Origin of the sequence: Micromonospora maris AB-18-032, from assembly GCF_000204155.1 — a bacterium.
GTDB classification, from domain to species: Bacteria; Actinomycetota; Actinomycetes; order Mycobacteriales; family Micromonosporaceae; genus Micromonospora; species Micromonospora gifhornensis.
The window spans coordinates 5,037,695-5,150,693 of record NC_015434.1 but is presented as its reverse complement, the minus strand read 5'-3'; the positions used below and the strand labels follow the sequence as shown (position 1 = coordinate 5,150,693).

At 71.7% G+C, this 112,999-nt stretch carries 105 protein-coding genes, 1 other RNA gene and 1 pseudogene (2 of these 107 cut by a window edge); 49 read left to right on the top strand and 58 right to left on the bottom strand.

All coding sequences use genetic code 11. The features are described from left to right. A protein-coding gene (locus tag VAB18032_RS22670) for a VOC family protein (RefSeq protein ID WP_013735262.1) crosses the window boundary here: on the bottom strand, positions 1 to 107 show its beginning. 631 nt of this gene lie to the left of the window's left edge; the window shows 107 of its 738 coding nt (coding positions 1-107); its start codon is at positions 105 to 107; the stop codon falls past the left edge of the window. A 63-nt stretch (positions 108 to 170) separates the two neighbouring features. After that, positions 171 to 725: a GNAT family N-acetyltransferase gene (locus VAB18032_RS22665; protein WP_148272334.1), complete on the bottom strand. Its 555-nt coding sequence runs from the start codon at positions 723 to 725 to the stop codon at positions 171 to 173. Between the two features lie 142 nt (positions 726 to 867). Here VAB18032_RS22665 and VAB18032_RS22660 point away from each other — a divergent pair, with 142 nt between their 5' ends. Then, complete coding sequence (locus VAB18032_RS22660) at positions 868 to 1,665, top strand: alpha/beta fold hydrolase (protein ID WP_013735260.1); 798 nt, start codon at positions 868 to 870, stop codon at positions 1,663 to 1,665. Between the two features lie 34 nt (positions 1,666 to 1,699). Here the strand turns inward: VAB18032_RS22660 and VAB18032_RS22655 are convergent, their stop codons facing one another. Beyond that, positions 1,700 to 2,266, bottom strand: coding sequence for a dihydrofolate reductase family protein (locus tag VAB18032_RS22655; protein ID WP_013735259.1), 567 nt, complete (start codon positions 2,264 to 2,266; stop codon positions 1,700 to 1,702). 78 nt (positions 2,267 to 2,344) lie between these two features. On the opposite strand from VAB18032_RS22655, the gene VAB18032_RS22650 reads away from it, so the two are divergent. After that, positions 2,345 to 2,929 (top strand): TetR/AcrR family transcriptional regulator, encoded by a 585-nt coding sequence (locus tag VAB18032_RS22650; RefSeq protein WP_013735258.1) that lies wholly within the window; start codon positions 2,345 to 2,347, stop codon positions 2,927 to 2,929. Positions 2,930 to 3,005: 76 nt separating this feature from the next. Then, entirely contained in the window at positions 3,006 to 4,151 is a 1,146-nt protein-coding gene (locus VAB18032_RS22645) for a polysaccharide pyruvyl transferase family protein (RefSeq protein WP_013735257.1), read from the top strand. Between the two features lie 89 nt (positions 4,152 to 4,240). Here the strand turns inward: VAB18032_RS22645 and VAB18032_RS22640 are convergent, their stop codons facing one another. Beyond that, on the bottom strand, positions 4,241 to 4,447 hold the full coding sequence (locus VAB18032_RS22640) for a hypothetical protein (RefSeq protein WP_013735256.1): 207 nt from the start codon (positions 4,445 to 4,447) through the stop codon (positions 4,241 to 4,243). A 147-nt stretch (positions 4,448 to 4,594) separates the two neighbouring features. Between VAB18032_RS22640 and VAB18032_RS22635 the strand changes: the two genes are divergently transcribed. Continuing rightward, on the top strand, positions 4,595 to 5,116 hold the full coding sequence (locus VAB18032_RS22635) for a DinB family protein (RefSeq protein WP_013735255.1): 522 nt from the start codon (positions 4,595 to 4,597) through the stop codon (positions 5,114 to 5,116). Between the two features lie 185 nt (positions 5,117 to 5,301). On the opposite strand, the gene VAB18032_RS22630 is transcribed toward VAB18032_RS22635, so the two are convergent. After that, positions 5,302 to 6,171: a carbohydrate kinase family protein gene (locus VAB18032_RS22630; protein ID WP_013735254.1), complete on the bottom strand. Its 870-nt coding sequence runs from the start codon at positions 6,169 to 6,171 to the stop codon at positions 5,302 to 5,304. 115 nt (positions 6,172 to 6,286) lie between these two features. Here VAB18032_RS22630 and VAB18032_RS22625 point away from each other — a divergent pair, with 115 nt between their 5' ends. Continuing rightward, entirely contained in the window at positions 6,287 to 9,403 is a 3,117-nt protein-coding gene (locus tag VAB18032_RS22625; RefSeq protein WP_043725411.1) for a DEAD/DEAH box helicase, read from the top strand. Beyond that, a complete protein-coding gene (locus VAB18032_RS22620) occupies positions 9,400 to 10,281 on the top strand; it encodes an SWIM zinc finger family protein (RefSeq protein WP_013735252.1) in 882 nt (293 codons plus the stop codon). The genes VAB18032_RS22625 and VAB18032_RS22620 overlap by 4 nt, the downstream gene beginning before the upstream one ends. A gap of 41 nt (positions 10,282 to 10,322) precedes the next feature. Here VAB18032_RS22620 and VAB18032_RS22615 read toward each other — a convergent pair whose 3' ends face one another. Next, positions 10,323 to 10,580 (bottom strand): DUF3040 domain-containing protein, encoded by a 258-nt coding sequence (locus VAB18032_RS22615; protein WP_013735251.1) that lies wholly within the window; start codon positions 10,578 to 10,580, stop codon positions 10,323 to 10,325. A 551-nt stretch (positions 10,581 to 11,131) separates the two neighbouring features. Continuing rightward, complete coding sequence (locus VAB18032_RS22605) at positions 11,132 to 11,803, bottom strand: bifunctional DNA primase/polymerase (protein ID WP_013735250.1); 672 nt, start codon at positions 11,801 to 11,803, stop codon at positions 11,132 to 11,134. 246 nt (positions 11,804 to 12,049) lie between these two features. On the opposite strand from VAB18032_RS22605, the gene VAB18032_RS22600 reads away from it, so the two are divergent. The 5 genes from VAB18032_RS22600 to VAB18032_RS22580 all read left to right on the top strand — a co-directional run bounded on the left by VAB18032_RS22600 (position 12,050) and on the right by VAB18032_RS22580 (position 16,840). Further along, positions 12,050 to 13,279, top strand: a complete 1,230-nt coding sequence (locus VAB18032_RS22600; protein ID WP_043721626.1) for a helix-turn-helix domain-containing protein — start codon at positions 12,050 to 12,052, stop codon at positions 13,277 to 13,279. A 16-nt stretch (positions 13,280 to 13,295) separates the two neighbouring features. After that, positions 13,296 to 13,868, top strand: a complete 573-nt coding sequence (locus VAB18032_RS22595; protein WP_013735248.1) for a flavoprotein — start codon at positions 13,296 to 13,298, stop codon at positions 13,866 to 13,868. A 127-nt stretch (positions 13,869 to 13,995) separates the two neighbouring features. Further along, positions 13,996 to 14,898 carry a Nif3-like dinuclear metal center hexameric protein gene (locus VAB18032_RS22590; RefSeq protein WP_043721622.1) on the top strand — a complete coding sequence of 301 codons (903 nt, stop codon included), beginning with the start codon at positions 13,996 to 13,998 and terminating at the stop codon, positions 14,896 to 14,898. After that, positions 14,888 to 15,625 carry a zinc ribbon domain-containing protein gene (locus VAB18032_RS22585; protein ID WP_013735246.1) on the top strand — a complete coding sequence of 246 codons (738 nt, stop codon included), beginning with the start codon at positions 14,888 to 14,890 and terminating at the stop codon, positions 15,623 to 15,625. The genes VAB18032_RS22590 and VAB18032_RS22585 overlap by 11 nt, the downstream gene beginning before the upstream one ends. A gap of 3 nt (positions 15,626 to 15,628) precedes the next feature. Beyond that, the gene (locus tag VAB18032_RS22580) at positions 15,629 to 16,840 is read left to right on the top strand and encodes a bifunctional RNase H/acid phosphatase (RefSeq protein ID WP_013735245.1); all 1,212 of its coding nucleotides are present in this window, start codon (positions 15,629 to 15,631) and stop codon (positions 16,838 to 16,840) included. Positions 16,841 to 16,958: 118 nt separating this feature from the next. Here VAB18032_RS22580 and VAB18032_RS22575 read toward each other — a convergent pair whose 3' ends face one another. After that, on the bottom strand, positions 16,959 to 17,720 hold the full coding sequence (locus VAB18032_RS22575) for a sulfite exporter TauE/SafE family protein (protein ID WP_013735244.1): 762 nt from the start codon (positions 17,718 to 17,720) through the stop codon (positions 16,959 to 16,961). A 152-nt stretch (positions 17,721 to 17,872) separates the two neighbouring features. Between VAB18032_RS22575 and rnpB the strand changes: the two genes are divergently transcribed. Both rnpB and VAB18032_RS30230 read left to right on the top strand, forming a co-directional pair. Continuing rightward, an RNA gene (gene rnpB, locus VAB18032_RS30275) (RNase P RNA component class A) lies at positions 17,873 to 18,288 on the top strand. A gap of 197 nt (positions 18,289 to 18,485) precedes the next feature. Then, a complete protein-coding gene (locus VAB18032_RS30230; RefSeq protein ID WP_148272333.1) occupies positions 18,486 to 18,884 on the top strand; it encodes a hypothetical protein in 399 nt (132 codons plus the stop codon). Between the two features lie 158 nt (positions 18,885 to 19,042). Here VAB18032_RS30230 and VAB18032_RS22565 read toward each other — a convergent pair whose 3' ends face one another. The 3 genes from VAB18032_RS22565 to VAB18032_RS22555 all read right to left on the bottom strand — a co-directional run bounded on the left by VAB18032_RS22565 (position 19,043) and on the right by VAB18032_RS22555 (position 20,419). Next, positions 19,043 to 19,453, bottom strand: a complete 411-nt coding sequence (locus VAB18032_RS22565; protein ID WP_043721617.1) for a hypothetical protein — start codon at positions 19,451 to 19,453, stop codon at positions 19,043 to 19,045. Positions 19,454 to 19,517: 64 nt separating this feature from the next. Further along, entirely contained in the window at positions 19,518 to 19,871 is a 354-nt protein-coding gene (locus VAB18032_RS22560) for a hypothetical protein (protein ID WP_043725407.1), read from the bottom strand. A 107-nt stretch (positions 19,872 to 19,978) separates the two neighbouring features. Continuing rightward, a complete protein-coding gene (locus VAB18032_RS22555) occupies positions 19,979 to 20,419 on the bottom strand; it encodes a hypothetical protein (RefSeq protein WP_043721614.1) in 441 nt (146 codons plus the stop codon). A gap of 200 nt (positions 20,420 to 20,619) precedes the next feature. On the opposite strand from VAB18032_RS22555, the gene VAB18032_RS22550 reads away from it, so the two are divergent. Beyond that, positions 20,620 to 22,464, top strand: a complete 1,845-nt coding sequence (locus VAB18032_RS22550; protein ID WP_081476189.1) for a TIR domain-containing protein — start codon at positions 20,620 to 20,622, stop codon at positions 22,462 to 22,464. Positions 22,465 to 22,562: 98 nt separating this feature from the next. Here VAB18032_RS22550 and VAB18032_RS22545 read toward each other — a convergent pair whose 3' ends face one another. Beyond that, on the bottom strand, positions 22,563 to 23,045 hold the full coding sequence (locus VAB18032_RS22545; RefSeq protein ID WP_013735238.1) for a roadblock/LC7 domain-containing protein: 483 nt from the start codon (positions 23,043 to 23,045) through the stop codon (positions 22,563 to 22,565). Continuing rightward, positions 23,042 to 23,413, bottom strand: a complete 372-nt coding sequence (locus VAB18032_RS22540) for a roadblock/LC7 domain-containing protein (protein ID WP_013735237.1) — start codon at positions 23,411 to 23,413, stop codon at positions 23,042 to 23,044. Before VAB18032_RS22540 ends, VAB18032_RS22545 begins: the two co-directional genes overlap by 4 nt. Before the next feature lie 384 nt (positions 23,414 to 23,797). Between VAB18032_RS22540 and VAB18032_RS22535 the strand changes: the two genes are divergently transcribed. Then, positions 23,798 to 24,664 (top strand): AraC family transcriptional regulator, encoded by an 867-nt coding sequence (locus VAB18032_RS22535; RefSeq protein WP_013735236.1) that lies wholly within the window; start codon positions 23,798 to 23,800, stop codon positions 24,662 to 24,664. Positions 24,665 to 24,681: 17 nt separating this feature from the next. On the opposite strand, the gene VAB18032_RS22530 is transcribed toward VAB18032_RS22535, so the two are convergent. From VAB18032_RS22530 to VAB18032_RS32395, 3 genes are all read right to left on the bottom strand, one after another. Continuing rightward, a complete protein-coding gene (locus VAB18032_RS22530; protein ID WP_043721608.1) occupies positions 24,682 to 25,482 on the bottom strand; it encodes a nucleotidyltransferase in 801 nt (266 codons plus the stop codon). Continuing rightward, entirely contained in the window at positions 25,475 to 25,984 is a 510-nt protein-coding gene (locus VAB18032_RS22525; protein WP_013735234.1) for an NUDIX hydrolase, read from the bottom strand. The genes VAB18032_RS22530 and VAB18032_RS22525 overlap by 8 nt, the downstream gene beginning before the upstream one ends. Before the next feature lie 299 nt (positions 25,985 to 26,283). Further along, entirely contained in the window at positions 26,284 to 27,477 is a 1,194-nt protein-coding gene (locus tag VAB18032_RS32395; protein ID WP_013735233.1) for a hypothetical protein, read from the bottom strand. A gap of 79 nt (positions 27,478 to 27,556) precedes the next feature. Between VAB18032_RS32395 and VAB18032_RS22515 the strand changes: the two genes are divergently transcribed. Further along, complete coding sequence (locus VAB18032_RS22515; protein ID WP_013735232.1) at positions 27,557 to 28,984, top strand: RNB domain-containing ribonuclease; 1,428 nt, start codon at positions 27,557 to 27,559, stop codon at positions 28,982 to 28,984. 91 nt (positions 28,985 to 29,075) lie between these two features. After that, complete coding sequence (gene npdG, locus VAB18032_RS22510) at positions 29,076 to 29,774, top strand: NADPH-dependent F420 reductase (protein WP_013735231.1); 699 nt, start codon at positions 29,076 to 29,078, stop codon at positions 29,772 to 29,774. Between the two features lie 51 nt (positions 29,775 to 29,825). On the opposite strand, the gene VAB18032_RS22505 is transcribed toward npdG, so the two are convergent. The 3 genes from VAB18032_RS22505 to VAB18032_RS22495 form a co-directional block, all read right to left on the bottom strand. Then, the gene (locus VAB18032_RS22505; RefSeq protein ID WP_013735230.1) at positions 29,826 to 30,332 is read right to left on the bottom strand and encodes a hypothetical protein; all 507 of its coding nucleotides are present in this window, start codon (positions 30,330 to 30,332) and stop codon (positions 29,826 to 29,828) included. A gap of 82 nt (positions 30,333 to 30,414) precedes the next feature. Continuing rightward, positions 30,415 to 31,260, bottom strand: a complete 846-nt coding sequence (panB, locus tag VAB18032_RS22500; RefSeq protein ID WP_013735229.1) for a 3-methyl-2-oxobutanoate hydroxymethyltransferase — start codon at positions 31,258 to 31,260, stop codon at positions 30,415 to 30,417. Between the two features lie 113 nt (positions 31,261 to 31,373). Further along, positions 31,374 to 33,140 carry an NAD+ synthase gene (locus VAB18032_RS22495; RefSeq protein ID WP_013735228.1) on the bottom strand — a complete coding sequence of 589 codons (1,767 nt, stop codon included), beginning with the start codon at positions 33,138 to 33,140 and terminating at the stop codon, positions 31,374 to 31,376. 212 nt (positions 33,141 to 33,352) lie between these two features. On the opposite strand from VAB18032_RS22495, the gene glnA (VAB18032_RS22490) reads away from it, so the two are divergent. Both glnA (VAB18032_RS22490) and VAB18032_RS22485 read left to right on the top strand, forming a co-directional pair. Then, on the top strand, positions 33,353 to 34,702 hold the full coding sequence (gene glnA / locus VAB18032_RS22490; RefSeq protein WP_013735227.1) for a type I glutamate--ammonia ligase: 1,350 nt from the start codon (positions 33,353 to 33,355) through the stop codon (positions 34,700 to 34,702). A gap of 97 nt (positions 34,703 to 34,799) precedes the next feature. After that, a complete protein-coding gene (locus VAB18032_RS22485; RefSeq protein WP_013735226.1) occupies positions 34,800 to 35,225 on the top strand; it encodes a DUF350 domain-containing protein in 426 nt (141 codons plus the stop codon). A 128-nt stretch (positions 35,226 to 35,353) separates the two neighbouring features. Here the strand turns inward: VAB18032_RS22485 and VAB18032_RS22480 are convergent, their stop codons facing one another. Together VAB18032_RS22480 and VAB18032_RS22475 are read right to left on the bottom strand one after the other, a co-directional pair. Then, a complete protein-coding gene (locus tag VAB18032_RS22480) occupies positions 35,354 to 35,887 on the bottom strand; it encodes a hypothetical protein (protein WP_013735225.1) in 534 nt (177 codons plus the stop codon). A gap of 150 nt (positions 35,888 to 36,037) precedes the next feature. Continuing rightward, on the bottom strand, positions 36,038 to 36,913 hold the full coding sequence (locus VAB18032_RS22475; protein ID WP_050814783.1) for a S66 peptidase family protein: 876 nt from the start codon (positions 36,911 to 36,913) through the stop codon (positions 36,038 to 36,040). A gap of 126 nt (positions 36,914 to 37,039) precedes the next feature. Here VAB18032_RS22475 and VAB18032_RS22470 point away from each other — a divergent pair, with 126 nt between their 5' ends. Together VAB18032_RS22470 and VAB18032_RS22465 are read left to right on the top strand one after the other, a co-directional pair. Continuing rightward, the gene (locus VAB18032_RS22470) at positions 37,040 to 37,807 is read left to right on the top strand and encodes a type 1 glutamine amidotransferase (RefSeq protein ID WP_043721603.1); all 768 of its coding nucleotides are present in this window, start codon (positions 37,040 to 37,042) and stop codon (positions 37,805 to 37,807) included. Next, a complete protein-coding gene (locus tag VAB18032_RS22465; protein ID WP_013735222.1) occupies positions 37,807 to 40,875 on the top strand; it encodes a bifunctional [glutamine synthetase] adenylyltransferase/[glutamine synthetase]-adenylyl-L-tyrosine phosphorylase in 3,069 nt (1,022 codons plus the stop codon). Before VAB18032_RS22470 ends, VAB18032_RS22465 begins: the two co-directional genes overlap by 1 nt. Before the next feature lie 81 nt (positions 40,876 to 40,956). Here the strand turns inward: VAB18032_RS22465 and VAB18032_RS22460 are convergent, their stop codons facing one another. After that, positions 40,957 to 42,624 carry a hypothetical protein gene (locus VAB18032_RS22460; RefSeq protein ID WP_043721599.1) on the bottom strand — a complete coding sequence of 556 codons (1,668 nt, stop codon included), beginning with the start codon at positions 42,622 to 42,624 and terminating at the stop codon, positions 40,957 to 40,959. Between the two features lie 44 nt (positions 42,625 to 42,668). Between VAB18032_RS22460 and mptB (VAB18032_RS22455) the strand changes: the two genes are divergently transcribed. Together mptB (VAB18032_RS22455) and mptB (VAB18032_RS22450) are read left to right on the top strand one after the other, a co-directional pair. Next, positions 42,669 to 44,069 (top strand): polyprenol phosphomannose-dependent alpha 1,6 mannosyltransferase MptB, encoded by a 1,401-nt coding sequence (gene mptB, locus VAB18032_RS22455; RefSeq protein ID WP_193386268.1) that lies wholly within the window; start codon positions 42,669 to 42,671, stop codon positions 44,067 to 44,069. Between the two features lie 14 nt (positions 44,070 to 44,083). Further along, positions 44,084 to 45,700: a polyprenol phosphomannose-dependent alpha 1,6 mannosyltransferase MptB gene (mptB, locus tag VAB18032_RS22450; protein WP_013735219.1), complete on the top strand. Its 1,617-nt coding sequence runs from the start codon at positions 44,084 to 44,086 to the stop codon at positions 45,698 to 45,700. Between the two features lie 7 nt (positions 45,701 to 45,707). Here mptB (VAB18032_RS22450) and VAB18032_RS22445 read toward each other — a convergent pair whose 3' ends face one another. The 4 genes from VAB18032_RS22445 to glnA (VAB18032_RS22430) form a co-directional block, all read right to left on the bottom strand. Further along, on the bottom strand, positions 45,708 to 46,691 hold the full coding sequence (locus tag VAB18032_RS22445) for a serine/threonine-protein kinase (RefSeq protein WP_013735218.1): 984 nt from the start codon (positions 46,689 to 46,691) through the stop codon (positions 45,708 to 45,710). Next, positions 46,688 to 47,047, bottom strand: coding sequence for a PadR family transcriptional regulator (locus VAB18032_RS22440; protein ID WP_013735217.1), 360 nt, complete (start codon positions 47,045 to 47,047; stop codon positions 46,688 to 46,690). The genes VAB18032_RS22445 and VAB18032_RS22440 overlap by 4 nt, the downstream gene beginning before the upstream one ends. Before the next feature lie 34 nt (positions 47,048 to 47,081). Beyond that, complete coding sequence (locus VAB18032_RS22435) at positions 47,082 to 47,636, bottom strand: RDD family protein (protein ID WP_013735216.1); 555 nt, start codon at positions 47,634 to 47,636, stop codon at positions 47,082 to 47,084. Positions 47,637 to 47,795: 159 nt separating this feature from the next. Next, positions 47,796 to 49,220: a type I glutamate--ammonia ligase gene (glnA, locus tag VAB18032_RS22430; protein ID WP_013735215.1), complete on the bottom strand. Its 1,425-nt coding sequence runs from the start codon at positions 49,218 to 49,220 to the stop codon at positions 47,796 to 47,798. A 322-nt stretch (positions 49,221 to 49,542) separates the two neighbouring features. Between glnA (VAB18032_RS22430) and VAB18032_RS22425 the strand changes: the two genes are divergently transcribed. Then, positions 49,543 to 49,878, top strand: a complete 336-nt coding sequence (locus VAB18032_RS22425; protein ID WP_050814782.1) for an RDD family protein — start codon at positions 49,543 to 49,545, stop codon at positions 49,876 to 49,878. A 149-nt stretch (positions 49,879 to 50,027) separates the two neighbouring features. Here the strand turns inward: VAB18032_RS22425 and VAB18032_RS22420 are convergent, their stop codons facing one another. The 3 genes from VAB18032_RS22420 to lipA form a co-directional block, all read right to left on the bottom strand. Beyond that, complete coding sequence (locus VAB18032_RS22420; protein ID WP_013735213.1) at positions 50,028 to 50,717, bottom strand: DUF4191 domain-containing protein; 690 nt, start codon at positions 50,715 to 50,717, stop codon at positions 50,028 to 50,030. Positions 50,718 to 50,813: 96 nt separating this feature from the next. Continuing rightward, on the bottom strand, positions 50,814 to 52,481 hold the full coding sequence (locus VAB18032_RS22415) for a hypothetical protein (RefSeq protein ID WP_043725390.1): 1,668 nt from the start codon (positions 52,479 to 52,481) through the stop codon (positions 50,814 to 50,816). A 120-nt stretch (positions 52,482 to 52,601) separates the two neighbouring features. Beyond that, entirely contained in the window at positions 52,602 to 53,648 is a 1,047-nt protein-coding gene (gene lipA, locus VAB18032_RS22410) for a lipoyl synthase (RefSeq protein ID WP_081476186.1), read from the bottom strand. A 306-nt stretch (positions 53,649 to 53,954) separates the two neighbouring features. Between lipA and aspS the strand changes: the two genes are divergently transcribed. After that, entirely contained in the window at positions 53,955 to 55,241 is a 1,287-nt protein-coding gene (aspS, locus tag VAB18032_RS22405) for an aspartate--tRNA(Asn) ligase (RefSeq protein ID WP_013735210.1), read from the top strand. An 87-nt stretch (positions 55,242 to 55,328) separates the two neighbouring features. On the opposite strand, the gene lipB is transcribed toward aspS, so the two are convergent. Together lipB and VAB18032_RS22395 are read right to left on the bottom strand one after the other, a co-directional pair. Beyond that, complete coding sequence (lipB, locus tag VAB18032_RS22400) at positions 55,329 to 55,967, bottom strand: lipoyl(octanoyl) transferase LipB (protein ID WP_013735209.1); 639 nt, start codon at positions 55,965 to 55,967, stop codon at positions 55,329 to 55,331. A gap of 58 nt (positions 55,968 to 56,025) precedes the next feature. Then, positions 56,026 to 57,843 (bottom strand): DUF6311 domain-containing protein, encoded by a 1,818-nt coding sequence (locus VAB18032_RS22395; RefSeq protein WP_013735208.1) that lies wholly within the window; start codon positions 57,841 to 57,843, stop codon positions 56,026 to 56,028. A 175-nt stretch (positions 57,844 to 58,018) separates the two neighbouring features. Between VAB18032_RS22395 and VAB18032_RS22390 the strand changes: the two genes are divergently transcribed. Further along, positions 58,019 to 59,257, top strand: a complete 1,239-nt coding sequence (locus VAB18032_RS22390; RefSeq protein ID WP_013735207.1) for an extracellular catalytic domain type 1 short-chain-length polyhydroxyalkanoate depolymerase — start codon at positions 58,019 to 58,021, stop codon at positions 59,255 to 59,257. Between the two features lie 12 nt (positions 59,258 to 59,269). On the opposite strand, the gene VAB18032_RS22385 is transcribed toward VAB18032_RS22390, so the two are convergent. Beyond that, on the bottom strand, positions 59,270 to 60,169 hold the full coding sequence (locus VAB18032_RS22385) for a TIGR01777 family oxidoreductase (RefSeq protein ID WP_013735206.1): 900 nt from the start codon (positions 60,167 to 60,169) through the stop codon (positions 59,270 to 59,272). Between the two features lie 277 nt (positions 60,170 to 60,446). Between VAB18032_RS22385 and VAB18032_RS22380 the strand changes: the two genes are divergently transcribed. Further along, the gene (locus tag VAB18032_RS22380; protein WP_043725379.1) at positions 60,447 to 61,085 is read left to right on the top strand and encodes a DUF305 domain-containing protein; all 639 of its coding nucleotides are present in this window, start codon (positions 60,447 to 60,449) and stop codon (positions 61,083 to 61,085) included. Positions 61,086 to 61,235: 150 nt separating this feature from the next. Here the strand turns inward: VAB18032_RS22380 and VAB18032_RS22375 are convergent, their stop codons facing one another. The 4 genes from VAB18032_RS22375 to lpdA all read right to left on the bottom strand — a co-directional run bounded on the left by VAB18032_RS22375 (position 61,236) and on the right by lpdA (position 68,251). Then, complete coding sequence (locus VAB18032_RS22375; protein ID WP_126710423.1) at positions 61,236 to 63,005, bottom strand: LVIVD repeat-containing protein; 1,770 nt, start codon at positions 63,003 to 63,005, stop codon at positions 61,236 to 61,238. Between the two features lie 252 nt (positions 63,006 to 63,257). After that, positions 63,258 to 64,589 (bottom strand): low temperature requirement protein A, encoded by a 1,332-nt coding sequence (locus VAB18032_RS22370; protein WP_013735203.1) that lies wholly within the window; start codon positions 64,587 to 64,589, stop codon positions 63,258 to 63,260. Between the two features lie 364 nt (positions 64,590 to 64,953). Then, positions 64,954 to 66,786: a 2-oxoglutarate dehydrogenase, E2 component, dihydrolipoamide succinyltransferase gene (sucB, locus tag VAB18032_RS22365; protein ID WP_013735202.1), complete on the bottom strand. Its 1,833-nt coding sequence runs from the start codon at positions 66,784 to 66,786 to the stop codon at positions 64,954 to 64,956. Positions 66,787 to 66,859: 73 nt separating this feature from the next. Beyond that, positions 66,860 to 68,251, bottom strand: a complete 1,392-nt coding sequence (lpdA, locus tag VAB18032_RS22360) for a dihydrolipoyl dehydrogenase (RefSeq protein ID WP_013735201.1) — start codon at positions 68,249 to 68,251, stop codon at positions 66,860 to 66,862. A 180-nt stretch (positions 68,252 to 68,431) separates the two neighbouring features. Here lpdA and VAB18032_RS22355 point away from each other — a divergent pair, with 180 nt between their 5' ends. Further along, positions 68,432 to 68,761: a hypothetical protein gene (locus VAB18032_RS22355; RefSeq protein WP_013735200.1), complete on the top strand. Its 330-nt coding sequence runs from the start codon at positions 68,432 to 68,434 to the stop codon at positions 68,759 to 68,761. 64 nt (positions 68,762 to 68,825) lie between these two features. On the opposite strand, the gene VAB18032_RS22350 is transcribed toward VAB18032_RS22355, so the two are convergent. Continuing rightward, positions 68,826 to 70,394 (bottom strand): leucyl aminopeptidase, encoded by a 1,569-nt coding sequence (locus VAB18032_RS22350; protein ID WP_013735199.1) that lies wholly within the window; start codon positions 70,392 to 70,394, stop codon positions 68,826 to 68,828. A 160-nt stretch (positions 70,395 to 70,554) separates the two neighbouring features. Here VAB18032_RS22350 and gcvT point away from each other — a divergent pair, with 160 nt between their 5' ends. Next, the gene (gcvT, locus tag VAB18032_RS22345) at positions 70,555 to 71,679 is read left to right on the top strand and encodes a glycine cleavage system aminomethyltransferase GcvT (RefSeq protein ID WP_013735198.1); all 1,125 of its coding nucleotides are present in this window, start codon (positions 70,555 to 70,557) and stop codon (positions 71,677 to 71,679) included. A 65-nt stretch (positions 71,680 to 71,744) separates the two neighbouring features. Here the strand turns inward: gcvT and VAB18032_RS22340 are convergent, their stop codons facing one another. From VAB18032_RS22340 to VAB18032_RS22325, 4 genes are all read right to left on the bottom strand, one after another. After that, a complete protein-coding gene (locus VAB18032_RS22340) occupies positions 71,745 to 73,034 on the bottom strand; it encodes a DUF2314 domain-containing protein (protein WP_013735197.1) in 1,290 nt (429 codons plus the stop codon). A 66-nt stretch (positions 73,035 to 73,100) separates the two neighbouring features. Then, positions 73,101 to 73,874, bottom strand: coding sequence for an adenosylcobinamide-GDP ribazoletransferase (locus tag VAB18032_RS22335; protein ID WP_013735196.1), 774 nt, complete (start codon positions 73,872 to 73,874; stop codon positions 73,101 to 73,103). Then, entirely contained in the window at positions 73,864 to 75,807 is a 1,944-nt protein-coding gene (cobU, locus tag VAB18032_RS22330; RefSeq protein ID WP_013735195.1) for a bifunctional adenosylcobinamide kinase/adenosylcobinamide-phosphate guanylyltransferase, read from the bottom strand. Before cobU ends, VAB18032_RS22335 begins: the two co-directional genes overlap by 11 nt. 65 nt (positions 75,808 to 75,872) lie before the next feature. Continuing rightward, positions 75,873 to 76,079, bottom strand: a complete 207-nt coding sequence (locus tag VAB18032_RS22325; protein ID WP_013735194.1) for a hypothetical protein — start codon at positions 76,077 to 76,079, stop codon at positions 75,873 to 75,875. Between the two features lie 189 nt (positions 76,080 to 76,268). Here VAB18032_RS22325 and VAB18032_RS22320 point away from each other — a divergent pair, with 189 nt between their 5' ends. Both VAB18032_RS22320 and VAB18032_RS22315 read left to right on the top strand, forming a co-directional pair. Then, on the top strand, positions 76,269 to 76,469 hold the full coding sequence (locus tag VAB18032_RS22320; RefSeq protein WP_013735193.1) for a hypothetical protein: 201 nt from the start codon (positions 76,269 to 76,271) through the stop codon (positions 76,467 to 76,469). Continuing rightward, positions 76,469 to 77,257 (top strand): site-2 protease family protein, encoded by a 789-nt coding sequence (locus tag VAB18032_RS22315; RefSeq protein WP_043721586.1) that lies wholly within the window; start codon positions 76,469 to 76,471, stop codon positions 77,255 to 77,257. Before VAB18032_RS22320 ends, VAB18032_RS22315 begins: the two co-directional genes overlap by 1 nt. A gap of 58 nt (positions 77,258 to 77,315) precedes the next feature. On the opposite strand, the gene VAB18032_RS22310 is transcribed toward VAB18032_RS22315, so the two are convergent. Together VAB18032_RS22310 and VAB18032_RS33000 are read right to left on the bottom strand one after the other, a co-directional pair. Further along, the gene (locus tag VAB18032_RS22310) at positions 77,316 to 78,314 is read right to left on the bottom strand and encodes an aldo/keto reductase family protein (protein WP_013735191.1); all 999 of its coding nucleotides are present in this window, start codon (positions 78,312 to 78,314) and stop codon (positions 77,316 to 77,318) included. A 129-nt stretch (positions 78,315 to 78,443) separates the two neighbouring features. Then, positions 78,444 to 79,979, bottom strand: a pseudogene (locus VAB18032_RS33000) (WG repeat-containing protein); the annotation flags it as partial. 289 nt (positions 79,980 to 80,268) lie between these two features. On the opposite strand from VAB18032_RS33000, the gene VAB18032_RS32995 reads away from it, so the two are divergent. Continuing rightward, positions 80,269 to 80,826 carry a hypothetical protein gene (locus VAB18032_RS32995; RefSeq protein WP_043721584.1) on the top strand — a complete coding sequence of 186 codons (558 nt, stop codon included), beginning with the start codon at positions 80,269 to 80,271 and terminating at the stop codon, positions 80,824 to 80,826. A gap of 749 nt (positions 80,827 to 81,575) precedes the next feature. Beyond that, the gene (locus tag VAB18032_RS32245; RefSeq protein ID WP_013735187.1) at positions 81,576 to 82,730 is read left to right on the top strand and encodes a hypothetical protein; all 1,155 of its coding nucleotides are present in this window, start codon (positions 81,576 to 81,578) and stop codon (positions 82,728 to 82,730) included. Positions 82,731 to 83,509: 779 nt separating this feature from the next. On the opposite strand, the gene VAB18032_RS22285 is transcribed toward VAB18032_RS32245, so the two are convergent. After that, positions 83,510 to 84,070, bottom strand: coding sequence for a helix-turn-helix domain-containing protein (locus VAB18032_RS22285; protein WP_013735186.1), 561 nt, complete (start codon positions 84,068 to 84,070; stop codon positions 83,510 to 83,512). Positions 84,071 to 84,136: 66 nt separating this feature from the next. Between VAB18032_RS22285 and VAB18032_RS22280 the strand changes: the two genes are divergently transcribed. Together VAB18032_RS22280 and VAB18032_RS22275 are read left to right on the top strand one after the other, a co-directional pair. Next, on the top strand, positions 84,137 to 84,895 hold the full coding sequence (locus VAB18032_RS22280; RefSeq protein WP_050814643.1) for an AzlC family ABC transporter permease: 759 nt from the start codon (positions 84,137 to 84,139) through the stop codon (positions 84,893 to 84,895). Next, entirely contained in the window at positions 84,889 to 85,197 is a 309-nt protein-coding gene (locus tag VAB18032_RS22275) for an AzlD domain-containing protein (protein WP_013735184.1), read from the top strand. Before VAB18032_RS22280 ends, VAB18032_RS22275 begins: the two co-directional genes overlap by 7 nt. Before the next feature lie 5 nt (positions 85,198 to 85,202). Here VAB18032_RS22275 and VAB18032_RS22270 read toward each other — a convergent pair whose 3' ends face one another. The 3 genes from VAB18032_RS22270 to nadA form a co-directional block, all read right to left on the bottom strand. Continuing rightward, a complete protein-coding gene (locus VAB18032_RS22270; protein WP_013735183.1) occupies positions 85,203 to 85,805 on the bottom strand; it encodes a DUF3043 domain-containing protein in 603 nt (200 codons plus the stop codon). Positions 85,806 to 85,890: 85 nt separating this feature from the next. Then, a complete protein-coding gene (gene murA / locus VAB18032_RS22265) occupies positions 85,891 to 87,246 on the bottom strand; it encodes a UDP-N-acetylglucosamine 1-carboxyvinyltransferase (protein ID WP_013735182.1) in 1,356 nt (451 codons plus the stop codon). A gap of 222 nt (positions 87,247 to 87,468) precedes the next feature. Continuing rightward, positions 87,469 to 88,644: a quinolinate synthase NadA gene (gene nadA / locus VAB18032_RS22260; RefSeq protein WP_043721578.1), complete on the bottom strand. Its 1,176-nt coding sequence runs from the start codon at positions 88,642 to 88,644 to the stop codon at positions 87,469 to 87,471. A 68-nt stretch (positions 88,645 to 88,712) separates the two neighbouring features. Here nadA and VAB18032_RS22255 point away from each other — a divergent pair, with 68 nt between their 5' ends. The 4 genes from VAB18032_RS22255 to VAB18032_RS32150 all read left to right on the top strand — a co-directional run bounded on the left by VAB18032_RS22255 (position 88,713) and on the right by VAB18032_RS32150 (position 91,880). Beyond that, positions 88,713 to 89,852: a glycerate kinase family protein gene (locus tag VAB18032_RS22255; RefSeq protein WP_013735180.1), complete on the top strand. Its 1,140-nt coding sequence runs from the start codon at positions 88,713 to 88,715 to the stop codon at positions 89,850 to 89,852. A gap of 183 nt (positions 89,853 to 90,035) precedes the next feature. After that, positions 90,036 to 90,404 (top strand): iron-sulfur cluster insertion protein ErpA, encoded by a 369-nt coding sequence (erpA, locus tag VAB18032_RS22250; RefSeq protein ID WP_013735179.1) that lies wholly within the window; start codon positions 90,036 to 90,038, stop codon positions 90,402 to 90,404. Between the two features lie 227 nt (positions 90,405 to 90,631). Next, positions 90,632 to 91,609, top strand: coding sequence for a carbohydrate kinase family protein (locus tag VAB18032_RS22245; protein ID WP_013735178.1), 978 nt, complete (start codon positions 90,632 to 90,634; stop codon positions 91,607 to 91,609). A gap of 106 nt (positions 91,610 to 91,715) precedes the next feature. Next, positions 91,716 to 91,880, top strand: coding sequence for a hypothetical protein (locus VAB18032_RS32150; protein ID WP_157626874.1), 165 nt, complete (start codon positions 91,716 to 91,718; stop codon positions 91,878 to 91,880). A 47-nt stretch (positions 91,881 to 91,927) separates the two neighbouring features. Here VAB18032_RS32150 and VAB18032_RS22240 read toward each other — a convergent pair whose 3' ends face one another. Continuing rightward, on the bottom strand, positions 91,928 to 92,152 hold the full coding sequence (locus VAB18032_RS22240; protein ID WP_013735176.1) for a sulfurtransferase TusA family protein: 225 nt from the start codon (positions 92,150 to 92,152) through the stop codon (positions 91,928 to 91,930). Further along, entirely contained in the window at positions 92,149 to 93,300 is a 1,152-nt protein-coding gene (locus VAB18032_RS22235; protein WP_013735175.1) for a cysteine desulfurase family protein, read from the bottom strand. Before VAB18032_RS22235 ends, VAB18032_RS22240 begins: the two co-directional genes overlap by 4 nt. Before the next feature lie 193 nt (positions 93,301 to 93,493). Between VAB18032_RS22235 and ctaC the strand changes: the two genes are divergently transcribed. Further along, on the top strand, positions 93,494 to 94,465 hold the full coding sequence (gene ctaC / locus VAB18032_RS22230; RefSeq protein ID WP_013735174.1) for an aa3-type cytochrome oxidase subunit II: 972 nt from the start codon (positions 93,494 to 93,496) through the stop codon (positions 94,463 to 94,465). Between the two features lie 10 nt (positions 94,466 to 94,475). Further along, the gene (locus tag VAB18032_RS22225) at positions 94,476 to 94,904 is read left to right on the top strand and encodes a cytochrome c oxidase subunit 4 (protein ID WP_013735173.1); all 429 of its coding nucleotides are present in this window, start codon (positions 94,476 to 94,478) and stop codon (positions 94,902 to 94,904) included. A gap of 257 nt (positions 94,905 to 95,161) precedes the next feature. On the opposite strand, the gene VAB18032_RS22220 is transcribed toward VAB18032_RS22225, so the two are convergent. The 4 genes from VAB18032_RS22220 to VAB18032_RS22205 form a co-directional block, all read right to left on the bottom strand. Continuing rightward, the gene (locus tag VAB18032_RS22220) at positions 95,162 to 95,350 is read right to left on the bottom strand and encodes a hypothetical protein (protein WP_013735172.1); all 189 of its coding nucleotides are present in this window, start codon (positions 95,348 to 95,350) and stop codon (positions 95,162 to 95,164) included. Positions 95,351 to 95,553: 203 nt separating this feature from the next. Beyond that, positions 95,554 to 96,609, bottom strand: coding sequence for an anthranilate phosphoribosyltransferase (gene trpD / locus VAB18032_RS22215; protein WP_013735171.1), 1,056 nt, complete (start codon positions 96,607 to 96,609; stop codon positions 95,554 to 95,556). An 81-nt stretch (positions 96,610 to 96,690) separates the two neighbouring features. Further along, positions 96,691 to 97,089, bottom strand: a complete 399-nt coding sequence (locus VAB18032_RS22210; protein ID WP_013735170.1) for a response regulator — start codon at positions 97,087 to 97,089, stop codon at positions 96,691 to 96,693. Positions 97,090 to 97,253: 164 nt separating this feature from the next. Beyond that, a complete protein-coding gene (locus tag VAB18032_RS22205) occupies positions 97,254 to 98,177 on the bottom strand; it encodes a cytochrome c oxidase assembly protein (RefSeq protein ID WP_050814780.1) in 924 nt (307 codons plus the stop codon). 167 nt (positions 98,178 to 98,344) lie between these two features. Between VAB18032_RS22205 and ctaE the strand changes: the two genes are divergently transcribed. From ctaE to VAB18032_RS22180, 5 genes are all read left to right on the top strand, one after another. Then, positions 98,345 to 98,944, top strand: coding sequence for an aa3-type cytochrome oxidase subunit III (ctaE, locus tag VAB18032_RS22200; protein ID WP_043721570.1), 600 nt, complete (start codon positions 98,345 to 98,347; stop codon positions 98,942 to 98,944). Between the two features lie 65 nt (positions 98,945 to 99,009). Then, on the top strand, positions 99,010 to 99,849 hold the full coding sequence (gene qcrC / locus VAB18032_RS22195; RefSeq protein ID WP_013735167.1) for a cytochrome bc1 complex diheme cytochrome c subunit: 840 nt from the start codon (positions 99,010 to 99,012) through the stop codon (positions 99,847 to 99,849). A 70-nt stretch (positions 99,850 to 99,919) separates the two neighbouring features. Beyond that, on the top strand, positions 99,920 to 100,996 hold the full coding sequence (qcrA, locus tag VAB18032_RS22190) for a cytochrome bc1 complex Rieske iron-sulfur subunit (RefSeq protein ID WP_013735166.1): 1,077 nt from the start codon (positions 99,920 to 99,922) through the stop codon (positions 100,994 to 100,996). Next, positions 100,993 to 102,612 (top strand): cytochrome bc1 complex cytochrome b subunit, encoded by a 1,620-nt coding sequence (gene qcrB / locus VAB18032_RS22185; protein WP_043721568.1) that lies wholly within the window; start codon positions 100,993 to 100,995, stop codon positions 102,610 to 102,612. Before qcrA ends, qcrB begins: the two co-directional genes overlap by 4 nt. Before the next feature lie 169 nt (positions 102,613 to 102,781). After that, a complete protein-coding gene (locus tag VAB18032_RS22180) occupies positions 102,782 to 103,480 on the top strand; it encodes a DUF4142 domain-containing protein (protein WP_013735164.1) in 699 nt (232 codons plus the stop codon). Between the two features lie 229 nt (positions 103,481 to 103,709). On the opposite strand, the gene VAB18032_RS22175 is transcribed toward VAB18032_RS22180, so the two are convergent. The 5 genes from VAB18032_RS22175 to VAB18032_RS22155 form a co-directional block, all read right to left on the bottom strand. After that, positions 103,710 to 103,997, bottom strand: a complete 288-nt coding sequence (locus VAB18032_RS22175) for an Lrp/AsnC family transcriptional regulator (protein ID WP_013735163.1) — start codon at positions 103,995 to 103,997, stop codon at positions 103,710 to 103,712. Between the two features lie 97 nt (positions 103,998 to 104,094). After that, positions 104,095 to 104,946, bottom strand: a complete 852-nt coding sequence (locus VAB18032_RS22170) for a nucleotidyltransferase family protein (protein WP_013735162.1) — start codon at positions 104,944 to 104,946, stop codon at positions 104,095 to 104,097. 59 nt (positions 104,947 to 105,005) lie between these two features. Further along, entirely contained in the window at positions 105,006 to 105,548 is a 543-nt protein-coding gene (locus VAB18032_RS22165) for an NUDIX hydrolase (protein WP_013735161.1), read from the bottom strand. Positions 105,549 to 105,618: 70 nt separating this feature from the next. Beyond that, positions 105,619 to 107,409, bottom strand: a complete 1,791-nt coding sequence (locus VAB18032_RS22160; protein ID WP_013735160.1) for a RelA/SpoT family protein — start codon at positions 107,407 to 107,409, stop codon at positions 105,619 to 105,621. Between the two features lie 129 nt (positions 107,410 to 107,538). Further along, positions 107,539 to 109,293 (bottom strand): DEDD exonuclease domain-containing protein, encoded by a 1,755-nt coding sequence (locus VAB18032_RS22155; RefSeq protein ID WP_013735159.1) that lies wholly within the window; start codon positions 109,291 to 109,293, stop codon positions 107,539 to 107,541. Between the two features lie 127 nt (positions 109,294 to 109,420). Here VAB18032_RS22155 and VAB18032_RS22150 point away from each other — a divergent pair, with 127 nt between their 5' ends. The 3 genes from VAB18032_RS22150 to VAB18032_RS22140 all read left to right on the top strand — a co-directional run. Beyond that, the gene (locus VAB18032_RS22150; RefSeq protein ID WP_013735158.1) at positions 109,421 to 110,923 is read left to right on the top strand and encodes an NYN domain-containing protein; all 1,503 of its coding nucleotides are present in this window, start codon (positions 109,421 to 109,423) and stop codon (positions 110,921 to 110,923) included. A gap of 156 nt (positions 110,924 to 111,079) precedes the next feature. Next, positions 111,080 to 112,336, top strand: coding sequence for a M48 family metallopeptidase (locus VAB18032_RS22145; RefSeq protein WP_013735157.1), 1,257 nt, complete (start codon positions 111,080 to 111,082; stop codon positions 112,334 to 112,336). Then, positions 112,336 to 112,999 carry the 5' portion of a glycosyltransferase family 4 protein gene (locus VAB18032_RS22140; RefSeq protein ID WP_013735156.1) on the top strand. Its footprint extends 470 nt past the window's final position, so the window shows 664 of its 1,134 coding nt (coding positions 1-664); it begins with the start codon at positions 112,336 to 112,338; its stop codon lies off the right edge, out of view. The genes VAB18032_RS22145 and VAB18032_RS22140 overlap by 1 nt, the downstream gene beginning before the upstream one ends.

The window sequence follows — 112,999 nt, the reverse complement described above, 5'->3', positions numbered from 1 at the left end:
CTCGGCCCCTCGCTGGAGACTCCCCACCCGAGCACCTCGGCCCAGAAGCGGCCCAGCGCCGCGTCGTCCCGGGCCTTCATGTTGATCTGAACAAGTCGGGTCGCCATGTCGACGATGCTAGATCCTCTGACCTGCGACTGCTGGCCCGCGCTGGGCGCAGCGGCAGATCCTCAGCGGCCGCTCGGCACCGCCGGCCGGGTGAACACCGCCAACGGGCGATCGTTCACCTGGAACGAGAATCGGCGTTCCCAGCCTGCGCGTTGGTAGAGCCGGGCCGCTGCGGCGTCCGGGTGGGTGGCCAGCCATGCGGCTCGGTCACCGACCTGGCGCGCCAGCAGTTCCCGGCCCAGGCCGTGGCCTTGGTGTGCCGGCGCGACCATCAGTTCGGCGACCACCAGGGCCGGTGCCACCAGCAGGTCCGCCACGTCCGGTGGTGCCGCGTCCCGTACCGCGATGTCGAACGCGTTCGCCGTCGGCAGCGTTGTCGGCGCCGGCCACCCGTAGATCGCGCCGACGATCTCACCGTCCCGTTCGGCGATCAAGCCGTACGCCCCGGGTTGGCTCGTGTGCCGTGCCAACCGGGCGGGGAAGTCGGCGATCTTCTCGGCCGGCTCGCTCCACGGTGGGGCCGCGAAGCAGTCCCGGTAGATCGGATGGAGCTGCGCGACCAACTGCCGTAGCCCGGCTCCGTCCAGCCCTCTCATCACCAGGGACAACGACCTCACCCACCTTGCTGCCACTAACTTGCAATTACTAGATGCTGGCGAGAAGGGTACGTGCCGATGATCCAGGCTTCAAGCCGGCAACCGGCACCTGCCCGCACCGGTGTCGTGCCACCGTGGTCGCAACGGCGGCGGAGGGGGACTGGTGAGCTACGCACAGATCAACGGCGTCCGGTTCTGGTACGAGACGCACGGGGCCGGCCGACCGCTGGTGCTGCTGCACGGCGGGTTCGGTGCGGTGGAGACGTTCGCCGCCGTCCGGCCGGCGCTGACCCGGCGGCGTCGGGTGATCAGCGTCGACCTACCCGGTCACGGGCGTACCGCCGACGTCGACCGGCCGCTGCGCTACGAGTCGATGGCCGACGACATCGCCGCGCTGATCGTCGAGCTCGGGCTGGCCCCGACCGATGTGCTGGGTTTCTCGCTCGGTGGTGGGGTGGCGCTACGGCTGGCGATCCAACATCGGGAGCTGGTGCGTCGACTGGTCGTGGTCTCTGCGCCCTGTCGACGTCAGGGTTGGTTTCCCGAGGTGCTGGCCGGGATGCCCGACCCCGACGAGGCGGCCGGTGATCAGCTGCGCGGCACCCCGCCGTACCAGCTCTACCAGGCCGTCGCGCCCCGCCCGCAGGACTGGTCGCGACTCTGGGTCAAGACCGGGGAACTGCTCCGCCGGGAGTACGACTGGTCGCCGGAGGTCGCCACGCTGACCACGCCGACGCTGCTGGTCTTCGCCGACGCCGATTCGGTCCGGCCGGACCACATGGTGGAGTTCTTCGGACTGCTCGGCGGCGGTCACCGCGACGCCGGCTGGGACGGCACCGACCGCCCCGACGCCCGGCTGGCCGTCCTGCCGGGGCTCACCCACTACGACATCGTCGACTCGCCTGCCCTGCCCGCCGCCGTCCTCCCTTTCCTCACCCACACCCTTCACACGCCCGCCTGACCCGTCGTGGCTCGACCGTCGAGGGCTTCGGCGCTCATCGGGTGTAGTGCAGGACGACGACTCCGGCACCGGTGGGGGTGGCGGCGAGCAGGGTCAGGTGTTGTGGGGCGAAGGAGTGGTCGAGCAGGGGGATGCCGCTGCCGGCGACGACGGGGTTGACCTTGATCACCCACTCGTCCACCTCGGACAGGAGTTGGCCGGCGAGATGTCCGCCGCCGCAGAGCCAGAGGTCGCCGCCGGGGCGTTCCTTGAGGTCGCGGACGAAGGCTGCCGGGTCGCCGGAGACGATCTCCACCGCCGGGTCGTCGGACGGCGGCAGTGAACGGGCGAAGACGTACTGCTTCAGATGGGCGTACGGGCTGGTGACGCCGACGCGAAGGGCGGGCTCGTAGGTGGCCCGGCCCATCAGGACCGTGTCGAACCGGCCCTGCGGGCGGTCGATGCCGAGCTGTGCGTGGGCGAAGGTCGGGAAGGTCTGCGGCCACTTGGTGACGAGGTGTCCCGCCGGGTCGGGGTGCAGATCGAAGAAGTCGTACGACCCGTCGGGGGCGGCGATGAAACCGTCGACGGTGGCGGCCACGTAGTAGACGAGCTTACGCAAAGGGGACTCCCAATCACTACGGATGTTGTGGTCCTGGCAACGTACAACAGGTGTTGTGGTTGCTGCTAGGGTTTTTCCGTGGCGCGCAACCCGCAGCGGCGGGCGGCCCTGGCGGACGCCGGGCTGCGGGTGCTGGCCGCCCACGGCGCCCGCGGCCTCACCCACCGGGCCGTCGACGCCGAGGCGGGGGTGCCCGTCGGCACCACCTCCAACTACTTCCGCTCCCGCGACGCCCTGCTCGGCGCGCTCGGCGAGCGGATCTTCGAACGGTTCGCCCCGGACGACGCGGTCGTGGCCGAACTGGCCGCCCGTCCGCCCTCCTCGGCCCTGCTCACCGACTACGTCCGGTACATCGTCGAGCGCACCACCCGGTATCCGGAACTCACCCGCGCCCTGATCGAGCTACGCCTGGAATCGGCCCGCCGCCCCGACCTGGCCCGGATCCTCGGCGACACGCTGCGCCGGGGCTACCGTGCCGACGTCGCGTACCACCTCGCCGCCGGGCTGCCCGGCGGCGCGTTCGAGGTGGCCCTGCTGCGCTACGCCGTGGACGGGCTCCTGCTCGACCTGCTCACCACCTCGATCGACACCGGATTCGACCCCGACCAGGTGATTGCCGCCCTGGTGTCCCGCCTCGCCGGCGACGTCCCGCCCGGCGGCTGACTCTGGGTCACGGCGATGACTGTTCGGCGGTGCAGCGGGGAAACCTTGATCTGACGCACCTGGGGAGGAGCGACGGATGACGCGTGGCGGACTGACCATCGGCGTGCTCGGCTCATACGGTGGCCGCAACCTCGGCGACGAGGCCATCCTCACCGGCCTGCTGACCGACCTGCGTCAGCAGGAGCCCAACGCCCGGATCATCGTCTTCTCGCGAAACCCCGAGCACACCGCGGTGGCCCACCCGGACGTGGAAGCGGTGCCGTGGGAAGGGGTCAGCCGCACCGACTCCGCCCTCGTACTGTCCCAGCTCGACCTGCTCATCCTCGGCGGTGGCGGAATCCTCTACGACAAGGAGGCCCGCCGGTACCTGCGGGTGGTCCGGGTCGCGCAGGAACGGGGCCTGCCGGTGCTGACCTACGCGGTGGGTGTCGGGCCACTGAGCGAGATGGTGGACACCGGCATGGTGCGCGAGACGCTGGCCGGCGCCACCCAGGTGACCGTACGCGACCAGGAATCGCGGATGGTGCTGGAGGAGGCCGGGCTGCTCAACCCGATCACCGTCACCGCCGACCCGGCGTTCCTGCTCGAACCCGAGGAGTTCCCGGCGGAACTGCTGCGCGAGGAAGGTGTGCCGGCCGGTAAACGGCTGGTCGGGATGAGCGTACGGGAGCCGGGCCGGGCAGCAGAACGACTGGACGTGGACGGCTACCACCGGCTGCTCGCCCAGATCGGTGACTTCCTGGTGCACCGCATCGACGCGCACGTGCTGTTCGTCCCGATGGAACGCGACGACATCCGGCATTCACACGGTGTGCTGTCGCACATGATCGCCGCCGAACGGGGCCGCATCCTGCACGGCACCTACTCGCCCCAGCAGGTACTCGGCCTGATGCGCCACTTCGACCTGGCGGTCGGTATGCGGCTGCACTTCCTGATCTTCGCCGCGATGATGGGTACGCCGTTCCTGCCCCTGCCGTACGCCGGGAAGGTCTTCGACCTGGCGCAGCGACTCGGAGTGCCGGCGCTGCGCGGCGTGGAACGCGAGGTGGAGGGCCCGTTGCTGGCCGAGGTCGACCAGTTGTGGGACGAACGCGACCAGCGGGCCGAGACCACCGCGCAGCGGGTGGCGCAGGTCTGCGACGAAGCCCGCGGCACCTCCCACGTGACCCGGGCGGTCCTGGAGAGCCTGCGCAGCCGCTCCCTGGTCGAGGTCGGCGCCTGACCCGAACTGCCCGCCTCGCGGTCAGACCGCCGGATTTGAGGTGCGGGCCTCGCGGTCAGACCGCTTGGCCGCAGGTGCGGGCCTCGTAATCAGACTGCTTGGCCGCGCCAGCGGTAGCACCACTGCTGGGCCTGGGCATCGATCGATTCCAGCTCGTAGATGTCCGCCTCGGCCAGGCCGCCCGACCCGACGTGGTGGTGGGTCAGCGGCGGCCGGTCGTTCGGATCCAACTCGACGGTGACCAGCTGACCGTCCGCAGAACCGCCCACCAGCGGGATCTCAACCGTTGCTGCCATGCGCCCATCCTGCCCCGAGCACCGCGCCCCCGCAGCGGATCGGCAGGCCCACGGCACCGAGCCCGCTGGCCGGCGCTTGCCGACCGGCGGTGTCCAGCATGCGGCAGAGTGTGTTTCGGGCCTGGCCGCTCGGGATAACGTCTCGACATGGCGGAGATCGCGATTGATCCGACACTCGGACCGGTGGTCAACCGGACGGCCGGCGAGCGGGAGGTCCTCGAATCCTTCCTGGATTTCCATCGGACCGTCCTGCTGCGCAAGCTGCACGGCCTCAGCGACGCCGACGCGGCCCGCCGTCTGGTGCCCTCGGCGACCACCGTCGCCGGGCTGGTCAAACACCTCACCGAGATCGAGCGCAACTGGTTCCACATCCTGCTGGAGCCGTCGCCCGGCGAGACGTTCCCGACGACCGACGAGGCGGCGCTGGCCAGCTTCACCCTCGCCGAGGACGACACCGTGGAGCGCCTCGCCGCCGACTACCAACAGGTCTGCGCCCGGTCCCGGGAGATCGTGGCACGCTTCGACCTCGACCACGTCGTGCCACATCCGCAGCTGGGCGAGGTGTCGGTGCGCTGGATCCTGGTGCACATGATCGAGGAGACGGCCCGGCATGTCGGACACGCCGACATACTCCGGGAACTCACCGACGGCACCACCGGCGCCCTCTGACATTCAGATCGTCGAACCTGCTCCCTGGCGGGACCCACAGGCAGACCATGATCGTGCTCGATGCGAGATCGAGTGGCCTCGTAAGCCGAGAATAGGCACTCGATCCCAGATCGAGCGTGATCATGCAAACGGTCGCGGCAAGGGCGGGGCGGGCGCGGCGTGGCGCAGGGGCGCGGGGTGTGGGGTCAGTGGTGGGGAAGGAGACCGGGTGGGTACTCCATGCCGTCGTGGGTGCAGGCTGCGGCGGCGACCCGGGCCGCGTACCCGGCGGCTTCCGCCCACGTCGCGCCTCGTGAACGGGCGGTGATGATGCCGGCCGCGAAGGCATCCCCGGCACCGTTGGTGTCCACCACAGGGCCGGGCGGCGTGGCTGCCGGAATCCGGGTGACGGTGCCGCCGAGGTGCAGATCCGCGCCGTCGGCACCCCACGTCACCAGCACCGGCCGCGGTGCCAGCGCAGCGCCCACCGCCGTCGACCGGTCGCCGAGCGTGACTCCGCTGACCAGCACCAGTTCGGCGATCTCGGCGAACGGGCGATGGTACGGATTCTGCCCGTCCCAGTCGTGCAGATCGGTGGAGCTGCCCACACCCTCGCCCAGCATGTCGCCGAGAGCGGGCAGCAGGTCCCGTACCCAATTCATGATCGAAAGGTGGACGTGCGTGGCCTGCTCGACCAGCGTCGCCACCTGCGCCACCGGGAAGGGTGCGGTCCCGTCGGAGGGGCGGGGGTCGTACAGCGACATCCGCCGTCCGGCGGGATCGACCAGGTTGACCGAGCGGCGGGTGCCGGCCGGCGTCGAGGCCAGCACGGCGTGCACCCCGGTGCGGGACAGCGCGGCCCGCACCACGTCGCCGGCCGGGTCCGTGCCGAGCGTGTCGACCACCGCCACCCGTAGTCCGAGGGCGTGCGCGGCGAGTACCACGCCGGCACCGGTGTTGCCGATCCGCAGGTCGATCGGTTCGACGGTGACGGAGTCGACCACCGCTAGGGGCAGGTCAGGCACCCGGACCCGGATGTCGACGCCGAGGCCGCCGAGCACCAGCAGGTCGTACATGGCGCCGACGGTAGCGGGCCGGGGCCGCCTATCCTGACCCGGGTGTTAAGCAGGGGCCCCTGCTCTACCGGAGGCGTTAACAAGGGGCCCTTCCTTTCAACAAGATGGGGTGCGGGTGCTGGTCGTTCATGGGGCGTGGCTGCCGGGTCGGGGACTCGCGGTCTGGGGTGAGGACAGCACCCTGCCGCCGCGCGCCGCGCGCCGTCCCGGCCGGGTACCCCGGGAACGTCCGCATCCGTTCGCCGCCGCGCACACCACGCTGGCTGCCGCGCTGGCCGAGGTGGCCGAACCGACAGACCTCGGCACCGCGCTGCTCCGCCTGCCCACCCGCGCCGGATCCCCGGTCGACTCGCCGGAGCTGGTCCGAACCGCCGTCGTGGACCCGGTCCGCGGCCCGGTCACCCTGGCCGGCTGGCGGGTGCCCATCCTGGCGTACGCCCCGGACGCGGCGCTGTCGTTGCTGCGTACCCTCGACGGGCTGACCGCCGTGCCCGGCGCGACGCTGCGGCACCTGGCGGAACTGGCCACCTTCGCCGCCGACCTGGCCACCCGGGGTCGGGTCCTGCCCGGCCTGGCCGCCGGCCGGGGGAGCGAGGTCGGGGCCCGTGCGGTGTGGCGACCGCTGCTCACCGGGACCGACGCCGCCTGGGCTCGGGCGTTGGCGCTGGCCCTGCCACCGGTCGCCCGCGCGGTGGCCGAGGCCGACCTGCCCGCGACTGCCGTACCCACCGGGGCGGGGTTGGAGGCTGAGGGTGCGGCCGGGGCGGGGGTGCTGGTGGGTGATGCGCTCGACGCGCTCACCGATGCGGCGGTGCGGGCGGCGCTGCCGCAGACCACCTTGGCTCGCGGGGTACGCCGCGACGGGGCGGTGGCGGCCTGGCTCGGTGCGCTCACCGGGCCACAGCGGGAATTCACCGCCGAACCGGCGGCGCTGGACGTCCTGCGTGACGAGCTGGAAGCCTGGCAGCGGGACGCGGCCGGCGGGACGGTACGGGCCAGCTTCCGGCTCGTCGAACCACCCGACGACGAGATCGAGACCCCGCTGACCGTGGTACCGGCCGACCCGGACGCCATCGTGGCGACCGAGGGGACGTGGCGGGTGGAGTTCGGGCTCCGCGCCGCCGACGAGTCCGGTCTGCACGTCGACGCCGGGCAGGTGTGGTGGGGTACGACCGGGCCCGCGCTGGACAGCCCGCAGGAGACGCTGCTGGCGGAGCTGGGCCGGGCCAGCCGGCTCTGGCCGGAGCTGGACTCGGCGCTGCGGACCGCGACGCCGGAGGCGATGGAGCTGGACGCCGAGGGTGCCCACCGGTTCCTGCGCGAAGGTGCCCCGCTGCTGCACGCGGCGGGCTTCACCGTGCTGCTGCCGTCGTGGTGGCAGCGGCCGTCGGCGCGGCTCGGCGCGCGGCTGCGGGCTGCTTCCCGCACCGCGCCCGGCACGGTCGCCGCCGCCGGTGAGCGGGTCGGGCTGGACGCGATTGTCGACTACCGGTGGGAAATCGCCCTGGGCGACCAGCCGCTGACCGCCGAGGAGTTGGCCCGCCTCGCCGAGCTGAAGACGCCGCTGGTGCGGCTGCGCGGCCACTGGGTCGAGCTGGACCCGAAGCGGCTCGCCGCCGGCCTGCGGCTGTTGCGGTCCACCGGCGAGCTGACTGTCGCCGATCTGCTCCGGTTGGGGCTCACCGACGCCGAGCAGCCGGATGCGCTGCCGGTGCTGGAGGTGAGCGCGGACGGGGCGTTGGGTGATCTGCTCGCCGGGTCGGTGGAGCGGCGGCTCGCCCCGTTGACCGAGCCGCCGTCGTTCGCCGGCACCCTGCGGCCGTACCAGCGGCGTGGTCTGGCCTGGTTGACGTTCCTCCAGTCGCTCGGGCTGGGCGGGGTGCTCGCCGACGACATGGGGCTGGGCAAGACGGTGCAGCTGCTGGCGTTGTTCGCGGCCGACCCGCCGCAGGCCGGGCCGACCCTGCTGGTGTGTCCGATGTCGCTGGTCGGCAACTGGCAGCGGGAGGCCGCCCGGTTCACCCCCGAGCTGCGGGTGCACGTGCACCACGGCGCGCAGCGGGCCCGGGGAGCCGAGTTCGGCGACGCCGTACAGGCTGCGGATCTGGTCCTCACCACGTACCCGACGGCGGCCCGGGACGCGGCTGACCTGGCCGGTGTCGACTGGCACCGGGTGGTGCTCGACGAGGCGCAGGCGGTGAAGAACGCCGCCACCCGGCAGGCCGAGGCGGTCCGCGCGCTGCCCGCCCGGCACCGGATCGCGGTGACCGGTACGCCGGTGGAGAACCGGCTGGCCGACCTGTGGTCCATCATGCAGTTCGCCAACCCGGGCCTGCTCGGCCCGGCGGCGACGTTCCGTAAGCGCTTCGCCGAGCCGATCGAACGGCACGGTGACACCGACACCGCCGAGCGGCTGCGCCGGATCACCGGCCCGTTCGTCTTGCGCCGACTCAAGACCGACTCGTCGATCATCTCGGATCTGCCGGAGAAGCTGGAGATGGAGGTCGTCTGCAACCTGACCGCCGAGCAGGCGGCGCTCTACCAGGTGGTGGTCGACGACATGATGGCCCGGATCGAGGCCAGCGAGGGCATCGAGCGGCGCGGCCTGGTGCTTGCCACCATGACCCGGCTCAAGCAGGTCTGCAACCATCCCGCCCAGTTGCTGCGCGACGGGTCGGCGCTGGCCGGGCGCTCCGGCAAGCTGGCCCGGTTGGAGGAGATCCTCGACGAGGTCCTCGCGGCGGGGGAGAAGGCCCTGCTGTTCACCCAGTACGCGGAGTTCGGCGGGATGCTGCGCGGCCACCTGTCGGCCCGCTTCGGCCGGGAGGTGCTGTTCCTGCACGGCGGCCTCGGCAAGGCCGACCGGGACGAGATGGTGACCCGGTTCCAGTCCGACGACGGCCCGGCCCTGTTCGTGCTCTCCCTCAAGGCCGGCGGGACCGGGCTGACCCTGACCGCCGCCAACCACGTGGTGCACGTGGACCGGTGGTGGAACCCGGCGGTGGAGGACCAGGCCACCGACCGGGCGTTCCGTATCGGTCAGCGCCGCCGCGTGCAGGTCCGCAAGTTCGTCTGCGCCGGCACGGTGGAGGAGAAGGTCGCCGCGCTGATCGCCGACAAACGCAGTCTGGCCGCGTCGGTCGTCGGCACCGGCGAGCAGTGGGTCACGGAGCTGTCCACCACCCAGCTGCGCGAGTTGTTCAGCCTGGAGGCCGGGGCGGTGGCGCAGTGACCAGCCCGACCGGTACGGGTGGGCGGGGCCGGTTCGCCGACTACGGGCGGCCCCGCCGGGTCGACGGCGGATTGCGGGCCCGCAGCAGCCGAGGCGCCATCGGGGTGTCCTGGTGGTCGCGGCGGTTCCTGGAGGTGCTGGAGTCGTTCGCGCTCGGCACCCGGTTGACCCGTGGCCGCGCGTACGCCCGAGCCGGTCAGGTGGTACGCCTCGACATCGCCCCGGGCACGGTGACCTCGACGGTGCAGGGCTCCCGCCCCCGGCCGTACCAGGTCCACATCGCACTGCCGGTGTTCCCGGAGCAGTTGTGGGCACGGATCGAGGCGGAGCTGGCCGGGCAGGCGTTCTTCAGCGCCCGGCTGCTCGCCGGTGACCTGCCGGCCGAGCTTGAGGAGCTGTTCACCGCCGTCGGTGCACCGCTGTTCCCGGCCACCGTGACGGAGTTGGCGCAACGCTGCTCATGCCCGGACGCCGCGGTCCCCTGCAAACACCTCGCGGCCACCTTCTACCTGCTCGCCGAGGCGTTCGACGCGGATCCGTTCGCCCTGCTGCACTGGCGTGGCCGCAGCCGCGACGCCCTGCTCGACCGGCTCCGCGAGCTACGTGGCACCGGCAGCAAGCCGAGCAGCACAGGTACCCTCGGAGCCGATCGGCCTGCGGCGGGTGCGGCGCGAGCCCTCGCCGATCTGCCCGTCGCCCCGTTGGCGGAGACGGTCGATCGGTTCTGGCTGCCGCCCGTGCCCCTGCCGGATCGCCCGCCGAGTCTGGCGAGCCGTCCGGATCTGCTGTTGCGGCAGCTCGGTGCACCCGCACCGGCGATCGGTGGACCGGGTCTTCTGGAGCGACTGCGTCAGGCGTACCGGCAGCTCGGTGAGTGAGCGGGCGCGGCGTCGACCCGGTCGGGCGGCTTCGGCGCTGTTCAGAGCCAGCGTTGCCGGAACCGCCACATGAGTACGGCGTTGGTCAGCAGCACCACGGCGAAGATCGCCCCGGTGAGTCGTCCGAACGCCACGGTCGCGGCCGGCAGGGCCGCCCACAGCAGGATGGTCAACAGCAGCAGCCATCGTCCGCGTCGACCCCGGGCCCGGTTGTCGAGCCGGGCGAAGAACGCCGGGTCGCTCTCTCGGAGATTGCGGGTGATCTGCTCAAAACGACGCTGATCCTCTTTGCTGAGCATGTGCCTTCCCCTCACGCGTTCAGCAACGGCGAGGCGGAATACCCACTGGGGTCACGGCTCACGCTTCTTCTGCTGCTTCTTTCGCCAGTAGGACGGGGCGAGCGCGGCGACCCGTGCACACCGGGTGCCGATGTCGTCGCACAGCTTCGGTCGGCCGAGAAGGATGTCGCGTACCCCGAACCCGTCCGATAGCGCCGCGAGTCCCTTTTCGCGCTCGACGGCCCCAGGTGCGTCAGACCCGGCTCAGCAGGCGGACCGGGTCACAGCCAGTGGACCGGGTCAGAGCCAGCGGGTCGGTCGGTGGGTGGTCGCCGGGCGTGAGCCGAGCGGGCGGGGCCGACCGGGGCGCGCGCCCGGCGGGCGGGTGGCGGCCCACCGGCGGCCAAGGCGGTGCCGCCGTGGCGGCTCGGCACCGTTCGGGTGGTGTGTGGTGTCGTCCGTGGACATCGCCGATCCCCGCTCCCGGCGCCGGGCTGCGCCGTCGTGGTGCTCAACGACCGCGCGTGGTCCGGCGTCGCTGTCCGCACGGCCGGCCTGCGCGGGACGCGTGCTCACCTGCCTCGACGGGGCAACGGCAGGTGACCGGGCACCAGCGCCGGCACCAGGGTGATCCCGGTGGCCCGGAGCGCGTCGATCAGGGTGTTCTGGACCAGGTAGGAGTCCGGCAGCTGCCAGCGGGCCTGCTCCGGTGCCACCATCCAGCGGACCGGGCCTTCGGGTAACCGGGTGGGCGGTGCCGCGATCCACGAGCCGGGACCGTGCCGTACCACCTGGAGACAGTGCTCCAACTCGGGGCGCAGCGGATCGCCGGGGCGTACCAGGAACATCCACCGCCCGGTCGGTGTGACAAGCACCGGGCCGCGGACGCCGAGGCCCGCGGGATGGGCGCGGACCGCATCCAGCACGCGGCGGCCCAGGTCCGCGGCGACCTCCAGCACGTCGAAGGAACGCCCGGTGGGCAGCAGTACGCCGTGCGGCCGGGACCGCCACCAGTTCGCCACCCGGGCCGGGTCGGCGCTCGCGGCGTGCTCCCAGTCCTCAAGGGCGGGATGGCAGCCGACGGTGGGGCAGCCGGCTCGACCGCAGACGAAGCGGCTCCGTGCCAGGCAGGCACCGGGGGTGACCTCCCAGCCGTGCATCGCGTACCGCACCGCTACCCGGCGCAGTCGTACCCGTTCCAACGGCGACAGGTGCGCCACCCGCGGTCCGACGTTCTCCCACATTGGCGCCATCTCCCCTCGCCGGGCCGCCCGGTGCAGTTCACACGTTGAGCACCGTCACTGCCATCGTTGACGATCGTTTGGTCTGACAAAGTGGCTCATGCAACTTGCACGAAAACTATGAGGACTGGCCGTACGGCTGACGCACAACCAGTGCGACCAGCGGAAACCTGAAGACGGACGGTTGACCGCACCCGCGGAACAGCCCACGGCCCCTGGCTGCGGCTCCATCTAGGGAGGACTGGCGAGATGGACGAACTACCCATCGGGCGGCGGGTGGCCTACTGGCGAGGGCGACGAAAAATGTCGCAACAGGTCTTCGCCGACCGGTTGGGCAAGTCGAAGAGCTGGGTCGACAAGATCGAACGCGGCGTACGCCGGCTGGACAAGTTCTCCGTCCTCTACGAGATCGCCGACATCCTTCAGATGGATGTGCAGTTGCTGCTCGGCAAGGACCCGGAGCGGCGCGGGGACACGCTCAACTGCATCGAGCAGTTCGAGGTCGAGGAGATCCGGGCGGCGCTGGAGCGGTACGACTCGGTCAGCGCGTACTTCGACGCCGCGCCGTGCCCACCCCCGCTGGCGGACATGAGCAAGGCCGTCACCCACGCCTGGCTGACCTACCAGTACGGCCGCTACGGCATGCTGATCCGGGCCCTGCCCAAGCTGCTGCGCGACGCCCAGGCCGCCGACGCCGCCTACGGCGGGGATCAGGCGGAGCGCGCCGCCCACCTGCTCGCGCAGGTCTATCAGATCGCCTCCTCGGTGCTGCGCAAACTGGGTGAGTGTGAGCTCGCCTGGCTCGCCGCCGACCGGTCCATCGCGGTCGCCCAACGCGCCGACGACCTGCTGCTCGCCGGGGTCGCCACCACCCGGGTGTGCAACGCACTGGCGTCGATGGGACGATCCCGGCCCGCGCTGGAGTTGAACGTCCGGATCGCCAACCGCCTCGCCCCCGGCGGTCAGAACGACACCAGCCCGGAACGGATCTCGGTGTACGGCATGCTGCTGCTGCAAGGTGCCATGGCCGCCGCCCGCATCGGCGACGCCGCCACCGTCGATGACCTGATCGCCGGCGCGTACGCGGCGGCGCAGGAACTCGGCAGTGACCAGAACCACTACTGGACCTCGTTCGGGCCGACGAACGTCGAACTGCACCGGGCGGCAGCCGCCGTCGAGTTGGGTGACGGTGGCCGGGCGGTCGAGGTGCACCAGCTCAAGCTCCAGAACCCGTCCTTCGACGCGCTGCTGCCGGAACGCCGGGCGCATCACCTGCTCGACCTGGCCCGGGCCTACGCCCTGATCGGCGACGTGGCCAACGCGGGTGAGATGTTGCTGCGCGGGGATCGGCTCGCCCCGTCCGAGATCCGCTGCCGGCCGATCGCCCACGAGGTGATGTCCGACGTCCTACGTCGCACACGTGGTGCGCCGCCTTCGCTGATCGCGGAGTTGGCTGAGCACATGGGAGTAGGGGTATGACTTCGGGGCCGGTCTGATGACCGGTTCGCACCGCCATGACGGGCACCGTGAGGTGCTGTACATCATCGCCTGCGGTTCGCCGCTGGCCCGAGACGTGGGTCGGCTCGTCGAGCTGGCCCAGCAGGACGGCTGGGACGTCTGCGTGGTCACCACGCCCGACGGCGCCAAGTTCGTCGACCGCGCCGCGTTGGCCCGCCAGACGGGCCACCCGGTGCGTACGCACTACAAGAACCCGGGTGATCCGGACGTGCTGCCGTCGGCCGACGCCATCGTCGTCTGCCCGGCCACGGTCAACACGGTCAACAAGTGGGCGGCCGGCATCGCCGACACCCTCGCCCTCGGGTTGCTGATCGAGGCACAGGGCCGGGGCATCCCCCTGGTCGCCGTGCCGTACACAAACGTCGCGATGGCCGCACACCCGGCCTTCCGGACGGCGATCGACCGACTGACCGAGTGGGGGGTACGCGTGCTCTTCGGCGACGACGTCCTCCCGCTGCACCCACCCGGAACGGGGGAGCGGTACCAGCACGCCTTCCCCTGGCCGCTCGCCCTCACCGCGCTGCACGACCACCTCGTCCACACTTCGTGAAAGGAAGGGCCCCTTGTTAACGCCTTCGGTAGAACAAGGGGCCCTTGTTAACAACCGCACCCCGGCCGGTCCGGCGGCGGGCGGGTGACGTCCCGCCTCGACGCTGACGCCGGTAAGCTGGCCCGTCGTGAGCACAACCACAGCCGTGCCGACCGTCGCCGACGTCGTGGCCGAGCTGGAGCGGCGCTACCCGCCGAGCTGGGCCGAGGAGTGGGACCGGGTCGGCCTGGTGCTCGGTGAGCCGGACGCCCAGGTGCGCCGGGTTCTCTGCGTCGTCGACGTGGTCCCCGAGACGGTCGCCGAAGCCCTCGCCGCTGGCGTCGACATGATCGTCGCTCACCATCCGCTGCTGCTGCGCGGCGTCTCCTCGGTCGCGCCGACAACGTACAAGGGCCGGATCATCCACCAACTGATCAAGGCCGACATCGCGCTGTACGTCGCGCACACAAACGCCGACGTGGCCGCCCCCGGCGTTTCCGACGCCCTCGCCGGCCGGCTCGGCCTGACCGACCTGCGTCCCCTGCAACCGGCCCGGCCCGGCACCCCGGCCGCCGGTGAGGGCCGCGGCGTGGGCCGCATCGGCCGGCTGCCCCGACCGATGAGCCTGGCCGAGCTGACCCGACACGCCGCCACCGTGCTGCCCGTCACCGCCGTCGGGGTACGCGCCGCTGGCGCACCGGACCGCATCGTGCGTACCCTCGCCGTCTGCGGTGGGTCCGGGGACAGCTTCCTGGCCGACGCGAGCGCCGCCGGCGTGGACGCCTACCTCACCGCCGACCTGCGCCACCACCCGGCCGGCGAACATCTCGCCACCGGAGGGCCGGCGCTGCTCGACGCCACCCACTGGGCGACCGAGCGACCCTGGCTGGACGACCTGGCCGCGCTGCTGCGGGGCACGTCGGGCGTCGAGGCCCTGGTGTCCGACCTGGACACCAGCCCGTGGACCGTACACGCAGCCCCACCCTCAACGGGCCGGCCCGCAGTGGCCGAACCCGTAGCGGACGACAAGGAGCCCGACCGTGAAGGCTGACCCCCAGGTCCAGCGCCGCCTGCTCGACCTCCAGGCGATCGACACCGCCCTCGCCCAGCTCGCCCACCGGCGGCGGTCGCTGCCCGAGCGTGCCGAGTTGGAGGCCCTGGCCCGGGAGCTGTCCGCCCTGGAGGACGAGCGGGTCCGTGCCCAGGTCGCGGTCGACGACCTGGACCGGGACATCGCCCGGCTGGAGAAGGACGTCGACCAGGTGCGGGCGCGCAAGGCCAAGAACGAGGACCGGCTGGCCGCCGGCACCGGCCCGGCCCGCGAGCTGGAGGCGCTGCAACACGAACTGGTCTCGCTCAACCGCCGGCAGGGCGACCTGGAAGACGCCGAACTGGAGTTGATGGAGCAGCGCGAAACCGCCCAGGCGGTGCTGGACGGCGTCGAACAGCGGCTCACCGAGGTCCGCGAACGGCGGGCCGCCACCGAGCAGCGACGCGACGAGAGCCTCGGCGAGATCGGCCGGGAGGAGGAGTTCAAACGCTCGGCCCGCCAGCCGCTCGCCAACGACCTCCCCGCCGACCTGGTGCAGCTCTACGACCGGATCCGCACCGACACCGGGCTCGGCGCGGCGCTGCTCTACGCCGGCCGCTGCGGCGGCTGCCGCCTGGAGCTCTCCGGTGCCGACCTGGCCCGCATCCGCAAGACCGACCCCGAAGAGGTGGTCCGCTGCGAGGACTGCCGCCGGATCATGGTCCGCACCAACGAGTCCGGGCTGTAACCGGTGGCACCGCGTACCGTCCTGGTCGAGGCCGACGGCGGCGCCCGGGGCAACCCGGGCCCGGCCGGGTACGGCGCGGTGCTCCGCGACCCGGCCACCGGCGAGGTGCTGGCCGAGCGCAGCGCCGCCATCGGCACCGCCACCAACAACGTCGCCGAGTACCAGGGCCTGCTCGCCGGCCTGACCGCCGCCGTCGAGCTGGGCGCGACCGAGGTCGAGGTCCGGATGGACTCCAAGCTGGTGGTCGAGCAGATGTCCGGCCGCTGGCAGATCAAACACCCCGGGCTGCGTCCGCTCGCCGCCCAGGCCGTCCAACTGGTCGGCCGCATCGGTACGGTCCGGTTCACCTGGATCCCCCGGGACCGCAACACCCACGCCGACGCCCTCGCCAACGCCGCCATGGACGCCGCCGCGACCTCCGGCGTCGCCGTACCCTCCGTCGCGCCGCCCCGCGTGGTCGCGCCGCCCCGCGAACTCGGCGGCCCGCAGCCCGCCGGCGGCGGCGCGGCCACCGTCGCCGCCCACGCCGAGACGCCCGGCACCGACCTGACCAGCGCGCCGGTCTCCTGGGAACCCCGGCCCAGCTTCACCGCCACCCGGCTGATCCTGGTCCGCCACGGCGAGACCGAGTACACCGAACAGGGCCGCTACTCCGGCCGCGGCGACGTCGCGCTGTCGGCGAAGGGCCAGGCCCAGGTGCGGGCCACCGCCGCCCGGGTGGCGGCGCTCGCCCCGCAGGCCGCCGCCGTGGTCAGCTCACCATTGTCCCGGTGTACGGCCACCGCCGAGGCGATCGCCGCCGCCATCGGCGACCTGCCGGTACGCCCCGACGACGACCTGATCGAGTGCGACTTCGGTGCCTGGGAGGGCCGCACCTTCGCCGAGGTACGCGAACAGTGGGCGGGCGAGCTGGACGCCTGGCTGGCCTCCACCCGCATCGCCCCACCCGACGGCGAATCCTTCGCCCAGGTCGCCGACCGCTGCGCCCGGGTGACCGAACGCCTCGTCGCGGCGTACCCCGGCCAGACCGTGGTGGTGGTCTCGCACGTCTCGCCGATCAAACTGATGCTGCGCGACGCCCTCGCCGCCACCGACGCCTTCCTGCACCGGCTCTACCTCGACGCCGCCGGCATCTCGGTGCTGGACCGCTGGCCCGACGGCGGCATCGCCGTCCGCACCGTCAACGACACCGCCCACCTCGCCTCGCTGCAGTAAGGAAGGGCACCTTATTAACGCCTAGCGTTGTATAAGGGCCCCCTACTAACACGTAGCCGCGTGGCGCGAGCAGCGTCGCGGGTGCGGGTGCGGGTGCGGCGTGCCTGGGCGCTGCCTTTCAGCGCAGCGCCCGCCACAGCAGGTACAACCCGATCGTGGTGCCGAAGACCACGATGATCGCCTTCAGCAGCTTCGACGGCAGCCGGCGGACCAGCCGGGCGCCCGCGTACCCGCCGACAAGCGTGGCCGGCGCCAGCAACGCCACCCCGGCCCAGTTCACCGGCCCGGCGAGCGCGAACACGGCCACCGTGGTCAGGCCGATGATCGCGGAGAGCAGGTTCTTGATCGCGCTCACCCGGGCCAACGTGGCGTCCAACACCAGGGCCAACGCGGCCACCAGCATCACCCCGACCGCCGCGCCGAAGTAGCCGCCGTACACCGAGGCCAACGCCACCACGACCTGGATCGTCAGACCCCGCCGCCGGGTCGGCACATCACGCGGATGCCCCACCAGCCGCCGCAGCGGATCCTGAAACGCCAGCAGCGCCGTCGCCCCGAGCACCAGAAACGGTACGACCACCTCGAACGCCCGTGCCGGAGTGACAAGCAGCAGCCCCGCACCGACCAGCGCGCCGACGATCGTCGTCGGCACCAGCGTGACCAGCAGCCGCCCCCGAGGCAGATCCATCCAACTGCCCGCCACTGCCGCGCCGTACCCCGGGAACACCGACACCGAGTTGGTCACGTTCGCCGGCACCGGCGGCAACCCCACCGCCAGCAGCGCCGGAAACGTGATCAGCGAACCACCCCCGGCCACCGCGTTGACCGTACCGGCGGCCATACCGGCCGCGAGCAGCAACGCGGCGTTCGCAAGATCCATACTCGCCGAGGCTAGTCGGCCCGGCCTGCGACAGCGAGCCCACCGGCATTATCTGACCTGGTGGTGCTCTCTTGGTGGTCGTCGCTGCCGGGTGTGCACGGCCGTGGCAATAAGTCGCCCGGCCGGTGTCGTTAGGATGTGTGCGCGACGGACGAGTCGACCGGGCGGTCGCGTCGGTGGGCAGCAGCCCGCCGCCGAGGAACGTCCGGACTCCACAGGGCAGGGTGGTTGCTAACGGCAACCCGGGGTGACCCGCGGGACAGTGCCACAGAAAACAGACCGCCGACCCCAACGGGGACGGTAAGGGTGAAACGGTGGGGTAAGAGCCCACCAGCACCCCGGGTGACCGGGGTGGCTCGGTAAACCCCACCCGGAGCAAGGCCAAGAAAGGGCCGTCACCGCATGATGACGACCCGCGCAGACGCTTGAGGGTGGCCCGCCCGATGTCTGCGGGTAGGCCGCACGAGCCTGTCGGCAACGGCAGGCCGAGATGGATGGCCGCCGCCGGCGCGAAACCCCTCGGGGTACGCGCCGCGCACAGAATCCGGCGTACAGGTCGACTCGTCCGTCGCCCATTAGGCCAGTGTCGCGATCAAGGCTCTGGCCTGGTTCTGAGTCTGGGCGTCGTCGATGGTCGTCCTTTCAGCGTTGTCGGCGTTTGACGGCCTGATCTTGAACTGCGGGAGCGTCAGCCCAGAAGGGCCTGCTGCAGAGACCACGAACGCCCTGCGTCGGCGATTGCTGCTGGCTCGTATCCTGCGGGCGATGCCCGACAATTCGCTCAGCTCGCGCCCACCTGTCAGGCGAGCGCCCCGTACGTTCATCACCGCACTGCTGGTGTTCGGCGTGGTGGTGCCATCCATCATCATCCGTGAGCTGATCGAGGGCGCGATGGGCAGTGGCCCGCTCGCGGACCTCGGCTGGATCGCAGTTCCGATGGCGGCCACAGCCTGGCTTGCGCCGCGTGCCTCCTACCGTCGCCGCGACGCACTGTGGTGGCTCGCAGGCGGGTTCGGCCTCTACATCTTTGTGGTGATCGCTTGGCGGGTGGCCTTCCTGCCCTACCGCGACTGGCCGCCTCGACCCGATGAGGCATCTCGAATCCGATGGCTGTGTGACAGGCAACAGGCCGGGTTGTGGTACCTGTCCGGGGGCGCAAAGTAGGTGGTGGCGGCCGAGTGGGTGAGGGCGGATCTCCTCGTCGGGCGGTCGTAGACCGTCCGGAGATGCTGGTAGCACCTGAGGTGCCTGGCGAGGGATCCGGCGGGGGCATCTCTGAGGAGGGTCGGGGTTCGAGGCAAGGCCCTGATATGGGCGGGTCGCTAAGCGATGACCTGATAGCGGGCAAGCATCGACATGATGGTTTCGATGCGGGCTTTCAGTAGTTCGTCAGGAGCGTGATGAACCTGAACCGTCGTGATGAGAGAGCCGGGATCGTTCGCCAGTTCCGGGTGCGGGCTTCGATGGCCGCGCCGCTTCGCCGCCCTGCGCGCTGCGGCGTAGCGGCGGAACTCGGTGCGTCGCTGATCCCTGCTCATGGACAGGGCGTCGAGTGCACGGAGCAGGGCCGCCTCCTCACGGTGGAACGGCCCGGCCAACTCATCGAGGAAGCTCAGCGTGGTCTGGAAGCCGATCGGTCGGTACAGCTGCACGCAGGAGCGCAACGCCGACACCCGATGCTGGTACGGCAGAGCTGGATCACGCACCCGCCGGGTGTAGGCGCTGAAACTCACGCCGACGAGGCTAGGGCCTGTCACACGCAGCGTCGATCGGTGGTGCGGGGGTGAGGGGCAGCAGCTACCCGAACTCGTGGACGACCTCGATCTGGCCGACGATGTGACTGTTGAACTCGTCCAGCTCCTCGGCGGGCACCCACAGCTCCAGGATGGTGTCGCCACCAACCTGGCGGACCGGGTAGCGGCTGAGGAAATCCGTCTCGACGTGGAAGCGGGTCACGTACCCGGCCCCGGAGGCGGGGACGTTCCAGTCCCGGGCGATCTTGATCGCGTAGTCCTCGTTCAGCACGGGGTAGAAGATCGGCTGGTCGGGCAGGCGAGGCGGCCACGCGCGCCACCCGGACGCGCGGACCAGCTCCCGCTCCCGCGGCCCGGTCGGGCGCCACAACACGGTCGTGTTCACGTCGTCGCTCATCCTGACCCCGCTGCTTCCGTCGATCGTGAGCCCGGACAGTATCGGCTTGTCCACGACGGACACCACCGCATTCACCGCGCGGCAGCGGGCGAGCCAGGGCTCGCCGATCACTGCGGGGTGGCCTCGTGGCCGGCCATGCCATGGGTACGGCGGCGCTGCTTCATCTCCGCCTCGTAGATGTGCCGCCGGCCGTCGGCCAGGGTGTCCCGGGCGTACCGTTCGATCTCCTGGAATGCGGCGTAGTAGCCGTCGTCGAACTCCTCCATGATCTGGAAGGTCCAGCGGCCGGGTAGCACGTTGCGGCCGAGCAGTTCGTGCTCGACCCGGTCGGCTACGGCGTCGTGGCCCGCCTCGCGCAGGAGGGTCACCACCCGGTCGAGGGTCAGGTCGGCGCCGCCGACGAGTTGGTGCGCCGAGTAGAGATGTCCGCGTACCCGGTGGATGGTTTCCAGGGCTTTGCTCAGCTCGCCCAGGGCCTCGACGGTGGTGTCGTCGACGCCGGTCGGGCGGGAGTGCTCGTCGTCCACCGATCTGTTGTCAGCTGCCATGGCCGCTCAGTACCCAGGCTCGCGGCCACCACGCACAATGCCTCACCTGGGGCGATCTGATCGGTGCCCAGTTGACGATTCACGGTCCTTGTCGAGGTCCTTATAGTCAAGGCGGGTGCAAGGCGACGTCATGTTGTCTCGCAGTGTCGGGGACGACGGTCGCCGTGGCCGCAGGTGGACGACCGATCGAGGGAGCCCCGATGAGTTTCGTATTCGTAGCTTCCTCGGTCGAGGGGAAGCCCTATGCGGAGGTGGTCGCGCGTCTTATCGCGGGGCATGGTGGTCGACCGTTGCTCTGGTGGAGCCAAACCGCATTTCCGGTCGGTGTCACCCTGGTAGAGTCCCTGTTTGAGATCAGTAGCAGAGTGGACAGCGCGATAATCGTGATGACCCCGGACGACGAGACCCTCCGCAGAGGCGTCAAATCCTACAGCCCGGGTCAGAATGTTTTGCTTGAGTACGGTTTGTTTGCCGGGCGCTTGGGTCGATCACGTGTCGCGGTCGTCACTATCGGTGATCCCAGGATGCCCTCCGATCTGGAAGGTGTCCACCATGTGCGTCTGCCTCCGCTGCCGCCGGATTCGGACGTGGAATCGTACTCGGCAATTGAGGCGGCACCCCGGATCATTCCGTGGTTACAGGCGCTGGACGCCGGCAGTAGTGACGGCATGAGGATCGCCAGCCTGGTCAGCCGACTGGCGCCGGGCGCGAAGCCCGCGCACCGGATCCGGATCAAGAGTCGGATCCTGTGCGAGCAGGTGGACCCGGACGACTTTCCCCGGCTGACCGCCGAGCATCTTGAGCATCTCCTGCTCAAGTACACGTACCGCCCGGACGACCACCAGGAGGTCGGCTACTCGAAGCGGACGAACGTGTCGGCGTACCTCGATCTCTCCGGTCTGCCGGCCGGCTCGCCCGACGAGCGGGATCTTGCCGGGCATCTCGCCCGGTACGTGGCGGAGTTGATCTCGGATGGCGGCCTGCGGCCGACGGTGATCGCCATCTCGAAACTCGCCTCCCAGGGGCTGCTGCGGACTGCGGCCCAGCGGTTGTCGATCCCACTGATCATGGTCAGTCCGTACGGCCCGAACGCCGACGCCCCGATCGAGGGATTCTTCGAACCGGGGGACAGGGCGATCCTGCTGCACGATGTCGCGCTCAGTGGCCAGCATCTGGTCGACTGCATCGTCACGCTACGATCCCACGGCCTCACGGCGAACGATCTGGTCACCCTGACCCGACATCGTGCGGCCGACGGTAGTCTGCCGGCACTCATGCGAGAAAATCGGATAAACGTGCACTGTGCCTCTTTGCTCCTGCCGGAAAAGGGCAGGGTCTTGTCGGGAATGCCGAGCGTCGACAATGCCTCACCGGCAGTGATTCCCTGTGTTCTCTGTGATGTCATCCAGAACAAGGACGGCGTACCGGTCCGGGCGATGTTCGATCGCGACGAGTTGCCGACCGAGATCCTCCGGGAAACCCAGAACTTCGCGCTGATCGCAGATGTCGCGCCGCTGATGCCGGGGCACGCGTTGCTGGTGTCGAAACGTCACGCCATCTCGATGTCGAAGTGCTCGCCGCAGGAGCTTGCCGAACTCGACCTGTTCCGGCGGGAAGCCGCGGAGATACTCGCCGCCGCCTACTCACGTGACGTCGTCGCCTTCGAGCATGGTCTGTGCAACCGGTCGAAGATGGCCAACTGCGGCATCGACCACGCCCACATGCATCTCGTTCCGCTGGGGTTCTCGCTGCTGCCGATGCTCACCCAGGATTTCGCGCCCAGACAGCTGCGGTCGCTCGAATCGCTGCCGGAGGCCGCCGCTCGGCGGGACGAATACCTGCTGCTCATCGAAGATGCCGACGTGGTGCAGCTGGTCTTCACGGAGACTCCGACGCGGCAGTACTTCCGTCGGGTGGTGTCCGCGATCACCGGGCGCGACGTGTGGAACTGGAACGACGAGGTCCTGCTGCGGGAGAACCGGGAGGCACGCGACTGGATCCTCGGCGTCCACCAGGTCTTCAACGGCTCGGCCGGGCAGACCTGAGCGGCAGCGCCCGGAAAGGGGCGAGCGCACCGCCGTCGCGTAGCGAGGAACACGCAGGCGGGGAGCTGCGTGGCGTACGCGATGGCGGTGCGCTCGGGTCAGCGGGTGCCGACTGCCGGGGCGAGCAGCGTGGCCAGGCGGTCGGCGACCGGTGGGGCGTGCAGGTGCAGTCGGGCCACGTTGATCGTGTCGGTGCCGACCACGGAGAGCAGGGCGTGTGCACCCACTGCGTACACGGCGAAGTAGCCGCCGTCGTTGCGGACGGTGGACTGACGGAAGTCGCCCTGACCGAGCCGGTGGCTGGCCTGGCGGCCGAGGCCGAAGGCCGTCGCCGCCATCGCGGCCAGGTCGTCCGGGTTCAGCGGGGCCGGCAGGTCGTGGGCGATGCGCAGGCCGTCCACGCCGCCGAGGACGCTGCCCCGTACGCCGGGGATCTGCAGGCGCAGCTCGGTCAGCTCGGTCCCGATCGCCGGGTACGGCAGGGACGGGTTGCCGGCCAGCGACGGCGGGAGCTTGGTTGGGGGCGGACCGGCGGGGGGCGCGGCGGTGCGGCGGGGCAGCATGGTGTCTCGATCGCTCACAGTTCCAGCTGCTCCTCGATGGTGCGCAGCTGGTGCCGGGCGAGCGCCAGGTTGGACCGGGTCTTGCTGAGCATCAGGTAGAGGAACAGACCCTTGCCGGTGGGGCCGGTCAGCGGCCGGATGATGTGGTACTGCCCGCCCAGGGTGATCAGCATGTCCTCGATGTCGTCGTTGAGCTTGAGCATCTCGATGGTGCGCATCTTGGCGCGGACCACGTCGGTGTTGCCGGCCGCCGCGACGGTCAGGTCGATCTCCGGGGTCCCGCCGGCCACGCCGAGCGTCATTCCGCTTGTGTAGTCGACGAGCGCGACGCCGATCGCACCATCGATGCTCATGGCGTCCTTGAGTGCGGTGTCGAGGTTGGCCACGGTTCCTCCAGGTCCGACTGACGCGGCTACCCACGCCAGCGCAAGGTCTTCCGAAAGATTGATCTCGACGAAGAAATCTCGCACGAGAGTGGCACACGTACCGTCATGGCTGCACCCCGAGCAGCGTGAACGGACTGAGCGGGCGATCCGGGTTGGCCGCCGGGCCGAGGGAGATCGACGCTGCGGCGGATGTCTGCTGGCTCACATCGCTGCTACCTACTCCATCCGTGAGCTGGGATGTCTGCCAACGATGATCTGCTATCGGACATCGGCGAGTAATCGCCGACGACCCCGGCAGCAGACCCGACCTGACCGGGCACAGCATGTCGGGTCGCCGAGCCCGACGCGGCCATAGCGTGGATCGCACAAGGGAGGGAGATCCGGGTGCTGGAGCGGTTGAACCAGGCGATGGAACACCTCGAACAGCATCTCGACCGGCCGGTCGAGATCGCCGAACTGGCGCGGATCGCGGTCACGTCGGAGTACCACTTCCGGCGGCTGTTCTCCGCACTGGCCGGCATACCGCTGTCCGAGTACGTGCGCCGCCGTCGACTGACCATGGCAGCGGCGGAGGTGGTCTCAGGGGAACGCACCCTGCTCGACATCGCGATCCGCTGGGGGTACGGCTCGGCCGAGGCCTTCGCCCGCGCGTTCAAGGCCGTGCACGGCGTCGGCCCGGGCGAGGCCCGGCGTACGAAGAGCCCACTGCACGCCCAGCCCCGGGTGTCCTTCCGACTCGTCGTCGAAGGGAGTAGCAGCATGCGATACCGCATCGTCCGCAAGGACGCGTTCCAACTCGCCGGCCGTAAGGCGCGGATGCCGCTGGTGCACGAGGGCATGAACCCGGCGGTCGTCGCCTTCGTCAAGAGCATCGAGCCGGCGACCCGGGAACGGATCGAGGCGTTGTCCGACCAGGAACCGGCGGGAATCGTCAACGTCAGCGACGGGCTGACCGGCAACCGCGAGGAGGGCACCGAACTGGACTACTGGTACGGCGTCGTCACCGGTGCCGACGTGCCGGGTGACCTCGACGTGTTGCCGGTGCCGGCGGGTGACTGGGCGGTGTTCGAGGTGGCCGGGGAGTTCCCCGCCGCCGTGCAGTACCTGTGGCGGGACGTGTTCACCCAGTGGTTCCCGTCCAACCCGTACCGTTCCCGTCCCGGGCCGGAGATCTCGCGTACCACGGTGTCGGCCGACGGCACCCACGCGGAGGCCGAACTGTGGATCCCGGTCGAGCCGGTGCCCGCCTGAGCCCCGATCAGCCGGGATCAGTACGCCCCGTCCTCGTCACCGAGGGCGGCGAGGACCCGGCGCTGAAACCCGCGGGCCCGCGGGCCGGTCGGCGGGGTGCCGCCGGTGCGGGCGGCGATCGACTGCTCGACCAGGTCGACGGTGTCGGCGTCGACAAGTGGCCCGGCCTCGTCGAGCAACCGGCGGCCGGCGGCCACCTTGGGCAGCCACACCCCGTGGCGTAGCCGCACCCACGATCGGCAGGCGCCGAGAACGGCGTCCTCGGCGCCGGGTGCCGGCTGACCACCGGGGGGAACCGGCCGATCGAGCCACCACCGCAACGCGTCGCGCACCAGCCGGCGCAGGTCGCTCGGGGCCAGGTCGGCGAAGGCCTCGGCGGCGGGCGGGCCGAACAGGGCCCGTCCGCTCTGGTGCAGGATGCTGCGGTCCAGGCCGTACCAGAACAGGCCGTCGGCGGCCGGACGGTCCGCCGGCGTGTACGACACCCGGAAGTCCATCCCCGCGCCGGTGTTCAGCTCGACCTCGAACCCCGGCTCGCCGGTGCCGGAACGGGCCACCTCCCGCCGGTACACCACCAGCTCCAGACCCCGCGCCGGGCAGGGCAAGGCTTCGTGGCGCAGCCGGGCCACCAGCTCACTCGCGACCGCCCGGTCCAGCCGGTCGGCGCAGACCAGGGCCACGTCCACATCGCTGCGGCCCGGCTGGTAGGCCGCCAACCCCACCGAACCCGCCGCGTACGCACCGCACAACCGATCGCCGAGCACCTCACCGGCGACCGCGACGAGCGTGGCCAGGTACCGCCGCAGCGGCTCATCCATGCGCAGGCTCACCGGGCTCGCCCCACAACGTGCCCGGCGGCAGGAAGAAGGCCACCGCCTCCGGACCGAGGGCGTGCCGGATGACCAGCCGGGAATGCTCGTCCAACTCGGGCAACCGGCCCGGCGGGAACCAGCCCACCGCCAGCGACTCGTCGTCATTGACCCGCGCCTGCCCACCCAGCAGCCGGCAGTGGAACCCGAGGTTGAGGTATTCGCACAGGTCCCCGTTCGGGTAGCGGTGCGGGTGCGAGACGGCGCTGCTGAGCCGCAGCGGCTCGACCGCCAGGCCGGTCTCCTCCAGCACCTCACGCACCACGGCGGTGGCCGGCTGCTCACCCGGCTCGACGAAGCCGCTCACCACCGCCCAACGTCCGTCGTCGGCACGCTGACCCAACAGCAGTTCACCCGCCTCGTTGCGGACCACCGCACTCACGCTCGGCAGCCAGAGCAGGTCATGTCCGACGTGCTTACGCATCCGCAGGATGTAGTCCGGTACGCCCACCCGCCGACCTTAGCCCCGCCTCGTACGCCCCTGCCGCCCGGCACTGGGTCTGCACCCGCCCCGCCGATTGTCGCGTCGTCGGCGGATCGGCCGGTTTCGGCCCACCGGCCCCGCCAGCCGGTCTACTGTGGAAACGGCTGGTGACTTGTGCTGTTCCGGTGGCGGGCCGCCCCATACCGGTGCACAGTGATCCCATGAGCGACAGCGGACGTGGACGCTACTACTGGTGTACGCGACACCACCGGGTCGAGACCGAGGCCAACATGTGTGCGGCCCGGCACGTTCTCGGACCGTACGCCTCAGCCGCCGATGCGGAGAACGCCCTGCAGCAGGTGCAGGAGCGCAACGAAGCGTGGGAGGCCGAGGACGCTCGCTGGGTCGGGGAGGACAAGGAGTAGACGACGCGGGACGCCTCCCGCGTCGAGAGCACCGCGTGCGCCGCGAGGGCGGTGACACGTCCCCAAGGAGGGAACCGAGATGGCCGAAGCACAGCAGGCCACCCGCCCGGCCGCGAAGCGTACCCCCGCGCGGAGAACCGCCGCGACGGAACGTACCGCGGGCATGACCCGCACCCCGTCCAGTCGCCGGGCCGACGGCACCGCGCCGGCCGTCCGGACGATGGCTGGCGCGCGTGCCTCGGCGACCACGAGCACCGCCGCCACGACACCGGTGAAGAAGGCACCCACGAAGACGACCGCCGCGAGAAAGACCACGGCGAAGACGACCGCAGCGAGCAAGGCACCCGCGAACAAGGCGGCGAGCAGGGCACCTGCGAAGAAGGCCACCACGGCGAGGAGCACGGCGACGGCGAGCAGGCCGACGACGACCGGTACCTCCACGGCAGCGGCCCGCAAGACGACGGCGACCAAGGCGAGTGGGACCAGGGCAAGTGGGACCAGGGCAGCCGCGAACAAGGCACCTGCCACGGCGACCGCGACCAAGACGACCTCGACCAAGGCACCTGCGAAGAGGGTGACCGCCGCGAAGAAGGCGACCTCGACCCGGCCGACGACCAGCGCGCGGAAGACCGCCGCGAAGAAGGCCCCCGCGACGAAGACCGCCGCGAAGAAGGCCCCCGCGAAGAAGGCCCCCGCGACGAAGACCGCCGCGAAGAAGGCGCCTGCGACGAAGACCGCCGCGAAGAAGGCCGCGACCCGGAAGGCGACCACCGCTGCGCCGGCCCGCAAGACGGCGCCGGCCCGCAAGACGGTGTCCGCGACGAAGGCACCGGCCCGAAAGGCGGTGTCGGCGTCGACCGCGAAGAAGGCACCCACCAGCGCGACCGCGAAGAAGACGGCGGCGAAGAAGGCCCCGGCGAAGAAGGCGACCGCAACCAGGACGACCTCGACCAGGGCGTCCGCGACCAAGGCGTCCGCGACCAGGGCCCCGGCGAAGAAGACGGCGGCGGCGAAGAAGGCGACCTCGGCCCGGCCGACGGCGACCGCGCGGAAGACCACGGCGCGGAAAGCGTCCGCGAAGTAAGCCGCCAGCACCGCCGGCTGACCTGGCGTACGCCCGAGGGCCCGTCGGTCGGGGGAGGGCGCGACGGGCGCGACCTGTCAGGATTGGCCCATGGTCATCCGACGCGTCCTCGCACCGCGTATCGACTTCGGGGCCCTGCGCCGTGAGTTGGGGTTGCCCGACGACTACCCGCAGGAGGCGCGGCGGGAGGCCGACGAGGCCGCCGCCGCGCCACCCCGCCCGGCCGTCGACCGCACCGACATCCCGCTTGTCACAGTCGACCCGCCCGGCTCGCGGGACCTCGACCAGGCGATGCACCTGAGCCGCCGCGCCGGTGGCGGCTTCCGGGTGCGGTACGCGATAGCCGACGTCGCCGCCCACGTACGCCCGGGTGGTGCCCTGGAGGAGGAGACCTGGCAGCGGGGGCAGACCGTCTACCTGCCCGACGGCAACGTGCCGCTGCACCCGCACAGCCTCGGTGAGGGCGCGGCCAGTCTGCTGCCCGACGTCGACCGGGCGGCCGTGCTGTGGACCATCGACCTGGACGCCGACGGTGCCACCACCGCTGTGCGGTTGGAACGCGCCCTGGTGCGCAGCCGAGCCCAGCTGGACTATCCGACGGTGCAGGTCGACGCCGACGCGGGTCGGTTGCCGGAGCCGATCGCCCTGCTGCCCGAGATCGGGGCGCTGCTCACCACCCGGGGGCTGCGCCGCGGGGCGATCAACCTGCCCATCCCCGAGCAGGACGTGGAGGCCGACGGCGACGGCTGGCGGTTGGTGCTGCGGGCCCCGGTGCCGATGGAGGAACACAACGCGCAGATCTCCCTGCTGACCGGGATGGCCGCCGCCGACCTGATGCTGGCCGGCGGGATCGGCCTGCTGCGGACGATGCCCGCGCCGAAACCGGAGGCCGTGCAGCGGTTGCGGGCGGCGGCCGCCCCGCTGGGCGTGCACTGGCCGGACGAGGTCAGCGTCGGTGAGTTGCTGCTCGGGTTGGATCCCGGGCAGCCCCGGGACGCCGCCTTCGTGGACCAGGCGGCCGAGTTGATGCGGTCGGCCGCGTACACCGCCTTCGACGGCGAGCTGCCGGAGCAGTCGACGCACGGCGGGGTCGCGGCCGCGTACGCCCATGTCACGGCCCCGCTGCGGCGACTGGCCGACAGGTACGCCACGGAGGTCTGCCTGGCCCTGCACGACGGCCGGGCGGTGCCCGACTGGGCCCGCGCGGCGCTGCCCCGGCTGCCTGCGGCGATGGCCGCCACCGACCGGGTCGCGTCGACGGCCAGCCGGGGCGCGATCGACCTGGCCGAGGCGGTCCTGTTGCAGCATCGGGTGGGTCAGACGTTCGACGCCGCCGTGCTGGACGTGACCGCGCCCTCGAACGGTCGGGGGAACCGGCCGCCCGGCGGCACTGTCGCGCTTGACGATCCGCCGGTACGGGCCCGCTGCCTCGGCGAGTTGACGCTGGGTACCCGGGTGCGGGTCCGGTTGGTGACCGCCGACGCGGCCACCCGGTCGGTCGCCTTCGAGCTCGCCTGACACTGCCCGTCGTGCCGTCGCCGCGCGCAGCGTGCGATGTCACAACGGCAGTCGGTGCTGTCAGCCGGGTGCGACTGCAAGGATGACGACCATGGCATACGACCCCAGTGACCTGCCCGACGTCTCCGGGCTCACGGTCGGCATCATCGGCGGCACCGGCGACCAGGGCCGGGGGCTGGCCTACCGCTTCGCCCGCGCCGGTCAGACCGTGCTGATCGGCTCCCGTTCCGCTCAACGGGCCGCGCAGTCGGCCGAGGAGATCGCCGCGCTGCCCGGCGTGCCGGCCGACGGCAGCGTCACCGGGGCGGACAACGACGAGGTGGCCCGCCGCAGCGACGTGGTGATCATCGCGGTGCCCTGGGACGGGCACGCCGCCACCGTCGCCGCGCTCGCCGAGCCCCTGGCCGGCAAGATCGTGGTCGACTGCGTCAACCCGCTCGGCTTCGACAAGCAGGGCCCGTACGCGCTGCCGGTGCCCGAGGGCAGTGCGGTCCAGCAGGCCGCCGCGCTGCTGCCCGAGTCTCGGGTCGGCGCGGCGTTCAACCACGTCAGCGCGCCGCTGCTGGCCGACCCGGAGATCGACCGGATCGACCTGGACGTGTTGATCTGCTCCGAGGACCGGGACCTGGTCGGTGTCGTCGCCGCCCTCGCCGCCCGGATCCCCGGCATGCGGGGCGTCTACGCCGGGCGGCTGCGCAACGCCCATCAGATCGAGGCGTTCACCGCGAACCTGATCGCGATCAACCGGCGGTACAAGACCCACGCCGGAGTGCGTGTCACCGATCTCTGACCAGACAGTGGTGTGGCCCGGCCCTCAGGGCCGGGCCACACCAGGCAACGGTCAGAAGTTGATGTCGACGCCGGTTTCCTTGCAGGCCGCCGTGAGGTTCGCGGCGGTCTTCTGGAAGGCAGGCTTGTCACCGGCCGCGACCGGGTCGGACGACTCGGCGACCTCCGTCACCGCGGTCTGGAACTCCTTCACCGCGGTGGCCACCTTGCTGTCCGTGCTTGCGGCGTCGGCGGCCTCGCCGAGTGCCACGGCCATGTCGGTGTAGGTCTCCGACAGCATCTTGACGGTCGGCTCCTTACCGGCCTGGAGCGCGTCGAACAGCACCTGCTTCGACTCGTCCCCGGCCTCCTTCACGGCCTCACAGATCTTCTTGTCGCCCCCCGCATCCGCTGCGGCCGGTGCCGAGGCATCCGGGGTGGGTGCGGCGCTGGTGGCTGCGGGCGCGGTGGTGGCCGAAGCGGACGTGGCCGGCGCATCGGTGTCGTCCCCGCCGCAGGCGGTGAGGGTGAAGGCCGTGACCCCGGCCAGGGCGAGTGCGAAGAGACGATTACGTTTCACGGTCGCGAAGCGTAGTGGCCCCTGTCCAGCGGCCTGTTTCCCGGGCCGCCGACATCCGATCTTGAGGTGCCCCGGTGCGCCGTCAGAAGGTGTGTTCGGCGGCCGGGAACTCGCCACCACGGACCTCGTCGGCGAAGCGGCGGGTCGCCTCGCCCAGCGCGCCGGCCAGGTCGGCGTAGCGCTTCACGAACCGCGGCGCGCGGCCGGTCCGCAGGCCGGCCATGTCCTGCCAGACGAGCACCTGGGCGTCGGTCTCCGGCCCGGCGCCGATCCCCACCGTGGGGATGCTCAACTCGCCGGTGATCCGCTTGGCGACCGCACCCGGCACCATCTCCAACACCACCGCGAAGGCGCCCGCCTCGGCGACCGCCCGGGCGTCGGCGACCACCTCCTCGGCGGCGTCACCCCGGCCCTGCACCCGATATCCGCCGAGGTTGTGCTCGCTCTGCGGGGTGAAGCCGATGTGCGCCATCACCGGGATGCCGGCGCCGACGATGGCGGCGATCTGGTCGGCGCAGCGCCGGCCGCCCTCCAGCTTCACCGCGTGGCAGCCGCCCTCCTTCATGAACCGTACGGCGGTGCGCAGCGCCTGCGTCGGCCCCTCCTCGTACGAGCCGAAGGGCAGGTCGCCGACGACGAGCGTCTGCCGGGTGGCCCGGACCACCGCCCGGACCAGGGGCAGCAGCTCCTCGGCGGTCACCGGCAGAGTCGTCTCGTAGCCGAACACGTTGTTCGCCGCCGAGTCACCGACGAGCAGCACCGGGATGCCGGCGGCGTCGAAGATCGACGCCGTGTACTGGTCGTACGAGGTGAGCATCGCCCACTTCTCGCCGCGCTCCTTGGCGGCGATCAGGTCGCGGGTGCGGACCCGGCGGGTGGCCGGGCCGCCGTAGAGGGCGGTCACCTCGGCCGGAGTGGATTCCACCATGACGAATCTCCTTTCCTCGAGGCCGCGTACGCGGTCCCCGGGCACTGCGGCGATCGTCGCACCGTCGGCTCCGCTCGCGACAGGTCGCAGTGGAGGAATTCACTCCCCGGCGCTCAACCGTCCTCGCGCCACCGGTTGGTGATCGGCAGCCGTCGGTCGCGGCCGAACGCCTTCATGGAGATCTTCGTGCCGGGCGCGGACTGGCGTCGTTTGTACTCGGCGGTATCCACCATCCGCAGCACCTTGTCCACGACCGCCGCGTCGTGGCCGGAGGCCACCAGGCCGTCGCGGCCCAGGTCACCGTCGACGTAGCCGATCAGGATCGGGTCGAGCACGTCGTAGTCGGGCAGCGTGTCGCTGTCCAGCTGGCCCGGGCTCAACTCGGCGCTCGGCGGCTTGCCGATCGAGTTCTCCGGGATCGGCGGCGTACCGCCCAGCCGGGCCGCCTCGGCGTTGCGCCACTTGGCCAGCCGCCACACAAGCGTCTTCCACACGTCCTTGATCGGGTTGAAGCCGCCGACCGAGTCGCCGTAGAGGGTGGAGTAGCCGACCGCCAGTTCGCTCTTGTTGCCGGTGGTGAGCACCAGGTGGCCCTCCTGGTTCGACAGGGCCATCAGGATCACCCCGCGTACCCGGGCCTGGAGGTTCTCCACCGCCACCCCGGACAGCGACAGGTTCGCCAGGAAGGTGTCCACCATCGGTTGGATCGGCTCGATCCGGTAGTCCAACCCGGTGCGCTTGGCCAGGTCGGCCGCGTCTTCCCGGCTGTGCTCGGAGGAGTGCTGGCTGGGCAGCGAGACGCCGACCACCCGGTCGGGACCGAGCGCGTCCACCGCGATGGCCGCCACCACCGCCGAGTCGATGCCGCCGGAGAGGCCCAGCACCACCGACGGGAAGCGGTTCTTGTTCACGTAGTCGCGCAGCCCGAGCACCAGCGCCTGCCACACCTCCGCCTCGTCGGCGACCGGCTCGATGACCCCGCCGAGCGCCGCCGGGCCGTCCGGGGTGGGCGGGAGGCCCTCGACCGTACGCCTTACCAGCCGCAACCCGTCGCCCACCCGGTCGCCGTCGGCGACCTCGCTCGCGTCGACGGCCGGCGGCACCTGCACGTCGTGGACGAGCAGGTGCTCGACGAACTGCGGCGCCCGGGCCAGCAGCGTGCCGTCCGGCGCGACGATCATCGAGTCGCCCTCGAAGACCAGCTCGTCCTGCCCGCCGACCATGTTGACGTAGGCGATGGTGGCCTGGGACTCGGCGGCCCGGCGGCGCACCACCGGCAGCCGCAGGTCGTCCTTGTTCAGCTCGTACGGCGAGCCGTTGATGCTGACCACCAGTCCGACGTCGGCCTGCCGGGCGGCGGCGAACGGCCCACCGGCCTGCCACAGGTCCTCGCAGATGGTCAGCGCCACGTCCACGCCGCCGAGCCGTACGACAGTGAGCGTGTCCCCGGGCACGAAATAGCGGTCCTCGTCGAAGACGCCGTAGTTGGGCAGGTGATGCTTGAAGTAGGTGATCCGCACCTCACCCCGGTGCAGCAGCGCGGCGGCGTTGCGGGCCCCGCGGCCCGGCTCGGCGTCCCCGCTGACCTGCGGCGGCCCGTCGGCGTCCAGGTAGCCCACCACGATCGGCACCGCACCGAGGCCGTCGGCGGCGAGGTCGGTGGCGAGCCGGTCCAGTGCCGCCTTCGACGCGGCGACGAAGGACCGCCGGAAGACCAGGTCCTCCACCGGGTAGCCGGTCAGCACCATCTCGGGGAAGAGCACCAGCTGGGCGCCGGCGTCGGCGGCGCGGCGGGACCAGGCGCGGACGATGTCGGCGTTGCCGGTGAGGTCGCCGACGCTGGGGTTGACCTGGCACAGGGCGAGACGCAGGGTGGGCATGTCCTCATCTTGCCCCAGCGGGATGAGGTCGACACGTCGGCGTGGGCAGCCGATGCCCTCCGGTCCGGGCCGCCGACCGTACGTCGGGACTGCGCGGGACGCGGCGTCGGCGGTTCGCGTAACGTCTGCGTAATCGGGCCGGTGAAGACTGGTCGGTCAGGTCGGGTAAAGCCCGGTCGAAGGCGGACATAGAGTCGCGGAAGGTTGAGGCAGTGGACCGTCAGCAGGAGTTCGTCCTCCGTACGCTGGAAGAGCGGGACATCCGCTTCGTCCGGCTCTGGTTCACCGACGTGCTCGGCACGCTCAAGAGCGTCTCGGTCGCCCCCGCCGAGTTGGAGGCCGCCTTCGACGAGGGCATCGGGTTCGACGGCTCGGCGATCGAGGGCTTCGCCCGGGTCTTCGAGTCGGACATGGTGGCCATGCCCGACCCGACGACGTTCCAGGTGTTCCCCTTCGAGGGTGGGGTCAGCGGCGAGAGCGCCCGGATGTTCTGCGACATCCTGCTGCCCGACGGCAGCCCGTCCTGGGCCGATCCGCGGCACGTGCTGCGTCGGGCGCTGTCCCGGGCGGCGGAGAAGGGCTTCACCTTCTACACCCACCCCGAGATCGAGTTCTTCCTGCTGGAGAACGGGCCGGCGGACGGCTCGGTGCCGATCCCGGTGGACACCGGCGGCTACTTCGAGCACACCACCCATGCGGTGGCCCGCGACTTCCGCCGTCAGGCGGTGCTGGCGCTGGAGCGCATCGGCATCTCGGTGGAGTACAGCCACCACGAGGTGGCCCCCGGCCAGCAGGAGATCGACCTGCGCTACGCCGACGCGCTGACCACCGCCGACAACATCATGACCTTCCGGCACGTGGTGAAGGAGGTGGCGCTCTCCACCGGGGTGCAGGCCACCTTCATGCCCAAGCCCTTCACCGACCAGCCGGGCAGCGGCATGCACACCCACCTGTCGCTGTTCGAGGGGGAGCGCAACGCGTTCCACGACCCCAGCGACCCGATGAAGCTGTCCAAGGTGGCCCGGGCGTTCATCGCCGGGCTGCTGGCGCACGCACGGGAGTACACCGCGGTCACCAACCAGTGGGTGAACTCCTACAAGCGACTGTTCCCGCAGGCGCTGCCGGACCGGGTCACCGAAAGCCCGGCGTACGTCTGCTGGGGGCACCTGAACCGTTCCGCGCTGGTCCGCGTCCCGGCGTACGGCAAGCCGAACTCGGCCCGGGTGGAGATCCGTTCGCCCGACTCGGCGGCCAACCCGTACCTCGCCTTCGCGGTGCTGCTCGGCGCCGGCATGAAGGGCATCGAGGAGGGGTACGAGCTGCCGCCGGGCGCCGAGGACGACGTCTGGGCGCTGAGCAGCGCCGAGCGGCGGGCCATGGGGTACGAGCCGTTGCCGGAGAACCTGGCCGAGGCGATCGACGTGATGGCCGGCTCGGAACTGGTCGCCGAGGTGCTCGGCGAGCACGTCTTCGACTTCTTCCTGCGCAACAAGCGCTCCGAGTGGGAGCAGTACCGCCGCGAGGTCACCCCGTACGAGCGTCAGCACTACCTGTCGCTGTAACCCGACCGCCGCTGCCGGCCGTTGCGGCCTGCCGCTATCGTCTCGATCACCGTGCCGGCGCCCTGCCGGTCGGAGATGACGGTCGGGGAGGCAGTCGGTGTTGGAGGATCTGCTCAGCGGAGCCTGGCAGAGTGTGGTGTTCGGTGTCGTGGGCGTCGGTCTGATGGCCGCCGGCTTCGGGCTGGTCGACCTGCTCACCCCCGGCAAGCTGCGGGACCTGATCTGGGTGCGTCGTAACGCCAACGCCGGGTTGCTGCTCGCCGCCAACCAGCTCGGCGTCGCGGGGATCGTGTTCACCGCGATCCTGACCAGCTACCACGACTTCGCCAAGGGGCTGGCGTCCACGGTGCTGTTCGGACTGATCGGTCTCGGCATCATGGCGCTGGCCTTCGTCGTGCTGGACCTGCTCACCCCGGGCAAGCTCGGCGAGGTGGTCTGCTCCGACGAGCCGCACCCGGTGGCGAAGGTCAGCGCCGCCAGCCACTTCGGTGCCGCGCTGATCGTCTGCGCCTGCATCGCCTGAGCTGATCGAGCGTCCACCCCGGTCGGGCACCTGCCCGACCGGGGTGTGTCGTGTCCGGGGAGATATCGGCGAGATGCCGCACCCGTCCTGCCCGGTGTCACCCGACGGTCACGTACCCGTGCCGGGTGTCACTTGCCGGCGGTGTCGTCCTGACCGGCCTTGTCGCCCTTGGCGCCGGGGCCACCGAAGACGCCGGCCTCGACGGCCGCGGTGATCGCGTCGGCCTGCTCCTGGGTGAGCTTGCCCTCCTCGACCGCCTTGGCGAGCCGCTCGGCCATGGCCTCCTTGCGGTCCTCGGGGGAGTGCTGCGGCCCGCGGTCGCCACCGCGCTTGTGCTCGCCGCCACGGTGCTGGTCACCACCGCGACCCTCGGGACGCTCGCCTTCCGGCTTGCCCTGCGGCTTGTGCTGCTCGCGGAGCTTCTCCAGGGCCTCGGTCACCTTGTCGGCGGGCACGCCCAACTCCTCGGCAAGCGCCTCGGCGAACGCCTGGTGGCGCTCCCCGCGCTCGTCCTTGCGGTCCTCGGTGCTCGTGCTGGCGCTCGGGCTCGGGGTGGCCTTGTCGTCGGCGAGCGCCACGGTGGGAGCGGCGATCCCCACGGCGAGCACACCCGCGGCAGCCAGTCCGCCCAGCAGGTGCTTCTTCGAAATCGTGCGGGACATCGGTCCTCCAACTCGTAGGTGATGCGATGACGTCACCGACAGTGACCCGCCAGTCTGGGTGAGGCCCATGCCGAACCTGTCAGCGAGCTGGCAGTTCGGCCGAAATAATCGGACATGCCCGCCCTCGGGGATCGGTACCGGGACAGACGGTCAGCGAACGGCGGGGGCCACGGTGAGGGTGCCGGCGTCCGCGTCGAGGGTGGCCAGGGTGCCCACCGGGACGGAGAGCTGACCGGGGCCGTGGCCGATCGGCAGCCCGCCCAGCACCGGTACGCCCAGGTCGCCGAGGCGTTCGGTGAGCACGTCGGCCACGCTGACCTCCCAGCCGTCCGCGCAGTCGGTGAACTGGCCCACCGCCACCCCGGCCAGCCCGTCCAGCGCACCGGCGCGACGCAACTGGGTCAGCATCCGATCGACCTTGTACGGCGGCTCCTGCACGTCCTCCAGCAACAGCACCGCCCCGGTCAGGTCCGGCATGTCCGGGGTGCCCAGCGAGGCCACGATCAGGCAGAGGTTGCCGCCCAGCAGCCGACCCACCGCCCGCCCCGGCACCCGTACGGCGAAGGTCTCCTCGGCCTCGACGGCGCGCACGGTGACCGGTTCGGTACGGGTCAGCGCGGCGTGCAGCGACTCGGCGGAGGCCAGCGGGGTGCGCTCGTCGCGCCAGGCCGCCCCCGGTCCGTGCACCCCGGCCAGCCGGGCACCCCGCCACAGCGCCAGTTGCAGGGCGGTGATGTCGGAGAAGCCGGCCACCACCTTCGGGTCCCGGCGCACCGCCGCCATGTCGATCGCGTCCACCACCCGCTGCGCCCCGTAGCCGCCCCGGGTGCAGATGACCCCGCGTACCTGCGGGTCGGCGAAGGCGGCGTTCAGGTCGGCCGCGCGCAGCGCGTCGACCCCGGCCAGGTAGCCCTGTCGGGCGTACACGTTGCGGGCGAGCACGGGCCGCAGACCCCAGCCGGTGAGCAGTTCGATGCCCCGCGCCACCCGCTCCGGGCGGGTCGGCCCGGAGGGGGACACCAGCATCACCGTGTCGCCCTCGCGCAGGGCCGGCGGACGTACGACGTGGTCAGCAGCGGTGTGGTCGGACACAGCCGGAGAGCCTAGTCCCGCGCGCGGCCCCGATCGGCCCGACCGGATAGCCTCGACGACGTGGGAACTGCGTTGGTGATCGAGAACGACCCGACCGACGATGCGCGGCGGTTGGGGGAATGGCTGACCGAGGCGGGGCTGGAGCTGTCCGTGGTTCGCCCGCACGCCGGCGATGAACTCCCCGCCGACCTCGCGGGCTACGCCGCGCTCGTGGTGCTCGGCGGCGACCAGCAGGCCTACCCGACAACCGACGGGACGCCGTCGGCTGCCTGGTTCCCCGACGTGGAGGCGCTGCTGCGTAAGGCGGTCCGGCACCGACTGCCGACCCTGGGCATCTGCCTCGGCGCGCAACTGCTCGCCACCGCCCACGCCGGCGCCGTCGAGCGCAGCCCCGCCGGGCCCGAGGTCGGCCCGGCCGTGGTCGGCCGGCGCGACGCCGCCGAGAACGATCCGCTGTTCCGGTACGTGCCGCTGATCCCGGACGTGTTGCAGTGGCACGCCGACGAGATCACCGAGCTGCCCGTCGGCGCGACCCTGCTGGCCGCCTCCACCCGCTATCCGCATCAGGCGTTCCGCCTCGGCGACCGGGCCTGGGGTCTGCAGTTCCACATCGAGTGCGACACGGCGATGATCGCCGACTGGGCCACCGACTCGGCGTTGCTTGCCGAGCTGGGCTACGACCGGGACCTCGTGGTCGCCGCCTGCGACGCGGTGATGGTCGACGTGGAAGAGGTCTGGCAACCGTTCGCCGTCCGGTTCGCCGCGCTGGCCCTCGGCGAACTGGACGACGACGGGCCGCGCCGCACTCTGCCGCTGCTCGGGCACTGATGGGCCGGCCGACCAGCGCCACCGGCCGGCTCGCCCGGTACGGCTTCGACATCACCGACTCCGACGGCGGTGCCCGCGCCGCCGACCTGCTCGGCCCGACCGGCCTGGACCTGTGGCGACCGCAGACCCAGGAACCCAGTGGCGAGGCGGCCCAGGAGTTGCTCACCGCGCTGTCCCGGGCCGCCGACCCGGACCTGGCGCTGCGCCAACTGCACCGCCTCGTCGAGGCGGAACGCCGCAGCCGTACCGGCGGCAACGGCACGGCCGCCGGTACGGACACGTCCGGGGCCGGCGGCTCGGGTGGTATCGGGGCCGGCTCTGCCCTGCTCGCGGCCCTGCACGACGATCCGGGGCTGCGCCGCCGGCTGATCGCCGTGCTGGGGGCCTCCTCGGCGTTGGGCGATCATCTCGTCGCCAACCCCGACCAGTGGGCGGTGCTGCGTACCGAGCCGGACGGGCTCGCGCCGACCGCCGACGGGCGACTCGACGCGACAGGCGACGGCAATCCGGTGGCGGTGCTGCGTCGGGCGTACCGGCTGGCGTTGTTGCGGATCGCGGCGGCCGACCTGACCGGCGGGCGCGGCCTGGAGCAGACAATGGTCGCCCTCTCCGCGCTGGCCGACGCCACCCTGTCGGCCGCCTACGACATCGCCGTGAGCGAGCTGCCCGAGGGCACCGCAGTGCCCCGGTTGGCCGTGGTGGCGATGGGCAAGTGCGGTGGTGGCGAACTCAACTACGTCTCCGACGTGGACGTGATCTTCGTGGCGGCCGAGGACGACGACCTCGCCGCGGCCACCACAGTGGCCACCCGGCTGATCCACATCTGCGGGTTGGTGGCCTGGCCGGTCGACGCCGCGTTGCGTCCCGAGGGCAACCGGGGTCCGCTGGTGCGCACCCTGGCCAGCCACCTGGCGTACTACCGCCGCTGGGCCCGCACCTGGGAGTTCCAGGCCCTGCTCAAGGCCCGACCGGCCGCCGGTGACCTGGCGCTGGGTCAGGAGTGGATCGACACGCTGGCCCCGCTGCTCTGGCAGGCGGCCGAGCGTCCGGAAGCGGTCGAGGACGTCCGGGCCATGCGTCGCAAGATCATCGACCACATTCCGCCGAAGGAGTTGGAGCGCGAGATCAAACGCGGCCCCGGCGGGCTGCGGGACATCGAGTTCGCGGTGCAACTGCTCCAACTGGTGCACGGGCGCGGCGACGAGTCGCTGCGTACCCCCGGCACCATCCCCGCCCTGCGCGCGCTGGTCACCGGCGGCTACGTCGGCCGGGCCGACGGGGAGGCGCTGCTGCGCGGCTACCGTTTCCTGCGCGGCGTCGAGCACCGTCTGCAACTACAGGGCCTGCGGCGAACCCACACCGTGCCCACCGATCCGGGCGCGCTGAAGTGGCTGGCCACCGCCCTCGGATACGCCGCCAGCCCGGGACGCAGCGCCGTCGAGGCCTTTCGCGCCGAGTGGAACACCCACGCCACCGAGGTACGCCGGCTGCACGCCAAGCTGCTCTACCGCCCGTTGCTGGAGTCGGTGGCCCGGGTGCCGGCCGACGGTCTGCGGCTGACCCCCGAGGCGGCCCGCAACCGGCTGGAGATCCTCGGCTTCGCCGACCCCGCCGGGGCGCTGCGTCACCTCCAGGCCCTCACCGGCGGGGTGAGCCGCACCGCCGCGATCCAGCGCACCCTGCTGCCGGTGCTGCTCAGCGAGTTCGCCGACGCCCCCGAACCGGACCGGGGCCTGCTCAACTACCGTCAGGTCTCCGACTCCCTCGGCAGCACCCCCTGGTACCTGCGGCTGCTGCGCGACTCCGGGCCGGTGGCCCGCCGCCTGGCCCGGGTGCTCTCCTCCTCCCGGTACGCGGCCGACCTGCTCGCCCGCGAGCCGGAGGCGTTGCGCATGCTGGCCGAGGAGAGCGAACTGCGGCCCCGGCCCCGCGACGTGCTCTGCGACGGGTTCGCCGCCGCAGCGGGCCGGCACACCGACCCGGTCGAGGCCATCCGGGCGGTCCGCGCGCTGCGTCGCCGGGAACTGCTCCGCCTCGCCTGCGCCGACGTGCTCAGCCGGGCCGGTTCGCTGGCCCCCTCGCGGGGCGACGGCGAACGGGCCACCCCCGGACTGGCCGACATCACCGCCGTCGGCACCGCCCTCTCCGACGTCACCGACGCCACCCTCGCCGCCGCGCTGCGCACCGCCCGGGCCGCCCAGCCGCCGATGCCGGGCCTGAAATTCGCGGTGATCGGCATGGGCCGACTCGGCGGGTACGAGTCCAACTACCTCTCCGACGCCGACGTGCTGTTTGTCTACGAGCCGCCCGAAGGCGTCAGCGAGAGCGCCGCCAGCGCCGCCGCCCAGGCCATCGCCGAGGAGCTGCGCCGACTGCTCGGCATGCCCGCCCCCGATCCGCCGCTCGGCGTCGACGCCGACCTGCGTCCGGAGGGCCGGCAGGGGCCACTGGTCCGCAGCCTCGCCGCCTACCAGCAGTACTACGCCCGCTGGTCGAGGGTGTGGGAGGCCCAAGCGCTGCTACGCGCCCGCTGCGTCTGCGGCGACGCCGACCTGGGCACCCGGTTCGAACAGCTCGTCGACCCGGTCCGGTACCCGGCCGACGGGCTGACCCGGGAACAGATCATCGAGATCCGCCGGATCAAGGCACGGGTGGAGACCGAGCGGCTGCCCCGGGGCGCCGACCCGGCCACCCACACCAAACTGGGTCGGGGCGGCCTGGCCGACGTCGAGTGGGCGGTGCAGCTGCTCCAACTGCGCCACGCCGGGGCGTACCCGGCGCTGCGCGGCACCCGTACCCTCGACGCCCTAACCGCCGCCCGTGACCTGGGCCTGGTCGACCCGGCGGACGCCGAGGCGATGGCGGCCGGCTGGACCCTCGCGGCGCAGGTCCGCAACGCGCTGATGCTGGTCCGGGGCCGGGCCGGCGACCAGTTGCCCCGGCACGGCGTGGAACTGGCCGGGGTGGTGCGGCTGCTCGGTGCCGAGGACCCCGGTGAGTTCCTCGACGAATACCTGCGCACCGGCCGCCGCTCCCGCACCGCCGCCGAACGCGTCCTGGAGATGTAAGGAAGGGCACCTTATTAACGCCTGCGGTAGAGGAAGGGCCCCTTATTAACGCCGGTAACGGTTGTGGGCGGGGGAGCCGGATCAACTGCCGAGGGTGTACGTGCCGGCGCGCGGCACCGTGACCGCCGTCCAGTCCCCGTCGGCGGCGACGGTGGCGTCGCCGGAGGCGGTCAACCAGCGGCTGTGCCGGACCCGCACCGGCACTGTCGCGGCACCTGTGGTGCGGAACGCGACCGAAGCGCCGTCGGCGTGCAGCAGTTCGCCGGGCGCCCCGACCAGGGGGGTGGGGTCGGTCACCGCGTACAGCCGCCAGTGCCGGTCGGACCAGACCTCGGTCAGGTACGGCAGGCCGCCGTCGACCAGTTCTGCCTCCGCTCGGCCGACCCAGGACAGCGGGGCGTCCGGCACCGCGACGTACTGCACCGCGTTGTCGTCCAGCCAGGCCCGGTAGCTGTCGACGGTCAGCGGCACGCCGGTGCCGGTCGCGCCGGGCACGGTGGTGAAGAACAGCGGGTTGCGGTCGATGTCGGCCTGCCGCAGCCAACCTCGGGCCAGCGGCACCTCGCCCAGCCGGGCGGCCTCCCAGTAGTTGCGGGTCGGCGGCACCTCCAGCCGACCGGTGAGCCCGCGCCGCTCCAGTTCGGCGCGCAGCGGGGCGAAGTAGCCGGGAGCGCTTGTCGGATCGCCGATGCTGCGCAGGTCGGCGGGGACCACCGGCGGCTGCCACCAGCACACCACCGCCAGCAGCACAGCCAACGCGACCGCCCCGACCCGCCGTGGCATCGCACCCACCGACGGCGGCCGAACAGGCGGGACCGGCGGTGGCTGGGCTACCGGGGGGCCCGTCCGCCGGGCCGATCCGAGCCAGGCGGGGCGGTGGGCGGCGGCGGCCAGCAACGGCAGCGCGAACATGGTCGCCAGGCGGGTGGCGTTCAGGCCGACCGGGGTGTGCACCAGCGCCGCCGCGACCACCCCACCGGCGGCCAGCAGCGCCCCGACCCGCACCGGCCGGTACCCGACCAGCGCGGCCACCAGCAGGGCCGTCACCGTCGCCCGGATCGTGTCGGTACGGCTGATGTTCATCCAGCCGCCGTCGCTGAACAGCAGCGCGGTCACGCCCAACGGCAATGCGGCGGTCACCGCCAGGGTCAGCCCGTCGGCGTACCGGCGCGACAGCAGCAGGGCGACACCGGCCAGACCGACGAAGAGACCGGCCACCGGACTGGTCGCCGAGGCCAGCAGCGCCCCGACCCCGGCCAGCACGAGCGGCCACCGACTGCCGGAGCGGACGTGTCGGACGGTGGTTGCTGCCGGTGACAGCGTGGGTCGCCAGGTGAGGGCGAGCAGGGCGGCCAGGCCGAAGGCCACCCCCAGGCCGTACGTGATCCGACCGGAGAGCAGGTTGCCGGCGATGGTGACCACCCCGACCAGACTGCCGAGCAGCGGCCGGGGCACCCGGGTACGGACCAGCAGGGCGGCCAGCGCGGTCGCCGCCGCGACCAGGGCGACGACGCCGGTGAGGCGTACCCCGAGCAGGGCCATCACCGGCTGGGCGAGCAGGCTGTAGCCGAACTGCTGGACCCCGCCGTACCAGCGGAGGTCGACCGGGGTCGGGCCGTGCGCGGCGAAGAAGTCGGCCCGGGCCACCTGCGCCGCCAGGTCCGAACCCATCGCCGGGAGGATGAGGTACGCCACACCGAGCGCACCGGCACACGCGGCGGCCAGCGCCACCACCCGAGAGCCCCGCATGCCCACCTCCGCCCCGCGCTCACGGTACTGGCAGCATGGCGGGCGTGCCCCATCACCTCGTGCGCTGGACTGGACTAGCCGGATCGATCATGTTGGCGGTGGCTGCCTTCCTCGGTGGAGCCCTGCCCGACGGGGACCTGCGACCCGACCCGGTGAAGATCTGGCTCGGCCCGAACGGGCCGTGGATCATCGGGTTGTGGCTGTTCGGCACCATCGCCATGGCGGTGGCCTGGTGGGTGCTGCGGGACCGGGTGCCGTCGGCCCGCTGGGCGTTGACCACCGCCGCCCTGTGGATCCTGCCCTTCCTGGTCACCCCACCGCTGGGCAGCCGCGACGCGTACGCGTACGCCTGCCAGGGGGCGAGCTACGCCAACGGCATCAGCCCGTACGAGTACGGCGTCTCCACCCTGCCCTGCCCCTGGCTGGACACCATGTCGTACATCTGGCGGGACACCCCTGCGCCGTACGGTCCGCTGTTCGTGGTGATCTCCGGCGCGGTGGTCGCCGCGACCGGGTCGCTGCTCGGCAGCATCGCGTTGTTCCGGGTGCTCGCGGTGGCCGGCGTGGTGCTGACGGCGGCCTGCCTGCCGGTGCTGGCCCGCCGCTGCGGCGTGCCGGTCGGTCGGGCGCTCTGGCTGGCCCTGGCCAGCCCGCTGGTGGGGGTGCACCTGATCTCCGGCGTGCACAACGACGCGATGATGGTCGGGCTGATGGTGGCCGGACTGGCCATCGTGGTCACCTGGCCGGGCCGTACCTGGCACCTGTTGGCCGGGGGAGTGGTGCTCGGCCTGGCCGCCGGGATCAAGGTCACCGCGCTGGTGGTGGTCCCCTTCGCGGCGCTGGCCGCGATCCCGAACGGCTTCTCGCTGCGCGGCCTGCTGCGCGACGGTACGCCGGTGGTCGGTGGCGCGGTGGCCACCCTGTTCGGGGTGACCCTCGCCGCCGGCCTGGACCTCGGCTGGATCACCGGGCTCTCGCACGGCAACGAGGTGATCGCCTGGACCTCGCCACCGACCGCCGTCGGACAGACCATCGGCTACCTGGCGTTGCCCTTCGGCCTGCACATCGACGCGCTGCCGGTGACCCGCGGCATCGCCATGGTGGTGCTGGCGGCGCTGCTGGTCTGGCTGTGGTTCCGGGCCCGCTACCGCGAACCGCTGTGGCACGCCGCGCTGGCCCTGACCGCGGCGGTGGCGCTGGCCCCGCTGTTCCACCCGTGGTACTGGTTCTGGCCGCTGGTCCTGCTCGCCGCCACCGCCCACCGCACCTGGTGGTTCAGCGCGGTGACCGTGTACTCGGCGTTCCACGTGCTCGCCGACGGCACCGGGCTGCCCCGGCACACCAAGACGATAGGTGCGCCGCTGATGACCCTGTTCGTGATCGTGGTGGCGGTTCGCTTGGTACGGTCGGCTCGGGCGACTCGCCGACCCGTTCCCGTGGACTGAGGAGAGGTACGCCGGTGACCGAACCCGGCGCCCCCCACCCCGACCCGGCCTCGACCACCGAGGCCGGCTCGACCACCGGCCGCGAGGGCGGCTCGACCGCCGATCGCGAGGCCGGTTCGGTCACCGGCCGTGACCGGGTGGCCCGGTGGATCGGGTTGGCCGGAGCGGTGCTGCTGGCCACCGCCTCCTTCCTGGGCGGTGCGCTGCCGGAGCGGACCACCAACCCTGCGGTCGACGGCCCGTTGACCGTGATCCTCTGGCTGGCCGGCACCACCGCCATGGTCGGTGCCTGGTGGGCGCTGCGTGGTGGTGCGCCGTCGGCGGCCTGGGCGTACCGGACTGCCGGGTTGTGGGCGCTGCCGCTGCTGTTCAGCGCCCCGCTGGGCAGCCGGGACGTCTACTCGTACGCCTGCCAGGGTTGGGTGTACGCCGATGGTGGTGACCCGTACGCCACCGGGGTGGCTGCGGCCGGCTGCCCCTGGCTGGACGCGGTCGCGCCGGTCTGGCGGGACACGGCCGCCCCGTACGGCCCGTTCTTCGTGCTGCTCGGTGCCCTGGCCGTGGTGCTCGGCAGTGGCCTGGTCGGCACGGTGGCGCTGCTGCGGGTGCTGGCGGTGGCCGGGTTGCTGGTGGCGGCGCTCTGTCTGCCCGGGCTGGCCCGGGCGGCCGGCGTGCCGACCCGGCGGGCGATCTGGCTGGTGCTGGCCTGCCCGCTGGTCGGCGTGCACCTGGTGGCCGGTGCGCACAACGACGCGGTGATGCTCGGCCTGCTCCTGCCCGGCCTCCTGCTCCTGGTCCGTCCTCCCGGCCGGCTGCTGTCGGGCCGAAAGGGGGTGCCGGCGGTTGCCGGGCTGCTGGCCGCCGGGGTGCTGCTCGGGCTGGCGGTGTCGGTGAAGGCCACCGCCGTGGTGGTGCTGCCGTTCGCGGCGCTGGCCGCGGTACGCGGTCGACACACGGTCGCGGCGCTGCTGCGCGACGGCGGGCTCCTCGCCGTCGGGGTGGTCGGCGCGCTGGTGGTGACGTCGCTGCTGTCCGGTCTCGGGCTGGGCTGGATCGGTGGGCTGGGCAGCAGCGGGGACACCGTGCAGTGGACCTCGCCGCCGACGGCGGTCGGCATGGTCGTGGACTACGTCGGCAGGTTGGTCGGCCGGCCACCCGGCGCGGTGCCGGTGACCCGTGTCGTCGGCCTGGTGGTGCTGGCCGCGTTCCTCGTCCTGCTCTGGTGCCGAACCTGGTCCGCCCTGCGCACCCCGGCCGCCCGGTCCGACGGAGCCGGAGGGTGGGTCATCAGGTTGGCCGCACGGGCCGGCGTGGTGCGTCCCGCTGATCCGAGGACGCCGCCGGGGGAGCGGCGGTTGATCCTCGGTGCCGCCGGCATGGCGTTGGTGGCGACGGTGGTTCTCGCGCCGGTGTTCCACCCCTGGTACGCGACCTGGCCGCTGGCGCTGCTCGCGGTGACGGCGACGCGTACGGCCTGGTTCGCGCTGCCCTGCGCGGCGGCGTCCTTCCTCGCCCTGCCCGACGGCAGCAACGTGGCCCGGCTGGTGAAGGCACCCGGCGCGGTGGCGATGACCCTGCTGGTGCTGGCCGTGGTGCTCCGCGCACCCTCCTGGCTACGACGCCCTCCCTGACCGCCGGTCAGCGGCGGCTGCCGCAGGTGGGGCAGGCAGCGGCGGCGGACGGGGTGCCCAGGCGGCGGCGCAGGGCGACGGCGGCCGGCAGCAGGGCCGGTCCGAGCAGGGCGACGGCGAGCGCAACGCCGACCATCGTCGGGTACGTGGGGCGTGGGGCACCACTGGCGAGACCGTCCACCGCCCCGGCCAGCAGGTGCACGTTGAGCAGGCCGACCGGGGTGAGCAGGGCCATCGCGGCCCAGCCGCCCCGCGCGTCCCGCCGCATGCCCAGTCCGATCGCCAGCAGGAGCACGACCAGCAGCAGCACCGTGCCGATGGGCGGCTGGAACTCTCCGCCCCCACCACGGTAGGCGCTCCAGTACGCACCGACCCCCATCGCGTACGAGAGGAGACCACCGCTGACCGCCGCCGTCACCGGCAGAACTCGGGCCGGCACCGGCAGGCCGTCATCGACCGCGAGCGCCAGCACGCCGAGCGCGACCATCGGGGCCACCACCAGCAGCGGTGGCCGTGGCACACCGGCGAGCACGCTCACCGCCGGCACCGCTGCGGTCATCAGCAACGCCACGCCGATCGCCACTCGGGCGGGTCGGCCCGGTGCGACGGCGACGACAAGCGCGGCGATCAGCCAACCGCACCATGCGACGATGCCGACCGAGACGAATGGGCCGAACACCGGCACGCCTGCCTCGGCGGGCGGCAGTTGCTGCTCGGCGAACACCCAGAAGCCGGCGAGGAAGGCGGCGGTGGTCAGGGCGAGCAGCCCGGCCAGGCGTACCCCGGGAATCAGGTCGGTGGCGCCGGCGGCGCGCAGCCGCTGACGCAGACCGCCGCGCCCGAGGTCCGCGGCCTCCGCGAGGGAGGGCCAGCGCCGATCCGGTCCGGCCACGTCGAGGTACGTCCCGATGATCTCGTCGCCGCGTTCGCGCCGGTAGTCCGGCGGGTACGCCCGCAGCAGGCGTCGGTAGCGTCGCTCCAACTCGTTCATGCCAACCCCCCGGCCGTACGCGGAGTCAGCGCCTGGGCCTTGCGGGCGCGCAGCCGAGCAGTGGCCGCTTCGACGTTGCGCCGCAGTCGTTCGGTCTCGGCGGCGAGGATGCTCGCCCCGCTGGGGGAGAGGCGGTAGTAGCGGCGCAGCCGCCCCTCGACTGTCTCCTCGCGGTCGAGTTCCACCAGCCCGGCGTCGGTGAGCCGGTCCAGCGCACCGTAGAGGGTGCCGGGGCGCAGCGAGAGCCGTCCGTCGGAGAGAGCGGCGACCTCGCCGATGATCGCGTAACCGTGCATCGGCTCGCGAGCGAGCGCGGTGAGGATGAGGTAGGTCGGTTCGCGTAGCGGCGTATCCATGGCCCGAATATATCGGACGCGAAGGTATTGGGAGTCACCGGATGCCGGCGGCGTGCAGGTGTCGGGTGGCGGCGCGGTCGATGCTGGTCCGCGCCAGGGAACCGGCCACCCCCAACCCGGTCGCCGCGCTCAGCACCACGATGCCGAACACGATCGGCATGAACACCGTCCGGACCACCATGGCCCAGCAGCCCTTCAGGCCGATGCGCCCGCCGTCCTTGGCCCGTACCAGCTGCGTACCGGTGAGGACCGCACCGAGCGCGCGGCCGTTGCCGTAGCAGAGGCCGTACAGCATCGGCACCACGAAGTACGACGCGATCGCCAGCACGGCGACGGCGTCGATGGAGAGGCCCTGCCCACCGTCATGCAGCAGCGCCAGCGCGACGACACAGACCCCCACCCCGAACAGGCACACCACCGTGTCGACGAACCAGGTCAGGAACCGCGCCACCGCCCCCGCCCGCACGTACGGGATGCCGTTGTCGAATGTGGCCACCCGTTTGGCGCTGCCTGTTCCCCAGACCTGCTCCGCGTACGCCTTGGCGGCCTCCAGTCGGGTCGGCGGCCGGTCGAATCCGCGGACGGTCATGGCACTCTCCTGTCGATCTTCTGTCACGTTGCCGGCATAGTCTGCGGCAGCTTCGACAGGGTGCCCGGACAGGGGTGACGCAGCAGTGCTCGGGTGGCCCCAACACGTTCGGGCCGGCCCCGCGAACGCGGAGCCGGCCCGAACGAGAGCTGATCGTGATCAGCAGTCGAAGTACATGGCGAACTCGTGCGGGGTCGGGCGCAGACGCACCGGGTCGACCTCGTTGGCCCGCTTCCAGTCGATCCAGGTGGAGATCAGGTCCGGCGTGAAGACGCCGCCGTCGAGCAGGTAGTCGTGGTCGGCCTCCAGCGAGTCCAGCACCGCCGGCAGCGAGCCCGGCACCTGCTTGACGTCGCCCCACTCCTCCGGCGGGAGGTCGTAGAGGTCCTTGTCGATCGGAGCCGGCGGCTCGATCTTGTTCTTGATGCCGTCCAGGCCGGCCATCAGCATCGCCGAGAAGGCGAGGTAGACGTTGGCCGACGGGTCCGGCACGCGGAACTCGACGCGCTTGGCCTTCGGGTTGCTGCCGGTGACCGGGATGCGGGTGCAGGCGGAGCGGTTGCGCTGCGAGTAGACCAGGTTGACCGGCGCCTCGAAGCCCGGCACCAGACGACGGTACGAGTTGACCGTCGGGTTGGTGAAGGCCAGCAGCGACGGGGCGTGGTGCAGCAGACCGCCGATGTACCAGCGGGCGGTCTCCGACAGGCCGGCGTAACCGGTCTCGTCGTAGAACAGCGGCTCACCGTTGAGCCAGAGGCTCTGGTGGGTGTGCATGCCCGAGCCGTTGTCGCCGAAGAGCGGCTTCGGCATGAAGGTCGCGGTCTTGCCGGCGGCCCAGGCCTGGTTCTTGACGATGTACTTGAACAGCTGCATCTGGTCGCCGGCGTGCAGCAGGGTGGAGAACTTGTAGTTGATCTCCGCCTGGCCGGCGGTGCCGACCTCGTGGTGCGAGCGCTCGACGGTGAAGCCGGTGTCGATCAGGCGCCGCACGATCGAGTCGCGCAGGTCGGCGTAGTGGTCCACCGGCGGCACCGGGAAGTAACCACCCTTGTACGCGGTCTTGTAGCCGCGGTTGCCGCCCTCTTCCTCGCGGCCGGTGTTCCAGGCGCCCTCGATCGAGTCGATGTAGTAGAACGACTGGTGCGCCGAGGTCTCGTGGCGGATCGAGTCGAAGATGTAGAACTCCGCCTCGGCACCGAAGTACGCGGTGTCCGCGATGCCGCTGGCGGCGAGGTACGCCTCGGCCTTCTTCGCCACGTTGCGCGGGTCGCGGGAGTACGCCTCGCGCGTGAACGGGTCGTGGATGAAGAAGTTCAGCGCGAGGGTCTTCTGCGCGCGGAAGGGGTCGATGAAGGCGGTCGCGACGTCCGGGAGAAGGAGCATGTCCGACTCGTGGATCGCCTGGAAACCGCGGATCGACGATCCGTCGAAGGCGAGACCGTCGGTGAAGAAACCCTCGTCGACAGACTCCACCGGCAGGTTGAAGTGCTGCATGACGCCGGGTAGGTCACAGAAACGAACGTCGACGAACTTTACGTCCTCGTTCTTGAGGTAACGCAGGAGTTCCTCGGGATTGGCGAACACTAGTCCTCCTGGCACGTCCACGGGTAGCTCGGCTCCTGGCGACGCTATGGCCGTGGGGTTGCCCGGCCATGTCTCCAGTGTTTCTGCCGTGTTACGTCCCTCGCGGTGTGTCACGGCTGACAGGATGTGGACGCCGAAACCGGAGGGACTGGTCCGGCTGTGCCAGTCTAGTGAAACTTCCTGCTATTGGTCCGATTCCACGCCACGCGCACGGACCTGTTCCGGGCCGGTAGGGCAGCGCTGAGTAATCTTGGCCGCTGTGACAACCCAGCCGCACGCCTCGACGCCGCCCGCAGCCGACCCCGACTTCGTACCGGCCGAACTGGGCCGCCGCTTCGGAGCGCTGATCATCGACTGGGTGCTCTGCCTGCTCGCCGCCGGCCTGTTCGCCAGCCCGACACGTGACGGCTGGGCGCCGGTGCTCGTGCTGATCGTCGAGTACGCCATCTTCCTCGGCCTGTTCGCCCAGACCCCCGGCATGTACCTGACCCGGATCCGCTGTGTCGCCTGGTCCGACGGCGGCCGCATCGGCCTGCTGCGTGCCCTGCTGCGCGGCGTGCTCCTGGCCCTGGTGGTTCCCGCCCTCCTCATGGACCACAACCGCCGCGGCCTGCACGACCGCCTCACCAACTCCGTCATCACCCCCGCCCCCCGCTGACCCGCACCCCGACGTTCCCCCGATCTTGCACTTCTTGACCCCGCACAGCGTCTCAATCCCGGCATAACGGCGACCAGAAGTGCATGATCGCCGGGGCGGGGCGGGGCGGGGCGGGGCGGGGCGGGGCGGGGGCGGGGCGGGGCGGGGGGTTAGCGGCCGCGCATTTGGCGGAAGGCGCCTCGGGGTGGGCGGAGATTCTTGGGTACGGCGCCCTTGGGCATCTGCGGGCGGGCGGTGAGCGCCTTGAGCCGCTTGTCCAGGGAGTTGACGTCCTTGCCGCTCAGGTTGCGAGGCAGTCGCATCAGCGTCATCCGCAGCTTACGGATGGGCAGTTCGCCCTCTTCCTGACCGATGACGTAGTCGTAGAGCGGGGCGTTGCCGATCACCTTGGCGAGCCGGCGCTTCTCCTGGCTGAGCAGGCTGCGTACCCGCTGCGGGTTCCCCTCGGCCAGCAGGATCACCCCGGGGCGGCCGATGACCAGGTGGACCATGTCCATCTGGGTGGTCGAGCTGACCGCGGGGGAGACCCGCCAGTCGCCGCGCATGCTCTCCATGATCTGGGCGGCGGCGCCCGGCTGGCCCTCGGCGGCGTTCATCATCGCCCGGTTGGACCGCAGGTTGAGCACGATCAGCAGGCAGAGCAGGGCGAACAGGATGCCCAGCGGCAGCCACAGCCAGCCCCAGAGCACGATCGCGACGACGGTCAGCGCGAGTGGGATCAGCACCGCGCCGGCGGCCAGCGGCGCGAACCACTTGTCCTGCTTGGCGGTGAACCGGAACACCAACCCGATCTGCTTCAGCCGCTGGCCGAACGAGACCTTCTCCTGGGGCTTTGCCATGGCGTCGAGTCTAGTGGTCGCGCGCCGCGCCGTTGATCGGCGTCCGGTCCCGGTCGGTCCACTCGGTTGATCATCGGGTTGACCGGGGCTGCTGGGTCAGCCGCGGGGCAGGTAGACGTGCCAGCCGTCGACGGTGAACCGGTCGAGGGAGTCGAGTCGCTGGTCGAGGCGGGCCGCGAGCGGGGACCCGTCGGGCGCGATCCAGGCCGCCCCGGCCGCCGCGTGGACGGCCGTCCGGTACGGGCGGTAACGGTCGTGGCCGGGACGCAACTCGTCGTCGACGACCGCGCAGATCACGTCCTCCCCGCTGGCGAAGGTGAGCCGGTTGCAGGTCCAGTAGGTGCCGTAGACGTGCCGTACGCCCTGTTCGCGTAGCGCAGCGACCAGCGCGACGTGCCGCCCTTCGTCGGAGTGCACGGCGGGCACCCGACCCACCGCACCCGCCGTCGCGACGATCGCGGTGCTCAGCGTCGCCGTCAGCACCAGCACCGCCGCTACCCGCGTGGTAGCGGAAGATCGCCCGCCGAGCCGGTGGTCCGCCGCGTCGCCGGCGGGCAGGCGTCGCCGGCGGGTCGCCCTCCACCCGGGCCACAACAGCACCGGTACGGAGATCAGCAGGCAGGACAGGTAGCGGGAGCTTTCCACAGGCGTCCGCCCGGCCGCACTGCTGACCGTGTACGCGGCAATGGTCGCCACCGCCGCCCCGACCAATGCCGACGTCACCGCCGCACCCACCCGTGCCGCCGCACCGCCACCCGCTTCGCCCCCCGGATCCGCTGCTCCGGTGGCAGCCGTGGCAGTTCCAGCCGGGGTAGGGGAGGTGGGTGGGTGGCGGAGGGTGTGCCAGGCGGTCAGGGCGGCGGCGGCCAGCAGCACCGGCAGTGCCACCGCCCACCAGAGCTGCCAGCCCGCACACCGGCCCGGGTCACAGAAGCCCATGCCGAGCGCCGGGCCGAGCACCAGCCCGCCGTACAGCCGGTCGAGCCAGCCGGCGGGCTGCTCGGCGCCGCTGGCGGTGAGTACCGCCGTGAGCGGGTTGCGGACGGCCACCAGGCTGTCCACCAGCAGCGGTGCCGCGCCGACCAGGGCGCCGAGGGTGAGCAGCCCGCCCGCTCGGCCACGCAGCTCACGCCAGCGGAACGCGACGAGCACCAGCCCGGTGCCGGCGACGTACGGCAGCACCAGCGGGTCGACCCAGAGCATCAGCCCGGCGAGGAAACCCCACGCCGTCCAGCGGGGCAGCCGTCGACCGGGACGCCCGACCGCCAGGTCGTACGCCAGCAGGGCCAGTGCCGCCCCGGCAACATTCATCTCCGGGTAGCCGCCACCGGCGATCAGCTGGTTCTTGACGATCCGGTCCGAGCCGAGGGCGAGCAGGCCGACCACCAGCAGAGCGAACCAGTGGTCCCCGGTCAACCGCAGCGTCAGACGCCAGATCAGCAGCACGAACAGCGCGTACATCGCCAGGGTCGGCAGCCGCAGTACGAACGTCGACGGGCCGGCCACGGCGAACAGCGGCGCGGCCAGCCACGCTTCGAGGGTGCCCATGTACGTCTGGCCGTAGAACCAGACGGGGAACTCCTGGCCCCGCGAGATGTGCAGCGCGGCCAGGCCCATGGTGGCCTCGTCGCTGTTGGTGGGCGGCGCGTCGAACAGCATCAGCCCGAGGCGGTAACCCACTCCGGCGAGGAACGCGAGCACGGTGAGCAGCACCGGCAGTCGGGGGCTACGCGGCAGCCGGAGCGAATCGGGAAGCGTCCGCAGGGTTGCCGGGAGCGCGCGCAGCGCGGGTCGTGGCTCTCGGCGTACCTCGGTCACCTGCCGATCATGGCACCCGGCCGCCGCCTGCCGACGGCGCTCGCGCGGCGCGGCGGCCGGGAAACCTCAGCCGGCGACGGCGACGCCCTCGCGGGCGGCGAGAGCCTGCTGGTAGAGCCGGCCGGCCCGGTACGACGAGCGCACCAGCGGCCCGCTCATCACCCCGGCGAAGCCGATCTCCTCGGCCTCGGCGCTGAGCTCGACGAACTCTTCCGGCTTGACCCAGCGCTCCACCGGGTGGTGCCGGGGCGTGGGGCGGAGGTACTGGGTGATGGTGATCAGCTCGCAACCGGCGTCGTGCAGGTCGCGCAGCGCCTGGGAGATCTCGGCGCGGTCCTCGCCCATGCCCAGGATCAGGTTGCTCTTGGTCACCAGGCCGGCGGCGCGGGCCTGCCGGATCACGTCCAGGGACCGTTCGTAGCGGAACGCCGGCCGGATCCGCTTGAAGATCCGCGGCACCGTCTCCACGTTGTGCGCGAGCACCTCGGGGCGGGCGCTGAAGACCTCGGCGAGCTGCTCCGGTACGGCGTTGAAGTCGGGGATCAGCAGCTCCACACCGCAGCCGGGCTGCAGGGCGTGGATCTGCCGGACCGTCTCGGCGTACAGCCAGGCGCCGCCGTCGGGCAGGTCGTCACGGGCCACGCCGGTGATGGTGGCGTACCGCAGGCCCATCGACACCACGGACTCGGCCACCCGGCGCGGCTCGTCGGCGTCGAACTCGGCCGGCTTGCCGGTGTCGATCTGGCAGAAGTCGCAGCGGCGGGTGCACTGGTCACCGCCGATGAGGAAGGTGGCCTCCCGGTCCTCCCAGCATTCGTAGATGTTGGGGCAGCCGGCCTCCTGGCACACGGTGTGCAGCCCTTCGCGGGAGACCAGCCCGCGCAGTTGGGTGTACTCCGGGCCCATCTTGGCCTTGACCTTGATCCACGGCGGTTTGCGTTCGATCGGCGTCTCGGCGTTGCGGGCCTCGATCCGCAGCAGCCGCCGCCCCTCGGGGGCGGGCGTCGCGGTGCGCGTGGCCTGGCCGGTCGTCGGTGCGGTGTGCTCGATCGTCACAAAAACGAGCCTACGCCGGATGGTGGCTGTCGATGAACAGCGGGCGACCGCCGTCACCCCGCAAATCCTGTGACGCCGGACACCGGGGACGGGAAAAACGGGTAACACGGCGACGGTGGGTGCTGCTAGCGTCGCTCGCACGAAGCGACGACGGTGAAAGGAAGGGCACCCTTTTAACGCCTCCGGTAGAGGAAGGGCCCCTTCTTAACACCCGAGCCCAGTAGAGCCCGCCCGGCTGGCCCCGGTGAAAAGGCGACGAACGAGGCTTCCGCTGCGGCGGGAGCGAAGGTGTGGTGGCACCGCGAGGTTCCCGCTCGCCCACACCTCCCGGGGATCGCGTTGCGATTGATCGAGGAGGTAGCCGTGCAACGCATCCTGTCCGACCAGCTCACCCGGCACACCGGCGGTACCGTCCGGATCGCCGGCTGGGTGCACCGCCGCCGACTGCTCAAGTCGGTGGCCTTCCTGATCGTCCGTGACGCCGCCGGCCTCGCCCAGGTCGTGGTCACCGACCCGGCGGTACGCGCCGAGATCGAGGCGTTGCCCGAGGAGACCGTCGTCGAGGTGGTGGCCACGGTGGCGGCGAACCCGGCCGCGCCCGCCGGGGTCGAGCTGACCGACCCGACCGTACGCCCGCTCGGCCCGCCCGCCGTACCGCCGCCGTTCGACCTGTACCGGCCCACCCTCACCGCCAGCCTGCCCACCCAGCTCGACCACGCACCGGTCGCGCTGCGCCACCCGAGCCGCTCGGCCGCGGTGCGGGTGTCGGCGGCGGCGGTCGCCGGGTTCCGGGCCACGTTGGACGCCCACCGGTTCGTGGAGATCCACACGCCGAAGGTGGTCGCCTCGTCCACCGAGAGCGGGGCGAACGTGTTCGCGCTGGACTGGTTCGGCCGGCCCGCGTACCTGGCGCAGTCACCACAGTTCTACAAGCAGCTCATGGTCGGTGTGGTCGAACGGGTCTACGAGGTCGGGCCGGTGTTCCGGGCCGAGCCGCACGACACCGTACGGCACCTGGCCCAGTACACCTCGCTCGACGCCGAACTGGGCTTCATCACCGACCACCGGGACGTGATGGCGGTGCTGCGGGACACCCTGGCCGGGATGCTGGACACCGTCGTAGACATGGCCGGTGCCGCACTGGCCACCCTCGGCGTGACACCACCGCAGGTGCCGGCGCAGATCCCGGAAGTCCACTTCACCGAGGCGCTGCGGATCGCCGGCGCTCCCGCCGACGAACCGGACCTGGCGCCCGCGCACGAACGGGCGTTGGGCGAGTGGGCGCGGCGGGAACACGGCTCGGACTTCGTCTTCGTCACCGGCTACCCGATGGCGAAACGCCCCTTCTACACCCATCCCGACCCGGCCCGGCCGGACTACTCGAACGGCTTCGACCTGCTGTTCCGTGGCCTGGAGCTGGTCACCGGCGGCCAGCGCCTACACCGCCACGCCGACTACCTGACCGCCCTCGCCGCCCGCGGCGAGCCGGTCGAACCGTACGCGGGCTACGTCGACGCCTTTCGCCACGGCATGCCCCCGCACGGCGGCTTCGCCATCGGCCTGGAACGCTTCGTCTCCCGCCTCACCGGCACCCCCAACATCCGCGAAGTGACCCCCTTCCCCCGCGACCTCCACCGCCTGACCCCCTGAACCTTCCAGGAGTTGAGCAAGAGGTTTGCGTCGGCGACAGCACGATTCCTGACGCAAACCTCTTGATCAACGGGGCGGAGTGGTGAGTCAGGGGGTGATGGTGGGGAGGTGGGTTTCGACTACCGGGAGGACGTCGGTGACGGGGATGGGGCGGTTCAGTTCGGCGGAGAGAGAGGTGACGCCGGCGTCGCGGATTCCGCACGGCACGATCTTGTCGAAGTGCGTCAGGTCGCAGTCGCAGTTGATCGAGAAGCCGTGCAGGGTGACGCCCTGGGCGACCCGGATGCCGATGGCGGCCACCTTGCGGGCCGGGCCCCGGTCGTCCTCCGGCACCCAGACGCCGCTGCGCCCCTCGACCCGGCCGGCGGTCAGACCGAACTCGGCGCACACGTCGATCAGCATCTGCTCGACCCGCCGCACGTACGCGACCACGTCGATCGGATCGGGCAGGCGCAGGATCGGGTAGCCGACCAGCTGCCCCGGACCATGCCAGGTGATCTTGCCGCCCCGGTCCACGTCGACCACCGGAGTGCCGTCCATCGGGCGGTCCCACGGCTCGGTGCGCTTGCCGGCGGTGTAGACGCTCGGGTGCTCCAGCAGCAGCACGGTGTCGCCGGACTCACCGGAAACCACCGCGTCGTGCAGGCGGCGCTGTTCGTCCCAGGCGGCGGTGTAGTCGAGGACACCGGCGCGTACGGCCGTCAGGCCGGAGGTCGTCGTGGTCACGCGTTCCAGCCTAGACCCGTACTCGCTGGTCACCTGGGGTGAGCCGGCTCACCCGCAGTCAGTCCTCGCGGACCCGCCAGAGCCAGACGTCCTCGACCCGCTCCGGCTCGCCGAGCAGCATGGTCAGCGTGCGGCGCAGCGCCTCCTCGTCGACCGGCCACTTGGCACCGTGCACCTCGTCGGGGAGCACCACCGTCTCGATGCGCCAATGCTCCAGATCCGCCCGGACCTCCTCGCGGGTGCCCTCGGTGACGATCGGCGGCAGGCCGGTGCGGGCGGCCTGGTCGAGCAGGGCGCTGAAGGGCCGGGGCACCGGCCCGATCCGGCCCCGGCCGTCGGGACCGCCGGGGCCGAGGAAGAACCCGGACGGGATGGCGAACTCACCCTGCCGGTTGGCCAGGGCGTACGCCTGCCAGCGTTGACCGTCGGGGTAGACGTCCAGGGCCAGCGGGGCGGGGGTCAGCGTGCCGCCGGGGGAGACGTACTCGCGCCAGGCACCCGAGGTGATGAAACGGGGGATCGGCTCCCGTTCGATGGTCAGCAGCGGCGTCGGGAACAGCGGCAGCAACGCCGCCACGAATCCGAGCGTCCAGGCCACCGCCGCCGCCCGGCGCGGTGGTCGCTGCCGCAACTGGTCGATGGCGTACGCCAGCAGCACGCCGATCACCGGCGTCACCACCAGCGCGAGTCGGGCGGGCAGCGCGGCGTTCACCACCGGCAGCTGCCCGAGCAGGTCGAACGGCATCGGCAGGTCGGTACGCCGACCGTCCACCTTCGCCACCGGCCCGAAGGAGAGCACGGTGAAGACCACCGCCAGGACACCCAGGGCCCACAGGGTGGCCCGGCGATGCGGATCGGCGCGTCGCCACAGCAGCACGAAGCAGCAGAGTGTCAGCACCAGCAGCGGCCACCCGAAGAAGGAGTTCTCCTCGGTAGGGTTCGGTGCCAGCGTGGTACGCAGACCCGCCTCCCCGGCCAGCGAGCGGCGCGGGAACGCCGCGTACGCGGCGATGTCCTCCGAGTGGATCACCGGGTCGAAGCCGGTGCCGTGGAAGCGCTGCGGCCCGGCGAAGTGCAACCACAACGGGTACGCCAGCAGCACCCCGGCGACCACCGCGGTCACCGCGAGGCCACGCAGGAACGACGGCAGCACCGCCCGCGCCTGCGCCCGGTTGGCCGGGTGCAGCGCCCACACCGCCACGAAGAGACCGAGCGCCAGGGCGGTGAAGAACAGCCCTTCGGCGGCGATCGAGAAGGAGATCGCGACGAGCACGCCCAGGATCACGCCGTCGCGCAGCCAGTGCCCCGGGCGGCGCAACGCGAACAGCCGCCACACCAGCAGCGGCACCAGCCAGCCGGCGGTCCAGTTCAGGTGGGCGTTGGCATGCGAGACCATGCCGGGGGAGAAGCCGATGAACAGCCCACCGACGGCGGCGGCGAGCGGACTGCGGACCAGGTGCCGGGAGAGCAGCCAGTACCAGGCGACGGCGGTCGCGGCCAGGTTCAGGGTGAGGATCACCAGAAAGGTGGCCGGCGGCCCGATCAGGTACGTCAGCGGGGCGAAGACCACCGCGTACACCGTGATGGAGGTGTTGACCGCGAGGTTCACCCCGTCCGGGACGTTGATCAGATACGTGTAGAGCGGGTTGTCCCCGTGGCTGACCGCGTGCCCGCCGAAGGCCAGCAGCCATTCGAACAGTGCCTGGTCGCTGGAGTTGACGGTGATCGCGCGACCGTTGGGGTCGCGCCACAGCCCGCTTGTCACCCAGACGGCGAGCGCCAGCGCGACGAGTGTCACGATCAGGTCGGCGCGTCGATCACGGGTGACACGTACAGGCGAGGTGGGCGCGGACGCCACGGACGGCGAGGTGGGCACCTAGCGGACGTTACCAACCGCACCCGGACAGGCCGGCACTTCCGGGTGCAAGTCAGGGGCCCACACCCGGACATCGACGAATGTGTGCATCCTCGCCATGTCATCGTCTGGACGCAGCTGCGTAACCTCGCGGCAATCATCGGTGACCCAGCTCACACCGTCCCCTGGAGGTCCCGTGCGCCGCATCCGTACCCGTTCCGGCCGGTCAGCCGGCGTACTGGCCGGTCTGGTCGTGGCCGCCGCCGCGCTGGTGGCCGTCGCCACCCCCGCCCAGGCGGCGTCCCTGACCCAGGTCGCCAGCTTCGGCTCCAACCCCGGCAACCTCGCCATGTACGCGTACCGCCCGGACAACCTGCCGTCCGGCGCGCCGGCGGTGGTCCTGCTGCACGGCTGCGCCCAGGACGCGGCCGGCTACTTCGCCAACTCCGGCTGGCGCAAGTACGCCGACCAGTGGAGGTTCGCGGTGATCGTGCCCGAGCAGCGGTCGGCCAACAACTCCAGCGCCTGCTTCAACTGGTTCGAGACCGGCGACACCAGCCGGGGCCAGGGCGAGGCGCTGTCCATCAAGCAGATGGTCGACCACGCCCGGTCCGCCTTCGGCACGGCCGCCAACCGGGTGTACGTCAGCGGTCTGTCCGGTGGCGGTGCGATGAGCGCGACCATGCTCGCCACCTACCCGGACGTGTTCGCCGCCGGCTCGGTGATCGCCGGTATCCCGTACCGCTGCGCCACCGGGATGGTCAACGCCTTCTCCTGCATGAGCCCCGGGGTGGACAAGACCCCGGCGCAGTGGGGTGACCTGGTGCGCGCGGCGTACTCCGGCTACACCGGGCCACGGCCCAGGGTGGCGATCTGGCACGGCACCGCCGACTACACCGTGGTGCCGGCCAACGCCGTCGAGTCCCGCGACCAGTGGACGAACGTGCTCGGCGTGTCGCAGACCCCGACCAGCACCGCGGCACTGCCCGGCGGCACCAGCCTGGAGGTGTACGGCAACGACGCGGTACGCCTCTACCGGGTCTCCGGCATGGGCCACGGCACCCCGGTCAACCCCGGCTCGGGCGTGGACCAGTGCGGCACCGCCGCCGCGTACTTCCTGAACACCATCTGTTCGGCGTACCGGGACGCGCTCTTCTTCGGCCTGGACGGTGGTGGCACGCCCTCGCCCACCCCGAGCCAGACGGTGTCCCCGAGCCCGACCGGGTCGCCGAGCCCGACGGTCTCACCGAGCCCGACGGGTGCCCCGATCTGCGTCACCGCCAGCAACTACGCGCACGTGATCGCGGGCCGCGCCTACCACTCCGGCGGCTACGCCTACGCCAACGGCTCGAATCAGCGAATGGGTCTCTACAACACCTTCTACACCACCGCCCTGCGCCAGATCGCCGTCAACCACTGGACCATCGGCTGCTGAGCGGGGCCGGGATCAGTCCTGCAGCGCGGCCGCCAGGGCGCTGGGCAGGTCGGGGTGGCGGAAGGTGAAGGAGGCGCGGGCCAGCACGCCGGGTAGCACCCGGGTGCTGGTCAGCGCCTCCTGGGCGAAGCCACCCAGGGCCACCTTCAGGGCCAGTCCCGGGATCGGGATGACGGCGGGGCGGTGCAGCTGACGGGCCAGTTCCCTGGTGAACTCGGCGTTGGTGACCGGCGCCGGGCCGACCACGTTCACCGGCCCGGCCAGGTCGGCGCGGGCGAGCAGGTAGGTGGTGGCGTTCAGCCAGTCGACCATCGAGATCCACGGAATCCACTGCCGGCCGCTGCCCAGCCGCCCGGCGATGCCGAGCTTGAACGGCAGCAGCATCGGCTTGAGCAGCCCACCGTCGCGATGCAGTGGCAGGCCGGTGCGCAGCCGCACCACCCGTACCCCGGCGTCCTCGGCCGGTCGGGTCGCCGCCTCCCACACCCGGGCCACGTCGGCCAGGAAGCCCTCCCCGGCCGGGGCGTCCTCCTCGACCACCCGGTCGCCGGTGTTGCCGTACCAGCCGATCGCCGAGGCGTTCAGCAGCACCTCCGGCCGATCCGCGGCCGGCAGCCCGGCGATGGTGATGGCCAGGGTGCTTGTGGTGTCCACCCGGCTGGAGCGGATCAGCTGCTTGTACCTGTCGTTCCAGCGGCGGTCACCCACCCCGGCGCCGGCCAGGTTGACCACCGCGTCCGCCTCGGCGACCAGGGCCGGGTCCAGCTGCGCCGCCGACGGCGACCACTGCCGCTCGTCGGGGGTACGCGGTGGCCGCCGGACCAGCCGGGTCACCTGGTGCCCGTCGGCGACGAGCAGGTCGACCAGTTGGGTGCCGAGGAAGCCGGAAGCGCCGGCCATGAGGATCCGCATGCTCATATCTTCGGGTACGCGCGAGCGCCAGGCCGAGTCAGCCCGCCGGAGTTCTCGTCGTCGACCTTCGTCGGCGGCCGGCTCACCGCGTCGCTCGATGGGCCGTTCGTCCGATCTGCTCAACCGTCCGGGTGGCCGGGGTGGATCAACCGGCAACCGCCCGGTCCCTGGTGACGGCGTAAGGCATGAGGCACTATGGCCTTCGCATCTGTGCAGCTCAAGCTTCAGATTGGGTACAAGAGTCATGCCGCTGTCTCGTCGTATGATCATTTCGGCCGTGGCCGTCACGGCCGTGGTCGGTTCGGGGGTGGCGTATGCCGCCTGGCCGGACAGCGAACCACCGCCGTACCAGCCGCCGAGCTCGCACGTGGTCCAGCCGGGTGCTCCGGGTCAGTCCGGCAAGACCCTTTCGGAGGACGAGGTGGCAAAGATTTCGCCGCCCAAGTTCACCGCGGCCGACACGATGTTCATCCAGGGCATGATCCCGCACCACCAGCAGGCGCTGACGATGACGGCGCTGGTGACGGACCGTACGGAGAACCCGGACATCAGGCTGCTCGCCAAGCGGATCGACGTCTCGCAGCGGGACGAGATTGCGCTGATGCAGCAATGGCTCACGGAGCGCAACGTGCCGACCAGCGGGCCGAACGCTGGTCACGCCGGGCACGAGCTGATGCCGGGGATGCTCACCCCCGAGCAGCTCGACCAGCTCAAGCAGGCCCGGGACGCGGAGTTCGACAAGCTCTTCCTCACCCTGATGATCCGCCACCACGAGGGGGCGGTGTCGATGGTGGAGGAGCTGTACGCCTCCGGTGGCGGGCTGGAGCCGGCCGCCGACCAGTTCGCCCGGGAGTTCGAGGCCGACCAGAGCATCGAGATCGCCCGGATGCAGAAGATGCTGGCCGCGATGCGCTGAAGCGGGTCGCCGTGGTCCTGCTGCCCGAGCAGGACCACGGCGTGCCGTCAGGTCGGCTTCGGTCGGGACCACGGCGAACTACCGAAAAGGCGAGGGGCACCTCGACTCGAATGGTGTCGAGTCGAGGTGCCCCTCTACTTCAGAAACGGATCAGAGCGAGGCGCGCAGGTCCAGGATCGCCTGCTTCAGCGCCTGGTGCTCAGCACCACTGATCTGGTTGGAGATGGCACCGAGCTGGGCCACCGCCGCGGAACGCTTGCCCTCGGCAGCGAACTTCTCAGCCCGCTCGAGGAACTTGTCCACCTGGGACGTCATCTGCTTACCCAGGGTGTTGGCACGGACCGCCTGGTCGTAGTGGGCCCGGGCAACCGCGAAGCTCGGGGTCCATTCGATTTTCGGCTGGTGCTGGGCGTTGAACTCGGCGAGCTTGACCTGCGAGGCCGCCGTGATCTCCGCCGCCGACAGGTGCTGGCTGGGCTTCAGCGCGAAGACGTCGAGGCCACGAGCCATTTCGTTGCCGTACAGGTTGCCGTTGTACCAGTACACCGACCAGTAGCCACCGCTGACGATCCGGTCCGGGGCGATCGGGCCGCGGTCGAAGAACGCGATCTCACGCGGGTTGGTGGAGTCGGTGAAGTCGAACACCGACAGGCCGCCCTGGTACCAGGCCTGGACCATGATGTCACGGCCGGGGACCGGGATCAGCGAGCCGTTGTGCGCAACGCAGTTCTCCGCGGTGGTCTGCGGAGCCGGCAGCTTGTAGTAGCTGCGGAACTCCATCTTGCCGTCGACGATGTCGAAGATGGCGTTCGCGCCCCACTCCGGCTGGTCGATGTCGCGGCAGCGAGCACCGCTACCGCCGCCCCACTCGTCGGTGAAGATGACCTTGGTGCCGTCGTTGTTGAACGTCGCCGAGTGCCAGTACGCGAAGTTCGGGTCGGAGACCTCGTCGATCCGGACCGGGTTCGCCGGGTCCGAGATGTCGACCAGGATGCCGTTGCCCTGGCACGCGCCAGCGGCCAGCCCGATCTCCGGGTAGGCGGTGATGTCGTGGCAGGTGTTGGTGTTCGGCGACGGCGACCAGGTGCCACCGGACGGGTGACGCGGCGTGGTCGGGCCGTTCTGCAGGCCGTCGATCCGGCCGGTCGTCGGGTCGGCGAACAGGCGCGCCGCGTTCACCACGGCGGCCTGGTGCGGAGCGGCCAGCGGAACCTTGATGACCTCGATGCGCCAGCGCGAGGGGTTGTCGCCGTCGGCCGGGTTGTTGTTGCAACCCTCCATCGTGTTCGCCGGCCGCACCCCGGCGGTACCCGAGTTGTAGATGTAGACGTGGTTCTTGTCCTTCGGGTCAGTCACCACGGTGTGCGTGTGCGAACCGCGGCAGAGCTGCACCGCGGCGACCTGGACCGGGTTGCGCACGTCGCTGATGTCGAAGATCCGGACGCCCTGGAAACGGGTGCCGACGCTGCTGTTGGTGCCACAGTCGACGCGCCCGCGGGTCTCCTCGACCGACATGAAGACCAGGTTGCCGAAGACCGAGGGGTCACCCTGACCACCCGGGCAGACCACGCTGGTGACCAGCGTCGGGTCGGCCGGCTTCGAGATGTCGACGATGTTGAAACCGTTGTAGTTGCCCAGGACGGCGTACTTGTCGCCGAAACCGAGGTCCGAGGCGATGAACGAGCCGGCACCCGGGTTGTTGGGGTCGACGAAGCCAGCCGGCTTGGGCCGGTTGGCCAGGTGCTCCAGGTTGCTGATCGCCGTTTCAGCGTCGAGCCAGCCGGCACCGAGCCCGACTCGCGGGTCGGGCTCCGCCGCCGATGCGGTGCCCGGCAGGGCACCGGCAAGAAGCAGCCCGGCGGCGATCACGCCGAGGGCTTGCCGGCCCCGGCGGGGCCGAGAGGGGGTTCGAACTGTCATTGCCTGCCTTTCGGTGGAACGACCGACGCGGGGGGTTCCATCAGGAAGGACGCGTCGTGTGCGTAGGACCGTACCGACGACGGCACTTCTGGCGTCTCCGCCGAACGGGTGAAGAAAAAGCCAGGTGGGAGCGGAGGGCGGCGGCTTTCGTCAGGTACCGGAAACAACCTGGTTGATCTTGGTTGATCATCCGCCATTCGTCGAATGATCACCTGCGCGCTGCCCGGACGGTCGCGAGTGGAGGGTGATTCGTCAGGGTGTCATCGTGTCGGGCGGATCCTCGTGCCAGCGGGCCCGGTAGGCGGCCTCGTGGGCCTCGTGCGCGGTCCGCTCCTCGTAGACCGCCGCGCGCAGCGCCCGCCGACCCTCCGACATCAGCACCACCTCGGCGGTGATCAGGCCGACGCAGATGGCGGTGAGCAGACCCATGGTGACCAGTCCGGGCAGCACCATGGCGACCGGGATGCAGGCCGCGAGCACCCCCAGCGTGCCGAGCCGCAGCCAGGACAGGGTGTGCAGGGTACGCAACTGGAACAGCATGTTCCCGGCCAGATAGAAGATCACCCCGCCGAACAGCAGCGGTACGTCCGGCCCGTGTGCCGGCTCGCTGAACGGTACGCCCGGTTCGGCGATGTCGTGCACGATGCCCTCGGCGCCGAGGGCGAACAGGATGATCCCGGCGATCATCGGCAGGTAGAGGTACGCGTACGCGTCGCGGGCCATCAGCACCCGCGGCCGACCGAGAGTGGCGTGCAGGGCGATCCGGGCGGCCGGTCCGATCACGTCGTAGTGCACCCACCACAGGGCGGCGGTGAAGACGATCCCCAGCACCGCCGCGGTCACCCCGGGCCAGGTGGGCGGCTGGCCGATCAGGTTGCTGCCCAGGCCGACGGAGATCACCGACTCACCGAGCGCGATGATCAGAATCAGGTCGTACCGTTCGGTCCAGTGCTCCGCGGAGGTCACCTCCCAGCCCCACGTGCTGGCGAGCAGCCCGGTGCCGTACTGGAGCAGGATGACGCTGACCCACAGCCCGTCGCGGATCACCTCGGCCGTCCCCGTGTCGGTGAGCTTGCCGGGCAACAGCGCCGACACCAGCAGCAGTACGGTGCTCAGGGTCAACTCGGGGGCGTACCGCATCAACTGCCGGCGTTCCGTCGGGTTGTCCCGGACGATGTGCAGGAACAACGCCAGGTGCACGGCTCGGATGACCACGTAGCTGATCGCCACCACGACCGGCCCGGCGTGGGTGCCTTGCGAGTCCTGGAACGCCTGCGGCAGGGCGAGGGCGAACGAGAACAGCGCCGCCATGCCGGCCACCATCAGCACTGGTACGAAGCCTTCGCCGATGCGTACCCGGGTCGCCACCACCGTGTGCACCACCCAGCACCACCAGAGCACGGACAGCACCAGCAGGGCGTGGAACAGACTCCGCCCGGTGATCTCCGTGGCGGTGGTGCGGGCGATGTTGAAGAACGAGAAGACGAAGACCAGGTCGAAGAAGATCTCGAACTTGTCGACCCGGGCGCCCGGCGCGACCCCGACGGCCGGTCCCAGCCGTCCGCGCCAGCCCTTCTCACTCACCGCCTGAGTTTCCCAAGCTCAGGACAGGGAGGGGCGAATTTCGCCCTCAGCCCACCCACCGAGCCCGCCGAGCCTCCCAGCCCTCCCAGCCCCCCGCCCTCCCAGCCCTCCATCCACCCCACCCTCCCGCCCACCCCGCTACGTCCCCGCCCACCACCCCGACCACTCACCCCGCCGATCATGGACTTTTGGTCGGCGCATAAGGGGTGAATTAGGGCAAATCGGCGACCGAAACTGCATGATCGACGGGGCTAGGGGTCGGGGTGGGGGTTAGGGGTCGGGGTGGGGGAGAGGGGTGGGGTGGGGTGGGGGAACGCGAAGGGCGCCCCCGGAGACGGGGGCGCCCTTCGTGGTGTTCGGGGTGTTACAGGCCGAGTTCGGCCTCGAAGTTGCCGGCCTCGAGCCGCTCCTTGACCGCGGTCAGGAAGCGGGCCGCGTCGGCACCGTCGATGATGCGGTGGTCGTACGACATGGCCAGGTAGACCATCGAGCGGACCGCGATGACCTCGCCCAGTTCGGGGTCGTTGACCACGACCGGGCGCTTGACCACGGCACCCGTGCCGAGCATCGCCGACTGCGGCGACGGCACGATCGGGGTGTCGAACAGCGCGCCCCGGCTGCCGGTGTTGGTCAGCGTGAAGGTCGCACCGGCGATCTCGTCCGGGCTGATCTTGTTGGTGCGGGTGCGCTCGGCCAGGTCGGCGACGCGCTTGGCGATGCCGCCAAGGTTGAGGTCACCGGCGTTGTGGATGACCGGCACCAGCAGGCCCCGCTCGGTGTCCACCGCGATGCCGAGGTTCTCGGCGTCCGGGTAGGTGATCGTGCCGGCGTCGAGGTCCATCCGGGCCTGCACGATCGGGTACGTCTGGAGCGCCTCGATGGCCGCCAGGGCGAAGAACGGCAGGAACGACAGCTTGACGCCGTGCCGCTGCAGGAACGAGTCCTTGGCCCGGGCCCGCAGCTTGGCGACCTTGGTGACGTCCACCTCGACGACCGTGGTCAGCTGCGCGGTCTCCTGAAGCGACTGGTGCATCCGCTTGGCGATGGCGGCGCGGATGCGCGGCAGCTTCTCGGTGGTGCCACGCTTGGCGCTCGGCTGCGGCTTGGCGGCCGGCTGTGCCTGCGCCGCCGGCTGTGCTGCGGCCGGGGCGGGCGCGGCCTTGGCGGCGCGGGCCTTCTCCGCCGCGTCCAGCACGTCCTGCTTGCGGATCCGGCCACCGACACCGGTGCCGTTGACCGAGGCCAGGTCCACGCCGTGCTCACTGGCCAGCTTGCGTACCAGCGGGGTCACGTAACCGGCCGCCTCGCCGTTGGCACTGGGTGCGGCAGCGGGCTGCGCGGTCGGGGCCGGGGGAACGGCGGCCTGCTCGGTCTTGGTCGGCTCCGGCGAGGTCTCCGCCTCCGCGGCCGGCTCGTTGTATGACGTGCCGGGCGTCGGCTCGGAGACCTGCGGCTCCGGCTTGGCCTCCGCCTGCGGCTTGGCCTCGGGCTCCGGCTCCGGCTTGGCTTCCGCCTGCGGCTTCGGCTCGGGCTTGGCCTCGGCCGGGGCGGCACCGGCAGCGCCGATGACGGCCAGCGTGGCGCCGACCTCGGCGGTCTCGTCCTCGGGGACCTTGATCTCCAGGACGGTGCCGGCCACCGGCGAGGGGATCTCCGTGTCGACCTTGTCGGTGGAGACCTCCAGCAGCGGCTCGTCCACCTCGACGGTCTCGCCGACCTGCTTGAGCCAGCGGGTGACCGTACCCTCGGTGACGCTCTCGCCCAGCGCGGGCATCTGCACCGGGGTGCCCTCGCCCGACGGCGCGGCGGCCGGGGCCGGCTGCTCGGCCGGCTCCTGGACGGCCGACTGCTCCGCCTCGGCCTGCGGCTGCGCGGCCGCCTCGGCGGCCTGCTCGGCGGGCGGTGACTCCTGGTGCTCGGCGGGGGCCTGCCGCTCGGACGGGCCGCCGGCCGACTCGCCCTCGCCGGAGATGACCGCCAGCTCGCTGCCGACCTCTGCCGTCTCGTCCTCGCCCACCACGATGCGGGTCAGCACGCCGGCCGCCGGGGACGGGATCTCGGTGTCGACCTTGTCCGTGGACACCTCGAGCAGGGGCTCGTCGACCTCGACGGTGTCACCCTCCTGCTTGAGCCAGCGCGTGACGGTGCCCTCGGTGACGCTCTCGCCGAGCCGGGGCATGGTGACCGATACCGGCATGTTCTCCAGACTCCTTCATTTCCCTGGTGGGGGGATCATCGCCCGTCGCCGGACGCCGCGGGTACGTCGTGGGTCAGGCGTGCGCGTGCAACGGCTTGCCGGCGAGGGCCAGGTGTGCCTCGCCCAGGGCCTCGTTCTGCGTCGGGTGAGCGTGCACCAGCTGCGCGACCTCGCCCGGGTACGCCTCCCAGTTGTAGATCAGCTGCGCCTCGCCGATCAGCTCGCCGACCCGGGCGCCGACCATGTGCACGCCGACCACCGGGCCGTCCTCGACGCGTACCAGCTTGACGAAACCGGTCGTCTTGAGGATCTGGCTCTTGCCGTTGCCGCCGAGGTTGTAGTTGTAAGTCTTGATCTTGTCGGCGCCGTACTGCTCCTTGGCCTTCGCTTCGGTCAGGCCGACCGAGGCCAGCTCCGGGTCGCAGTAGGTGACGCGCGGGATGCCCGCCTCGTCGATCACCGCGGGGTTCTGCCCGGCGATCTGCTCGGCGACGAAGATGCCCTGCTGGAAGCCGCGGTGGGCGAGCTGGAGGCCGGGCACGATGTCGCCGACCGCGTAGACGTTCGGCACGCTGGTGCGCAGCCGCTCGTCGGTCAGCACGTAGCCGCGGTCCATCTTGACGCCCTGCTCCTCGTACCCGAGGTTGGCGGTGTTCGGACCCCGGCCGACGGCGACCAGCAGCAGCTCGGCCTCGACGGTCTCGCCGCCGGCGATTGTCACCTTGACGCCGCTGTCGGTCGTCTCGACCTTCTCGAACGGCTTGCCGACCTTGAAGTTGATCTTCCGCTTGCGGAACGCCCGCTCCAGCGCCTTCGACGACTCCTCGTCCTCGGCGGCGACCAGGCGGGGCAGCGCCTCGATGATGGTCACGTCCACCCCGAAGGACTTCCACACGCTGGCGAACTCGACGCCGATCACGCCGCCACCCAGCACGATCGCGGAACCGGGCACCCGGTCCAGGACCAGGGCGTGGTCACTGGTGATCACCCGCTCGCCGTCGACCTCCAGGCCCGGCAGGCTCTTGGCGTACGACCCTGAGGCCAGCACGATGTTGCGGCCGGTGTACCGCTTGCCGTCGACCTCGACCACGTTCGGCGCGACCAGCTTGCCGGCGCCCGCCACGAAGGTGATGGCCTTGTTGCCGGTGACCAGGCCCTGCAGGCCCTTGTAGAGCCGCGAGATCACGCCGTCCTTGTACGAGTTGACCGCCGCCATGTCGATGCCGACCAGCTCGGCCTTCACGCCGAACTGCTCGGACTCGCGGGTCTGGTCGGCGATCTCGGCGGCGTGCAGCAGCGCCTTGGTGGGGATGCAGCCGTTGTGCAGGCAGGTGCCGCCGAGCTTGCCCTTCTCCACGAGTGCGACCGACAGCCCCAGTTGGGCGGCGCGCAGGGCGGTCGCGTAGCCGCCGCTACCACCTCCGAGGATGACGATGTCGAAGGTTGCGTCGTTCGGCTCGCTCACGTCCAACTCCCAGGTCGCTTCGCTGCATCGGGGGTCACGGCGGGGTAACAGGGACACACCCCACCTCGGCCATCTTGTCACCACCGCGTCGCGAGCGCGTACCGAGGTGCCCAATGACACGTTGTCGCCACGTACCCTTGGCACTGCCTTCGATGACGCGACAGGTGGGGAGACGGCTCAGTGGGACTGTTCCGGCGACGCAAGCGGGCACGCGCGGCCGAACCTGACCGTACGGCCAATCGCGCCGATCTGGAGCACCTTGAGAATTTTGTCCGCACCCGAAAGGGTGTCGAGGCGTACATCGAGCCGCGTACCACGGTCACCGAGACCACGGTGATCCTGATCGCCGACGACGGCGAGTGGACGCGGCGGCGCATCAACGGGCCGGACGGGGCGCGGCGCTTCGCCTACCGGTTGAGCATCCCGATCTACGACGTGGCGCTGATGGGCTATCCGCAGCGCATGCGCGACTACAACGAGCGCCGCAAGCGCCGCCCGGAGCTGTACTGAGCCACGTGTTAAGAAGGGCCCCCTGCTATACGCGAGGCGTTAACAGGGGGCCCTTCCTTACCTGTCAGCCGTTGGCGGCGACGTCCTCGATCAGGTGCAGCAGGGTGCGCACCGGCACGCCGGTGCCGCCCTTGGTCAGGTAGCCGGTCGCCTCACCCGAGTGGTAGGCCGGGCCGGCGACGTCGATGTGCGCCCAGGCGACGTCGTCGGTGACGAACTCGCTCAGGAACACCCCGCCCTGCAACATGTGCCCGGCCCGCTCCATGCCCGCGTTGACCTGCGAGATGTCGGCCACCTCGGAGTTCATGCCCTTGCGTACGTCGTCCGGCATCGGCATCGGCCAGGCCGGCTCGCCGACCGCGTCGCCGGCGGTGCGGACCCGCTCGCACAGCTCGGGCGTACCCATCACCCCGGAGATCCGCTTGCCCAGCGAGATCACCTGACCGCCGGTCAGCGTGGAGGTCTCGAAGAGGTAGTCGGTGCCGTCGGCGCAGGCGCGGGCCATCGCGTCGCCGAGGATCATCCGGCCCTCGGCGTCGGTGTTGAGCACCTCCACCTTCTTGCCGTTGAACATGGTGATCACGTCACCCGGCCGGTACGAGCTGCCCGACGGCATGTTCTCCGCGATCGGCACGTACGCGGTCACCGCCACCGGCGGCTTCAGGTCGGCCACCGCCAGCATGGTCGCGGCCACCGCCGCCGCCCCGGCCATGTCGGACTTCATCTCCCACATGCCCTGCGACGGCTTGATCGAGATGCCGCCGGTGTCGAAGGTGATGCCCTTGCCGACCAGCGCCACCCGCTTGCCGGTGCCACCCTCGGCGGGGGTGTACGTCAGCTTGACCAGCCGCGGCGGGGCCTCCGAGCCCTGCCCGACGGCGATGATGCCGCCGTAGCCGCCTTCGCGGAGCGCGACCTCATCGAGCACCTCCACCCCGAGGCCCGCCGCTCGGGCGGCCTCGGCGACGGCGTCGGCGAAGACCGGCGGACGCTGCTCGTTCGGGGCGATGTTGACCCAGTCCCGGGTCAGCCGTACGGCGGCGGTCACCGCCATGGCCCGGTTCACCTCGTTCCGCGCACCGGTGTCCGCGGCGTCCGGCACGGCGATCAGCACCTCGGCCACCGGATCGCGCCGGGTCGGCTGCGGCCGGGTCTTGTAACCGGCGAACCGGTACCCGCCGAGCAGCGCACCCTCGGCGACGGCACGCAGCGCGGTGCACGCGTCGGCGTCGTCGGGCAGCGGCAGTGCCAGCGCCACCCGGGCCGAGCCGGCCAGCGACCGTACCGCAGCCCCGGCACCCCGACGCAGGGTTTCCGGGGCGGGCGCCGCGCCGCTGGGCTCCGGGCCGAGGCCAACCGCGGCGATCATCGGGGCGGTGATCGTGCCCAGGGTCGCCAACTTGATCACCTCGCCCGCGCCGCCGGTCGCGCCGAGCAGCGCCAGCGTCTCGGTCAACGCGCCGTCGAAGGCGGCGGCGATGCTCTCCGCGCCGCTGGCGAGCAGAAGGCTGCCGCCGCGGCCGCTGGTGGCATCCTCGCCGGCCGTACTGTGCACACCGATCACGATCGCGTCGACGGCGAGTTCGGCGGGGTCGGTGTCGACCAGGCTCAAGTTGGTGCTGGACGATGTCACGGAAGCTGCTCCCGGGCAGGCCGGGCCGGTCGCATGGTGGCGTACCGGCGATGGAGTTGGCGGCGAGTGGTTACCCGCCGGGCGTTGATGCTGCCCCGCCGAATCCCGGGGGGTCCCGCCGATGCTAACCAGACCGTCGGGTCCCGGTAAGTTGCGACCCATGACCGACGTGAGCATCGACGCCGCCGAGACCCGGCTGCGGCGTACCCCGCTGGCCGAGCGGCACACCGCCCTCGGCGCAAAATTCGCCCCCTTCGGTGGCTGGGAGATGCCGCTGGAGTACGCCGGTGGCGGGGTGCTGCGGGAGCACACGGCGGTCCGCACCGACGTCGGCGTGTTCGACGTCTCGCACCTGGGCAAGGTGCGGGTGACCGGGCCGGGGGCGGCGGAGTTCGTCAACGCCTGCCTCAGCAACGACCTGGGCCGCATCGAGCCGGGTCGGGCGCAGTACACCCTCTGCTGCGACGAGGCCACCGGCGGCGTGGTCGACGACATCATCGCCTACCTCTACGCCGACGACCACGTTTTCCTGATCCCGAACGCCGCGAACACCGCCGAGGTGGTGCGCCGGCTGCGCGCCGCCGCCCCGCCGCAGGTCACGGTCACCGACGAGCACGAGGCGTACGCGGTCCTGGCCGTGCAGGGGCCGCGCTCGGCGGACCTGCTGGACGCCCTGGGCCTGCCCACCGGGCACGAGTACATGAGCTTCTCGCCGGCCACCCTCGACGGCGTCGAGTTGACCGTGTGCCGGACCGGCTACACCGGCGAGCGCGGCTACGAACTGGTGGTACCGGCCGCCGACGCGGTCGCGGTCTGGGACGCGCTGTTCGCCGCCGAGCCGACGCCGCAGGCCTGCGGGCTGGCCGCCCGGGACACGCTGCGCACCGAGATGGGGTACCCGCTGCACGGGCAGGACCTGTCGTTGGAGATCAGCCCGGTGCAGGCCCGTACGGGCTGGGCGGTGGGCTGGGACAAGCCGGCCTTCTGGGGCCGCGACGCGCTGCTCGCGGAGAAGGCCGCCGGCCCGACGCGTACGCTGCGCGGCCTGACCGTCGCCGGTCGGGGCATCCCCCGCCCCGGCATGGCCGTCTTCCACGGCGACACCCAGGTCGGCACCGTCACCAGCGGCACCTTCAGCCCCACCAACAAGCAGGGCATCGCCCTGGCCCTCATCGACACCGCCCCCGCCCTGCCCGACGGCACCGAACTCCAGATCGACATCCGAGGCCGCCACACCCCCGCCCACCTCACCCGCCCCCCCTTCACCCACCCCTCCGTCAAATAACCCCACCCACGCCACTGCCGCGCTGCCGCACTGTTGATCAAGAAGATCAACAGGGATATCGGCGGTCAGGGAGTGGGTTTTTCGCCGGCGTCGAGGACGGCCTGGGTCCAGCCGCCTTCGATGACGCCGGTGGAGTCGAGCAGGGCCCAGTCGACGATGTCGGTGGCTTCGATCACCACAGGGGAACCGATGCGTACGGTCGGGTCGGTGTTGGCGTCGCTGGCGCTGGCGCCGACGATGCGCTCCGGGGTCTCCCAGGAGGTCACGCCCGCCCAGACGTACTCGGGTCCGTCGTCGCCGGGCAGCCCGTACTTGACCACCAGTTGGGTGTCCGGTGGCAGGTGGCCGGCGTTGAAGCGGGCCCGGATGTCGCCCAGACCGGCGCGGGCGGTGGCGATCGCCCGGCTCATCGCGTCACCCGAGCGGGCGTACCGCACGTCGGGCTGGATGCCGGCGAAGAGGGTGGCGCAGGCGGCGGCGAAGTAGCGTCCGTCCGGGCCGGGGTGCCCGGCCGGCGGGCGCAGGCTGAGGAACGAGTCGGCGTCCGGGTCGGTGGCCGGGTCGAGTTCCAGCCGCAGCAGCACCGGTGCCGTCGCCCCGTGCTGCTCCGGATTGCCGTACGCCACCGCAATGTCGTGCCCGGTCACCGTGGCCAGTACGGGTAGCTGCACGAACGCGGGCACTTCCTCGCCGGTCAGTCCGTCGGTCCAGTCCCGCAGCAGCCGGCGGGCGGCCCCGGTCATCACCGCACCCCAGGCCCGGGTGAGATGGTCCGGTACCCCCTGGGCCTGCAACTCCAGCAGACCGAAGCGGCGCAGTCCCTTGGTGGTGAACCACAGCCCCTCGGCGTCGGAGGAGTAGGGCACCAGCACCCAGTCGATGAGTCGGACCCGGCCCCGGTCGTCCGGCAGCGACCGCAACGCCGCCGCCGGGTCCAGGAACTGCAGGCCGAACACGTCGACCACGTCCCCGCCGACCGCCTCGGCGATGGCCGCGGCCACCGCCCGGGCCGCCCACTCGTGCGCCGGTGGCCAGCCCGGCCGGTACTCGGCCTGCACCACCACCAGGTGACTGGCGGCGGCCAGCCGATCCAACTGCGCCTCGCTGGCGCCGAACGCGGTGAGCAGGTCCGGCGGCAGCTCGGGGAACTCGCCGATCGGGCGTACGTCGACGCTCATCAGTGGACTGTCCAGCATCTGCTTGGCCAGCCCGTGCACCGGCTCGGCCAGTCGACCGGCCAGACCCCGCACCGCCGTACGGGCGCTCACCGCCGGCAGCCCGGTCGTCGGCACCAGGTACGTCGCGCTGAGCGATTCCGGGACCGGTACGGGCAGGAAGTCGTCGGTGATGAGCATGAGTTCCCCCGCAAGGCCGTGCCGGTGCTGTCGTGCAAGAACGCTACCCGCCGCCCGTGGTCCCGTTCAGCCGGACAGCACCAGACCCAGGTAGACCAGCGTGGTGACCAGTTCGACGCCGGCACCGAGCACGTCGCCGGTGATCCCGCCGAGCCTGCGTACCACGTGTCGCAGCAGCGCGGCGGCGACGGCGAGTGCGGTGAGTACGGCCAGCGGCCCCTGCCAGGGCCGGTCCGGCACCGCCGGCACCGCCAGCAGCATGACCGCCGCGATGCCGGCGGCCAGGGCGACCGGGCCGACGGTGCCGGCCACCAACGCGCCGAGCCCTTCCGGGCGCGCGGCCGGAACACCCCGTCGACAGGCCAGCGTCACGCCGAGCCGGCCGGCCGCGCTGGCCGTGACGACCGCCGCGAGTACGGCCGAACCCGGCCCGTCGACCAGCTCAGCCAGGGCCGCCACCTGCATCAGCAGGACGAGCACCAGCGCGACCACACCGAACGGTCCGACATCCGGCTTCTTCATGATCTCCAGCGCCGCCGGTCCCCGCCGGTACGACCCCAGCGCGTCCACCGTGTCGGCCAGCCCGTCGAGGTGCAGGCCCCGGGTGAGCAGGGCGCTGACCGTGACGGCCACGGCGGCGGCGACAAGTGGTGCGGTGAGCGAGTCGAGCAGCAGCAGTACCCCGGCGACCGGTACGGCCAGCAGCGCGCCGACCAGCGGGGCCAGCGCCATCGCCGTACCGGCCGTGGCCCGGTCGACCCGGCCGGGGCGTACCGGTGCCACGGTGAAGGTGGTCAGGGCCAGCCTGGCCCCGGCACCGAGCCGGCGATCAGCCGGCACGCGAGCCGGAGTGGTCCGCCGGCGCGGGCTGCGTGCTGGTCGGGCCCGGCCCGTCGGGCTCGGGTTCCCGGAAGTCCGGCTCGCTCTCGGCGTCCGGTTCCGGTGCCTCGTCGGCCTGCGGCGAGCCGCTGTCGTCGGGACCGGTGTCGTTGCGGCTGGTGTCGTCGGGGCCGGCACCTGCGGTGCGGTCCGGGCGGGACGGCAGCGCGGCGGCCAGCGTCAGCGCCGAGCGCAGCACCGGCAGCACGGTGAGCGCATTCGCCCCCTCGCCGAGGTCCAGCTTCAGCTGTGCCAGCGGGGTCAGACCGAGCACGTCCGCGGCGAGCCGGACGGCAGGTTGGTCGCCGTCGTCGGCCAGCAGGCACCAGTGCCGGGCCTGACCGGCGAGATCCCGGCTGACCAGCGCGGCGGCCACGCCGACCGGCCCGTCCAGCAGCACCGGGGTGCGACGTGCGGTGGCACCCAGCAGGACGCCGGTGGCCACCGCGATGTCGCCGCCGCCGAGCTGGGCCAGCACCTCCTTGGCGTCCCGGGCGACGCCCCGGGTGCGGTGCAGGGCGTCGCGGATCGCCGCGCAGCGGATCATCCAGGACGCGTCGTCGAACTCGCCGCTCTCGTTGATCACCCGGGCGAGCACAGCGGGCGCCTCGGCCCCGGCGGTCGCCGCGAGCACGGCAGCCGCCGCAGCCTCGGTGCCCGCGCCGCACGCGGCCAGCACCAGCAGTTGTACGCCCGCGTCGGCGGCCTCCTCGGCCAGCTGCCAGCCGTAGCTCAGCGCCGACTCGACCTGCTCGGCGGTGAGCGCCGGCTCGTGTTCGATCGGCGCGGCCGTCGGCGCCTCGATCACCTGCAGACCCGCTGCGCCTTCGGCGGCGAGCCGAGCGAGTACGCCCTGACCGGCGCGGGCCTGGTCGGCGCGGCGGCCCGACTCGCCGGGCAGGGTGCCCGCCGCGGCGCCGCCCTGGTGGTCACCGTGCAGCAGCAGCACCCGTACCGATCGCCAGGGCTGCGGGGTCGACGTGCCCTGGGTGCCGGCGGCGAACGAGACCACCTGCGCCAGGACGCCGAACCCACGACCCGGCACGTCCAGGGTGGCCAGTCGCTCCACGGCCTGCGGCCCGGCGTACTCGTCGGGCATGGGTAGTTCCAGCCCGGGCTCGATGGCCGGCCCACCGGCGGCCACCGGCTCGACGATTGTCGGTGTCGGCGCGGCGTACGCCGACCCGGCCGGCGGCAGGGGAGTCGTCACCGGCGGGGAGACCGGGGTCGGCACAGCGGCCATGACCGGCCCGGCCTGCGTCGGCACTGTCGCACCGGTGGCAGGGACGGCTGCGCCGGTGGCAGTGACCTCGGTGGCAGTGACCTCGGTGGCGGTGGACAACGCGGGCGCGGTGGCCGGCTTGAGCTGGCACGGCTGCCCGGCGACCACCAGGAGCACCACGTCGCAGACGTCCGCCACGGCCCGGTTGACCACGCCCAGCGCGTCGGTGAACGCCCGGCCCAGCGGCGTCGTCGGCACCAGGGAGAGCCCGACCTCGGGGCTGACCAGCACCAGTCGTGCCGCACACCCGCGTACGGCGGTGATCAGCTCGTCGATCGTGACGGTGTCGTCGGCGGGCTGGTGGGCGGGGTCGAGCAGCACCGTCACCCAGCCACCGAGGTCGTCGACGAGCAGCGTCTCGTCCGGCCGGGCAGCGGAGATCACGTCGGCGAGCCGGCGTGGGTCGCTCGCGGTCTCCTCGGTGCTCCAACCGGCCGGTCGGCGGGCGCGGTGCGCGGCCAGCCGGGCCGCCCATTCCGCGTCGTCGTCACCGGCGGCAGTGGCCACGTACCGTACCGTGGCCGCGTCAGCCACCAGGGACTCGGCGAACTCCGACTTGCCGGAGCGGATGCCGCCCAGCACCAGGACTCGGTTCCACCCGTCGAGGGACATGCTCGTACCTTACGACCAGCCGACCGACGCGGGCATCGCAGGTGCGCCGCGCGGTCCGAGGCCGCTCACCGCTCGCCGGGAGGCTGGTAGAAGTAGTCGTTCGGGTTGACGTCGGCAGGCTTGGTGTCCTCCTGCCAGGCCCCTTCACCCGGACGCGCGACCAGGGCGTCGATCAGTGCCTCCCGGTCCATCTCGCGCGCACCCTCGATGCCACCGCGTACCGCGATGTCCCGTAGCTCCGCGGTGTCCATCTTCGGTATCGGCTTGGTCATCGCCCCTCCTGTGCCGCTTCGGTTGCCAGCGGCATACCCGGCGGTGAGCAGGTGAACCGTCGTGACCTGGCGTCGCCGGAGCCGCGCCGGGGCCGCCTGCCGGCAATCGCCCGATGCCCGTGACAAGGTCGACTCATCCACGGGCGACTACGCTGGCACGGGACATCAGCGGTGAGGGGAGACGCGCACATGGCGTGGAGCTGGCGGTACGAGGGCGCGAACGGCGAGTCGGTCGAAGGGCCCGCCGAGTCGTTCGGCAGCCAGGCGGACGCCGAGTCCTGGATCGGCCAGACCTGGCGCGAGCTCGCGGCGTCCGGCGTCACCTCGGTCACGCTCGTCGAGGACGACCGGGTGGAGTACCGGATGAGCCTGCTGCCCGTGGCCGAGTGATGGGCCCCCGGGACGCCGAGCCGCTGGTGCTCGGGGTGCCCCGGGCGGCCTTCCGGCCCAGCCCCATCTTCCTCGCCCTGGTCGCCCTGCTGATCACCTGCGGCGTGCTGACCTGGCACGGCATCGGCAACGTCCGGCTCGCCGTCTTCGGGTTCGTGGTGACCGGCTGGGTGGTCTCGCTCTGCCTGCACGAGTACGCGCACGCGCTGGTGGCCTACCGGTTCGGCGATCGTGGGGTGGCCCACCGCGGCTACCTGACGCTGAACCCGCTCAAGTACAGCCACCCGCTGCTGTCGATCGCGCTGCCGGTGGTCGTGGTGCTGCTCGGCGGCATCGGCCTGCCCGGCGGTGCGGTCTGGGTGGACCGGCACGTGATCGCGGGCCGACTGCGCCACACCCTGGTCAGCCTCGCCGGTCCCGCCACCAACGTGGTGTTCGCCCTGGTGCTGGTGGCGGTGCTGCGCCTCGGCGCAGCCGGGGGCGGGCCGGTGGAGTTCTGGGCGGCGGTGGCCCTGCTCGGCTTCCTCCAGCTGACCGCGAGCGTGCTCAACCTGCTGCCGGTGCCCGGTCTGGACGGCGGCAACATGATCCAGCCGTGGCTGGACCCGCAGTGGCGGCGGATGTACGACCTGTTCGCCCCGTACGGTTTCATCCTGCTTTTCGCGCTGCTGTGGAACCCGCGCATCGGTGGGTGGTTCTTCTCGGCGGTCTTCGCGGTCGCCGACTTCCTCGGCCTGCCGCCCTGGCTCTACGCCACCGGCCTGGAGCTGGTCCGCTTCTGGAGCTAGCTCCGACGTGACCGTGACCGGGCCGGTCGACCTGACAGGGCGACCGGCCCGGAATCGTTCAGGGCCGTTCGGCCGGGGATTCGGTACGGGCCGGGTCCCGTTCGGTCACCGGCTCGACGATCTCGTCGATGGCCTTGAGCAGACCGGCGTCGAGCTTGACGCCCGCCGCCTTGACATTGTCGTGCACCTGCTCGGGGCGGGACGCGCCGATGATGGCCGAGGAGACGTTCGGGTTCTGCAACACCCACGCGATGGCGAGCTGAGCCATGCTCAACCCGGCCTGGTCGGCCAGCGGCCGCAGCTGCTGGACGCGGGTCAGCACATCGTCGGTGAGGAACTTGGCGATGAAGTTCGCGCCCGACTTCTCGTCGGTGGCCCGGGAACCGGCGGGCGGCGGCTGACCGGGGAGGTACTTGCCGCTCAGCACGCCCTGCGCCATCGGCGACCAGACGATCTGCCCGACGCCCAGCTCCTCGCTGGTGGGCACGACCTCGCTCTCGATGACCCGCCAGAGCATCGAGTACTGCGGCTGGTTGGAGACCAGCGGGATGCGCAGCTCGCGAGCCAGCGCGTGGGCCTCGCGGATCTGCGACGCCTTCCACTCGGAGACGCCGATGTAGTGCGCCTTGCCGGAGTGCACGACGTCGGCGAACGCCTCCATCGTCTCCTCGAGCGGGGTGTGGTAGTCGTACCGGTGGGCCTGGTAGAGGTCCACGTAGTCGGTCCGCAGTCGGCGCAACGAACCGTTGATCGACTCCATGATGTGCTTGCGGGACAGGCCCCGGTCGTTGCGGCCCGGGCCGGTGGGCCAGTACACCTTGGTGAAGATCTCCAGGCCTTCCCGCCGTTCGCCTTCCAGCGCCCGACCGAGCACGTCCTCGGCCCGGGTGCCGGCGTAGACGTCGGCGGTGTCGAAGGTGGTGATGCCGGCGTCCAGGGCGGCTCGGACGCAGGCGAACGCCGCATCCTCCTCGACCTGCGAGCCATGGGTGATCCAGTTGCCGTACGAGATCTCGCTGACCATCAGGCCGGAACGGCCCAGGTGTCGGAATTCCATTCCCTGAGCCTAGTCCGCACCCCCACCCTCCGCGCTCCCTCCACTTCTCAGGTTGATCAAGAGGTTTGCGTCACCGAACCCCGCATGCGACGACGCAAACCTCTTGATCGACTTTGCCCTGGGATGAGGTCAGAGGAGGGGGGTGGTGTCGGTCAGGAGGGATTCGATCTGGGTGATGACGTCGTTCGGGTGGGCGAAGACCGGGTCGATGAGGGGGGCGCCTCGGCGGTCGAGGGCGCCCCAGCGGCCGACGCCGTTGGTGGCGAGGAAGGCCACCGGGTGGATGAGTAGCGCGGGGTGTGCGGGTGCGACGATCACCTGACCGGTCCGGTCCACCACGCCCTTGCGTCCGGCCAGGTCCACGACGGCCAGACCCTCGTCGGTGAAACCGTCGACGTACCGGCCGTCGGCCAGCCTGGTGTGGAACCCGTGGTAGCGGGTCGGCAGCACGATCTGACCGGCCGCGTCGACCGCACCCCAGCCCTCCCGGCGTACGGCCGCCACCCCCTTGCGGAACGGCCGCACGTCGCCGAAGCCCGGCGGTACGACCACCTCACCCGTGGTGTTCACGGCGAGCCAACCGCTGTCGTCGCGTACCACCCAGGCCAGGCCGTCGGAGAACGGCTGGGCGGCGAGGTACGTCGGACCGACCACGACCTCACCGGTCGGGCCGATCAACGACCAGCGGTCCGACTCCGGGCCACGCACCCAGGCCAGACCGTCGGAGAACGGCTGCGCCTCGGTGTAGCGCGCCGGCACGACCATGTCACCGGCGGCGTCCGCGTAACCCCACAGACCCTGACCACCGTCGCGGGCGGGCACCGGGCTGCGGTCGCGGTCCAACACCTCGTCCCACCCCCGGGGGTACGGCCCGAAGCCACGTTCCGCGGCGCGTGCCGCCACCGCGTCCAGCCCGATCCGAACCCGGGCGAGCAGTTCGGCGTCACCCTCGCCGCGCAGGTCGAGAGCCCGTTCGAAGTGGTGACACGCCTCCATCAACCGGCCCTGGTCGTAGCAGGACCGCGCCGCGTGTTCGTGCAGGGCCGCCCGCAACCGGTCCGGCAACTCGGCCGAGTTCGCCTCCGCGAACAGCCGGTCGGCCTCGGTGAAGTCACCACGCCAGCGCAGCACATGCGCCAACCGTGCCTGGGCCAGCGCAACCCGACGCAACTCCCCGGTCGCCTCGGCGTAGGTCAGGGCCATCCGCCCGTCGTCCAGCGCGTCGTCGAGGTCGCCGAGCACCCGGGAAGCCACCGCCCGCAGGCTCAGCAGGCGGGCTCGGGAGCGGTTGTCAAGGGCCGAGGCGAGCTTGTCGGTCAACCGCTGCCGTACCGTCCGCAGTTCCTCCGGGTCGTCCACGACCTCGCGCAGGTCCTCCGGGTCCAACCGCCAGCGGTAACTGGCCAGCACCTGTTCAGGATCGGCCGGCGGCTCCGGCTCCTCATCGACCGCCACCGCATCCTCAACCGGCGGCGCGGAGACCGGGGTGAGCGCTTGGTCTGCTGGTGGTACGGAGACCGGGGTGAGCGCTTCGTCTGCTGGCGGCGCGGAGACCGGATTGAGTGCTTCCTCTGCTGGTGGCGCGGAGATCGGAGCGAGCGTTTCGTCTGCTGGTGGTGCGGAGACCGGTGCTGCCGCAACCGGCGGGGCGGAGTCCGGGCTGGCGGTGAGCGGTGGTGTCGAGTCGGGACTGGTGGTGGCCGGCGGTGTCGAGTCCAGGCTGGTGGTGAGTGGTGGTGTCGAGTCCAGGCCGGTGGGAATCGGTGACGTGAGGTCCGGGCTGGTGGCAGGTGGTGTGGAGTCCGGGCCGGCCGTGGCTGGCGATGCGGAGTCAGGGGTGGACGTGATCGGTGGTGCGGGGATCGGTGGCGCGGGCTGCGGTGAAGTTGGCGGTGCGGACACTGGCACCGCCGTTGGCGTGGGGGTTGACGGCAGGGCAGCGTCTGGTGTCGGCATGGCCGGCGAGGCGGCCTCCTGCGGCGCGGAGGGCAGCCGCGCCGGTTCCGCCGTGGCCGGGGAAAGGGTGTCCGGGGTGGACGTGACCGGTGGTGCCGAGACCGGCGTCTGCCATGGCGGTGCCGATGTCGGATCGGCCGGTGGTGCGGAGACTGGCGCGTGCCGTGGCGGAGCTGGCGTCGGATCGGCCGGTGGTGCGGAGACCGGCCGTGCGGTGGGTGGCGGTGCGGTGGTCCCGTGGCTCGGTGGCGCGGAGGTCGGCGAGAGGGCCGACGTCTGGCGGGACGTCGCCGCGAGAGGCGATACCGGGTCCGGTTCGCTGGCGATCGACGGTGCCGAGACCGGCCGGGTGTCCTCCGTGTCGTCGGGCCAGCTCACCGGCTCTGATCCGCCGACTGCCGTGGCGCTGCCGGGCGACTCGTCGAACCGGGTGGGAGTCACATGCTCGCGCCCGGAGGTGGGGGCCGGGCTGGGCGCGGGCGACCCGAACCATGCCTGCGGTCCGTCGGACGGCGGGCCGACCCGTGTCGAGGTCTGCGGCACCGGCGGGACATAACGGGTAGGTGGCGGAGGCGTCGCGGTGGACCCAGGACCGGCGACGGGCGGTGCGGCCGGGACACCGGACGTCGGCGGACCCGAGACCGGCGACGGCATCGGCGGCGTGGCGACCGACCCGTAGGCGGGCGGCGTGGAAACGGGCCGGTGAACAGGCGGCCCAGCGGCCGGGGGCACAGCGGTCGGGGGCGCGGAGACGGGCCGGTGGGTTGGCGGCGCGGCGGTCGGGGGCGCGGAGACGGGCCGGTGGGTTGGCGGCGCGGCGGTCGGGGGCGCGGAGACGGGCCGGTGGGTTGGCGGCGCGGTGGCCGGGGGTGCTGACACGACCACGGGGGTCGGGACCGGCGGTGGAGTGGCCACCACCGGTTGGTCGTGCAGCGGCGCGGGTCGCACCTGGTGTTCGTGCAGTGGTGCCGGGCGTACCTCGTGCTGGTGCAGCGGGGCGGGTCGAACCGTCTCCCCACCCCCTGCCCGGTCGGCTCCCGAGGCGGCGGGCCGCTCGTGGATCGGCCCCGGACGTTCCGGTTGCTCCTGGTTCGGCCCGGGGCGCTCCGGCCGTGCCTGGCTCGGTCCGGGGCGCTCGGGCGCCTCGTGGATCGGCCGGGAACGGTCGGGCCAGGGCTGGTCGGCGCGGTGCGGGTGCGGGTCGGGCCGGTGTTGGTCGGAGCGCGGGGCCCTGGGACGGTCCGGCACCGGGCCTGCGCCCTCGGGCCAGTCGCGTGCCACTGCCGGGACTGAAGGCCGATCGCGGTGCGGGTCGACGGTGCCAGGCCGATCGCGGTGCGGGTCGACGGTGCCGGGCCGGTCGCGGTGGGGGTGGATGTGGTCTGGCTGGCCCTGCTGTGGGGCGGGGGAGACCGGGCGGGCACGCCCGGCGGCCGGGGAGACGGGCTGCTCGGGCACCACCGACAGGTGACGGCGGGGCGGGTCGTGGTCGGGGGCGGGCGAGACGGGACGGTCGGCGTCGGGCCGTTGCGCGGCCGGCCGGTCCAGGTGGCGCTCCGACCCGGGCCGGGCAGGGGCGGCAGGTCGCCGGGCCTCGCGTCCGGGGCGGTCGCCGGTGTCGGGTACGACGGGACGCTGGTACTCCCGGTGGTCTCGACCGGCGCTCGGGCGCAGCGGCCCCGGCTCGGGCCAGGGGAGGTCGCGGCGCGGCGGTTCGGCGTACCGCTGGGGGTCTCGGACAGCCGGCTCGGTGCGGGAGAGCTCCGGCGACCAGTCGGGGCGGGCCTGCTCGTCGTGCGGCCGACGGGCTGGCTCGTCGTCGACGTAACCGTCGGGGTACGGGGCAGCATCGGGGTCACCGACGGTGAACTGCTCCCGATAGCCGTCCACCCGCGGCCCGTCGTCGTAGCTGGGTTGACCGGGGTGGCTGCTCCACTGGTAGCGGGGACGCCGCGAGTCGTCGGCGGGGGAGCGGCGGTCGGCGTCCTCGACGGGTCGGTGCATGGCGGGGCGGCGGGTTTCCCCGCCGGGCTCGGGTGCCCAACCGCGCTCCGGTCGCCCGGCCGGCGACCCGGGCGCGCCACGCCGGTACGGATCGCCGTCGGTCGGCTCGGGTCGACGTGGGCGTTGGGCATGCCGGTCGGCATCGCGGTCGCGCCACTGCGGATCGTGGTGCGGATAGCGGTCGGGCCCACGTGGGTCAGGCTGGCGGCGGTCGGGCTCGCCTCGGTCGGGTTGCCGCCGGGCGTACCGGTCGGGGGCGTGTCGCTCGGGCGGCTCGAAGCCGCCACGGTCCCGGCGATCCCGGTGCGGCGGGTACCCGTCGACGTCGGGCTGGGCGTACCGCTCACCGACGCGCTGGTCGCGCTGGACCGGCGCGCCGGTGACACCGGTCGCCTGTGGACCGGCGTCGGACCAGGTGACACCGTCGCGTCCGCGTACCGGCTCGACGGGCGGTGACCACCGGCCGTCCGGCCGCCCCGGCTGGTTGCCCGGATACGGGGGCTGGTCGTACGGGCGTCCGCCGTTGCCGCCGTCGGGACGCCGCTGAGCAGGCCCGTCCTGGCGACCCGGCCAGCCGTCCGGCTCGTCGTTCCAGGAACGACCCACGTACGTACCGTCGGGCCGGGTGGGTGCCAGCGGTGGCACCTCGGCCCGGCCGATCGCGCTCGCCCGACCCCACGCCCGTGGCTGCTGATGGTCCTGACCGTCGTCGCCCGGGTAACGCTGGCCCGGGAACTGGGGCTGCCATTCGGTCGTCGGCTCGACGACCCAGGACGGCTCGGCGGGATCGTGCCACCGGTCGGCGTAGCCGCGACTCATCCGCCGGACCCGTCGTGCCGCCCAGGACGTGGGCGGCGGGTCGGGTGACGCTCCGGGACGACCGGGTCGGGCAGCCCGGACTCAGCCATGCGCAGCCCGCGGACCGGCGTCCGCTCGCTCACGGCCGCGCCCCGATGGTCGGCTCGCGTCCGCTCGCTCACGGCGAATGTCACCTCGTCGGAAATTGGTCGCTGGGCACCCGCCCGGAATCGGCCAAACTCGCTCGTCCCGGCACCGAATGGCTGCGCAAGGAGGGTAGCGGCGTGGGCTCGGTCGACGCCACTGTGGCACTCGCGACGGACCCAAACGTTATCCAGTTGATCCGGACATTTGGGTCTTCGGTCGAATCGGACTTCCGACGACGAACCCGGCGGGCTGCGTACGCCGTCCGGTCGCCGGCCCCCACCGGGCGCGACTCAGGAATGCTCCATGATCAGTACGAAGAAGGTGCCCGGTTCGAGGGCCTCGTACCGGTGCGGCGCGTCACCGGCGAAGGTGGCGTAGTCGCCCGGGCCGAGTTCCACCTGCTCGTGTTCCGGGCCACAGCGCATCCGGCCGGTCCCCACCACCAGGTGTTCGACAGTGCGTGGCGTGTGTGGCTCCGCGTTGCGGATCCGCCCCGGCTCCAACTCGATCAGGTAGACGTCCCGGCGGGCGTGCGCGGTGCCGGCGGTCAACAGCGTGCCGGTGAAGTCGGCGTGCTCGGAGCGCACCCGGGGGCCGTCGCCGGCCCGGATCACCCGTACCGAGTTCGCCGGTGGCTCGACCAGCCGACTGAACGGTATGTCGAGCGCCACACACAGGGCCCAGAGCGTCTCCATGCTCGGGTTGCCCAGGCCGGCCTCAAGTTGCGACAGGGTCGACTTGGCGATCCCGGCCCGGCGGGCGAGTTCGGTCAACGAGATGCCGACGCGCTGCCTTTCCTGGCGGAGGGCAGCGGCGATGGTGGCCAGCGGGGGCGAAGGATCCGGGGGCATTGTTCGCTCCGTCGTTCACATTGTTCTATTTGACGAACATGAAGGGCCTGTTCATCATGATGAACCATGCGTACGCCAGAACGAACAGCGGGTGCCGGCATGCTCCGCGACGTCGCCGCCATCGGCGCGGCGATAGTGGCCGTCGGCGCCTCGTTCGGTGCGGTGGCGGTCGCCGCGGGGCTGCCCGTCTGGGCCGTCGTCGCCATGTCCCTGTTCGTCTACGCGGGTGGCGCGCAGTTCATGGCGGTCGGACTGGCGGCTGCCGGTAACCCGATGGCCGCCGTGCTGGCCGGACTGCTGCTCAACGCCCGACACCTGCCGTTCGGGCTGACCCTCGGCGACAGCCTCGGTCGCCGACTCTGGCAACGACTGCTCGGCAGCCACCTGATGACCGACGAGGCGACCGCCTTCGCGCTCGCCCGTCCGGCCGGTGAGGTGCGACACCGCGCGTTCTGGCTGGCCGGCACGCTGCTCTTCGTGGCCTGGAATGCCGGCACGGTGCTCGGCGTACTGGCCGGTGGGGTGGCCGGAGACCCGGCCACGCTCGGGCTGGACGCCGCCTTCCCCGCCGGTCTGATCGCCCTGCTGCTGCCCACCCTGCGCGACCCGGACACCCGACGTGCCGCGCTGGGTGGCGCGGTGCTGGCGGTGCTGACCACGCCGGTGCTGCCGGCCGGTCTGCCGGTGCTGCTGGCGCTGGCCGGGCCGGCGTTGCTGGCCGTGCACCGGCTCAGGCGGCCACCGGCGGCCCCGACCGCACAGGTCGTCGAGCCCGCGGACGAGGCCCACGCGGTGCCGGTCGGCCGGAAGGAGTCGTCGTGCTGATCGCGGTGATCGTGGCGCTGGCCGTCGGGACGTACGCCTTCCGGGTTTCCGGGGTGCTGCTGCGTGACCGGCTCGACCTGCCGACGTGGGCGCGGCAACTGCTGCCGGTCGCCGCGGCGGCCCTGCTGGCGGCGTTGGCGGCGACCGCGGCGTTGACCGAGGGTGCCGGGTTCGCCGGCTGGGCCCGGCCGACCGGGGTGCTGGTGGGCGTGGTGCTGGCGTGGCGGCGAGCGCCGTTCGTGCTCGTGGTCGTCGCCGCAGCCGGCACCACGGCGCTGCTGCGCCTGCTCGGCGTGCCCTGAGCTGCTCAGACGGGGTCGCCGATGGTGACCTTGGGCTCCGGGGTACGCAGCTTCCGGAAGGTGATCGCCCGCATGATCGCGTAGAGGTACAGCGATCCCATCCGCTGGGTGGACTGCGGGAAGCGGGTCCGGACCAGCTTCTTGATCTTGCGAGAGATCAGCACCGAGTCGATCACCACGCCGATGGCCAGAGCACCCCACAGCAGGTTGGAGGCCAGCCGGACCGCCGGGGGCATCGCCTGGTTCGAGCCGATCAGCACGATCAGCGCACCACCGAAGAACCAGGTGCCGACCGTACGCCGGGCGTCGACCACGTTGCGGGCGAGCAGGCGCTCGGGACCCCGGTCGCGGGGGCCGCCCTCACGCCGGAACTCCGCGGCCGCCTCGGCCCGCCGCTGCCGCCGAAGGGCCTTCGCCTCCTCCTTGCTCAGCGGCTTGGTCGTGCCCGGTGGGCGACGGCCACTGGTGGGGCGCTTCGGCGTCTCACGTCCCTTGCTCGGGGTGTAACCACGCGGACGATTGGCCTCGGCCTCCTCCTCGGCCGGGGTCAGCGGCTCGGTGGCGGGGTCGGCGAGGTCGGCGGACTTGCGACGAAACAGCGACGGCACGCGGCAAGGGTAGCCAACGCCACGTGGCCGTTGCACATCGCGGGTGTGACGGCCACGTGGCGGACAACTGGTGGTGTGGTCGGGATTACGGCCGCTCGACGTGCGCGCCGAGGTCGGCGAGCTTGGCCTCGAAGTCCTCGTAGCCCCGGTTGATCAGGTCTACGCCGTACACCCGGGAGGTGCCCTCGGCGGCCAACGCCGCGATCAGGTGGCTGAAGCCGGCCCGCAGGTCGGGGATGACCAGGTCGGCAGCGTGCAGCTTGCTCGGCCCGGCGATCACCGCCGAGTGCTTGAAGTTGCGCCGGCCGAAGCGGCACGGGGTGCCGCCCAGGCAGTCCCGGTAGACCTGGATGTTGGCGCCCATCGAGTTGAGCGCCTCGGTGTAGCCCAGCCGCTGCTCGTAGACCGTCTCGTGCACGATCGACAGGCCCCGGGCCTGGGTCAGCGCCACCACCAGCGGCTGCTGCCAGTCGGTCATGAAGCCCGGGTGCACGTCGGTCTCCAGCGCGGTGGCCTGGAGTTCGCCGCCCGGGTGCCAGAAGCGGATGCCGCCCTCCTGGCCCGGCTGCCCCGGGCGCGGGGGACGGGTGTCGGTGACCTCGTACTCGCCGCCGATCGAGCGGAACACGTTCAGGAAGGTCATCATGTCGGCCTGCTCGGCGCCGAGCACCTCCACGTGACCGCGGGTGGCCAGTGCCGCCGCCGCCCAGCTCGCCGCCTCGATCCGATCCGGGATCGGCCGGTGGGTGTAGCCGTGGAGTTTCGGTACGCCCTGGATCTCGATCACCCGGTCGGTGTGCACCTTGATGATCGCGCCCATCTTCTGCAGGACGCAGATCAGGTCGATGATCTCCGGCTCCACGGCGGCGTTGCGCAGCTCGGTGACGCCCTCGGCCATCACCGCGGTGAGCAGCACCTGCTCGGTCGCGCCCACACTCGGGTAGGGCAGCGCGAACTTGGTGCCGTGCAGGCCGTTCGGCGCGGACAGGTGCAGCCCTTCCGGGGTCTTCTCGACCGTCGCACCGAACTCGCGCAGCGCCTGGAGGTGGAAGTCGATCGGCCGGGGCCCGATGTGGCAGCCGCCCAGGTCCGGTATGAAGGCGTGGCCGAGACGGTGCAGCAGCGGCCCGCAGAACAGGATCGGAATCCGGCTGGAGCCGGCGTGCACGTTGATCTGGTCGGTGCTGGCGCTCTCCACGTTCGCCGGGTCGAAGACCAGCTCGCCGTCCTCGACGCCGTCGCTGACCTTGACACCGTGCAGGCCGAGCAGCCCTCGGACAACCTCCACATCACGGATCTTGGGTACGTCGAAGAGCCGGCTCGGGCTGTCACCGAGCAGGGCGGCGACCATTGCCTTGGAAACCAGGTTCTTCGCACCACGCACGCGGATCCGCCCCTGTAGCGGGGTGCCTCCGTGTACGACCAGAACGTCGTCGGTCAACGCAACCTCCAGCGCGTGCGTGCTGCCGTTTCGATGTGGGGACACCACCGGTCGCTACCCGGGAAGCGGTCGCGCTCAAACGCACGCGCCGCGGGTGCCATCGCCCGGCAGCATAGCCCTCCGTGATGAGAATGGATTCGGTCACACCGCATTGGAGGGCATTTATCGGTGATCCGGCACTTTCGCGTACAAGTGTTGTTACCGAGAGTGATTGCTGTCCGGTCAAGCGCCGGGCAGCGCGAGCATCTGATCCAGGGCCACCCGGGCGTGGTGCGCGGTGTCGGCGTCGACGGTGATCTGGTTGACCACCCGGCCCGCCACCAGCTCCTCCAGAGCCCAGACCAGGTGCGGCAGATCGATGCGGTTCATCGTCGAGCAGTAGCAGACCGCCCGGTCGAGGAACATGATCTGCTTGTCCGGATGGGCCAGCGCGAGCCGGCGTACCAGATTCAGTTCGGTGCCGATCGCCCACGCGGAACCGGCCGGCGCCGCCTCGATGGTCCGGATGATGTACTCGGTCGAACCCACCAGATCGGCGGCGTTGACCACCTCGTGCCGACATTCCGGGTGCACCAGCACATTGACCCCGGGCACCCGCTCCCGGACGTCGTTCACACTGTCCAGGGTGAATCGCCCGTGCACCGAACAGTGCCCGCGCCAGAGGATCATGCGGGCGTCGCGCAGCTGCTCGGGGGTGAGCCCGCCGCCCGGCTTGTGCGGGTCGTAGAGCACGCAGTCGTCAAGCGAGAAGCCCATCTCCAGCACCGCCGTGTTGCGGCCCAGGTGCTGGTCGGGCAGGAAGAGCACCTTCTCACCCTGCTGGTAGGCCCACTCCAGGGCCCGCTTCGCGTTCGACGAGGTGCAGACCACCCCGCCGTTGCGGCCGACGAAACCCTTGATGTCGGCCGAGGAGTTCATGTACGTCACCGGCACGGTTTGTGCCGCGATGCCCAACTCGGTGAGCACGTCCCAGGCATTCTCGACCTGCGGCAGCGCCGCCATGTCCGCCATCGAGCAGCCGGCCGCCAGGTCGGGCAGGACGACCCGCTGCGTGTCGGAGGTGAGGATGTCGGCGCTCTCGGCCATGAAGTGCACACCGCAGAAGACGATGAACTCGGCATCCGGCCGGGCGGCGGCCTCGCGGGCCAGCTTGAACGAGTCGCCGGTCACGTCGGCGAACTGGATCACCTCGTCGCGCTGGTAGTGGTGGCCCAGCACGAAGACCTTGTCGCCGAGGGCGGCCTTCGCCGCTCTGGCCCGGGCCACCAGGTCGGGGTCGCTCGGCGCCGGCAGGTCACCCGGACACTCCACGCCACGTTCGGTGGCGGGGTCGCTGCCGCGGCCGAGGAGCAGCAACGCAGTGGCGGTGTTTGAGGGCTCAACCCAGGTCGACGTCACGCCCTCCATGGTCCCACAGCGAGGCACGTGCGCCGCCCTCGCCGCTGTGGGCTGCCACACTGCCAGGCATGCGCGTACTGCTCTGTCCGGACAAGTTCGCCGGCACGTTGTCGGCACCTCAGGTGGCCGCCGCAGTGGCCGACGGCTGGCGGGAGATCGCCCCCGACGACGATCTGCTGGTCAGGCCGTTGGCCGACGGGGGACCCGGGTTCGTCGACGTGCTCGCCGCGGCGCTGCCCGGTCGGCGGATCCCGGTGGCCACCGTCGACCCGCTGGGCCGTCCGGTCCCCGGTGAGATCCTGCTCACCGACGACGGGGCGACCGCCTGGCTGGAGAGCGCACAGGCGTGCGGGCTGCACCTGCTCGACGCGGGCGAGCGCGACCCGAGGACCACCACCTCGTACGGGCTGGGGCTGCTGATCACGGCCGCGGTGGAGGCCGGTGCCCGCACGGTGGTGGTCGGGCTGGGCGGTTCGGCGACAAACGACGGCGGCGCGGGGATGCTCGCCGCGCTGGGTGCCGTCGCGCTGGACGACACCGGGACGGCCCTGCCGTACGGTGGCGCCGCGCTGACCGCCGTGGCCACCCTCGACGGGGCACCCCGGCTGCGCGACGTACGGCTGATCGCCGCCACCGACGTCGACAACCCGCTGCTCGGGCTGCACGGGGCGAGCAACGTCTTCGGGCCGCAGAAGGGCGCCGACCGGGCCGACGTGCTGCTGCTCGACGCCGCCCTGCAACGCTGGGCCGAGGTGCTCCAGCAGCAGGTGCCCGGCTGCCCCAGCGGCCTGGGTGCGCTGCCGGGCGGGGGCGCGGCCGGCGGCATCGGGGCGGCGTTGCTGGCCCTCGGTGGCCGCTGTGAGTCCGGGATCGGGCTGGTCAGCCGGGCCGTCGGCCTGAACGCCGCGCTCGACGGTGTCGACCTGGTCATCACCGGGGAGGGTAAGTTCGACCACCAGTCGCTGCGCGGCAAGGTGGTCGCGGGCGTCGCCGGGGCAGCGCGTGACCAGGGCGTACCGTGCGTCGTGCTGGCCGGTCAGGTGAGCACCGGACGGCGGGAGGCCGCCTCGGTCGGGGTCACCGAGGCGTACAGCCTGGTGGAACACTTCGGTGGGGAGGAGCGCGGCGGCCTGAGCGCGGCCCTGGAACGCCCGGGGGAGGGGCTTCGGGCGCTCGGTGCCCGGTTGGCCCGCCAGTGGAGCCGCTGACGCTGCTGGAGGCCCCGGTTTGGCCGCTGGCCGCGGTCCCCGGCAGAGCGGCTGGTCACGCCATCGGGTGACGGGGCCGTCGGCGGCCTACAATCGAGAACTGGACCACTGTGGGAATCGCTGACCGGCGGATGATGTTGGCCAGGGGAAGACCACACCGAACGCGCGCAGGGAGAATTCCACGTGACCACGCCAGCGCAGACCGAGTCGACCGAGGCCAAGGCCCCCACGTCCGTCGTCCTCACCGACGTCGCGGCGCAGAAGGTCAAGGCCCTGATCGAGCAGGAAGGCCGCGACGACCTGCGGCTCCGGGTTGCCGTGCAGCCGGGCGGCTGCTCCGGCCTGCGATACCAGCTTTTCTTCGACGAGCGTTCCCTCGACGGTGACGTCGTCACCGACTACGACGGTGTCGAGGTCGTCGTCGACCGGATGAGCGCTCCGTACCTGGCCGGCGCCACCATCGACTTCGCCGACCGGATCGACGCCCAGGGCTTCACCATCGACAACCCCAACGCGGGCAACTCCTGCGCCTGCGGTGACTCGTTCAGCTGACCCAGCTGATCACTCCACGACGAAGGGGACGGCCGAAGGCCGTCCCCTTCGTCGTCCCCCCACCAGCCACTGCCCCTTGTTGATCAAGAGGTTTTGGTCGGATAGTCGCCGACATCCGACCAAAACCTCTTGATCGACAAGGCGGGTGGGGTGGGGGTGGATGGGTGTGGGGCGGTGGGTGGGGGCGGTAGGCTGTTCGGGCTCTGTTATCGACCCTGAGGGCTGCCATGAAGATCGCCGTAACCGGCTCGATCGCTACCGATCACCTGATGAGCTTTCCGGGTCGGTTCGCTGACCAGTTGATCGCCGACCAGCTGCACCAGGTGTCGCTCTCCTTCCTGGTGGACGACCTGGTGCTGCGTCGCGGCGGGGTGGCGGCCAACATCGCGTTCGGCATGGGGCAGCTCGGGCTGCGGCCGGTGCTGCTCGGCGCCGTCGGCGCCGACTTCGCCGACTACCGTTCCTGGCTGGAACGGCACGGGGTGGACTGTGACTCGGTGCACGTCAGCGAGGTGGCCCACACCGCGCGTTTCGTCTGCACCACCGACACCGACATGTGCCAGATCGCCTCGTTCTACGCGGGCGCGATGAGCGAGGCCCGCAACATCGAGTTGCAGCCGGTCGCCGAGCGCCTCGGCGGGCTCGACCTGGTGCTGGTCGGCGCCAACGACCCGGAGGCGATGCTGCGCCACTCCGCGGAGTGCCGGGAGCGCGGTTACCCGTTCGCCGCCGACCCGTCGCAGCAGCTCGCCCGGATGGACGGCACGGACGTGGTCGGGCTGGTCGACGGCGCCGACTACCTGATGACCAACGACTACGAGAAGTCGCTGCTGCAGAGCAAGGCCGGGCTGAGCGACGATCAACTGCTGGACCGGGTCAAGATCCGGGTCACCACGCTGGGCAAGCGCGGGGTGGAGATCGTGGGGCGGGACATCGACCCGATCCACGTACCGATCGCCCGGGAGGCGCAGGCGGTCGACCCCACCGGGGTCGGTGACGGCTTCCGTGCCGGCTTCTTCACCGCGCTGTCCTGGGGCGTCGGGCTGGAACGCGCCGCCCAGGTCGGCTCGCTGCTCGCCACGCTGGTGCTGGAGACCGTCGGCACCCAGGAGTACCAGGTGCGGCGGGACCTGTTCGTCAAGCGCCTCGCCGAGTCGTACGGCGACGAGGCCGCCGACGAGATCCGGCCGCACCTGCTGCCCTGACCGTCGCCGGCACGCGTCCGGTTGGTCTCGTACTTCTAGACTCCCGCCTGTACGACGTCGACTGGCGACAGCGGGAGTAGCTGTTGTCGTCCTCGGTGCGGCGGCGGTGACCGGGATGCGCTGGTCGACGGCCGGCGAGCCGGTCTCCGTCGCGGCACCGTCGGCGGCATCGACGGTGTTGCCCGAGGGCGCCAGCTACGAGACGGTCGTCGATACCCGGGCTGTCACGGTCTACACCGATCTGCACGATCAGCGGGCATCACGTTGTTAACCGGGGGCCCCGCCTATGCGCGAGGCGTTAACAAGGTGCCCTTCCTTTCACTGTCGGCGGCGGACGTGGTGGGCGGTGCCGGTGGTGCCGAGGAACTCCTGGTCACGCATCCGGCACCAGGCCGGAATGTCCACCGCCGCCGCCGGATCGTCAGCCAGCACCCGCAGCACCGCGCCGACCGGAAGCGCCGGCAGCCGGCGGGCCAGCGCGATCACCGGCAGCGGGCAGCGCTGACCGAGACAGTCGAGGACCTCGTCCGGTTCGGCGGTCACAGCCCGACCACCCCGGCCTGGGCCCGCAGGTCGGCGACGATGCCGGGCAGTTCGGCGAGGAACCGTTCCACGTCCGCCTCGGTGCTGCCGGAGTGCAGCGAGACCCGGACGTTGCCGTGCGAGAGCACCCCCATCGCCTCCAGCACGTGCGACGGGCGCAGCGTCGAGGAGGTGCAGGAGGAGCCCGACGAGACCGCGAAGCCACGCCGGTCCAGCGCGTGCAGCAGCGCCTCGCCGTCGACGTACAGGCAGGAGAAGGTCACCAGGTGCGGCAACCGGTGCTCGGGATCACCGACCACCTCCACGTCGGGCACCTCGGCCGCCACCCGGGCCCGGATCCGGTCCACCAGGGGCGTCAACCGGGCCGCCTCAGCCGCCGCGTCGGCCGCCGCCGCGCGCAGGCTCGCCGCCGCCGCGACCACCGCCGGCAGGTTCACCGTGCCGGGCGTACGCCCCGACTCACGCTCGTCGGCCGGCCAGGGCGACTCCCAGCGGGTGCCCTTGCGCACCACCAGCAGCCCCACGCCGGGCGGGCCACCCCACTTGCGGGCGCTCGCGGTCAGCACCGACCAGCCCGGCGGCACCGGCATCCGCCCCACCGACTGGGCGGCGTCGACGTACAGCGGCACCCCCGCATCGACGCAGACCGCCGCCGCTGCCTCCACCGGCTGGAGCGTGCCCACCTCGTGACTGGCCGCGATCAGGGCGGCCAGCGCCACCCCCGAGCCGGTGACCGCCGTCGACCAGACGTCCAGGTCCAGCCGGCCGAGCCGGTCGACCGGCACCTCGACGGCCGTACCACCGCCCGCCGTGTGCTGCTGCGCCGCATGCAGCACCGCGGAGTGCTCGATCGCCGAATGCACAAGCACGGCACCGGCACGTCGTCGTCCTCGCAGGCCGCCGAGCACGGCGGAGTGGGCTGCGGTCGTACCGCTGCTGGTGAAGGAGAGCTCGTCGGGGCGTACGCCCAGGGTTTGTGCGGCGGCCTCGCGCGCGGCGTCGAGCAACTGGCGCGCCCGCCGGGCGGAGGTGTAGAGCCGGTCGGGGTCGGCCCAACCGTCGTCGAGGGCGGCCAGCAGCGCCTGCCGCGCTACCGGGTGCAGCGGCGCGGCGGTGGCGGCGTCCAGGTAGACCGAGGATGGAATCACATCTACCCACGCTATCGCCCTGCGCCGCGACAAGATCCCCCGTCGGGGGCGGACACTGACCCCAACCGGGTCGAGCCCGTCATGGTCGAGTAATCTGCGACCGTCGGTGACGCCTTTGCCGCTGGTGTGGCGGCTCCGCTCGGCGGAGCCGGCCAGATGAAGACACCGCGGCGCGCTAGGGAGGCAGGACCAGGTGGTCGCAAGGAGTTCGGAGGTACGGCCGACGGCCGTACGGCACAACGCATCCCCGGGAGCCGGTGCTCGGCGGGGGCGTCGTGCCGGGCGTCTCGCCGGGCTCGGATTCGGTGGGGCGGCGCTGCTGGTCCTGCTCACGGGCTGTGACGTCGGCGCGGCGTTCGGGGGCTTCGGCTGGCCGCAGGGTGGCATCACCCCGGAGGCCCGGCGGATGTACGACCTGTGGATCGCCTCGTGCATCGCGGCGCTCGCGGTCGGTGTCTTCGTCTGGGGCCTGATCTTCTGGTGCGTGGTGCGGTACCGCAAGCGCGGCAACGAGCTGCCCGTGCAGACCCGCTACAACCTGCCGATGGAGTTCCTCTACACCATCGCGCCGGTGCTGATCGTCGCCGTGCTCTTCTACTACACCGCGATCGTGCAGACCGACGTGGTGAAGACCACCCGCAACCCCGACGTGACGGTCGAGGTGGTCGCCTTCAAGTGGAACTGGCAGTTCAACTACCGCGACGGCCAGGGCGTCGACGCCAACACCACCGCCTCGGTGCTGGGCACCAGCGAGGTCATCCCGATCCTGGTGCTGCCGAGCAACCGGTCCATCCGGTTCGAGGAGACCAGCAAGGACGTCATCCACTCGTTCTGGGTGCCGGAGATGCTGTTCAAGCGGGACGTCATGCCCGGCAGCATCCGCAACGTCTTCGAGGTCTCCTCGCTGGAGTCCGAGGGCGCCTACGTGGGCCGCTGCGCCGAGCTGTGCGGCAGCTACCACGCCTTCATGAACTTCGAGCTGCGGGTCGTCTCGCCGGAGAACTTCGACCGCTTCCTCGCGGCCAAGCAGGACGGTGCCTCGACCCAGGAGGCGTTGACCGCGATCGGTGAGGAGCCGTACGCGATCACCACCAAGCCGTTCGAGACGCGGCGTACCCAGGACAACTTCAACCAGGGCAGCGCGCCCGTCGGCGCGGGAAGCTGAGGCAACGGGCATGAAGACCGAGTGGCGCATCTTCCTGACCATTGCCGCGTTCCTGCTATTCGCGGCCGTCCTGTACGGCGGCTGGACCTGGGCCGACTCCGGCGGTCGCGTCGAGTGGATCGGCACGGTGGCCCTGCTGCTGTCGTTCCTGCTCTGCTCGATGTGCGGCGGCTTCTTCTGGTTCGTCTCGCGGCGCATCGACCTGCGTCCGGAGGACCGGCCGGACGGTGAGATCGCCGACGGTGCGGGCGAGATCGGCTTCTTCAGCCCGGGCAGCTACTGGCCGTTCGGGCTGGCGCTGGCCGCCACGATCGCCGGTCTGGGTCTGGTCTTCTGGCAGATGTGGCTGCTCGGCCTCGGTGCCGTCGCGGTCATCTTCGCCGCCTGCGGCCTGCTGTTCGAGTACTACAGCGGCACCCGCCGCACCGCCGAACACTGACCCACCCACCCCGACACCCACGAAGGCCCGCCTCCTTCAGGAGGCGGGCCTTCGCGCATTCCCACCCCGCGCGCCCCGACCCGCGCCCCTCACCCTGCACGTCCCCGCCCCTTGCGCGTCCCTCGCGCGCCCCTGCGCGTCGATCTTGCAGTTTCGGTCGCGCTTTTGTCAGGGATGTGGCGTTTTGCGGGGACGGAAAGTGCAAGATCGACGCGGAAAGGGGGCGTGGGAGAGGGAGAGGAGGGAGGGGGAGGGGGTTAGGCGGCGCGGCGGGGGGTGGGGAGGGGGTGGCGGAGGGGAGTGGGGGTGGGGGCGAGGAAGAGGGCGGTGCCGCAGCGGGTGCAGGCCAGTTCGGGGCAGGTGGGGCCGTGGCCGTCGAGGCAGGGCGGCACCTCGAACAGTTGTGGGCCTTCGCAGGTGTCGCAGTGCAGCTCGCGCTCGGCCATATAGACCTCCTCCTGCTGCTCGGCCCTGGTCGCGGCGGCGCTTGCCGGCCGGCGGGGGCACCGGGGTGGCCGTCGTAGCGTGGGACCGCTGCGTTCCGGCTCGACGGTGCGGGGCCGAGGGACGATCGTAGGAATTACTCACCTGTAGTTTCCCACGCCGCTCCGACACCTCTGCCGCCCCCACTGGGGGCGAGCGGGGTTGGTCAGGAGGTCTGGATGCTCTGGGCGACCTTGATCCAGTGGTCCAGGGTGCGGGCGGCGGCGCCGGAGTCGATCGACTCGGCGGCGCGGTCCAGGCCGGCGCGGAGCGCGGTGGTGAGGTCGCCGTCCAGCGGGCCCTGAGTGGCCAGCGCCGCGGCGGCGTTGACCAGGACGGCGTCGCGGACCGGGCCGGACTCACCGGCGAGCAGACGGTGGGCCACCTGCGCGTTGTACGCGGCGTCACCGCCCCGCAGGTCAGCGAGGGTGGCCCGGGGTACCCCGAGGTCGGTCGCGTCGACCAGGGCTTCCCTGACGGTGCCGCCCTGGGCGACCCAGAAGCGGGTCGGCGCGGCGGTACTGAACTCGTCCAGGCCGTCCTCGCCGCGCATCACCAGCACCGAGTCGCCTCGGGCGGCGAACACGGCGGCCATCACCGGAGCCATGGTGGCGTCGAAGCAGCCGACCGCGCCGGCGCGGGGACGCGCCGGATTGGTCAGCGGGCCGAGGAAGTTGAACGCGGTCGGCACGCCCAGCTCCCGGCGGACCGGGCCGGCGTGGCGCATGCCGGGGTGGAACCGGGCGGCGAAGCAGAATCCGATGCCCGCCTCGGCCACACACCGGGCCACCTGCTCGGGGCCGAGATCCAACGGTACGCCGAGGAACTCCAGCAGGTCGGCGGTGCCGCAGGAGGAGGACGCGGCCCGGTTGCCGTGCTTGACGACCCGTACCCCGGCACCGGCGACGACCAGGGCGGTCATCGTGGAGATGTTCACCGTGTGGGCGAGGTCTCCGCCGGTGCCGACCACGTCCAGCGCGCTGGCGCGTACCTGCTCGGGGAGGCCGACCGGGACAGCGCGGCTGAGCATCGCCTCCACCAGCCCGCCCAACTCCGCCGGTGTCTCGCCCTTGGCACGCAGCGCCACGGCGAAGCCGGCGATCTGCACCGGCGCCGCCGCGCCGGACATGATCTCGCCCATCGCCCAGGCGGTGTCGGCGGCGGAGAGTTCCTCCCCGCGCAGCAGCGCGGTGAGCAGGTGCGGCCAGGTCCGTTCGCCCATTGCGGGCCTCCCGAGCAGACGAGTGCGGGTGGGGACCGGCGCCGGCTCGTCCCGGCGCCGTGGCGGTGCCGGTGCGGAACGTCAGGCGGCGGGCGCGTGCGTCCGCAGCAGCTCGGTCACGGTGGCGGCGGCCGTCACCGGGTCGAGCGGGTGAACCAGGGTGGCGTCGACCTCGGCGTACGCGGCGAGCCAACGGTCAGCGGCCCGGGCGATCACCACACAGGTCGGGGGCGCCTCGTCGAAGTCGTCCTTGATCTGCCGGGCGATGCCGATGCCGCCACCGGGGGAGGCCTCGCCGTCGAGCAGCATCAGGTCGATCTCGTAGTCGTCGACCAGCCGGACACACTCGGCGTAGGTGGACGCCTCGACGAACTCGATGCGCAGATCGGCCGCGGGGCGGGTGCCGACGGCGAGCCGCATCCGGTCCCGTACCTGCGGGTCGTCGCTGTAGAGCAGGACGGTGCACAGACGATCGCTCATGCCGACACTCCGCTTCGCTTCCTGCCGCTCGCCACCGAGGATCGCGGCGAGCCGGATGACCCGCCCGCTGATGGCTTCGAGACGGCTTTCACCTCGTAGCTGCGTGGCCGATCGTACCGGTCGGTGTGCCCTGCGCCGCACGCCCCCCGTGACGGTCGGCGAGGTCAGCCGGTGGCCTCGGCGGCGCGCTGGCGAGCCTCCTGGCGGTCGAGTTCGCGGTCGACCCGGCGGGCCTCCCGTTCGGCGTGGCGCATCCACTGCACGACCAGGACGGCGAGCATGGTCACACTGACGAACTCGCCACCGGCCCACAGGATGCCGCCGGCGAGCACCTGGTCCTCCCGCGGATCGGCCCAGCTCAGACCCAGCGAGGGGTACCAGTCGCCGCCGAAGAGGGTGCTGCTCTGCATGATGGTCAGCCCGAGCACGGTGTGGAACGGCACCGACAGCAGCATCAGCAGCGCCCGGGCGGGGTGCGGCCAGCGGCCCGGCAGCGGGTCCAGGCCGAGCAGCGGCCAGAAGAACACGCAGCCGGTCATGATGAAGTGCGCGTGCACCAGCTCGTGCGCCCAGCCGTGTTCCAGCGTGTAGCGGTACAGGTCGGTGAAGTAGAGCGCGAACGGGTTGACCACGAAGATGGCGAACGCCACCAGCGGGAAGCTGTAGATCCGGGCGATCCGGCTGTGCACCACCGCGAGCAGGCGCTTGCGCGGGCTGGGCGGCAGCGTCCGCAGGGCCAGGGTCACCGGTGCGCCCAACGCCAGGAAGATCGGCGACACCATGGACAGCACCATGTGCTGGACCATGTGCACCGACAGCAGCGTGGTGTCGTACGCGCCCAGGCCGGTGAGGGTGACCGAGGCGATGCCGCCGAGGCCGGGCCCCAGGAAGAAGACCGTACGTGCGACCGGCCAGCGGTCGCCGCGTACCCGCAGGCGGTTCACTCCGTAGAGGTAGAGACCGGCGGCGAGCACTAGGACGACGGCGAGCCAGTTGTCCAGCCGGGCCTCGGTGACCACTGTGGTCACCGAGAACGGTGGCAGGGCGCCCTCGGCCGCCAGCACCGAGGCGCCGCCGGGGCCGGGCAGGCCCGCCGTGAGCTGCGGCGCGGCCGGTGCGGCCAGGAAGATCGGATCGACGTGCAGCACGCCAATCAGCCTAGGTCAGGCGAACCGGACGGTACCGATCGGGCCATCTGCCCCTGGGTTTGGCCCCCCGCTGATCGCCGGCCGTGGTCAAGGGCAATAATGACCGCGTGACTGCGGCCCCAGCCATTGACAAGAGCCGGATCCACTCCCTGACGCGTCCCAACATGGTCAGCGTCGGGACGATCGTCTGGCTCTCCAGCGAACTCATGTTCTTCGCGGCGCTGTTCGCGATGTACTTCTCCATCCGCGCGGCGGCGCCGGAGCAGTGGGAGAAGCACACCGCGGTACTCAACGTCCCGTACGCGACGACCTTCACGCTGATCCTGGTGCTCTCCTCGATCACCTGCCAGATCGGCGTGTTCGCGGCGGAGCGAGGTGACGTGCACGCGCTGCGGCGCTGGTTCACGATCACCTTCGTGATGGGCCTGATCTTCGTGATGGGTCAGGCGAACGAGTACCGCGAGCTGGTGCACCACGGCATCAAGATCAACGAAGACGGTTACGGCTCGATGTTCTACCTCACCACCGGCTTCCACGGCCTGCACGTGATCGGTGGTCTGATCGCCTTCGTGATCTTCATGATCCGTACCACGATGGGCCGGTTCACCCCGGCGCAGGCCACCTCGGCGATCGTCGTGTCGTACTACTGGCACTTCGTCGATGTCGTGTGGATCGGGCTCTACGCCATGATCTACTGGCTCCAGTGATCTTGGCGCCCGCGCGCCGTCGCTCCACCCCCTGAGACAGGTCCAACCGGTTAAGGACACAGCTCATGACTTCTGACAACGACCGCCGACGCGGTCTGCTCGCGCGGCTGCGCGGGCGGCCCGTGGCACGCAGCAGGGGCCGCCGCCGGCTGGGTGCCGCGGTCCGGCTGGTCGCCGCGTTGATGCTGGCCGGCGGCGCGTACACGCTTCTGGCTCCGAGCGCGTCGGCGCAGGACAACCCGCCGTTGAGCGGGGCCGCCGCCGACGGCAAGGCGCTGTTCGACGTGAGTTGTGTGACCTGCCACGGTCGCAACGCGCAGGGGGTCGAGGGGCGCGGGCCGAGCCTCATCGGCGTCGGCGCGGCCTCGGTCGAGTTCCAGGTCAGCACGGGCCGGATGCCGATGGCGCGGCAGGAGGCCCAGGCGCAGCGCAAGCCCGAGGTGTTCAGCCCCGACGAGATCGACCAGTTGGCCGCGTACATCCAGCAGTTGGGTGGCGGCCCGGTCGTGCCGGCCGGTGACAACCTGCACGCCGACGGCAACGTCGCGGTGGGCGGTGAGCTCTACCGGATCAACTGCTCCCAGTGCCACGCGTTCAGCGGCGGCGGCGGTGCCCTCTCCTCCGGCAAGTACGCGCCGAGCCTCTCGCCGGCCACCGACCGGCAGATCTACGCGGCGATGCTGAGCGGACCGCAGAACATGCCGGTGTTCGGCGACAACCAGATCACGCCGGAGCAGAAGGCGGACATCATCGCCTACATCCAGCAGTCGCTGAAGCACGACAGCGACCCGGGCGGCGTGTTCAACCTGGGCCGCTACGGCCCGTCGACCGAGGGTGTGGCGATCTTCCTGATCGGCATCGTCGCGCTGGTCTTCACCAGCCTGTGGATCGCAGGCAAGTCGTGACCGAACTGATCTCCCGAGTCAGTGCTGTGGTGCCGCCACGTGCCGGCGCCGAGCGGAGCGAGGTGGCGGCATGAGCACCCACACGGCCCACCCGGGCCACGAGCAGGTAGACGTGAACGACCCCCGGCTGAGCCAGTTCGACATCGTCCGTGAGGGCGCTCGCCGGGACGACATCGAGATCGTGCACTACGAGCCGCAGGTCGTGCCGGGCAGCAAGGCCGAGCGCCGGCTGGTCCGTACGGTGGCCGCGATGTTCCTGCTCACCGGCCTGGCCGCGACGGCCTTCCTGGTGGTCTACATCTGGTGGCCGTGGGAGTACGAGATGGGTCGCGGCGGCGACAAGCTCTACACCCCGCTGCTCGGCCTCACCCTCGGAGTCGCCCTGCTGGGCCTCGGCTTCGGCATCCTCACCTGGGGCAAGAAGTTGCTGCCCAAGGAGGTGTCGATCCAGGACCGGCACGAGGGCGCGGTGTCCGCCGACGACCAGCGGATCACCGGACAGACCATGGCGTACATGGCCGACGAGCTGGGCGTGAAGCGCCGTCCGCTGCTCGGCGTCTCGCTGCTGGCCGGCCTGGCACCGGTCGGCGCGGTCGCCGCGGCGCCGCTGGTGGGTGGGTTGATCTCCAACCCGCACAAGAACAACCAGATGATGACCACCGGCTTCAGCCCGCAGGAGGGCCGGAAGATCCGACTGGTCCGCGAGGACGGCCGGCCGATCCGACCGGCAGACATCAGCTCGGGTGGCCAGATCACCGTCTTCCCCGGCATCGAGCACGGCGTGAGCAACCTGCACGCCGACTCGCCCACCCTGCTGATCCACCTGCGCGAGGCCGACGCCGAGGAGTCGCGTCGCAACAACGAGCGGGTCGGCCACGGCGACTACATGTGGGGCAACTACGCCGCGTACTCGAAGATCTGCACGCACGCCGGCTGCCCCGCGAGCCTGTACGAGCAGCAGACCAACCGGCTGCTCTGCCCGTGCCACCAGTCGCAGTTCCTAATCACCGACAACGCGAAGCCCATCTTCGGTCCGGCCAGCCGGCGACTGCCGCAGTTGCCGATCGAAGTGGACGCTGAGGGCTACTTCGTGGCGAAGTCCGACTACACCGAGGCTGTCGGGCCCGACTTCTGGGAGCGGCCGTGAAGCGGCGCAAGTTTGACATGGCGGCGATGCCCGCCAAGACCGGCCGCGCCGTCGACGAGCGCTTCCAGGTAGCGACCCCGCTGCGCCGGCTGCTGAACAAGGTCTTCCCGGACCACTGGTCGTTCCTGCTGGGCGAGATCGCGCTCTTCTCGTTCATCGTCCTGCTGCTGACCGGTGTCTTCCTGACGTTCTTCTTCGAGCCGGCGATGACCGAGGTCATCTACAACGGCAGCTACGCTCCGCTGCGGGGCACGCCGATGTCGGCCGCGTACGCCTCGACCCTGGACATCTCGTTCGACGTCCGGGGTGGCCTGATCATGCGGCAGATGCACCACTGGTCCGCGCTGCTGTTCATGGCCGCGATCGTGGTGCACATGCTCCGGATCTTCTTCACCGGCGCGTTCCGTAAGCCGCGGGAGACCAACTGGATCATCGGCTCGCTGCTGTTCTGGGTCGGCTTCCTGGCCGGCTTCACCGGCTACTCGCTGCCGGACGACGGCCTCTCCGGCACCGGCCTGCGGATCGCCTCGGCGATCATGCTCTCCATCCCGGTGATCGGCTCCTGGGTGACCTCCTCGGTCTTCAACGGCGAGTTCCCCGGCACGATCATCATCAGCCGGTTCTTCATCGCGCACGTGCTGCTCATCCCCGGCCTGCTGGTCGCGCTGATCAGCGTCCACCTCGGGCTGGTCTTCAAGCAGAAGCACACCCAGTGGCCGGGCCCGGGCCGGACCAACGGCAACGTCGTGGGCGAGCGGATGTTCCCCCGGTACGCGATCAAGCAGGGCGGCTTCTTCATGGTCGTCTTCGGCGTGATCGCGCTGATGGGCGGTCTGTTCCAGATCAACCCGGTCTGGCTGTTCGGCCCGTACGAGGCGTGGGTCGTCTCCGCGGCCAGCCAGCCCGACTGGTACGTCATGTTCCTGGACGGCTCGACCCGGTTGATGCCGGACTGGGAGATCTTCATCCCGATCGGCGACGGCTACGTGATTCCGCCGCTGTTCTGGCCGACAGTGGTGCTACCCGGCATCCTGGTCATGCTCTCCCTGTTCTATCCGTTCATGGAGGCTCGCTACCTGAAGGACTACCGGAGCCACAACCTGCTCCAGCGTCCCCGCGACGTCCCGTTCCGTACCGCCCTGGGCATGATGGCCATCACGTTCTACGTGATCCTGACGCTCACCGGTGCGAACGACGTCATCGCCGACAAGTTCCACATCAGCCTGAACGCGATGACCTGGGCCGGCCGGATCGGTCTGCTGGTCCTGCCGCCGGTGGCGTACTACATCACCTACCGGATCTGCCTCGGCCTGCAGCAGCACGACCGGGAGGTGCTGGCCCACGGTGTGGAGACCGGCATCATCCGACGGCTGCCCGACGGCCGGTTCGTCGAGGTGCACCAGCCGCTCAGCTCGGGTGGTGAGCACGGCGAGCTGCCGTACGCCGGTTGGGTCGTGCCGAAGAAGATGAACCGGCTCGGGGCGCTCGGCCCGGCCATCCGGGGCTTCTTCTACCCGATCGAGAAGCCGGCCGAAGCGCCGGTCTCGCCGGGGCACCCGCCGGTCGAGCCCCGCGCCGAGCGGGAGGAGATCAGCAGCGGAGACAGCCGCAGCTGAGTCGACTCGCACAGTCGGACGTGGCGCCCGCCGGAGTGATCCGGCGGGCGCCACGCCCTTTTCCCGCCCTTCGCCGCCCCGTCGGAGCTTCCCGCCCGTCACCGGATCGCAGGAATAACCCCGGTCAGCCGGGTATCCGTGCGGTCCAACGTCTCAACGGGGAGGAAGCATGTTGGGTATCAAACGCCTCGGCCTGCTGGCCGCACTGGTGCTGGTGGGTGTCGCACCCGCCGCAGCAGCGCAGGCGGCGGCGCAGCCGTCGGAGCAGGACACCCAGTACCTGCAAGCGATCCACCAGGTCAACCTCTACGAGGTCAAGGCCGGCCAGTTGGCCGAGAAGAAGGCGCAGAACCAACAGCTCAAGGATCTCGCGCAGATGATCGTCACCGATCACCAGGACCTGGACAAGCAGGTGAAGGACCTGGCCGGGCAGCTCAACGTCCAGTTGCCGAACGAGCCCACTCCTGATCAGCGGACGGCTCTCGACCAGCTGAACAACGCCAGTGGTGAGGAGTTCGACCGGCTCTGGGTGACCCAGGGGCTGGCCGGCCACCTCCAGGCCATCCAGGCCACCCAGACGGAGATCTCGCAGGGTACCGAGACTCAGGTGGTCCAGCTGGCGCAGACCGCTCTGCCGGTCCTGCAGGCGCACTACGACGCTCTGGTGCAGTTGGCTGAGGAACTCGGCATCCCGGTGCCGGAGGCCAGCGCGAGCGGCACGCCCGGCCCGGGCGGTACCGTCCCGGCTCCGGGTGGCACCACGCCGGCCCCGAGCGGCACCACGCCGGCTCCGGGTGGCACCTCCACCGAGGAGGCCCCGGCTCCGGGCAGCACCATCACCGAAAGCCCGGCGCCCCAGCAGAGCTGACCAACAGCACAACCAGCCGGCCCAGCCCACCCAGGCTGGGCCGGCTCCCACCCACCCCCACCCCCCTCCCCGCGCGCTCTCCCCACCCCTCTCCCCGCGCGCTCTCCGCGCCGATCTTGCACTTTGGGTCGAGGCATTCACCACCAAAAGGTGCGATTAGGTGACCGAAAGTGCAAGATCGACGAGCTGAGGGCGGGGCACGGCAGGGCAGGGCGAGGCAGGGTGGGGGTTAGTCGGCGCCGGCTAGGCCGATGGCGAAGGCTTCTTCGAGGTCGTGGCGGGAGTAGGCGCGGAAGGCGATGTGGGACTCGGTGTTGAGGACGCCCGGCACCTTGGAGATGCTGCCCGCGATCACCCGGGCGATCTCGTCGAACTCACGGACCCGGACCATGGCGATCAGATCCACGTGTCCCGCCACCGAGTAGACCTCGCTCACCCCGGGCAGGTTGGCCAGGGCCTCGGCCACCTCAGGAATCGCGTCGGTGGCGCAGTCGATCAGCACGATCGCGGTGATCACTGGAGGTTCTCCGTTCGTCGGTCTTCCCCGCCCATGCTAGGGCCCGCCGACGGAATCGGGGCTGCTGGGACGGTCAAGCCGGGGGCTCCGAAGCGGGTCAGGATGTTGGGACGGTGAGGTTTTCGTCGACTCGGATCACGTCGTGGAGATTCTCGTCCGTGTGGACTGTGGCACCGGGCCAGAGCACACAGCGGGTCACCGTGCCGCGTACGGTGGCGCCTGCGCCGATCACCGAGTGGTGGCAGTGACCGGTGACCGTGGCGGTCGGATCGACCAGGCTGTCGTCGCCGGCGGCGTGCAGGTTGGCGGTGAGGTAGTCGGCGGGGGTGCCGGTGTCGTAGAAGGTGCCCGGGTAGGGGACCACGGTCAGTCGACCGGCCGCCTCGGCGGGGCGCCACACTGCCCGCACCAGGTCACCGAAGGTCGGTGGCAGTTCCCGGACCAGCCGCCAGGGCAGCAGCGAGAAGCCGGTGAACAGGTGCCCGTCGAAGGTGCCCGGTGTCGTCGGGTCGGGTGCCGGCTGGCCGAGCAGGCGTACGGATTCGCCGTCCCAGTCGTGCAGCAGCGCGGCGATGTCCGGCCCGGGCGGCGACGTCGGGTCGGCGAGGTACGCGTCGGCGTTGCCCACCAGTACGCCCCGACCGGCGATCCAGTCTCGCAGGTTGCCGATTCCACCGGCGGTGCCGAGCGGAGTGCCCTGCTCCACCGAGAGGTGGGCTCGGGTGCCGACCTGCTCGACCACCTGGTCACCGAGGTAGCAGGCGTTGACGGCGACCTGCTGCGGCCCGGTCAGGCCGAGCCCGGCGAGCCGGGCCAGCGCGCGATCCAACAATGACACGTTGCCTACCGGGCAGAGCGCCTTGGGCAGCCGTTCGGTCAGCGGGCGCAGTCGGGTGCCCTCCCCGGCGGCGAGCACCACCGCGCACAGGCCACCGTCGAGGCTGGCCACGGCCCCCTCCCCAGGCCCGCCCGAGGACGCCGAGGACGTCGGTGCTGGCGGTGGGCTGGTCATGGCAGGGTGTCGGGTAGTGGTGGCGGGAACTGCCCGGCCAGTGGACCGATGTCGTAGTAGGCGAGCAGCCGCGCGGTGGGCCAGGTCAGCTTGGGCAGGTCGTCCAGCGGGTGCCAGGCGGCCTCGAAGACCTCGGCCCCGTCCACGGTCAGCGTGGTGCTCGACGCCGGCACCTTGGCGGTGAAGACCACGTCCACCCAGCCTTTGGCGTGGACGACCGCGTTGGGGGTCGCCGGGGTCAACTGGGTGGGGGAGAGGCGTACGCCCGACTCCTCGTGCAACTCACGGGCCGCGCCCACGGCCGGGTTCTCGCCGCGTTGCAGCAGACCGGCCGGCAGCGACCAGCCTCGGCCGGGTGGCTGGCGCAGCAGCAGCAGTCGACCCGCGCCCGCTGCCTCGCTGTCGTGCACCAGGGTGACCGCGCCGACGATGTACTTCGGCACGGCCAGCCGCACCAGCCGACGCCGTACCGACGGCGGAAGCCGATAGAAGACCTGGTATGCGACGGCGCGTCCGATGCGGCGCGAGCGGGGGGTCATGGCTTCAGGCTAGTGGCCGCGAGACGCGCTCGCGCCCGAGGAACGCGGTGCGTCACTGCCGGTGGTCGCCTTACTGCCGATGGTCGACGAGGTCGATGAGTTGGCGTACGACGGCGTCCGGTTCGAGCACCCGGTCGAAGACCGCGACCAGCAGGGTTTCCAGGTCGGGGTAGCCGAGTTCCTCCGACAGCCGCAGCAGCGGCAGGTCGCTGGCCAGCCCTCGGTTGTGTTGGCGCAGGGCGAGCCCAATGGTGGCCCGGCCCAGCCGGACCTTGTCGCTGATCGAGATGCCGGGCTCGCTGTGCTCGGCGAACCAGCGGTTGATCTGCATCTGCGCGTGCGGCGACTTGACGAAGCCGAGCCACTCGCGGCGGGGGCCGCGCGGGGCGACTTCGGCGTCGAGGGAGCACTCCTCGTCGGTCTCGGTGAAGATCTCGACCACGTCGCCCTCCTCCAACTCGGAGGAGAGCGGGACCAGTCGACCGTTGATCCGGGCGGCGAGACATCGCTCGCCCCGGTCGGTGCCCAGCTCGTAGGCCAGGTCGACAGGGGTCGCGCCGGCCGGCAGGACGATCTGCCGACCGTCGGCGACCACCTGGATCTGTGCCTCGGCCAGGTCGCAGCGCAGCGACTGGAGGAACTGCGCCGGATCGGCGGCGTCCTGCTCCCAGTCCAGCACCCGACGCAACCAGTCGAGCTGTTCGGTGCGGGCCGCCGGCGCGCCGCTGGCGCGGGGGAAGCGGAAGTCGGCGGCCACCCCGTACTCGGCCGAGCGGTGCATCTCCTCGGTGCGGATCAGCACCTCCACCGTGCGGTCGCGGGGGCCGCAGACGCTTGTGTGCAGGGAGCGGTAGAGGTTGTTCTTCGGCGAGGCGATGAAGTCCTTGAACCGGCCGGGCACCGGTCGCCACAGCCCGTGGATGGCGCCGAGGGCCGCGTAGCAGTCGGTGGCCGGGCCGTCCACCACGACGGTGATGCGGGGCAGGTCGTACGGCACGGTGTGGCCGCCGGCGACCGTGTCCTTCCAGATCGAGTAGAGGTGCCGGGGTCGGGGCGCGACCTGGGCGTCGACCCGGCTTCGCCGCAGCGCCACCTTGGCCTGGGCCACCACGTCGTTGAGGTAGCTGTCCCAGCCGGGGCGGTCGTGCACGTGGCGGGCGATGCGGGCGTGCTCGTCCGGCTCCAAGTGCAGCAGCACCACGTCGTCCAGTTCCCGTTTGAGGGTCTGGATGCCCAGCCGGTCGCAGAGGGGTACCAGCACCTCGAGGGTCTTGCGGGCGATGCGTTCCCGCGAGGCCGCCGAGCGTACGCCCAGGGTGCGCATGTTGTGCAGCCGGTCGGCCAGCTTGATGATCAGCACCCGGACGTCCTTGCCGGCTGCGATGATCATCTTGCGGATGGTCTCCGCCTCGGCGGCCTGACCGTAGAACGCCTTGTCGAACTTGGTCACCCCGTCGACCAGGTGGGCCACCTCGTGGCCGAAATCCTCGGCGAGGGCCTGCAACGTGTAGCGGGTGTCCTCCACGGTGTCGTGCAGCAGCGCCGCGACCAGCGTGGTGGTGTCCATGCCCAGCTCGGCGCAGATCTGCGCGACCGCGAGCGGGTGGGTGATGTACGGCTCCCCGCTCTTGCGGAACTGGCCGCGGTGCATGTTCTCGGCGATCGTGTACGACCGGCGCAGCACCGCGGGATCGGCACCCGAATGGATGCTGCGGTGGGTGCGGACGAGCTGCCCCACCGGCTCGGTGTCGGTGGTCGGCCAGCTCAGCAGCGACCGGAGTCGGCGGGCGAGCGGTAGTTCGCCTGGCTGGGCGGGAAGTGCGCCCCGCAGGGCGCCGCCGCGTCCGGCGTCGACGTCCACGTGGGACACCCCCTCACTTCCGCACCGGCGCGCCAGCGGATCGGCAACCGGGAGCAGAACCTCGAAACGGGCAGGACTGCACTCCCTTAACAGACTAAGTGAGTCGACGTAGTCCGATCGGACAGTTGCTCATGAGCGTTCGGACCAGAGTTGATGGGACGCCGCGTTCTCGGCCTTGGTCAACAGGTCACGGAAGCGCCCCGCGCCGGACACCGGAGAGGCCCAACCGGCCGACATCTCCACCAACCGGGTCTCCGGCCGTTCCAACCAGGACAGGATCCGTTCCGACTCCTCCGGGGTGGCCGCCGGGACCGGGCCGTGCCCGGCCGACACCGTCTCGGCGGTGGCGCGCATGGTGGCCAGGGTCGGTCGCGGGTGGACCCCGGGCGGGCTGACCCCCGCGCCGGCGAGCCGACCGTGCCGCACCAGCGCCAGCTCCCAGCCGCCGTGTTCGGCGGGCCGGGCGGCGGCCACCTCGGCGATGCCGGTCAGCGCGGCCAGCCGCTGCATGCGTACGGTCGCCCGCAGCACCGCCGCCAGCCGTGACCGGAGCACCGCCGCCTCCTCGTAGCGCTGACCGGCGGCCAGCGCCTCGATCCTGGCCAGCAGGGCGTCCACCACCGGCTTGACGTCGCCGGTGGTGGCCTCGGCGAACGGCGTCACCGCGACCGCGTCGTACTCCTGGGGGGTGATCCGGTGCTCGCAGGGTGCCAGGCAGCGACCCAGCTCGGCCAGCGCGCAGGCCGGCGTGACGGTGCGCAGCGACAGCCGGTGGGTGCACTGGCGCAGGGGGACCGCGTCGTGGAAGCCGGCGGCGGCCAGCTCCGCGGCCCGCCGCGAGGAGAACGGCCCGAGGTAGGCGCGGTCGTCGGGGGAGATCTCCCGCACCACCGACAACCGGGGGTACGGCCCGTCGGTCAGCTTCAGCCAGACCACCCGCTCCGGATATTTCGACCGCCGATTGTACGGCGGCGCGTGCGCCCCGATCAGCCGCAGCTCCCGGACCTCCGCCTCCAGCGAGTGGGCGCACTCCAGCGCCTCGACCCGCTCGGCGGCGGCCAGCATCTCCGAGATCCGGGCGCGCTTCTCCGCGGCGGTGAAGTAGCTGCGGACCCGGGTGGCGATGTCGCGCGAGGTGCCGACGTACAGCGGTCGGTCGTCGGCGGCCCGGAAGATGTAGACCCCGGGGGAGCGGGGCAGCCCGTCGGCCAGGTGCCGTTTGCGGCGTTGCGTCGGGGTGACCGCCCGGGCGAACTCGATGGCCTCGCCGATGGTGTCGACCCGGTGCCCGCCGAGCCGCCCGATCAGCCCGTGCAGCACGTCCACGGTCGCCCGGGCGTCGTCCAACGCCCGGTGCGTCGGGGTGGTGGCGGCCCGGAAGTAGGCCGCCAGGGTGCCGAGTTTGCGGTTGGGCACCTCGTCGCGCAGCAGCACCCGCCGGGCCAGCGCGGCGGTGTCCAACACCCGGGGGTTGGGCCAGCGGTAGCCGTGCCGGGCGCAGGCGGCCTTGAGAAAACCGACATCGTACGGGGCGTTGTGCGCGACCAGCACGGCATCGGAGACGAACTCCAGGAAGCTCGGCAGCACCTGCTCGATGGAAGGCGCGGGCAGCAGCATCGCCTCGGTGATACCGGTCAGCACGGTGATGAACGGTGGAATCGGCACACCGGGGTTGACCAGGGTGGCCAGCACCCCCAGCTCCTCGCCACCGCGCACCTTCACCGCGCCGATCTCGGTGATGCCGCCGCCGTCCGGTGCCCCACCGGTGGTCTCCAGGTCGACGACCACGAACGTCGTCGCATACAGCGGCAGCGCCGGGTCGACGCCGTCGACGGCCGGGTCGAGCCCGGCCAGCGCCGGCTGGAGGTACTCCTGTGCTGCCATCGGCGGCACGGTAACCGTCCGGTCCGACACTCCCGCCCCACCGGTCCCATTCGCCACCACCGGTCTAGGATGAGAGATCGGCTCACTCACCGGGCGGTGGGCCCGGTCGCGGTGGGAGACTTGCCACATGCCCCTCACCGAGCCGCACGATGACAACCTCTCCCAGGAGGAGCAGGTCGTCGCGGTGCCGGCTGCCGGTGACCTCGCCGATGTCGCCGCCGCCGGGGGGTTGGGGGACCCGCAGACTTCCGCCGAGGGCGGTGCCGACGCCGGGACCGCCGACGAGCAGACCGCCGCCGATCCGGATGCCGAGCAGACGCCCGAGCCGGAGCCGAGCCTGCCCGAGCCGGTCCGGCAGCGGATCGTCTCACTCACCGCCGCCGTGCTGCCCGGCCTGCCCGGCGACGAGGTGCCCGTGCCGCTGCGTCGGGTCGCCAAGTTCGCCCCCAACCGGCGGGCCCGCCTCGGCGCGCCGGTGATCGCCGCCCAACTCGCCGCCGACCCGCTGTTCCGTCAGCGGGTCACCGCCCGGGTGCTGGCCGACGCCGGTGACCTGGGTGCCGCCGTGGTCGACGGGACGGCCCCCGCCGCCGCCGACCCGGTCGAGGTGGCCGCCCTGGCCTACCTGGCCCGGCCGCGCGGGTGGCGGCAGCTGATCGACGCCAGCGGCGCGGCCGTACGCGCCGAGGCCGACACCGCCGTGGTGGCCGAACTGGTCCGCCAGGCCGAGCAGCGGGCCAACCGGGCCGACCACGACCGCGCGGTGGCCCGGGTCGAGGCCGACAAACTGCGCGACGAACTGGCCCGGGTCCGCGAGGAACTGGGTCAACTGCGCGAGGAATCCCGCCAGCTGGCCCGGACGCTGCGGGAGAGCCAGGCCCGCGAACGCCGGGCGAGCGAACTGCTGGCCACCGAGCGGGGCCGGGCCGCGCGGGCGGCGGCCGACGCGGACGCCGAACTGCGCCGAGCCCGGGCTCGACTGGCCGAAGCCGAGGCGGCGGCCGGGGTCGCCCGGGCCAGCGCCAAGGAGGCCCGGTCGGTCGACGACGCCCGCCTGTGGCTGCTGCTGGAGACCATCGGGCAGGCCGCCGTCGGGCTGCGCCGGGAGTTGGCCCTGGACCCGGTGGAGAAGCTGCCCGCCGACTTCGTCGCCGACTCCTTCGCCGACTCCTCGACGGCCACCTCCACCGGGGCCGCGGCCCGGGCCCGGGACACCGACGACCCGGCCCGACTGGACCAGCTGCTCGCCCTGCCCCGCGCCCACCTGGTGGTCGACGGCTACAACGTGACCAAGCGGGGCTTCGGGGAGATGTCGCTGGAACAGCAGCGCAAGCGGCTGATCACCGGCCTGGGCGGGATCGCCGCGCAGACCGGTGACGAGGTCACCGTGGTCTTCGACGGCGCCGAACGGATGCACGGGCTGCCGCCCACCCCCCGCGGCGTACGGGTGCTCTTCTCCCGCAAGGGCGAGACCGCCGACGAACTGATCCGCCGGCTGGTCCGCGCCGAGCCACCGGGGCGTCCGGTGGTGGTGGTCTCCTCCGACCGAGAGGTCGCCGACGGGGTACGCCGACACGGCGCCTACCCGTTGGGCGCGGACTCGCTGCTGCGCCGCCTGTCCCGCTCCTGACCGGACCGGCTGCGCTCCACGCGCGTGGGGACACCCCGGGCCGGGCAATAGGATTGGCGCCCATGGCGACAGGAGCGACGGTATGAGAGGCAGAGCGGACGGCCGGTCCGATACCGGTCGCTGCGCCGGGTCGCCGCACTCGGGCAGGGTGGCCCGGTGAGCCCGCGCGGTTGGGCCGTGCTCACCCTGGCCGGGCTCGGCCTCGCGGTGCTGGTGGCGGCCCTGGTGCTGATCCCGTGGAACCGTCCGCCCGCGCCCCGCGCCGACCAGCTCGCCGCGCTCCGGGACCTCCCCGCCGACCAGGTGGAACGGGCCCGACAGTTCCGCTCCGCGCTGCGCCCCGGCAGTTGGGCGGCGCTCGGCGCCGGGCTGCTGGTGGCGCTCGCGCTCGGGCTCACCCCGCTGGGCAGCCGCCTGATCGAACTGGCCGGGCGCCCCTTCGGTGACCACTGGACGGCGCAGGCGATCCTCGGCGGGCTCGCCGTGGTGCTCGTGGCCGACCTGGTCACCTTGCCCTTCGCCGCCTGGCGGCACAGCGTGCTCACCCGGTGGGGACTGGCCACCAACGGCTGGGCCGGCTGGGCCGTCGACCTGCTCAAGTCGTACGCCGTCAGTGCCGTCATCGGCGCGGTGGCCCTGCTCGGCTTCTACACCGTCGTGCGACTCGCCCCCCGCTGGTGGTGGGCGTTCGGCGCGGCGGGCGCGGCGACCCTGGTGGTGCTGCTGTCGTTCGTGCTGCCGGTGCTGGTGGAGCCGGTGTTCAACCGGTTCAGCCCGATGGAGCCGGGGCCGCTGCGCACCCAGCTGATGGACCTGGCCGCCCGCGACGGCGTACCGGTGCGCGACGTGCTGGTCGCCGACGCATCCCGGCGCACCCGGGCGGTCAACGCCTACGTCTCGGGATTCGGCCCGACCCGCCGCGTGGTGGTCTACGACAACCTGCTGCGGGAGGCGACCGACGCCGAGGTGACCGCCGTGGTGGCCCACGAACTCGGCCACGCCAAGGACCGGGACGTGCCGGTCGGTACGCTCACCGGCGCGCTCGGCGCGGCAGCCGCCGTGGTGGCGCTCTACCTGATCGGCTCCTGGCCGCCGCTGCTGCGCCTGGCCGGTGTCGGCTCGGTCGCCGAGCCGCGCGCGTTCGGGCTGCTGCTCGCCCTGGTCACGGTGGCCGGGCTGGTCTTCGCGCCGGCACAGGCGTTGATGTCGCGCCGGGTCGAGGCCCGCGCCGACGCACACGCGCTCGCGCTCACCGGTGACCCGGCCGCCTTCGAGTCGATGCAGCGGCGACTGTCCTCGGTCAACCTCTCCGACCCGGATCCGCCCCGCTGGGAGTACCTCTACTCGGCCTCCCACCCCTCCACCGTGGAGCGGATCGCCGCCGCCCGCGCGTACGCCAGAAAGGCCGGTTGATGGGTCGCACGTTGCTGGTCACGAACGACTTCCCGCCGCGTCCCGGCGGCATCCAGTCGTTCGTCCACAACCTGGCGGTACGCCAGCCCGCCGGATCGGTGGTGGTGTACGCGTCGAGTTGGCCGGGTGCCGACAAGTTCGACGCCGACCAGCCGTTCGAGGTGGTCCGCGAGCGCACCCGGATGCTGCTGCCGACCCCGCTGGTGGCCCGCCGTGCTGCCCGGCTGGCCCGGGCCTACGACTGCGACAAGGTCTGGTTCGGGGCGGCCGCCCCGCTGGGCCTGCTCGCCGCGGGGCTGCGCCGTCGGGCCGACGTACGCCGGGTGGTCGCCCTCACCCACGGACACGAGGTGGGCTGGGCGGCGCTGCCGCTGGCCCGGACCGCCCTGCGGCGCATCGGTCGGGGCACGGACGTGGTCACCTACCTCGGGGAGTACACCCGCAGCCGGCTGGCCCGCGCCCTGGACGGGCTGACCGAGCTGCGGCAACTCGCCCCGGGCGTGGACACCGAGCTGTATCACCCGGCCGTCGACGGCACGGAGGTGCGACGCCGGCTGGGGCTGGCCGACCGGCCGGTGGTGGTCTGCGTCTCGCGGCTGGTGCCCCGCAAGGGCCAGGACATGCTGATCCGGGCGATGCCGCTGATCCAGCGTCGGGTGCCCG

Excerpts from the sequence above, each read along its gene's own strand:
- VAB18032_RS22645 (WP_013735257.1), top strand. The coding sequence starts at position 3,006 with ATGACGCGTGGCGGACTGACCATCGGCGTGCTCGGCTCATACGGTGGC.
- VAB18032_RS22640 (WP_013735256.1), bottom strand. The coding sequence starts at position 4,447 with ATGGCAGCAACGGTTGAGATCCCGCTGGTGGGCGGTTCTGCGGACGGT.
- VAB18032_RS22635 (WP_013735255.1), top strand. The coding sequence starts at position 4,595 with ATGGCGGAGATCGCGATTGATCCGACACTCGGACCGGTGGTCAACCGG.
- VAB18032_RS22630 (WP_013735254.1), bottom strand. The coding sequence starts at position 6,171 with ATGTACGACCTGCTGGTGCTCGGCGGCCTCGGCGTCGACATCCGGGTC.
- VAB18032_RS22615 (WP_013735251.1), bottom strand. The coding sequence starts at position 10,580 with ATGCTCAGCAAAGAGGATCAGCGTCGTTTTGAGCAGATCACCCGCAAT.
- VAB18032_RS22605 (WP_013735250.1), bottom strand. The coding sequence starts at position 11,803 with ATGTGGGAGAACGTCGGACCGCGGGTGGCGCACCTGTCGCCGTTGGAA.
- VAB18032_RS22600 (WP_043721626.1), top strand. The coding sequence starts at position 12,050 with ATGGACGAACTACCCATCGGGCGGCGGGTGGCCTACTGGCGAGGGCGA.
- VAB18032_RS22595 (WP_013735248.1), top strand. The coding sequence starts at position 13,296 with ATGACCGGTTCGCACCGCCATGACGGGCACCGTGAGGTGCTGTACATC.
- VAB18032_RS22575 (WP_013735244.1), bottom strand. The coding sequence starts at position 17,720 with ATGGATCTTGCGAACGCCGCGTTGCTGCTCGCGGCCGGTATGGCCGCC.
- VAB18032_RS30230 (WP_148272333.1), top strand. The coding sequence starts at position 18,486 with ATGCCCGACAATTCGCTCAGCTCGCGCCCACCTGTCAGGCGAGCGCCC.
- VAB18032_RS22560 (WP_043725407.1), bottom strand. The coding sequence starts at position 19,871 with ATGAGCGACGACGTGAACACGACCGTGTTGTGGCGCCCGACCGGGCCG.
- VAB18032_RS22555 (WP_043721614.1), bottom strand. The coding sequence starts at position 20,419 with ATGGCAGCTGACAACAGATCGGTGGACGACGAGCACTCCCGCCCGACC.
- VAB18032_RS22550 (WP_081476189.1), top strand. The coding sequence starts at position 20,620 with ATGAGTTTCGTATTCGTAGCTTCCTCGGTCGAGGGGAAGCCCTATGCG.
- VAB18032_RS22530 (WP_043721608.1), bottom strand. The coding sequence starts at position 25,482 with ATGGATGAGCCGCTGCGGCGGTACCTGGCCACGCTCGTCGCGGTCGCC.
- VAB18032_RS22515 (WP_013735232.1), top strand. The coding sequence starts at position 27,557 with ATGGTCATCCGACGCGTCCTCGCACCGCGTATCGACTTCGGGGCCCTG.
- npdG (WP_013735231.1), top strand. The coding sequence starts at position 29,076 with ATGGCATACGACCCCAGTGACCTGCCCGACGTCTCCGGGCTCACGGTC.
- panB (WP_013735229.1), bottom strand. The coding sequence starts at position 31,260 with ATGGTGGAATCCACTCCGGCCGAGGTGACCGCCCTCTACGGCGGCCCG.
- VAB18032_RS22495 (WP_013735228.1), bottom strand. The coding sequence starts at position 33,140 with ATGCCCACCCTGCGTCTCGCCCTGTGCCAGGTCAACCCCAGCGTCGGC.
- VAB18032_RS22480 (WP_013735225.1), bottom strand. The coding sequence starts at position 35,887 with ATGTCCCGCACGATTTCGAAGAAGCACCTGCTGGGCGGACTGGCTGCC.
- VAB18032_RS22475 (WP_050814783.1), bottom strand. The coding sequence starts at position 36,913 with ATGCTGGTGTCCCCCTCCGGGCCGACCCGCCCGGAGCGGGTGGCGCGG.
- VAB18032_RS22465 (WP_013735222.1), top strand. The coding sequence starts at position 37,807 with ATGGGCCGGCCGACCAGCGCCACCGGCCGGCTCGCCCGGTACGGCTTC.
- VAB18032_RS22460 (WP_043721599.1), bottom strand. The coding sequence starts at position 42,624 with ATGCGGGGCTCTCGGGTGGTGGCGCTGGCCGCCGCGTGTGCCGGTGCG.
- VAB18032_RS22445 (WP_013735218.1), bottom strand. The coding sequence starts at position 46,691 with ATGAACGAGTTGGAGCGACGCTACCGACGCCTGCTGCGGGCGTACCCG.
- VAB18032_RS22440 (WP_013735217.1), bottom strand. The coding sequence starts at position 47,047 with ATGGATACGCCGCTACGCGAACCGACCTACCTCATCCTCACCGCGCTC.
- VAB18032_RS22435 (WP_013735216.1), bottom strand. The coding sequence starts at position 47,636 with ATGACCGTCCGCGGATTCGACCGGCCGCCGACCCGACTGGAGGCCGCC.
- VAB18032_RS22420 (WP_013735213.1), bottom strand. The coding sequence starts at position 50,717 with ATGGCAAAGCCCCAGGAGAAGGTCTCGTTCGGCCAGCGGCTGAAGCAG.
- VAB18032_RS22385 (WP_013735206.1), bottom strand. The coding sequence starts at position 60,169 with ATGCGGATCCTCATGGCCGGCGCTTCCGGCTTCCTCGGCACCCAACTG.
- VAB18032_RS22375 (WP_126710423.1), bottom strand. The coding sequence starts at position 63,005 with ATGACAGTTCGAACCCCCTCTCGGCCCCGCCGGGGCCGGCAAGCCCTC.
- sucB (WP_013735202.1), bottom strand. The coding sequence starts at position 66,786 with ATGCCGGTATCGGTCACCATGCCCCGGCTCGGCGAGAGCGTCACCGAG.
- gcvT (WP_013735198.1), top strand. The coding sequence starts at position 70,555 with ATGACCGACGTGAGCATCGACGCCGCCGAGACCCGGCTGCGGCGTACC.
- VAB18032_RS22340 (WP_013735197.1), bottom strand. The coding sequence starts at position 73,034 with ATGCTCATCACCGACGACTTCCTGCCCGTACCGGTCCCGGAATCGCTC.
- cobU (WP_013735195.1), bottom strand. The coding sequence starts at position 75,807 with ATGTCCCTCGACGGGTGGAACCGAGTCCTGGTGCTGGGCGGCATCCGC.
- VAB18032_RS22325 (WP_013735194.1), bottom strand. The coding sequence starts at position 76,079 with ATGACCAAGCCGATACCGAAGATGGACACCGCGGAGCTACGGGACATC.
- VAB18032_RS22320 (WP_013735193.1), top strand. The coding sequence starts at position 76,269 with ATGGCGTGGAGCTGGCGGTACGAGGGCGCGAACGGCGAGTCGGTCGAA.
- VAB18032_RS22315 (WP_043721586.1), top strand. The coding sequence starts at position 76,469 with ATGGGCCCCCGGGACGCCGAGCCGCTGGTGCTCGGGGTGCCCCGGGCG.
- VAB18032_RS22310 (WP_013735191.1), bottom strand. The coding sequence starts at position 78,314 with ATGGAATTCCGACACCTGGGCCGTTCCGGCCTGATGGTCAGCGAGATC.
- VAB18032_RS32995 (WP_043721584.1), top strand. The coding sequence starts at position 80,269 with ATGGCCGGCGAGGCGGCCTCCTGCGGCGCGGAGGGCAGCCGCGCCGGT.
- VAB18032_RS22285 (WP_013735186.1), bottom strand. The coding sequence starts at position 84,070 with ATGCCCCCGGATCCTTCGCCCCCGCTGGCCACCATCGCCGCTGCCCTC.
- VAB18032_RS22280 (WP_050814643.1), top strand. The coding sequence starts at position 84,137 with ATGCGTACGCCAGAACGAACAGCGGGTGCCGGCATGCTCCGCGACGTC.
- VAB18032_RS22255 (WP_013735180.1), top strand. The coding sequence starts at position 88,713 with ATGCGCGTACTGCTCTGTCCGGACAAGTTCGCCGGCACGTTGTCGGCA.
- VAB18032_RS22245 (WP_013735178.1), top strand. The coding sequence starts at position 90,632 with ATGAAGATCGCCGTAACCGGCTCGATCGCTACCGATCACCTGATGAGC.
- VAB18032_RS22225 (WP_013735173.1), top strand. The coding sequence starts at position 94,476 with ATGAAGACCGAGTGGCGCATCTTCCTGACCATTGCCGCGTTCCTGCTA.
- VAB18032_RS22220 (WP_013735172.1), bottom strand. The coding sequence starts at position 95,350 with ATGGCCGAGCGCGAGCTGCACTGCGACACCTGCGAAGGCCCACAACTG.
- trpD (WP_013735171.1), bottom strand. The coding sequence starts at position 96,609 with ATGGGCGAACGGACCTGGCCGCACCTGCTCACCGCGCTGCTGCGCGGG.
- VAB18032_RS22210 (WP_013735170.1), bottom strand. The coding sequence starts at position 97,089 with ATGAGCGATCGTCTGTGCACCGTCCTGCTCTACAGCGACGACCCGCAG.
- qcrC (WP_013735167.1), top strand. The coding sequence starts at position 99,010 with ATGACTTCTGACAACGACCGCCGACGCGGTCTGCTCGCGCGGCTGCGC.
- qcrA (WP_013735166.1), top strand. The coding sequence starts at position 99,920 with ATGAGCACCCACACGGCCCACCCGGGCCACGAGCAGGTAGACGTGAAC.
- VAB18032_RS22180 (WP_013735164.1), top strand. The coding sequence starts at position 102,782 with ATGTTGGGTATCAAACGCCTCGGCCTGCTGGCCGCACTGGTGCTGGTG.
- VAB18032_RS22165 (WP_013735161.1), bottom strand. The coding sequence starts at position 105,548 with ATGACCCCCCGCTCGCGCCGCATCGGACGCGCCGTCGCATACCAGGTC.
- VAB18032_RS22155 (WP_013735159.1), bottom strand. The coding sequence starts at position 109,293 with ATGGCAGCACAGGAGTACCTCCAGCCGGCGCTGGCCGGGCTCGACCCG.
- VAB18032_RS22150 (WP_013735158.1), top strand. The coding sequence starts at position 109,421 with ATGCCCCTCACCGAGCCGCACGATGACAACCTCTCCCAGGAGGAGCAG.